The sequence below is a fragment of the Streptomyces sp. PA03-3a genome (genome assembly GCF_033792735.1).
Taxonomy (GTDB): Bacteria; Actinomycetota; Actinomycetes; order Streptomycetales; family Streptomycetaceae; genus Actinacidiphila.
The window spans coordinates 57,672-160,613 of sequence record NZ_JARAVM010000021.1 but is presented as its reverse complement, the minus strand read 5'-3'; the positions used below and the strand labels follow the sequence as shown (position 1 = coordinate 160,613).

Below are 102,942 nucleotides of genomic sequence, written 5' to 3'. Positions count from 1 at the left end.
CCCCCGGCTCCGGCACCCGCCCCGGCTCCGGCCGCCCCGGCGCCCGCCCCGGCCGCCACTCCGGCTCCGGCTCCGGCTCCGGCTCCGGTCACCCCTGCCCCGGCTGCCGCGGCCGCCCCCTCGGCGACGGCGCCCACCGACGAGGGCGCGTACGTGACCCCGCTGGTGCGCAAGCTCGCCGCCGAGAACGGCGTGGACCTGGCCTCGGTCAAGGGCACCGGTGTCGGTGGCCGCATCCGCAAGCAGGACGTCCTGGCCGCCGCCGAGGCCGCCAAGGCCGCCGCTGTCGCGCCGACCGCCCCGGCCCCGTCCGCGGGCGTCACGGTGCCGGCCGCCGCCGCCGCGCTGCGCGGTCAGACGGTCAAGATGACCCGCATCCGCAAGGTCATCGCCGAGAACATGATGAAGGCCCTGCACAGCCAGGCGCAGCTGTCGACCGTGGTCGAGGTGGACGTCACCAGGATCATGCGGCTGCGGGCCCGGGCCAAGGAGTCCTTCCTGGCCCGCGAGGGCGTCAAGCTCTCGCCGATGCCGTTCTTCGTGAAGGCCGCCGCCGAGGCGCTGAAGGCCCACCCGGTCATCAACGCCAAGATCAACGACGACGGCACCGTCACCTACCACGACGTCGAGAACGTCGGCATCGCGGTGGACTCGGAGCAGGGCCTGATGGTCCCGGTCATCAAGGGCGCCGGCGACCTGAGCCTGGCCGGCATCGCCAAGAAGACCGCCGAGCTGGCCGGCAAGGTCCGCAACAAGAAGATCAGCCCGGACGACCTGTCCGGCGGCACGTTCACGATCAGCAACACCGGTTCGCGCGGTGCGCTGTTCGACACCATCATCGTGAACTACCCGCAGGTCGCCGAGCTCGGCATCGGCGCCACCGTGCGCCGCCCGATGGTCGTCAACCACCCGGACCTGGGTGAGACCATCGCGATCCGCGACGTGGCGTACCTGACCCTGTCGTACGACCACCAGCTGGTCGACGGCGCGGACGCCGCCCGCTACCTGAACGACGTCAAGGCCCGTCTCGAGGCCGGCGAGTTCGAGGGCGACCTCGGTCTGTAACCGACCGGAGTCCCCGCGGGACCGTACGACGGCCGAGGCCCCAGCCCCTTCCCGGGCTGGGGCCTCGGCCGTTGTGCCCTCGACGGGGGATCACCGCCGGATTGAACGGCCCCGGCCCGGCGGACGTACTGGAGGGGGCAGGGCCGGGGAGCCGGACGCCGGTGAACCCGCCCCGCGGTGACGGCCCATCGCCGTCACCGGCTCCCGCCGGGGCGCCACCGTCCCCACCGGCCCGGCCGCCCTGGCGGGTTGCGCGCTGCGGAGTCCTTCCCCCCGCGCTGACGCGCACGCAGCGGGCTCCGGCGGGGCCGGTCCGGACCTCCCGGACCGGCCCCGTCCCGTCGCCCGGGGCGACCGCATAGCCTCGGGGCATGCGTGCGGCACGACTGATCCACCTCGTCCTCCTGCTCCAGTCCCGCGAGTCGATGACGGCGACCGAACTCGCCACCGCCCTGGAGGTGTCCGAACGCACCGTCGGCCGGGACGTCCTGGCCCTGTCCGAGGCGGGGGTGCCGGTCTACGCCGAGCGGGGGCGCGCCGGCGGGTACCGCCTGGTCGACGGCTACCGCACCCGGCTGACCGGGCTGGCCCGCGCGGAGGCGGAGGCGCTCTTCCTGTCCGGGGTGCCCGCCGCGCTGCGGGCCATGGGCCTGCACGACGCGGGTTCCTCGGCCCGTCTGAAGGTCTCCGCCGCCCTGCTGCCCGAACTGCGGGACGCACCGCGCTCGGCGGCGCAGCGCTTCCACCTGGACGCGCCCGGCTGGTGGCAGGAACCGCAGACGCCGCGGCTGCTGCCGTCGCTCGCCGCGGCCGTCTGGGGGGACCGGCGGCTGCGGGCCCGGTACCGGCGGGGCGAGGCGGAGGTGGAGCGCGAACTGGACCCGTACGGCCTCGTGCTCAAGGGGGGTGTCTGGTACGCGGTGGCGCGCTGCGGCGCGGACGTCCGGGTCTACCGGGTGGACCGGTTCACCGCGGCGGAGCCCACGGAGGATCGTTTCGGCAGAGACCCGGACTTCGATCTGCCCGCGTTCTGGGAGGCCCGCGCCGCCGAGTTCGCCCGCTCGATGCTCCGGGACGAGGTCGTCCTCCGGCTCACGCCCGACGGCGCCCGCCGCCTGCCGTACGTCACCGACCGCACCGCCGCCCGTGAGGCCCTCGCGGCCGCCGCACCCCCGGACGCGCGGGGGCGGGTGACCGTCACCCTCCCCGTCGAGGGCCAGGACGTCGCCTACGAACAGCTCCTGTCCCTCGGCCCCGACGCCGAGGTGCTCGGCCCGGACGCCCTGCGCGAGCGGCTGGCCGGCGCGGTCCGCGCCATGGCCGCCCTCTACTCCTGAGGGGCGCGTCTGCCGTGTTCCGCGTGCGTCGGAGGGCCGCAGCCAGGATGCTGGAGCGGTGATGGACGAGACGGAGTTCTGGGAGATCGTCGACAGCACGCGTGAGGCAGCGGGGGGCGACCCGGAGGAGCACGCCGACCTCCTGGTGGAACGACTCACCCAGCTCGACCCGGAGTCCGTCGTCGACTTCGCCCGGCACTTCGAGAGCCGTTTCAACCGGGCCTACCGCTGGGACGTGTGGGGCGCCGCCGACCTGATGCTGGGGGGCGCCGGTGACGACGCGTTCGACTTCTTCCGCTGCTGGCTCATCGGCCAGGGCCGGCACGTCTTCGAGGGGGCCGTCCACGACCCCGACAGCCTCGCGCAGCTGACCGGCGCCTTCGACCCGGAGGTCGACGGCGACGCCGAGGACCTCGGTTACGCGGCGGACGAGGCGTACGAGCAGCTCACCGGGGTCCGGCTGCCGGACCTGGACCTGCCGGCGCAGCCCGCCGAGCCGGAGGGCGTCTACATCGACTTCGAGAACGCGGCCGCGGTGGCGGAGCGGTTCCCCCGGCTCTGGGAGCGCTTCGGCTGAGCCGTACCGCCGGGCCCCGCCGCGCGCACCGGGTGACCCGTCAGACCCGGCGCCCCATGCACACGTCGTCGACGTAGACACCGTCCAGCAGGAACTCCCCGGGCAGCACGCCCTCCACGGTGAAGCCGGCCGCCTCGTACAGCCGCCGGGCCGGGGTGTTGTGGCCCAGCACCCGCAGCGTGACGCGCACCGCGCCCTGCCTGCGGGCCTCCACCACGGCCGCCAGGACGAGTTCCAGCCCCACCCCGCGGCCCCGCGCCCAGGTGTCGACCGCCAGGCCCTGGATCTGGCGCACATGGGCGTTGGAGGCCAGCGGCGTCGGCGGCACCAGCCCGACGAAACCGGCGAGCCGCCCGTCGGTCTCCGCCACCAGGAAGGCGTCCGGGCCGAAGCGCTCGCCGAAGAAGTCCTCGTTCTCCTCCCGCGGTGGCCGCACCGCGTGCAGGGTCGACCACGTCGCCCGCTCCAGCCGCACGAGTGCGGGGTCGTCGGAGAGCAGGGCCGGTCGCACACGGATGTCGGACATGCGTGTCACCTTCCCACACCAGGAGGGCCGTTCCGCGCGACGATGTCCCCATGCGCATCGCCATCACCGGCTCGTCCGGCCTCATCGGCTCCGCCCTGGTCCGCTCCCTGCGCTCCGACCGGCACGATGTCGTACGCCTCGTCAGGCGCGAGCCCTCCGGGCCGGACGAGGCACGCTGGGACCCGCGGGGAGGCACCGTCGACACCGCGCGGCTCGCGGGCGTGGAGGCCGTCGTCCACCTCGCCGGCGCCGGGGTCGGCGACCACCGCTGGACGGACGACTACAAGCGGACCATCCGCGACAGCCGTGTGCGGGGCACGGCGACCCTTGCGCGGGCCCTCGCCTTCCTGGACACCCCGCCGCGGGTGCTCGTCAGCGGTTCCGGCATCACGGCGTACGGCGACACGGGCGACCGCAGGGTCGACGAGAGCGCACCGCTGGGCACCGGCTTCCTGCCCTCCGTCTGCCGCGACTGGGAGGCCGCCGCCGACCCGGCCCGCGAGGCGGGCGTCCGCACCGCGTTCGCCCGCACCGGACTGGTCGTCTCCGGCAGCGGCGGGGCATGGGGCCGGCTCTTCCCGCTCTTCAAGGCGGGCTTGGGGGGGCGGCTCGGCGACGGACGCCAGTACTGGAGCTTCATCTCCCTGCACGACCACATCGCGGCACTGCGCCACATCATCGCCACCGAGTCCGTCTCCGGGCCGGTCAACCTGTGCGCGCCCGAGGCGCTGACCAACGCCGAGGTGACCCGGGCGATGGGACGGGTGCTGCGCCGGCCCACGGTGTTCGCCGTCCCCGGGCCCGTACTGCGCTCCGTCGTCGGTGAGTTCGCCACCGAGATCCTCGGCAGTACCCGCGCGGTGCCGCGGGTGCTGCTGGACTCCGGATTCACCTACGCCCACCCCGGGATCGAGGAGGCGATCCGCGCCGCACTGGCCGAAGAAAGGCACTGAATGCCACCCACAGCCGTTTTCCGGCATCAGTTGGCGCGTGAGTGGGCATGACGGTTCCAGCACCAGCTGACGCGAGCGGGGAAACGTGCCGACCTCGGGGAGGGGCATCGTGCTCTCTACAGCACGCTCTACGGGTTCACATACGGACGTGTGCGTGATCGGGGCCGGCCTCGCCGGTCTCTCCGCGGCGCGTCACCTCACCAGTGCGGGGCTCACCGTCACCGTGCTGGAGGCCGAGGACCGGGTCGGTGGCCGCATGGCCACCGAGAAGGTCGACGGCTTTCTTCTCGACCGGGGGCCACAACTGCTCAACACCTCCTATCCGGAGCTGCGCCGCACCCCGGAACTGGAGGGGCTGCAGCTGCGGCCGCTCTCGCCCGGCGTCCTGGTGCGCTCCGCGGGCCGCGGCTACCGCGTCGGCGACCCGCGCGCCGCGCTCGCCGCGGCCCGCGCGCCCATCGGCTCGCCCCTGGACAAGGCCCGGCTGCGGACAGCGCTCAACCGCCTCGCCGACGCGCCCGCCGAACGCCTTCTGGAGCGCCCCGAGACCACGGCCGCGGCCGCCCTCGCCTCGCGCGGCTTCGCGCCGCGCACGGTCGACGGGTACCTGCGGCCGCTGCTGTCCGCGCTGCTCTGCGACCCGGACCTCACGACCTCCAGCCGGGTCGCCGACCTGGTCCTGCGCGGCTTCGCCCTCGGCCGTACGTGCCTGCCGGCGGGCGGCGCGGCCACGGTGCCGCAGGCGCTGGCCGCCGCGCTGCCGCCCGGCACGGTCCGCACCGGGGTGCGGGCGGTCGCCGCGGCCACGAACGGCGTCCGCACCGCGGGCGGGGACGAGATCCCCTGCCGGGCCGTGGTCGTCGCCACCGGGGCCCGCGCGGCGGCCGGTCTGCTGCCCGGGCTGCGGGTCCCCGCCTTCCACGGCGTCACCGTCCTGCACCACGCCTCGTCGGCCGCCCCGCTGAAGCAGCCCGCGCTCGTGCTCGACGCGGACCGGCGCGGACCCGTCTCCCACACGTTTCCGGCCAGCCTCGTCGACCCCTCCCGCGCCCCCGTGGGCCGCGCCCTCGTCACCTCCGTCCTGCTGGGCCCCGCGGCCGCCCCCGCGCCGGACGACATCGCCGTCCGGGCCCACCTCGCGGAGCTCTACGGCACGTCCACCGCCGGATGGGAACTGCTCGCCGTCCACCACGACGCCGAGGCGCTCCCGGCGATGACGGCCCCGCACGACCTGCGCCGCCCGGTGCGGATACTGCAGGGCCTCTACGTCTGCGGCGACCACCGCGACACCAGCACGGTCCAGGGCGCGCTCCTCTCCGGGCGCCGGGCCGCCCAGCACCTCCTGCGCGACGTCGGCCTCCGCCAGGGCCCCGACACGCAGCCGCTCGCGGCGTAGGGAGCACCGTTTCGGTGCGTTCCGGGGCCTTCTCGGGTCTTTCGGCTCTTCCCTGCGCCTGCGCCTCGCGCCTTCGGCGTGGGGCGGCGGGCGGCCCTGTTGGGCGGGTGTGCGGGTCGGTTGGTGGCGGGCGCCGGAGCGGGGGCGGTGTTCGCGGGGTGCGGTCTCGTCGCCGGCCGCGGGTGCAGACGGCCGGTGACCACGCCCACCGTTCCTGCGTGGCGCGCCCGCCGTGACCGGCGTCTGCGGGCGGGTGCTTCCCCCGACGACGGGCCCGCTTTCGACGTCCACACCGCTGAAAGCGAGGCCGATCTCCCGCCGACCGCTCGACAGCACCCCGAAGCACTCGCAGACGCGGGTCACGGCGGGCGCGCCCACCACCGGCAGCAGGCGTGGAAGCGGCCATCTGCACCCGCGGACGGCAACGAGACCCGCGGTACCGGAAAGGCACCCCGCTCCGGCGCATGCACCCTCGCCGGCCACCGGCCCGCACAGCGACGACCGCCCCGAACGCCCCGCCCTCCCCTCCGCAGCCCGCCGCTGTGCGCCGCGGGGCGCGAGACGAACCCGCACGCACCCACCAGCACGGGCACCCCATAGGCGCCCCCGCACCCCCGTCCCGGCACCCGGAGGAGGCCTACCTCACCCCACGGGGACCCCCAGGGCCGTCGCGCGGTCGTGGAAGGCGCGGACGGGGGCGGCGTCGCGGTGGGTGTCGAGGCGGCGGCTGAAGTCGCGGACGTACTCGACGGCGCGCAGCGACCGCATCTCGACGGCGGCCTGCATGGCCTCCGCGCCGAGGGCGCAGGCGGCGTCGACCTCGCCGAGGCCGAGCCGCGCGGTGGCCAGCACCGTGCGGCAGAAGACGCGGCTGCGGGCGTACGCGTGGCCGCGCAGTTGCAGCGAGCGCTCCGCGTGCTGCGAGGCCGCGCGGTACTGGCCGAGGTCGCGGTGGCAGTGGCCGAACTCGTCCGCGAGCTGGGCCTCGTCGAAGAAGCGCGCCCAGGACGGGACGTCGTCGCCGTTCCTGACCGCCTCCAGGGCGCGTTCGGCCCGCACCAGTGCCGCTGTGCAGGCGCGGACCTCGCCGAGCAGCCCGTGGCCGCGTGCCTCGGCCGCGTGGAAGAGCGCCTGCACGACCGGCGGGGCTCCGCTGCCGACCCCCTGCTGGGCGACCCGCGCCAGCTGGACGGCCTCGCGGCCGTGCCCGAGGTAGACCGCCTGGCGGCTCATCGTGACGAGGACGTACCCCCCGTAGACGCGGTCCCCGGCGGCCTGCGCGAGCCGCAGGGCCTGCACGAAGTACCGCTGGGCGAGCCCGTGGGCGCCGATGTCGTAGGAGGTCCACCCCGCGAGCCGGGTGAGGTCGGCGACGGCGGCGAAGAGACGGCGGCCCATCGTCTCGCCGTAGCTGCCGCGCAGCATGGGTTCGGCCTCGTGCTCGAGGTAGCGGACGAGGGCCTGCCGCGCGTGGCCGCCGCCGTAGGCGTTGTCGAGGGTGCGGAAGAGCTCGCCGACGGAGCGCAGGGCGGCGATGTCACCCATGCCGACCCGCTGGCCGGTGCCGCCGAAGACCGCGGGCGCGGCCACCGCGACCGGTGCGTGCGCGCCGCGTAAGCCGCCGCCGGCCCGTTGCGCCGGCAGCCGCGCCGCCCCGGGTCCGGCGCCGTGCCCCGGACCGCCCGCGCCCGCCGGGGCGGCGCCCGGCTCGGGGCCGCGCCCCACCCGGTCGTCGGCGCGGCCGATCAGCCAGTCGCGGCTGGGGACCACGAGCCCGGCGGGGGTGAACGCGATCTTGCGGAGGTCGGCCTGGTTGCCGGTGTCCTTCCGCCACAGCCCGGAGACGATCTCGACGGCCTCCTCCGGGGAGGAGGCGTACTCCAGCCCCGCGTAGACGGGTGCGACGGCGTCGAGGCCGAGGTCGTGGGCGGACAGCCGGCGCCCGAGCCGCCGGGTGAAGACCTCGGCGATGAGCGCGGGCGTCGTGCCCCGGGGCTGCTGGCCGCGCAGCCACCGGGTGACGGAGGTCTTGTCGTACCGCAGGTCCAGACCGTGCTCGATGCCGAGCTGGTCCACCCGGCGGGCGAGCCCGGCGTTGGAGAACCCGGCCTCGGCGATCAGGGCGGCCAGTTGACGGTTCGGGGGGCGCTGCGAGGAACGGTCGGACATCTGTGGTGCGGTCCCCTGCCTTCCGGGCGTGCGGGCGTGCGAGGTTGCGGGTGTTCGGGCGTGCGAGGTTGCGGGCGTCCGGGGCGGTGTCCACCGTCCGCGGCCCGCCGGGTCATCCGCAGAACGGCGCGAATGTAACGTTCTGTATCGACTCACTCACGACCCGAGCGCCTCCCATTCGCCGTATCGGGTGAATCTGCACCCACATATCGGCAGAACGCTTGCTTTGCCCTCCCCCGGGTGCTAAGCCCTCGACCCCGTGCAGGACACCACCCCACCGGACGTACAGTTGCTGAGGCGCTCTTGACGCGTGGAGGGGCGCCGCAAAGGACCACAAAGGGAGCGGCCGTGAGTGACCTGCGCTTCGTCCATCTGGGCTTCGGCGAGGACGCGGTGGAGTACCGGGAGGCGTGGGAGGAGCAGCGCCGGGTGCACGCGGCGCGCTTCGCCGACGAGATCCCCGACACGTGCCTGCTGCTGGAGCACCCGCCCGTCTACACCGCGGGCCGCCGCACCGAGGACAGCGAGCGCCCACTGGACGGCACCCCCGTGGTGGACGTCGACCGCGGCGGCAAGATCACCTGGCACGGGCCTGGCCAGCTGGTCGGCTACCCGATCCTGAAGCTGCCGCGCCCGGTGGACGTCGTCGCGCACGTGCGCCGGCTGGAGGAGGCGCTGATCGACGCGTGCGCCGAGTTCGGCCTGGAGACCACCCGGGTGGAGGGCCGCAGCGGCGTGTGGGTACTGGGCGACCCCGTCGAGGACCGTCCGCCGGTCATCCCGGGGCTGACCCTGGACTTCGATCCGCGGCTGCAGGACGAGGAGTTCGACCCCCGCCTGTCGGGCCCGGAGTACGCCCCCTCCAACGCCGGCCAGCGCCGCGAGGACCGCAAGCTCGCCGCGATCGGCATCCGCGTCGCGAAGGGCGTGACGATGCACGGCTTCGCGCTGAACTGCAACCCCGACAACACCTGGTTCGACCGGATCGTGCCCTGCGGCATCCGGGACGCCGGCGTGGCCTCGCTCAGCAACGAACTCGGCCGCGAGGTCACCGTCTCCGAGGTCCTCCCGGTGGTGGAGAAGCACCTGCGGCGGGTCCTGGAGTCGGCGGAGCCGCTCCCCCGGGTCGTCCCGGAATCCACAGGCGTACGCTGATGTTCACCAAGGAAACGAAGCCTCGAGAGGGAGTCGGACGTGTCCGCTGTAGCGCCTGAAGGCCGCAAGATGCTGCGTCTGGAGGTCCGCAACAGCCAGACCCCCATCGAGCGCAAGCCCGAGTGGATCAAGACCCGGGCCAAGATGGGTCCCGAGTACACCGAGCTGCACAGCCTGGTGAAGCGCGAGGGTCTGCACACGGTGTGCCAGGAGGCGGGCTGCCCCAACATCTTCGAGTGCTGGGAGGACCGCGAGGCCACCTTCCTCATCGGCGGCGACCAGTGCACCCGGCGCTGCGACTTCTGCCAGATCGACACCGGAAAGCCGCAGGCCCTCGACCGTGACGAGCCGCGCCGTGTCGGCGAGTCCGTCGTCACCATGGACCTGAACTACGCCACCATCACCGGCGTCGCCCGCGACGACCTGGAGGACGGCGGCGCCTGGCTGTACGCCGAGACCGTGCGCCAGATCCACGCCATGACCGCCGACCGCGCCGCCGGCCGCACCAAGGTCGAGTTGCTGATCCCGGACTTCAACGCGGTCCCCGAGCAGCTCGCCGAGGTCTTCGGCGCCCGTCCCGAGGTGCTCGCCCACAACGTGGAGACGGTGCCGCGGATCTTCAAGCGTATCCGTCCCGGCTTCCGCTACGAGCGCTCGCTGGAGGTCATCACCAAGGCGCGCGAGGCGGGGCTGGTGACCAAGTCCAACCTCATCCTCGGCATGGGCGAGGAGCGCGAGGAGGTCAGCCAGGCGCTGCAGGACCTGCACGACGCCGGCTGCGAGCTGATCACCATCACCCAGTACCTGCGCCCGAGCCTGCGGCACCACCCGGTGGAGCGCTGGGTGAAGCCCCACGAGTTCGTGGAGCTGAAGGAGGAGGCCGAGGAGATCGGCTTCGCCGGTGTCATGTCGGGCCCGCTCGTGCGGTCCTCGTACCGGGCCGGCCGGCTCTTCCAGCAGGCCGTCGAGCGCCGCGGCGAGCGCGGCGAGGTCGTCGCCGTACAGGCCGTCTGATCACACTGCGGTGACCTGCGCGTCACCGCCGGAACGTGCGGTTCGTCACGTCAGGGGTCCCCGCGGGGACCCCTGACGCGTCCCTGACGTGCGGCACCTCCGCGCGGAACGGCGCGAAGGCACCGCCAGGGCTTCACGACGGTTTGACCGACCGGTCACGGACTGGTAACACAATGTGGTGACTCTGGATAAGCGGACCATCCCACCGCGTCTGAGCCGTCCTGAGGGGGACACCACCATGCAGGCCGCACACCTCCACCGCCAGAGCACCATCCCCGGCGCCGCCGCCGGCGCGCTGCGCGCCGTGGAGCACCTCCTGTTCCGCGGCGCCGAGGAGACGGCGCGCCGCAACGCCTGGTCCGCCGTCCTGGAGGACCGCAAGCGCGCCAAGGACCGCCGCGACGCCCAGCACGTGATGGACGCCCTGGTCTCCTCGCGGGCCGCGCACGGCGACGTCCTCTAGAGCCCCGGCGGGGCCGCCGGAAAAGGCGGACCCCCCCTCCGGTGGGGCCGGGGCCGCGCGGCCACGTATCCTGTGCGGCATGGCGAGGGATACATCCGAGAGCAACCCTGGGCGCCTCAAGCAGATCGCCCAGACCTACAAGATGACCAGGCGGGTCGACTCCAAGGTCGGTCTCGTCCTTGCGGCTGTGGGAATCGTCACCTTCGGTGTCATCCTCGCCATCGGCTTCTTGATCGGTCACCCCATCTACGCGGGCATCCTGGGCTTCCTTCTGGCCCTGCTGGCGATGGCGATCATCTTCGGACGGCGCGCCGAGAAGGCCGCGTTCGGCCAGCTGGACGGGCAGCCCGGCGCCGCGGCCGCGGTGCTGGACAACGTCGGCCGCGGCTGGTCGGTGACGCCCGCGGTGGCGATGACCCGCAGCCAGGACGTCGTGCACCGCGCGGTCGGCAAGGCCGGCATCGTCCTGGTCGGCGAGGGCAACCCGAACCGGCTGAAGGGCCTGCTGGCCTCCGAGAAGAAGAAGATGGCGCGCATCGTCGTGGACGTCCCGGTCACCGACCTCATCGTGGGCAACGGCGAGGGGCAGGTGCCGCTGAAGAAGATCCGCACTACCCTACTGAAGCTGCCGCGCGTGCTGCCCGGCCCCAAGGTCACCGAGGTCAACGACCGGCTCCGGGCGCTCGGCGACCTGATGAGCAACATGCCGGTGCCGAAGGGGCCGCTCCCCAAGGGCATGCGGATGCCGAAGGGCCGCTGATCGCATACGAAACGGAACGCGAAGTGCCCCGGACGAATCGACTCGTCCGGGGCACTTCGCGTCGTGCGCTCCACGGTCACATCCGGATCTGGACCGCCTTCACGGCCCGGTCGTGCATGCCGCGGGTGTCGCGGTCCCAGACCACCGCCGGGACGACCAGCAGGAGCAGCAGCGTCCGCAGCACCGCCGCGCCGAGCCCGAGCGGCCCACCGTCCTCCTTCACCACGCGCAACCGCAGCAGGCGCTTGCCCGGGGTGGTGCCGACGGTGCCCAGCAGCAGCACGCTCATGAGGCCGAAGACCACCGTGGTCCACGGATTGGCCGCGGCCGCGTCACGGTGCGCGATCAGCCCGTACGCGATCAGCGCGCACAGGCCCCAGTCGATGAAGAGGGCCGCGATGCGCCGCCCGACCGGGGCGATCGAGCCGGGGCCGTCCTCAGGCAGCCCGAGGCGCTGCCCGCGGTAGCCGAAGTCGACACCCATCCGCTCCGCGGCGGCCTTCGGGCCCTCGATCCACGATCCGATGACATCCCTGTTGTCCACGGCTCCACGGTAACCCCCCGCCCCGGGGCGCCCGCGTCCGACCCGGCACCCGTGCGGCGGCTCGGTTAACCTGCAAGAAACAAATGGGTCACGAGAGGGAAATGCCCGATCTCTATGGTCGGCATCAACGTGCGCCACCGCACTGGTCGCACCCATGAGCTGCAATCCGGCCTCCCGGGCCGGGCCAAGGAGGAGTTGGATGTCGTTCCAAAACGCCGACGAGGTGAAGAAGTTCATCTCGGACAACGACGTCAAGTTTGTGGACGTCCGGTTCTGCGACCTGCCCGGTGTGATGCAGCACTTCACGGTCCCGGTCGAGTCCTTCGACCCCGACGAGCAGCTGATGTTCGACGGGTCCTCGATCCGCGGCTTCCAGGCCATCCACGAGTCCGACATGGCTCTGGTGCCGGACCTCTCCACGGCCAAGCTGGACCCGTTCCGCCGGGACTCCACGCTCAACGTCAACTTCTTCATCCACGACCCGATCACCGGCGAGCAGTACAGCCGTGACCCGCGGAACGTGGCGAAGAAGGCCGAGGCCTACCTCGCCTCCTCCGGCATCGCCGACACCGCGTACTTCGGCCCCGAGGCCGAGTTCTACGTCTTCGACAGCGCCCGCTTCGAGACCGGCGCGAACCAGTCCTTCTACCACATCGACTCCGAGGCCGGCGCCTGGAACAGCGGTGCGGAGCAGGACAACCGCGGTTACAAGGTCAAGTACAAGGGCGGCTACTTCCCGGTCCCGCCGGTCGACCACTTCGCCGACCTGCGCGCCGAGATCACCCTCGAGCTGATGAAGTCCGGCCTCCAGGTCGAGCGCCAGCACCACGAGGTGGGCACCGCCGGCCAGGCCGAGATCAACTACAAGTTCAACACGCTGCTCGCCGCGGCCGACGACCTGATGCTCTTCAAGTACATCGTGAAGAACGTCGCCTGGCGTGCCGGCAAGACCGCGACCTTCATGCCCAAGCCGATCTTCGGTGACAACGGCTCCGGCATGCACGTCCACCAGTCGCTGTGGACCAACGGCGCCCCGCTGTTCTACGACGAGCAGGGCTACGCGGGCCTGTCGGACACCGCCCGCTACTACATCGGCGGCATCCTCAAGCACGCCCCGGCGCTGCTGGCCTTCACCAACCCCACGGTGAACTCGTACCACCGCCTGGTCCCCGGCTTCGAGGCCCCGGTCAACCTGGTCTACTCGCAGCGCAACCGCTCCGCGGCCATCCGCATCCCGATCACGGGTGCGAACCCCAAGGCCAAGCGCATCGAGTTCCGCGCCCCGGACTCCTCCGGCAACCCGTACCTGGCCTTCTCGGCGCTGCTGCTCGCGGGCCTCGACGGCATCAAGAACAAGATCGAGCCGGCCGAGCCCGTCGACAAGGACCTCTACGAGCTCGCCCCCGAGGAGCACGCGGGCGTCCCGCAGGTCCCGACCTCGCTGTCGGCGGTCCTGGAGTCGCTCGAGGACGACCACGAGTTCCTCCTCCAGGGCGGGGTCTTCACCTCCGACCTGATCGAGACCTGGATCGACTACAAGCGGGTCAACGAGATCGCCCCGATCGCGCTGCGGCCGCACCCGCACGAGTTCGAGCTCTACTTCGACATCTAGGAAGTCCGCAGGTCAGGGCCATGAGTCCCTGACCTGGGCCGTCCATGGGCCGTGGGCCGTGTTTCCCAAATCGGGAGGCACGGCCCACGGCTTGTCCGTGTGGGTTTCTCCACTACGTCCCAGGCCGGGAATCTGCAGGCCACACCGCGGACCGCCCCAGCCAATGCCTCAGGGCCTGGTGCGCCGGCTCTCGACGGCGCTATCGTCCCTGCCATCGCGGGGGTGGGGTTATGGGGCGGAGGGTCAAGACGCCAGGCATCATGCCCTGGTGGCTGTGGCTGATCTTTTGGGCGCAACTGGCTTTTGTGGCCTGGAACATGATCCGGCCGACGGTTCACGTCACCCTGGCCCTGCTGGGACCGATGTTCTTCACGGCCGCCCTCAAGTGGCACCAGAGCCGCAGAATTGGCAGATGACGAGGCCGGTCGACCGTCGCGCCCACAGTTCGCATCGAGGCGCGGCACCAGACCGCACGGGACGTCGCGATCAGGCGAACGGCGACAGACCCTTGCTCTCCAGGTGAGCGAGCACCGCGTCAAGGCACGCCTCTGCCGTGTCCATGTCCGCGCGGAAGAACGAGTCCTCGCCGAGCGGCCCGCCACTGATGACGACCATCCATGCCTTCTTGCGCTCAACCATGCGGTCGCCGTCGACCTTGAACACCGTGGTGACTCCGTGCCCGGCCAGCCACTCCAACAGTTCACACATGTCCACGCGCTTTCCTCCGGGAAGATCCTCCCATTCCCGGAGCGCGCGCTCGGGCCGACGCGGGGAACCGCCCGTCCGGGCCGCGCACCGGCCGACGGCTTTCCCGTCGCGGAAGCCGTGTGGGGCGCGGCCCCAGGTGGGAGGATCGCCGTGCCGGGTGCCGTGCCGAGGAGGGGTCCGCTATGCCGTCCACCGAACTGGAGCACACCTTCCGGGTCGCCGCGCCCCCGGATGAGGTCTTCGCGCACCTGGCCGAACCGACGCACTACATCGGCCTGTCGCCGCTCCTCGTCGACGTCCGCGATGTGCACCGCAGTGGCGGGAGCGTGCGCTACACGGCCGTGGAGCGGTTCCGGTTCCTGGGTCTGCTGCGGCACGACAACGTCATCGACGTGACGCTCGTCGCCGTCCCGGACCGGCTGCCGCACTCCGCCGAGATCTCCGGCGAGGTCCGCAGCCCGGCCCGGGTCCGCATGGGCTACCGCTTCGCCATAGAGCGCGACGGCGCCGGCAGCCTGGTCACCGACACCCTGCGCCTGCGCACGCCGCCCGGCCTGCTGCGCTTCGCCGCCTCCCAGGCGGGGGCGGTCCAGCGGGCCAGGGCCCGGGTCCTCAGGGACCGGCTGGAGCGGCCCGTCTGAAGACGGGAGGGTCCTGTCAGGCGCGGCGGCCGACGCCGCCGTAGAAGCCGATCTCGCCGGAGCGCGGCGGGACGGGGGTGTCGGGGCGCCAGAAGGGGACCTGGACGAGGCCCGGCTCCTCCAACTCGAAGCCGTCCAAGAGCCGCTCGACCTCGGACCGGGAGCGCAGGTTGAGGCTCGCGGTGGCGTTGTTGTAGACGGCCTGGGCGTCGCTGCGGTCGGCGAAGTCGCCGGTGGCGTGCGAGAGCACCACGTAGCTGCCAGCCGGGAGTGCGTCGCGCAGGGTGGCGACGACCTCCGCGGGCTTGTCCCCGTCGGTGAGGAAGTGGAGGACGGCGACGAGGAGCAGGGCGACCGGTTCGTCGAAGTCGATGACCCGCCGGACGTCGGGGTGGTCCAGGACGGCCCGGGGGTCGCGCAGGTCGGCGAGTACGACGCTGGTGGCGGCCGAGCGGCTGAGCAGGGCGTTGGCGTGGGTGTTCACGATCGGGTCGTTGTCGACGTACGCGATGCGGACGTCGGCCGACACCTCTTGGGCGATCTCGTGCACGTTCGGGGAGGTGGGCAGTCCGGTGCCGATGTCGAGGACCTGGCGGACGCCGCTGCCGACCACGTGCCGGACGGCGCGGCGCATGAAGGCCCGGTTGGCGCGGACGCCGATCCTCACCTCGGGCGCCGCGACGGCGAGTGCGTCGGCGGCCTTGCGGTCGACCTCGTAGTTGTCCTTGCCGCCCAGCAGGTAGTCGTAGATCCGCGCGGGGTGCGGCCTGCCGGTGTCGATCTCCTCGGCGCGGAAGCCGTTCTCCATCACGCTGCGCTCCTCTCGGCGGCCGGCCGGGCCCTGACCCGGCACCGCTGACGACAGCTTTCCACATCATCAACTTCTATGCCGACATAGATAGTTCCTGGTCACCGGGAGTTCGACGCGGCGTCCACCGGCGGCCGGCCCGCCCTCAGCGCAGCGCGCAGTCCCCGCACAGTCCGCCGCCGGGCACGCGGTAGTACAGGCAGCAACTGCGGCGGACGTAGGCGGGCGCGCCCGGCCCGGTGAGGCGCAGGCCGCCGGCGTCGCGCAGCAGGGGGTCCGCCATCAGCTCCTCCGCCAGCGCGACGGCACGGGCGGCGGCGCCGGGCCGGGCGCCCTCCCCCAGGCACCAGGAGTGCAGCACCCGCAGGGTCCCGGCCAGGGCCGAGGCGGCGTTGCCCCACAGCAGCCCCGGCGCGACGCCCGACACCGCGTGCACGGACTCGCAGAGGGGCACGAGGTGGCCCAGGAGCACGTCCTCGCGCAGCCGGCCCGCGGGCACCCGCGGGGCGTCGTCCGGCAGCCACAGCTCGTCCGGGGCGGACCGGCCGGGGTGCCACCACAGGCGTCCGCCGGACAGGTCGGGCATGCGGTCGGTCAGCGCCGCCGGGCCGAGCGCGACGGACCACAGCCGCGCGGCCAGCCCCTGCTGGGCCAGCGAGGCGGCGACGCGCCGCTCCGGCGTGCCGAGCCGTCGCCCCACCTCCGCCACCCGTGCGGTCAGCGCGGGCGACGGCCGCCCGGCGTACACCTCCGCCAGTGGCACGAATCCCTCCGCCCGGGGCTCCCCCGGCCCGGTGCGTACGGCGAAGAACGGCCCCGGGCCGCCTCCGCCGGTCAGCGCGCCCACAGGCCCCTGACGTGTCCGAGATGACGGGTCATGACGGCCTGCACGGCCGCGCCGTCGCGGGCCAGGAGGACGTCCAGCAGTTCCAGGTGCTCCTCCGCCGAGGCCCGGAGCAGGCCGCGCTCGGCGAGGGCCGTGAGGCCGTACAGCCGGGAGCGCTTGCGCAGGTCGCCGACGACCTCGACCAGGTGCTCGTTGCCGGCGAGGGCGAGCAGCCCGAGGTGGAAGCGGCGGTCGGCCTCCACGTAGGCGATGAGGTCCCCGGCCGCGGCGGCGGTGACGATCTCCTCGGCGGCCGGGCGCAGCGCCTCCAGCGCCGTGGCGTCGGCGGTGGAGGCGAGGCCGGTGACGGTCGGGATCTCGATGAGGGAGCGGATGTGGGTGTACTCGTCGAGCTGCCGGTCGGAGACCGCGGTGACCCGGAAGCCCTTGTTGGGCACCGGGTCGAGCAGCCCCTCCTTGGCCAGGTCCAGCAGCGCCTCGCGGACGGGCGTGGCGGAGATGCCGAAGCGGCCCGCCAGCGCGGGCACGGAGTGCACCTCGCCGGGGCGCAGCTCCCCCGCGACCAGCGCCGCGCGCAGGGCGTCCGCGACGCGCTCGCGGTAACTGCCGGAGCGCTGCCCGCCGAGGGCGGGCAGGGCGGGCCCGTCGTGCGCTGCCATGCGGTGGCTCCTCCTCGGCGACGTGGCATGTATGCGACCAGTATCGGTGTCCGGGTCGCTAGAGGACGAATCCGGCGGGGAACGGGTCCGACGGGTCCAGCAGGTACTGGGCCGTGCCGGTGATCCACGCGCGGCCGGTGACGGACGGCAGCACGCCGGGCAGGCCGGCCACTTCGGTGGTGCCGGTGAGCCGCCCCGTGAAGTGCGTGCCGATGAAGGACTCGTTCACGAAGTCCTGGTGCAGGGGCAGTTCGCCGCGGGCGTGCAGCTGCGCCATCCGCGCGCTCGTGCCGGTGCCGCAGGGCGAGCGGTCGAACCAGCCGGGGTGGATGGCCATGGCGTGCCGCGAACGGACCGCCGTGGAGCCGGGCGCCAGCAACTGGACGTGCTTGCACCCGCGGATGGTGGGGTCCTCCGGGTGGACGGGCGGCTCCTGGGCGTTGATCGCGTCCATCAGCGCGAGACCGGCGGCGAGGATGTCGTCCTTGCGGGACCGGTCGAAGGGCAGGCCGAAGGAGTCCAGGGGCAGGATCGCGTAGAAGTTGCCGCCGTAGGCGAGGTCGTAGGTGACGGTGCGGCCGTCGGCGAGGACGGCCTTGCGGTCCAGGGCGACGCTGAACGAGGGGACGTTGCGCAGGGTCACGGCGGTCGCCGCGCCGTCGGTGACGGCGACCTCCGCGACGACCAGGCCGGCCGGGGTGTCGAGGCGGACCGTGGTGACGGGCTCGGTCACCGGCACCATGCCGGTCTCGACGAGGACGGTCGCCACGCCGATCGTGCCGTGCCCGCACATCGGCAGGTAGCCGGAGACCTCGATGTAGATCACGCCGTAGTCGGCGTCCGGGCGGGTGGGCGGCTGCAGGATCGCCCCGCTCATCGCGGCGTGGCCGCGGGGCTCGTCCATCAGCAGGTGCCGGATGTGGTCGAGGTGGTCGCGGAAGTGGAGGCGGCGTTCGTTCATGGTGGCGCCGGGGACGGTGCCGATGCCGCCGGTGACGACGCGGGTGGGCATGCCCTCGGTGTGGGAGTCCACCGCGTGCAGGACGAGTTTGCTGCGCATGGGGGTGTGTCCTCCTCGTGGGTCGGGTGCCGGGGCCGCAGGTGGGGCCGCGGGCCGGGGGGCTACGCCAGGCCGGCGGCGATCGCGGCCTCGGTGGCGGCCCGGACCTCCTTCTCCTGCTCCGGCAGCAGCGGCACACGCGGCGGGCGGCAGGGGCCCCCGTACCGTCCGGCGAGGTCCATCGACACCTTGATGGCCTGGACGAACTCCGTCCGGGAGTCCCAGCGCAGCAGCGGGTGCAGCGACCGGTAGAGCGGCAGCGCGGTCCCGGTGTCCCCGGCGACCGCGGCGCGGAAGAGCTCGCCGCACGTCCGGGGCAGGGCGTTGGGGTAGCCCGCGACCCAGCCCTTGGCGCCCGCGGCGGCCAGTTCGAGCAGCACGTCGTCCGCGCCGATCACCAGGTCGAGTCCCGGGGCGAGTTCGGCCAGCTCCCAGGCGCGGCGCACGTCGCCGCTGAACTCCTTCACGGCCTTGATGTGACCCGCCTCGTGCAGTTCCGCGAGCAGGCGCGGGGTCAGGTCGACCTTGGTGTCGTAGGGGTTGTTGTACGCGACGACCGGCAGCCCGGCCCGCGCGACCTCGGCGTAGTGGGCGTGCACGGAACGCTCGTCCGCGCGGTAGGCGTTGGGCGGCAGCAGCATCACGGCCGAGCATCCGGCGTCGGCGGCGTGCTCGGCCCAGCGGCGCGCCTCGCCGGAGCCGTACGCGGCGACGCCCGGTACGACGCGCTCGCCGCCGACCGCGGCGACGGCCGTCTCCACGACCCTGGCGCGCTCCGCGGGGGTCAGGACCTGGTACTCGCCGAGCGAGCCGTTGGGCACGACGCCGTCGCAGCCGTTCGCCACCAGCCATCCGCAGTGGGCGGCGTAGGCCTCGTAGTCGACGGACAGGTCCTCGGCGCGCAGCGGCAGGGCGGTGGCGACGAGCACGCCGCGCCACGGGCGGTCGGGGGTGCTGTTCATGGCTGTTCCCTCTCTTCCTCTTCGGCTGCCTCGGCGGCCAGCAGGCCGAGCGGCACGGGCCGGGCGAGGGGGCGCCCGGGGTCGGTGAAGGGGCATCCGGCGACGGCGGCGACACCGGGGCCGCAGACACGGCCCTGGCACCAGCCCATCCCGGCGCGGGTGAGCAGCTTGACGGTGCGCAGGTCGCCGGCGCCGAGGTCGCGGACGGCCTCGCGGACGGCGGCGGCGGGCACCTCCTCGCAGCGGCACAGCACGGTGTCGTCGGTGACGGTGGACTGCGCCCAGCCGCCGGGGAGGCGGTAGACGGCGTCGAGCACGCCGGCGAACCTCCGCAGCCGCTCGCGGCGGCGGGCGGCGGTCGCCCACCCCGCGCGATCGGGCTCCGTACCGCGCAGCCGGGCGGCGGCGGAACGTCCGGCGATCTCCCCCTCCGCGAGGGCGAGTTCGGCGCCGCCGACGCCGGTGACCTCGCCGGCGGCCCAGACACCGGGGGTGGGGGTGCGCTGTTCCGCGTCCACCTCGAAGGAGCCGGCGAGGTCGGTGTGCGGCAGCAGCCCGTGGCCGACGGCGAGGGCGTCGCAGGCGACACGGCGCCGTGCGCCGCCGGGCCCGGCCAGGGTGACCGCCTCGACGCGGTCCACGCCGTGGGCGGCGACGACCGTGTGCCGCCAGCGCACGCGGATACCGTGCCGGGCCAGCCGGGCGGCGTACACGGCGCCCTCCACAGCCTTGCCGAGGGGTACGGCGGTGGCGTGCCGCAGCAGGTCGCGCGGGTCGGCGGCCTCGGCGAGCGCCGCGACGCGCGCCCCGGCCGCCGCGAGGCCCGCCGCGACCGGCAGCAGCAGCGGCCCCGTCCCGGCGACGACGACGGTACGGCCGGGCAGCACCAGACCGCCCTTGAGCATCGCCTGCGCGCCGCCCGCCGTGACGACCCCGGGCAGCGTCCAGCCGGGGAACGGCAGCACCTTCTCGTATCCCCCGGTCGCCAGGACCACCCCGTCCGCGCCGATCGCGCCCGCCTCCAGCGTGTGCAGGGTGAACCCCGGCTCCAGGCACCAGACCTGGCATTCCGGGAGGTGGGTGACGCCGCCCGCCTCGATGTGGGCGTCGAGGCGCCCGCGCAGCCTTCGCCAGGTACCCCACGCGTGGTGCAGGGCCCCGGCCCTGCGGGCCCGGAGGCCCGGTGCGGGCTGCCGGTAGAACTGCCCGCCCGCCTGGGGCGCGGCGTCCACCAGCGCGACGCGCACGCCGGCGTCCGCGGCCTCCAGCGCGGCCGCGAGCCCCGCCGGGCCGGCACCCACGACGGCCAGCTCGTACCTCTCCCCGGTCACGGCAGCTCTCCCGTGCCGGCCTGCGGGGTGACGACGTCGCCGGGGTGGGCGACGGTGACGCAGGCGCGCCGGCCCGGGCTGCCGTTGACCGTGACGAGGCAGTCGAAGCAGACGCCGATGCCGCAGAAGACCCCCCGGGGGGCGCCGTCGACGCGGGTGGTGCGCCAGGACAGGACACCGGCCGACCAGAGGGCGGCGGCGACGGACTGACCGGGGTGGGCGGGGATGTCGCGCCCGTCGAAGGTGAAGGTGAAGCCCGGGCCCGGTGCGGCGCGGGCCAGGCGCAGGGGGCTGCGGCGGCTCACGGGGTGGCCTCCTCGGCGGGGAAGCGGTCGGGGCGGAAGGGGGCGAGGTCGAGGTCGGGGCGGACCCCGGTGAGGCACTGGGCGATCAGGTGGCCGGTCGCCGGGGCGAGTCCGATGCCGGCGCCCTCGTGCCCGCAGGCATGGTGGAGCCCGGGGGCGCGGGGGTCCGGGCCGATCGCGGGAAGGTGGTCCGGCAGGTAGGGCCGGAAGCCGGTGTACGCGCGCAGCGTCGCGACGTCCCGGAGCACCGGGAAGAGGGCGAGGGCCTGGGCGGCGAGACGGCGAACGACGGGAAGGGAGAAGGTGCGGTCGAAGCCGACGCGTTCACGGCTGGCGCCGATGAGGACCGGGCCCGCCGCGGTGGCCTCGACGACTGCGGATGTCTGCAGGTCGGCGGAGTCGCTGGCGACGTCGGCGACGTAGTCCGCCGCGTACACCTTGTGCCGGACGGTGCGCGCCGGGAGGGGCTCGGTGACCAGGACGAAGCCGCGCCTCGGCAGTACGGGCAGCCGTACCCCGGCGAGTGCGGCCACCTCGCCGCCCCGGGTGCCCGCGGCGTTGACGACGGCCCGGGCGTGGATGTCGCCGCGGTCGGTGCGGACCCCGCGCACGGCGCCGTCCGGCGTGCGCAGGACCGCCGTCACCGTGGTGCCGAGCCGGGCCTCGGCGCCCAGGTCGCGGGCGGCGCGTACGAGGCGGGCGGCGGCGAGCGCGGGCTGCACCTGGGCGTCCTGGGGGTAGTGGACGCCTCCGGCGAGGCCGTCCGCCAGATGGGGTTCGAGGTCGCGCAGCCCGTCAGCCGGTACGGGCACCGCCTCGACGCCGCCGCGCCGCTGGGCGGCGGCGAAGTCCAGCAGCGCGTGGAGGCCTTCCTCGCCGGCGGCCACGACGAGCCCACCCTTGGCCTCGTACTCGGCGGTCGGGCCCAGGCTGTGACGCTCGGTCAGCTCGTGCCACAACCGGGCGGAGAGCAGGGCGAGTCCGAGCTCCGGACCCGGTTCCTTGTCGGACACCAGCAGATTGCCCTCGCCGGCCCCGGTGGTGCCGCCGGCCACCGGTCCGCGGTCCACCAGGACGGTGCGCAGCCCGGCCGCCACGGCGTGGAGGGCGCAGGCCGCGCCCACCATCCCGGCGCCGACGACCACGACATCGCAGCTCGTCGGCTTGCTCACGCCGGTAATATGTCACACAGCACTGCTCACAACCAGCCGTTGCGCCGGAATCCGCGGTGGATGACGAAGCAGATGACGACCATGACGCCCACGGCGAGCGGATAGCCGTAGGTCCAGCGGAGCCCCGGCATGTGCTCGAAGTTCATCCCGTACAGGCCGCAGATCATGGTGGGGACGGCGAGGATGGCGACCCAGGCACTGATCTTGCGCATGTCCTCGTTCTGGGCCATGGTCACCTGCGCGATGTTGGCCTGGAGTATCGAGTTGAGCAGTTCGTCGAAGGAGTTGACCTGCTCGGTGGCGCGGGCGAGGTGGTCGGCGGCGTCGCGGAAGTAGGTCCGCAGGTCGGCCTCGATGCCGGGCAGCGGGACCTCGGCGAGCCGCTCCAGGGGGCGGCCGAGCGGGGCCACCGCCCGCTTGAGCTCCAGCAGTTCCCGCTTGAGCTGGTAGATCCGGCCGGCGTCGGTGCCGCGGCCGCGGTGGTCGGAGAAGACGTCCGTCTCGACCTGCTCGATGTCCTCGTGGACCGCGGAGGTGACGGCGAGGTACTGGTCGACGACATGGTCGGTGATCGCGTGCAGGACGGCGGCCGGCCCCTTGGAGAGCTGGTCGGGGACGGTCTCCAGGCCCTCCCGGAGCGGGCCGAGGGAGCCGTGGCCGCCGTGGCGCACCGTGATGACGAAGTCGGCGCCGGTGAAGACCATGATGTCGCCGGTCTCCACCACCTCGCTGGTGGCGGTGAGCCTGTCGTGCTCGACGTAGCGGGCGGTCTTGAGGACGGTGAACAGGGTGTCGCCGTACTGCTCCAGCTTGGGCCGCTGCTGCGCGTGGACGGCGTCCTCGACGGCGAGCGGGTGGAGTCCGAACAGCTCGGCGACACCGGCGAACTCCGCCTCCGTGGGCTCGTGGAGGCCGATCCACACGAAGCCGCGGCCGGACTTGCGGACCCGGGCGATCGCCTCGTACGCGGCGCAGTCGTCCTGCCGCAGCCCGTCCATGTAGACCACGCAGTTCACCACCGAGCTGCCCAACGGGGAACGCGCCGGGTGACTGAGGTCCACACGCCGTTGGCGTATGTGGCTGAGGCGGACGGCTTTGCGGAGATTGCTGATCATCGACATGAAAGGCTCCTACGCAGGCATGCGGCGGCCAGTATTGCCCACACCCGGGCCTGTTCGAGCCCTGCGTCACACCGTCCCCGCGCCGCGGGGGACTTGGGGGCGTCCCCGGCCCATCCGCGTACGCGGGGGCCGGGGGGTGGAGAGGCGGGCGGTACGACCGGCCTCCTGCGCGCCGCCCGTCGCAAACACCGCGCGGCCGCATCTCGACGGCATCACCGATGTGGCTTTCTGTGCCTTTTCTGCGGCATGCACACCTTTCTTCGTGATTTCACATGGGATGCCGGTGATGTGACATACGCGACATGCCGGCGGACCGCGCTCGGGCACGTCCTGCCTGTTCGCGAGGTCGCCGCCCGCCGCAAAGGCCTTCGGGGCGTGCGATCGGGGCGGACCTGGTTCGCGGGGGGCGCGGGACTTCTCTTACACTCCGTAGGGCTCCGGCCGGTGCAGGCCCGGGCACGCCACGTACTCCGCAGAGATGGGTCCCATGAGCGCCATCAGTATCGGTCAGGCAGCTGTGCTCGGCGTCGTGGAGGGGGTCACCGAGTTCCTCCCGATCTCGTCCACCGGCCACCTGAAGATCACCGAAGGCCTGATGGGCATCCCGGTGGACGACAAGGCCGTCGTCGCCTTCTCCGCGGTCATCCAGTCCGGCGCGATCGCGGCCGTGCTGGTCTACTTCTTCAAGGACATCGTCCGGATCTGCAAGGCGTGGTTCACCGGCATCGCCAACCGCGAGGAGCGGTACCACCACGACTACAAGTTCGGCTGGTGGGTGATCTTCGCGACGATCCCGATCGTCGTCGTCGGCCTGGCGGCCAAGCCGCTCATCGAGGGGCCGCTCGCCTCACTGTGGGTGGTCGCGGGCTCGCTGATCGTCGGCAGCGGCGTGATGTGGGCGGCCGACCAGATGGGCCGCCACAAGCGCGGCGAGGACGACACCACGTTCAAGGACGCGATGCTCGTCGGCTCCTCGCAGATCCTCGCCCTGCTCTTCCCCGGCTTCTCACGCTCCGGCGCGACGATGTCCACCGCGCTCATCCTCGACCTGGACCGGGTCGCCGCGACGCGCCTGTCCTTCTTCCTGGGCATCCCCGCGCTGACCGGTGCCGGCCTGTACGAGTTGAAGGACGCGCTCGGCGCCGGGGTCGACACCGCGCCGCTGATCGTCGGGACGGTCGTGTCCTTCGTCGTCGCGTACGGGTCGATCGCCTGGCTGCTGAAGTTCGTGGCCAAGCACTCGTTCAACGCGTTCATCGTGTACCGCCTCGTGATCGGCACCCTGCTCTTCGGCCTCTTGGGCACGGGCGTCATCGGCGCGTAGGCCGCCGCCGGCGCGCGGGCCGCCGTCAGCGCGCGGGAGTGCGGCCGGACAGGGCCAGGGCCCGCTCGAAGGCCGTGGCCGCGGCGGGGTCCGGGAGCGTGACCGGCTCGGCGAAGCCCTCGTAGCGGCGGTAGACCTCGGCGTACCGGTCGACGACCTCCAGTACGAACGCGCCGAGCCCCGCGCCGCAGCGGTACTCCTGGCCGGTGGCGCGGGCCACGTCCCAGCCGTGGACGGCGAGCTCCTTGACGATCATCGAGGCGACCTCGGCGGCCGGCATCTTCTCGTACCCCAGGTCGAGCTCGCCCTCCCACACCTCCGGCGCCGCCCACGCCGCGACGGCGCGGTCCAGTTGCTCCGCGTACGCACCGGCCCAGTCCGGGGCGGCGGTGAAGTCGCGGGCGGTCAGCTCCTCGGGCAGCGGCCTGCGCAGCGCCCGGTGCTCCAGGCCGTGCGAGGTGTAGAGGATCCAGTGGTTGAGCAGCGTGCGGGTGTCCCACTCCCCGCACGGGGTGGGCGCGGAGAGACGGGCCGGGTCGGCACCCACACCGCGGGCGACCCGGGCGGCTTCGGCGGCGGCTTCGATCATGAATGCGTGCGGTTCGGTCATGCGCCCATCCTGCGGAGGCGGGCGGCGGCCGGTCTTGAACAAACGCGACAGCCGCACCGCCCGCCCCGCGCGGCTACGGGCCGGTCCGGACGTCGACGAGGACCTTGCCCACCGCACCCTGCTCCACGGCCGCGTGGGCGTCGCCGGTCCGCTCCAGCGGGAAGCGGTGCAGCGGCAGCCCCGCGTCCTCGCCGACCCGCAGGGCCCCGTCGGCCAGGGCGGCCGTCAGGGCCGCGACGGCCTCCGCCTTGGCCGCGTCCGGCATGGTGTAGACGAGCACGCCCTGCCAGCGCAGGTTGCGCGCGAAGCTCTCCCGTACGGGCAGGGTGAACTCGGCGCCGCCGTTGTCGGCGTAGTAGGCGACCACGCCGCCGGGCGCCAGCACCGCAAGGTCGAGCGCGGTGTTCTGCGCGACGGACACCTCCACCACGATGTCGACGCCCCCGGGCGCGACCTCGCGGATCTCCTCGGCGGCGTCGCTCCCGCGGTAGTCGACGACGTGGTGCGCGCCGGCGGCCCGGGCGAGGTGCGCCTTGTAGGGTCCGCTGACCGTGGTCACCACCGAGGCCCCGGCCCAGCGGGCGAGCTGGATCGCCGCGTGGCCGACCGCGCCCGCACCGCCCGCGACCAGGACGGTCCGGCCGTCGAGGGCGCCCGGCGCGAGCCGCGCCGGGCCGTGCTCCGCAACGGTCAGCGCGCGGTGCGCGGTCATCGCGGGGATGCCCAGGGCGGCGCCGAGGTCGAAGGACGCGGAATCGGGCAGCGGCACGGCGTGCGCCCCGGGGAGCGTCACGTACTCCTGGGCGGTGCCGTCCGCCCGCTGCCAGGCCGCCTCCCACAGCCACACCCGCTCACCCGTCCGGCCGGGGTCGACGCCCTCGCCGACCGCGTCCACCACCCCGGCGCCGTCCTGGTCCGGCACCTGCTCCGCGACCGTGGCGGGCGGGCCGGCGCGCCGCGACTTCCAGTCCGTCGGGTTGACCCCCGACACCTCGACCCGTACCCGCACCTCGCCCGGACCCGGTCGCGGCACCGGCCGCTCGGTCGGGCGCAGCACCTCGGGGCCGCCGCCTTCCGTGTACACGATGGCCTTCATGATCCGTACAAGGCCGCACCGGAGCGCATTCTTCCCGCCGCACGGATGTCCTGGTCCGGGTAGGCTCGGCGCGTGTCCGCCGCGCATGCCGATCCGCCGTCCATGACGGCGGCGTTCCCCGCGGTGCTCGGCCCGGACGTGCGCGCCGTCACCGCCCTGCTCCCGCCCCCGTCCCACGGCCCCCATTGGGAGGCCCACGGCAGCGTGCTGCTCCCGGTGCGCCTGTACCACCCCGAGCCGGCCGCCGACGTGCCGGCCGCCCTCACCCCCCGGCAGCGCCTCGTCCTGCACTGCCTGTTCGCCGCGCACCATGACGGGTACGTGCGGCAGCGGCACGCGGCGCACGTCGCCGGGGCGGACGAGTCCTGGGCGGTGCCGTTCGTGGTGCGGCTCACCGGCGAGTACGTGCTGGAGATCGTCGCCGACATCCGCGCACGGCTCACCGAGGCCCTCGTCCCGGGGAGCGAGGCGCGCCGCGTGTACGGGCGCTTCGCCGGGGAGCAGCCGGAGTTCCTCTCCGTCACCGAACGCCGCGCGGTGAGCTACTGGAACGAGTACCAGCGGTGGCGCTTCCCCGAGTTCGCCGCCCATCCCGCAGCGGCCGTACTGGAGTTGCTGCGCGCCGCGGCCGTGGAGGCGACGGGCCGGGCGTGGCCGCGGCAGACGCGCGTACCGCGCGGCGCGCGCTGAGGGCGTCAGACGGGGGTCGCCCGTTCGCACAGGAGGTCGGCGCCGGAGGGTTCCGGCGGGGGCTCGGGGAGGCCCACCGCGGCCGCGCCCGGCGAACGGTGCGGGGCGCGGGGGACGAACGCTCCGCTGGTGCCGCCGCGACCGCGGTGGACCAGGACGCCGGAGACCGGATCGGGGACGGCGTCGAGCGCCGCGCGAGTGCCGGGCAGGGAGCGCCAACCGAGCCAGTGCTCCTCTTCGCGGAAGCACAACTCGAAGACGACACCCCACCCGTACGTGTGCCATTCCCACGCCAGTGCACGGTTGGTGACCGCCGACTCGACGAGCGTCGGCGCGTACGCGTCACGCCATGCCGCGGCGGGTGTGCTGGCGTTGAGGACTTCGATGGACCACCAGTCCGCTGCCATACCCAAAACGATAGGCACTTCGCAAGTCGCCCGCCAGGGTCCCGCCCCTGACGGCGCGTCACACAGGGTCGGCCGAGGCCAGCAACTCCGTCACGCGCGCCGCGAAACGGGCGTCGCAGGGGTGGGGGACGCCGGTGCCCACGGCCGTGAGCAGGGCGTCGATGGCGTTGCCGAAGGCGGGCACCGGCCCGTCGGCGCGCTCGGGGAGCGAGGCGACGCCGGTGGTGCCGCGCAGCTCGACGGTCATGCCGGCGGCCGCCGGAGGGGCGGTGAGGCTCAGCGCCGCCGTGCTGGAGGCGCCTCCGTCGTGCCGCAGCACCAGGTGGACGGTGTCGCCGGGGCCCTGGACGGCAGTGAGCGCGGTGACGTCCCCGAGGACGGGCAGGAGCACGGACAGCGCGTGCGGTCCGACGTCCCACAGCGCGCCCTTCTCACGCCGCCACGGGGAGTCGGCGAAGGGGCTGTCGCCGGAGGTGAACACCGAGCCGAGCCACTGCGCGCGGGCGGTGAACCAGCCGTCGCGGGCTGCCTGCTCGTCGATCCAGGCGGAACTGGTGGCGTCGAAGCGGAGGGTGAAGAAGACCACCGACGCGACGCCGGCGGCCTCGGCGGCGTCGGCGACGAGGCGGGCGTCGGTCACCGTCGTCGCGACCGGCTTGTCGAGCAGCAGGTGCCGGCCGGCCTCGGCGGCACGCACGGCCAGCGGGGCCTGCACGTCCGGGGGCAGGGCGATCGCCACGGCGTCCACGTCGCCGATGAGATCGTCCACGTCGGCGTAGGCGCGGGTGCCGAGGGTCGCGGCGAGGGCGGCCGCCGCCTCGGGGCGGCGGCCCCAGATGCCGGTGAACTCGACGTCGGGGTGGGCGGCGAGGGCGGGGCCGTGGGCGATCTCCGCCCAGGGGCCGGTGCCGAGCAGTCCGATGCGCATGGTCACCGCTCCCCCGCCGGCTCGGTGTGGCTGCGGTACCAGGTGCGGTCGAGGTCGACGATGTCGACGGCGGTCTGCACGCTCAGCCCCGGGGTCGGCGCGAGGTGCTGCTTCAGCAGTTCCAGGACGGCCTCGCTCAGCCGCGTCTTGGCCTCGGGCGTGCGCCCGGACAGGACGGCGGCGCGGACGAGGACGAGCGCGTGCTCGGGCCCGCCGTCGGCGAGGACGTACTCGTCGGACCGGAGGAAGCGGGTCTTGCACGCCTCCACACTGGTGTCGATGGTCTTCGCGACCAGCGGGTGCAACGCGGTCGCGAAGCCGCGCCGGTCGAAGGCGTCCGCGAGGTTGCCTGTGTAGTCCACGGTGATGTGAGGCATGGCACACACCCTACGTCCCTGGTCACGGCGGTCCGCGGGGCCCCGGCTCCGGGGCGGCGGAGGGCGGCTCCGGCCCTGTGGCCGCCGGGCACACGGGGGTGTTCCGGCGGCCGTGGCGGGGCCCGGCGCCCGTCGGACCGGGGTGTCCGGCAGGGGGGACGGCAGCGCGTTCACATCGGGTTAACACACGGGCAATGGATGCGAAATCACAGATTGTGACGCTGCATCGGCAACACCACCCGCCCCGCAAGGCACACGCCACCAAGGATGACGCCCGTGAGCTACAAGGCCGAGTACATCTGGATCGACGGTACCGAGCCGACCGCCAAGCTGCGCTCGAAGACCAAGATCCTCGCCGACGGGGCGGAGCCCGGTGTGTGGGGCTTCGACGGCTCCAGCACCAACCAGGCCGAGGGCCACAGCTCGGACCGCGTGCTCAAGCCGGTCGCCACCTACCCGGACCCGATCCGCGGCGGCGCGAACCTGCTGGTGCTGTGCGAGGTCTTCAACATCGACGACACGCCGCACTCCTCCAACACCCGTGCCCTGCTGCGCCCGGTCGCCGAGCAGTTCGCGGGCCAGGAGTCGCTGTTCGGCATCGAGCAGGAGTACACCTTCTTCCAGGGCTCGCGCCCGCTGGGCTTCCCCGAGGCCGGCTACCCGGCCCCGCAGGGCGGCTACTACTGCGGCGTCGGCGCCGACGAGATCTTCGGCCGCGAGATCGTCGAGAAGCACCTCGACAACTGCCTCGCCGCCGGTCTGGGCATCTCCGGCATCAACGCCGAGGTCATGCCCGGCCAGTGGGAGTTCCAGGTCGGCCCGCTCAGCCCGCTGGAGGTCGCCGACCAGCTGTGGGTCGCGCGCTGGCTGCTCTACCGCACCGCCGAGGAGTTCGGCGTCTCCGCCACCCTCGACCCCAAGCCCGCCAAGGGCGACTGGAACGGCGCGGGCGCGCACACCAACTTCTCCACTAAGGCCATGCGCGAGGGCTACGACGCGATCATCGAGGCCTGCGAGGCCCTCGGCCGCGACGGCAAGCCGATGGAGCACATCAAGCAGTACGGCTCCGGCGTCGAGGCCCGCCTGACCGGCGCCCACGAGACCGCCCCCTGGAGCGAGTACAGCTACGGCGTCTCCGACCGCGGCGCCTCGGTCCGCATCCCGTGGCAGGTCGAGGTCGAAAAGAAGGGCTACATCGAGGACCGCCGGCCCAACGCCAACGTCGACCCCTACGTCGTCACCCGCCTCATCGTCGGCACCTGCTGCTCGGCGCTGGAGAAGGCCGCGCTCGTCTGACGCTCCGCACCGTCCCCGAGGGCGCCCGGCCACCCGCCGGGCGCCCTCGGCGCGTTCACGTGGTGCGGACGGCCTCGAAGAGGAAGCAGCCGTACTCCACGGCCCGTACGTGCACCACGGCCACCCGCGGGTCGGCGAACCGGGCCGCGAGGACGGCGTCGGCGGCGCCCGCGCCCGCCTCGTCCGCGGTCAGTTGCACCAGGCGGCCGCCGAGGATGCGGCCCCGGGCGTCGTAGCAGCGGAAGACCCGCCGGTCGCCGTGGAGGGCGGCGGGGTAGCCGCGGACGTCCGGCGGGCCGGGGCAGTCCCCGGCGGCGGCGTGCACGAAGACGGGACCGGTCTCGGCGTACGGCCCGGGGTCGGCCCCGGTCGCCGCGGCCCAACGCCGCAGCGGCGCGTAGCCGACGAGGGCGATCCGCTCCCCCGGCGCGCTGCGCCGCAGGCAGCAGCGGAGCGGGGCGCCGCCCTCCGGGTCGGGCTCGGGGCGGGGGACGAGACCGGCGTCGTCGAGACGCCGCAGCTCTTGCGCCACGGCCGGGTCGAGGGCCCGGACCTCGTACACGGTGCGATGGGTGTCCATGGCCCCAGCCTCGCCGGATCGGGTCAGGAGGTCCGGCGGGATTCGGACGTCGCGCTCAGGGCCCGCCATGCGGAGCGGTCGTCGGGCAGCCCGAGCGGGGCGAAGAGGGCGCCCCGGTTGCCGCCGCGGGGGTCCCACAAGGTGTCGTGCGCGGCCAGGGCGGCGGCGTAGGCGCGCTGCGGCGGGGTGGCGGCATGGGCGGCGGGCCAGCCGTCGGGGAAGAGCAGCGGCAGGTAGGGGCCGAGATCCGGGTTCGGGTACCGCCACTGGAGCAGCGGCAGGACGGCGAGGGCCGCGGGCAGCAGCCGCTCGGGGTCGGTGACGCGCCGGCACACCGCGGCGGAGACGGTGAAGCGGGGGCGGCCGGCGAAGGTGGCCGGCGTCCGCCCGAACGCCGCGTCGAGCGCCACGGGGTCGCGCAGGGCCTCCAGCAGCACCGCGTCCGCGTCCTCGTCGCCCTCGAGGGCGGGGGCGAGCGCGGCGCAGACACGCACGGCTGGTTCGGGGTCGGCGAGCAGGGACCGCGGCGCCTCGCCCAGCTCCCCCAGGTGGACGGCGAGGGCGGCACGCTCGTCCGTCCCGGCGGTGCGCGAGGCCGTGGTGAGCACCCGGACCACCTCCTGCCTCCGGCCGGCGAGTGCCGGGTGGGCGGCCGTGATCGCCACGCAGGCGGCCGCGGCGGCCCGCACCCGCGCGTCGGGGTCGGTCAGATGGACGGCGGCGGCCGCGTGGACGGCGGGCAGGGCGTCGAACACCCCGACGGCCGCGCGGAGGACCGCCAGGTCGGCCATCTCCCCGTCCCAGAGGGCCTCCTGCTCCTCCTCGTCCGCGTTCGCCCAGGCCTCCTCCCAGGCGTCGATCGCCGCTCCGTGAGCCGGGAACGCCCGCGCCCGGCACTCCTCGGCCTCCGCCGGGCCGGGCGCCGCCTCCGCCGCGTATCGCAGGAAGCCCAGCAGCGCGGAGCGCGCTCCGGCCGGGTGCTCCCCGGCGAGCAGCTCCGCGACCCGCCGGACGGCCGGCGGTGTGGCGGGCCAGGGCGTGCCCTGGTGCACGATCGCCCCGTTGAGGTGCGCCAGGGCGGCCGCCACCTCCGACTCCCGGCCGGCGCGCAGGGCGGCCAGATGCCGCGGGGTGTCCGTCGCGGCCCCGTAGGCGTGGAACAGCCGGGCCCAGTCCGTCTCGTGCATGCCGCCATCATGGCGGTGGGCACCGACAACGCCCGCCCGGAGAGCGCGTGGCGGCTCCCGCACCGGGGGCGGCGCGCGGGCGGCGGAGTGACCATCCCAGGATTCACTCGTTCAACGGAACGTGAACGCCCAGCACGCGACCGCCACCCGTCCCCGGCACGGCGCACCCGTCATCGTGGACGTCGAGGAGGCGGAGGCCGCACTCGTCGAGAACTACCCGCACCTGGTCCGGCTGGCCTATCTGACGCTGCCGCCGTCGCTCGGCCGGCACCGGAGGGTACTGACCGCCCACACCCTGACGCAGGGCGCGCTGCCGCGCTCGCCGTGCGAACCGGACCCCGCCGTGGCCGACGTGGCCGGCCCGCGGGGCACCGTGGACCCGGCCTACGCCCTGGTGCGGCAGGAAGTACTGGACACGGCGCTGGCGTTCGGGCGCGAGCGGGGCTGGCGGGGCCGGCTGCGCAGGACCCTGGTGGGCGGTCCGGCGCCGTACGTCCTCGGCCTGCGGCTGCACACCAAGGCGACCGGGACGGACGAGGCGGAGCTTGACCGGGCGCTGTCCGGGCTCAACGCGGCCGGGCGGGCGGCGTACGCGCTGCTGGAGCTGGAGCGACCCCGGCACGCGGACGGCCGCGAGGTGCGCAGGCTGCTCGTGGCCGCCGGGGTGGCCGACCCGCGGGGCGCGCTGAAGGCCGCCAAGGCGGTTCCGGAGGGACTGCTGCTGGGCGGCAGCGGGTTCGACCCGTGCACGGTGCACGCCCGGCCGACGGATCTGCTGCGCAGGCGCCAGCACGTGCGGGTGGGCCTCATCGCGGCGGGCGCGATCGCCGTCACCGCGACCCTGGTCGCGGTGCTGACCGGCGGGCAGGACCCGTACGCGGCGGGCGGGTCACCGGGCGCCTACGGCACCGCGGTGCTGCTGGACCCGGCGAAGCTCGTGCGGGTGAAGGACACCGCGTGGACCCGCGCCTCCCGGGTGGACTTCACCGCCTGGCCGACCCGTGGCGGACGCGTCGGCGACCGGGCGCTGCTGGGCCGGGCGATGGCCGTGTGGGCGCGGCCCTCCGCCCGGGTCTCGGTGTCGGCGACCAAGGGCACCGCAGAGGGACTTCCCGTGCAGCAGCCGCAGTTGCTGTACGCGGGGGACGTGGACGGCGCCACGGTGGTGCTGATGTACGACGGCCTGCGGCTGGTGCGGTACGCCGAGCCGCGGGACGGCGGGGGCACGGCGGCCCTGGACTTCGCCCGGGTCGACGGCGCGGGCGTGACCACGGCGGCCGTGGTGCTCGGCCGGACGGACGGCAACACCCGGTTCCTGACCGCGCCCTGGGTCACCGAGGCGGCATCACGCGACCTGCGGGACCCGGGGCGCGCCCCCGCGAAGCTGGACCGCACGACGGACGGGGTGACCGAGCCGGTGCGCATGCCGGGCGCGGACAGCCGCCCCGGGGTGTGCGGGGACACCTGGCCCGCGCTGCAGTTCCGCGCCGCCGGCGGACTCGGCGCGGACCGGCCGTTCCTCCTCACCGACCTCGGCGACCTCGTGCCGGCGCACCTGACGTACCAGCCGCCGGCGGCGGGTGCGCCGCTGGAGGCGACCGGCCCCACGGCCCTGGCGAACGTGGCCCGGACGGCCTGCAACCTGTCCTCCATGAGCGGCCTGGGCACCCGGTCGGTCAACGTCTGGCGGTACGCCACGCAGCGGCTGCCGGAGGACAACGGCCATGCCTCGTGGGTCTGCGCCCGCGCCGACACCTGGCGCGGCACCGACGGCCGGGCGCTGGCGCTGTTCCTGCCCCCGGTGTCCGAGCCGGGCACCCCGGGCGCGCCGGTGGGCCAGAGCGGCCGGGACGGCGGGGCGTGCGGCCGGGGGATGCCGCGGGTGCTGGCCGGGGCGCTGTGGAAGTCCACCGCCGGCCACTGGTACCTGCTGGCCGCGGGCAGCCGTGACGTGACGCGGATCAAGGCCGCGGGCGGCGTGACCGGCACCTCGAAGGGCCCGACGATGGCGGTACGGGCCGAACAGGGCGCCCGGGCCGAGTTGTCGGCGGTGCTCGACTCGGGCGCCGCGCTCACGACGTTGCGCTGAGTCCGCCCCGTCCGCCCCGCCTCACCTCCGGGGCGCTTGAGGCGACGCGCTCCCCCCGCCCCGGTGGCCGGAGAGCGTCCCGGCACGGCGGTGCGGCCGAGGGCCTCCTCACGGCGAAGTACGCCCAGGACGGCCGGCCCGGACCTCGCGGACAGGCCGGACGACGGCCCGTGGGCGGTCACCGGACAATGGAGGCATGAAGGATCTCTCCTTTCGCCTCGCGCTGCCCGGCGACGCCGCCCTCCTCGTCCGCCTCCGGGACGACGCCGCCCGCTGGATGCAGGAGCACGGCATCGACCAGTGGAAGCCCGGCGAGATGGGCGAGGGCCACTTCCGCGCCCGCATGGCGGCGGGCGAGGTCTGGCTCACCGAGCACGAGGGCCGGGTGGTCGGCGGCTGGGAGCTGTGGTGGACCGACGAGCACGCCTGGGGGGTGCGCCCCCCGGACGCGGGCTACGTCCACCGCCTCATGGTGGACCGGACGGCCGCCCCGCGCGGCCTCGGCCGGGCCATGCTCGACCGGGCGGAGCGCCGCATCGCCGAGGAGGGCCGCCCGTACGCGCGGCTGGACTGCGTGGCGGACAACCCGCGGCTGCGGGGGTACTACGAGGGCGCGGGCTACACCGTCGTCGGTGAGCAGCCCCACAAGCAGGGCGGCAAGGGCAGCCCGTACGCGGTGACGCTGCTGGAGAAGGCCCTGTGACGATCGCCGCCGACGTGCGGAGCGGCCCGCCCCGGATCCCGGGGCGGGCCGCTCCGCGTCGGCGGGCCGCAAGGGGCCCGCATCAGTTCCGCCGGCGCCGGGCCCGTTCATAGCTGTCATGGGCCGCCCGCCGGATCTCCTCCCGGTCGCGCAGGACCGCCTCCATCTCCTCGTCGGCCCCGGGGCCCGCGGCGGGCCCGGGGTGCGTGAGCCGGTCGTAGAGGTAGCGGCAGGCCGCGTCCTCGGTGTCGAAACGCCGGTGCGGGTCGTGCACCCCGCGTTCGACGTTGCCCACCACCCACACCTTGCCTTCTTGCCGGAGGTACCTGAAGTCCGGCGGCCTCAGGTCGAACTCGTGGAAGCCCGGGACCTCGTACAGCCCGCCGGGCACCCCCGCGGAGGCGAGGGCGTCGCACAGCTCACGCCGGTCCATCGCCGCACCCGTCAGTTCAGCCGGATGAGGTCGCCGTTGGTGACGTGGTTGGCCACGCTGTCGCCGATCGGCAGCACGTACTGGAGGCCGTTGCCGGGCTGCCCGTAGAAGGGCGCCACGGGCCCCGCGGAGACCGCGAACGGCCTGACGACCTTGTACAGGTGGTAGTTGAAGGGGTAGCCCGGGTCGAAGGTGTTGAGGTTCGACGGCGCGATGGAGCGCTGGGCGTACGGCGAGCCCGCCGGTGCGAGGAACCGTCCGCCCTCGCCGCCGAAGCGGTCGATCCGCTGCCCCACGGCGAGGTTGATCACCGCGACGGGACCGCCGGGGAGGAAGCCGTCGTTGGGCGGGAACTTGTAGCTGTTCGCCGCGAAGTCGAACCAGGTGCGCAGGAAGCCGTTGGCGTTCTGCCCGTCGAGCCGCCGGTAGTCGGTCAGCATCGCGCCGAGCAGCCCCTTGGCGGGCAGCTGCCGCGGGCCGAGCCGGGGGTCGCCGCAGAAGAACTTCGGGTCGGTGAAGGTGGCACCGATGCAGATGCGCGGGTTCTCCGGACCGCCGGGAAGGCGCCCGGGGGCACCCGTTCCCGGGCCCGGTCCGTGGCCTGCGGCGGGGCGGCCGTGGGGAGCCGCGAGCTGCGCGCCCGGCCCCCAGTCCTCGGCGTGGGCCGAGGTGACCGTGCCCAGCAGGGTGCCGACGAGCAGGACGAACAGGGCGGGAAGAGTGGAGAGCGATATTCGCTGGCGCCGCTTCAAGGGTCCTCCAGGGGACGACGGGAACGAGGCCACCCGGGGACGGCCATCACCGTGCGTCACCGGAGCCGCGCGGATCCGTACCCCTGCCGGATCGCCCACCGGAGCCGACCCGCCGCCGATTCATCCGGATGGACACGCACTTCGCCCGTACGCAGCACCGCCCGGCCGGGCCCGCGGGGGCGGGGCGCCGGCCGGGCGGTGACGGAACGTGGCGCTACGTGCGGACGAACACCGCCACGGTGCGGCCCGGCACGGTGAAGGTGCCGGAGGCGGTGTCGTAGGAGGACCGCTTCACCACGGCGTCGGAGCCGGTGGCCTGCACCGGGTGGAGGGCGTAGCCCTTCCCGGCGAGGGCGCCGACCCGCTGGTCCTGGGCCTTCGGGCTCGCGTTGAAGACCACGACCAGCCGCCCGGCGCGCAGGGTGATCACGCCCGGGGTCTCGTCCTCGCCCGAGAGCGGGAAGGACACCTGCTCCTGGACCTGGGCCGCCGTGGTCAGCCCGAAGGCCGGCTCGGTGGAGCGGATCCGCAGCAGGTCCCGGTAGGCGGCCGAGGCCGCGGTGATCTCGGCGCAGCCGACCCGAAGCGTGTCCGCCGTCAGCAGCGGCCTGGCGAAGGACCACTTGGACTCGTTGTCCGCCTTCGGCGGCAGGCCGCGGCCGAAGCCGTTGCCCGCGCCGCAGTCCCAGTGGACGGCGTTGAACCAGTCGCCGGAGTCGTAGGAGTTGCGGTCCAGGGACTTGGAGCGCAGCAGGTCCGAGCCCGCCTGGTAGAGCGCCGGGCCCTGGGAGAGGGCGGGGACGGCCTCGGCGAGGACCTGCATGCGCGCCCGGTCGGCGGGCGAGGTGCCCTTCGGCAGCTTGAAGGCGAGCGCGTCGAACAAGGACTCGTTGTCGTGTGCGTCGGCGTAGGCGAGGGCGTCGCCGGGGGCGTCCGCGTATCCGGCGGGCGAGCCGTTGTAGTCGACCTCGGCGCCGGTGATCTCCTTGCCGGCGCTGTCGGTGAAGGAGAAGGACTTCAGGTTGCCGGTGAGGCCGACCTTGATGAGGTCCTGGTAGTGCAGCAGGCGGGCCCGCTGCTCGGCCCCGCTGCCGTTGGCGGCGGAGCCGTTGGGCTCGTTGAACAGGCCGGAGGCGAAACCCTGGACACCGGGGTCGGAGTCGAAGGGGCCGCCGCCGCGGACCGCGTCGCGGGCCCGGTCGGAGAAGGTGGCGACGCCGGTGCCGGCCATGTTCTTCTGGGTGGCCTGCTCAAAGCGGGCGTCGTCGGCGACCTCGCCGAAGTTCCATCCCTCGCCGTAGAGGATGATCCTCTTTCCGTCGACACCGTCCTTCGCGGGGGTGAGCGCGTCCAGCGCCTTGCGGACGGCGAGGATGTTCGCCTTCGGGTGGTGGCCCATCAGGTCGAAGCGGAAGCCGTCGACCTTGTACTCCTTCGCCCAGGTGACGATCGAGTCGACGACCAGCTTGCCCATCATCGCGTTCTCGGTCGCGGTGTTGGAGCAGCAGGTGGAGTCGGCGACGGTTCCGTCGTCCAGCAGGCGCTGGTAGTAGCCGGGCACGATCCGGTCGAGGACCGACTTGTCGTCCTGGCCGCTCGCCGCGGTGTGGTTGTAGACCACGTCCATGACGACCCGCAGGCCCGCCTGGTTGAGGCCCTGCACCATCCTCCGGAACTCGACGGTGCGCTTGGTGCCGTCCGGGTCGGTGGCGTAGGAGCCCTCGGGGACGGTGTAGTGGAAGGGGTCGTAGCCCCAGTTGTAGGCGTCCTTGGCGGCGACCGCGGCCACGCACTCCTGCTGCCTGTCGGAGTCGGCCGGGTAGGCGCCCAGGTCGCAGTCGACGGTGGCCTGGTCGGTGCTCTTCTCGGCGACGGTGGCGAAGTCGAAGGCCGGCAGCAGGTGGACGTAGGAGACTCCGGCCTTCGCCAGTGCCCTCAGGTGCGTCATGCCCGCGGAGCCGGTGTCGGTGAAGGCGGTGTACCTGCCCTTGTCCCCGGCGGGGACGGTGGAGTCCGCGACGGAGAAGTCCCGGATGTGGAGCTCCTGGATCTGGGCGTTGTTCAGGCCCACGGCCTTGGGCTTGGCCAGGTGCGACCAGCCGCCCGGTGCGAGCCTCGCGTCGTCGAGGTCGACCACCAGGCTCTGCTTCGAGTCCGCGGTCAGGGCGACCGAGTAGGGGTCGGTGACCTTGTTGGTGACGACCTTCTGCACGCTGGGCGCCCAGACCTTGACGACGTACCGGTATGGCTTGCCCGTCCAGCTCCGCTCGCCGGACACGCTCCACACACCGGTGGCGGCGTCGCGCCGCATCGGGACGGTGCGTCCGTCCAGTTCCAGGGAGACGGACTGGGCGGTGGGGGCCCACACGGACAGCGTGGGCCTGCCGTGGCTGAAGACCGGCCCGAGGACGGCCCTGGTGGCCCTGGCCGCGTACAGGTCGTCGAGGACACCCTGGATCTGGACGCTGGTGGCGGACAGCAGCGCCCCTGTGGCCAGCCGCTGCGTGGCGACGACCTGCCCGGTGAGGGCGGTGCGGACGCGGTCGCGGTCGCGGGGGTCGATCGTGAAGGCCGCGTAGTCCCTCAGGTGCGGGAAGCGGGCCTTCTGGGCGTCGGTCAGACCGCCCGCGACGCGCTGCAGGCGCAGCCAGTGGCCCTCGCCGGACAGCGCGCCGTCCTTGATCGTCAGGCCGCCGTCCGGGGCGTAGACCAGCTGGTGGCTCGCGGCGGTGTCACCGGTCTTCCAGGCGACGGTGTCCGCGTCGATCCACTGGGCCTTGGCCGAGGACAGGTCGAGGTCGGCGGAGGAGCCGGAAGTCGAGGGCAGCAGGTACTTCTCGGTGCCGTTCAGCAGCCACACCTCGTGCCCGTAGGTGGCGAGGTCGAGCGACTGGTCGGCGGGCAGGTCCTTGGTGTCGCCCTTGTGGACGATGTAGCTGAGGGACGTGGCGCCCGCGGCCAGCGGCGCCTCGAAGACGGCGCCGTACGCGTCGGTGCGCACCGGCTGCAGCGGGGCGGTCCAGTCGGTGGGGTTCGCGGCGCCGGTCCAGGTGTGCAGGCCCCAGCCGCTGTAATCCCCATCGGCGCGGTGGTAGTGCAGGACGGCCTTCGACCTGTCTTGTCCCGGCTCGGTGCCGGGCGGGGCCTCGGTGAGGACGGCCTCCTTGCCCTGCTCGACCCAGATCTCGCCCGTCCTGGTGACGTCCATGAAGCGGTCGGCGGCGACGTCCTTGGTGCCGTCCTTGTCGATGACGAGGTAGCCGACACTGGAGGCGCCCGGCTTGAGCTTCACATAGGCGAAGGCGCCGTAGGCGTCGCGGCCGATGAAGTCGTGGCCCGCGGGCCAGGTCGTGCCCTCGCCGTCGGCGATGTCGCCCCAGGCGTACAGGCGCCAGTCGGCGTAGTTCCCGTCGGCCCGCTTGTAGTGGACGACGGCGTAGTCGCGGCTGCTCGCCACCGGGGTCTCCGGCGGGGCCGGGGAGCCGCTGGTGGTCCGGGCGGTGGCGGCGGCGGTCCGGCCGGCGGAATCGATCACGACGGCCTTGTACCGCAGCGCGGTGCCGGGCGTCACGTCGTCGCCGACCGTCTGGGTGACCCGGTACGGCGCGTGGTCCGCGGAGCCGAGCACCTTCCACGGGCCGTTGCCGGTCTGCGCGGCGAAGACCACGCGGTTGAGCTGCCCGCCGTCGACGTCGGCGGAGAGCTCGACGGTGCCGGTGGCACCCGCGGCGGGGGCCTTCAGCGTCAGGGACGGCCGGGTGGCGGGGGCGCCGAGCGGTCTGCCCGCCTTGTAGACCACGGTGGACAGCGCCGGGACGGTGACACCGATCTTCCGGTCGGCGCCGCTGGTCACGGAACCCTCGGTGCCGTAGAGGGCGGTGAAGGCGGTGTTCGCGGAGCCGGTGGGGACGTCGGCGGTCCGCGCCTCGGTGGCGTTGTTGACGGCGACGACGTACTCGGTGCGGGTCTTCGGGTCGGTGCGCGAGAAGGCGTAGATCCCGGCGCCGTCGGTGACGTGGCGCTCGGTCTGGACGCCGTCGGCGAGCGCCGGATGGGCCTTGCGGAGCGCGGCCAGCTTCGCGATCGCCCGGTAGAGGGGGGCGCCGGTGTCGTAGGCGTCGCTCGCGTGGGTGCGGTCGGTGCCCAGCTGGTCGTCGTCGAGGTAGTCGGCGACCTTGGAGGCGAACAGCGTCTGGCGGGCGTCCTTGTCGCCGCCGGCGCCGGTGAAGCCCTGCTCGTCGCCGTAGTAGACCACCGGGTTGCCGCGGGAGAGGAACATCAGCTCGTTGGCGAGCCGGTCCCGGCGCACGAGTTCGGCGTCGTCGGCCTTCGGGTTGTCCTGCTTCAGGAAGGTCCCGATGCGGCCCATGTCGTGGTTGCCGAGGAAGGTGACCTGCTCGTACGCGTTGGCCTTGTCGGTCGTGTACTTGTAGTCGTCGCCGAAGACCGAGGCGAGCCTGCCTGCGGAGCCGCCCTGGGATGCGTACTGGCGGGCCGCGTCCTGGAAGGGGAAGTCGAGCGTCGCGTCGAGCCGGCCCTGGGTGACGTAGGGCGAGGTGATGGAGGTGTCGGCGGAGTAGACCTCGCCGAACATGAAGAAGTCGTCGCGTCCGTGCCTGGCGGCGTAGGAGTCGAGGGCCGTGGCCCACTGGGTCCAGAACGGCAGGTCGACGTGCTTGACGGTGTCGATGCGGAAGCCGTCGACGGCGAAGTCGCGGACCCACTTTTGGTAGATCTCCTCCATGCCCTTCACGACCTCGGGACGCTCGGTCCACAGGTCGTCCAGGCCGGAGAAGTCGCCCTGTTCGGAGCTCTCGCCGGCGAAGGTGGAGTCACCCCGGTTGTGGTACATCGTCGGGTCGTTGAGCCAGGCCGGGACCTTGTCCTCCGCGGTGACGACGGGGGTGCGGGGGAAGGAGTCGCGGTCGACGGCGGGGAAGCCCTTTGCGCCCTTCGCGTAGTCGGTGTCGTCGAAGGGCACGCCGTCCTTCGTCAGATAGGGGAAGGCGCCCTTGGAGAGGTACCCGTAGGACTTCTCGTCGTAGTCGACGACGTCGGCGGTGTGGTTGGTGATGACGTCGAAGAAGACCTTCAGGCCCTTGGCGTGGGCCTTGGATATCAGGGCCTTGAGGTCGGCGTTGGTGCCGAAGTGCGGGTCGACCTGGGTGAAGTCGGTGATCCAGTAGCCGTGGTAGCCGGCCGAGGCTCCCCCAGAGGCTTCGCCCTGGGAGGTACCCCCATCACCCGTCCCCTGTACGGGCCGGTTCTTGAAGATCGGCGCCATCCAGATCGCGGTGGTGCCGAGGCCCTTGATGTAGTCGAGCCGGTCGGTGAGTCCCTTGAGGTCGCCGCCCTGGTAGAAGCCCTTGTCGGCGGGGTCGTAGCCGGTGCTGAGCCGGGTGCCGGTCAGACCGCCCCTGTCGTTGGACCGGTCGCCGTTGGCGAAACGATCCGGCAGTACGAAGTAGAACTGCTCCCGCGTGAGGTCGTGACGCGCCGCCCGGGCGGCGAGCGCCCCGTCGGAGGGCGGCGGGGGCGGGGCGGCCGCCTGCGCGGCGGGCGCCGAGGCGGGGACGGCGAAGGCGGCGGCGAGGGCCGCCACCGCGACGGCTGCGGCTCCGCGTCTGCGCGCGCGTGGGCGCGTGGACGCGGGCAGCCCGGTGTGCTGGGCCACGGGGTGTTCTCCTTGCGGAATCCGTGTGCGGACGGTTGTACCTCTGGGAGCCCACGCGCCATGAGCCGTGGTCCGGCAGCGGTGCCGGACCAGTGACCGGGACCGTACTCCTTGCGAAGGGCTTACAGCAAGATGTCGCAAGGATTTCCAACAGCCCCGCCGGGGCGGCGGTGCGTCGCGTGTGACACACCGTCAGCATCCCTCCCCCGGCGGTGGATCACCGAACACTATGAACGCAATGGCCACGGCTCTGGACCCCCGCCACCGCGTCCCGAAACATCGGGGCCCCCGCGCGACGACGCGCCGGGTGACCACGGGAGGACGAGACCATGCTCACCGGGCATTCCCCACGACGCACCGGTTCCGGAGCCGCACGACGCCGTATCGCCCTGGCGGCCGGGGGCATCGCCGCCCTCCTCGCCACCGGGCTCGCCGGACCCCCACCCGCGGCGGCCGCCGGGACGGCGCCCGCCCCCGCCGACTGTCCGGCCGAGCTGACGGCGCAGGCCACCTGCTACCGCGGCCAGGACGCCAACGGCGCCCACTACGCGATGGCGGTCCCGCACGACTGGAACGGCTCCCTGGTCGTCCACGCCCACGGCGGCCCCGACCTCGGCGACACCTCCGACCCGGAGCGCAGCGTCGGGGACCTCACGCGCTGGTCGGTCATGGTGAAGGAGGGCTACGCCTGGGCGGGTTCGTCCTACCGCCGCGGCGGCTACGGCACGCGGATGGCGGCCGAGGACACCGAGAACGTGCGGCGGCTGTTCGTGCAGCGCTTCGGCACGCCGCGCCGGACCTTCGTCCACGGCCAGTCCTGGGGCGGGAACGTGGCGGCCAAGGTCGCCGAGATCTACGCGGTCGGTCACCGGTCGCCGTACGACGGCGCCCTGCTGACCAGCGGCGTCCTGGGCGGGGGCTCGCGCGGCTACGACTACCGGGTGGACCTGCGCGTGGTCTACCAGTACTACTGCCGCAACCACCCCAGGCCCACCGAGCCCCAGTACCCGCTGTGGATGGGGCTGCGCGCCGACTCCACGATGACGGCCACCGGACTGCGCGCCCGCCTGCAGGAGTGCACCGGCTATTCCTCGGCCCCGCAGGAGCGCACCGCCCTGCAGCAGCGCAACCTCGACGACATCCTGGCCGTGACGAGGCTTCCCGAGCGGACGCTGGAGTCGCACCTTCGGTTCGCGACCTTCACCTTCCGCGACATCGTGCACAACCGGCTGGGCGGCCGTAACCCGTTCGGCAACGACACCGTCCGCTACTCCGGTTCGCACGACGACGCGGCCCTCAACGCCGGCGTGGAGCGCTTCGCCGCCGACCCGGCGGCCCGGCGGGACCTGTCCTTCGACAGCGACGTCACCGGCGCCGTGTCGATCCCCGTGCTCACCGTCCACGCCATCGACGACCCGACCGCCTTCGTCGAGCACGAGGCGGCCTACCGGGCCTCCCTGGAAGGGGCCCACCGCGGAGGGCTGCTGGTGCAGAACTTCACGCGGGAGAGCGAGCACAGCGAGCTGAGCTCCTCGGAGTACGCCGCCGCGATGCGGTCGCTGGCGACCTGGGTGCGGACGGGCCACCGGCCCACGGCCCGCTCGGTGGCGGCCTCCTGCCCGGCGTTCGACGCCGCCTACGGCACCGGGTGCTTCTTCGAGCCGGGATACGTCCCGCGCTCCTACGCCTCCCGCGTGTACCCGCGGCCGGGGGCGCTGCGCTGGCCGGCGCTGTCCGCCGCCCAGGAGCGCGCATGGAGCCGCCTGGACGGTGTGGGCATCGCGCCCTGAGCGGCCTCCGGCCGAGGGCCATGTGGCCTCTCACCTGCGATCATGCCCCTGCGCAACGCCCCTGCAGAATCTTGCAGAAAGTTTCTGCAGGGGCCTTCCGTCCCGGCCGGAACGGCTGTTACGTTCCTCTTCGGCCCGGTTCGGCCGGCCGGGGGTCCGCCCCTGACGGCGGGTCCCACGCGCCCGGCCGGCCGGACCGCGCCCCCGGTACGGGGACGGGCCCAGGACCGGAGAAGCCACCCCGCTGCGCCCCGCCCGGGGCAGGTCCAGGGCCCGCCTCGGCATCCGCACGCGGGACGCGTGATGCCCGGCGGGCCCCGCCGTCGGGAAGGCCCTCAGGAACGCCGGCCGGCGCCGGGCGCCTGACCCGTGGAACCGCGGACGACCAGTTCCGTCTGGAAGACGAACTCCGAGCGCTGCACCGGGTTGCCGCCGATCTCCTCCAGCAGGGCGTTCACCGCGGCCGCGCCCATCGCCTCGACCGGCTGACGGACCGTGGTCAGCGGCGGGTCGGTGAAGGCGATCAGCGGCGAGTCGTCGTAGCCGACGACCGAGACGTCCCCGGGGACGGTCAGCCCGCGCTCCCGCACGGCGCGCACCGCGCCCAGCGCCATCAGGTCGCTGCCGCAGACGATGCCCGTGCAGCCCTTGTCCAGCAGCGCCCCGGCGGCGGCGTGGCCGCCCTCCACGGAGAAGAGGGTGTGCCGGACGTACTCCCCGGCCTGCTCCTCGCCGAGCCCGAGCAGGCCGCCCAGCGCCTCGACGAAGCCCTCGACCTTGCGGTGCACGGGCACGAAGCGGTTGGGGCCGACGGCCAGGCCGATGCGCTGGTGGCCGAGTTCCACCAGGTGCTGGACGGCGATGCGCGCCGAGGCGCGCTCGTCCGGCGAGATGTACGGTCCGGCGATCGCCGGGTTGAAGCCGTTGACCAGCACATAGGGCACGCCCTGGCCGAGCAGCCGGGCGTAGCGCTCGGGGTCGGCGGTGACGTCGGCGTGCAGCCCGGACAGGAAGACGATGCCGCGCACCCCGCGCTCCACGAGCGCCTCCACCAGTTCGTCCTCGGTGGAGCCGCCGGGGTGCTGGGTGCACAGCACGGCGGTGTAGCCGTAGCCGGTCAGGTTCTGCTCGATGACCTGGGCGAAGGCGGGGAAGATCGGGTTGTTGAGCTCGGGGGTGATCAGCCCGATCTGGCCGGCGCTGCGCTGGCGCAGCCGCACCGGACGCTCGTAGCCGAGCACGTCCAGGGCGGCCAGCACCTTCTGCCGGGTGGCGGGGGCGACCCCCGCCTTCCCGTTCAGCACGCGGCTGGCGGTGGCCTCGCTGACCCCTGCCTGCGCCGCGATGTCGGCGAGTCGGGCTGTGGTGTTCACACCTGCAGACCCTATGCGACCGCGGCGCACGTCAAACGGCCCACCAGACGGTCGTGTCGGCCGGGACGACTACCCCGTCCGCCGTGACCTCCACGGGAGAACTGGCCAGCAGCAGCGCGCCCGGCACGGGCAGTGTCACCGGCGCGGCCGTGGTGTTGACGGTGCACGCGAAGCCGGGCCGGCGGAAGGAGAGCACGCCCTGCGGGGCGTCCTGCCACCGGACCGACTCGCCCGCGCCGAGGCCGTCCCGCTCACGGCGCAGCCGCAGGGCGGAGCGGTACAGCTCCAGGGTGGAGCCCGGGTCGCCGGTCTGCGCGGCCACGCTCAGCCGCGCCCACCCCTCGGGCTGCGGCAGCCAGCTGCCCCCGCTGCCGAAGCCGAGGCTCGTGCCCTCGGCGGTCCACGGGATGGGGACGCGGCAGCCGTCGCGGAAGCCGTCCTGGCCCGCGGCGCGGAAGAACGCCGGGTCCTGACGGGCCTCGTCGGGCAGGTCGGTGACCTCGGGCAGGCCCAGCTCCTCGCCCTGGTAGACGTAGGCGGAGCCGGGCAGCGCCAGCATCAGCAGCGAGGCGGCGCGGGCGCGGCGCAGGTCGTGGCTCTTCCCGTCGGAGGACAGCCGGGTGGCGTGGCGGACCACGTCGTGGTTGGACAGCACCCAGGTGGTGGGCGCGGCGACCGGGCGCATGGCGTCGAGCGAGCGGTCGATGACCTCGCGCAGCTCGGCGGCGTCCCACTTGGTGCCGAGGTACTGGAAGTTGAAGGCCTGGTGCAGTTCGTCGGGGCGGACGTAGTTGGCGGTGCGCTCGACGGTGGGGGTCCAGGCCTCGGCGACGGCGATGCGCGGGCGTGGGGGCACCCCCGGCCGAAGGCTGGGGGAGTACTCGTCGAGGATGCGCCGCCACGAGCGGTAGATCTCGTGGACGCCGTCCTGGTCGAAGAAGGGCAGGACATCGTTGCCAAGGAGCTTGAGCTGCTCGTGGGCGCCGATGTCGGGCAGGCCGTCGGCCTTGACCAGGCCGTGCGCGACGTCGATGCGGAAGCCGTCGACGCCCATGTCCAGCCAGAAGCGCAGGATCGAGCGGAACTCGTCCTGGACGGCCGGGTGCTCCCAGTTGAAGTCCGGCTGCTCCGGGGCGAACAGGTGCAGGAACCACTCACCGTCGGCAGCGCGCGTCCAGGCCGGTCCGCCGAAGACGGACTCCCAGTCGTTGGGGGGCAGTTCGCCGTCCTCGCCCTTGCCAGGACGGAAGTGGTAGCGCGCCCGCAGCGGCGAGCCGGGGCCCTCGCGCAGCGCCTGCTTGAACCACTCGTGCTGGTCGGAGGAGTGGTTGGGGACCAGGTCGACGATGATCCGCAGACCCAGCCGGTGGGCGTCGCGGATCAGGCCGTCGGCGTCGTGGAGGGTGCCGAACATCGGGTCGATGGCCCGGTAGTCGGCGACGTCGTAGCCGGCGTCGGCCTGCGGGGAGGCGTAGAAGGGGCTCAGCCAGACGGCGTCGACGCCGAGGTCGCGCAGGTACGGCAGGCGCTCGCGGATGCCGGGGATGTCGCCCATGCCGTCGCCGTTCCCGTCGGCGAAGCTGCGGGGGTACACCTGGTAGATGACCGCGTCTCTCCACCAGTCCGTGGTGGCCACGGGCCGGTCGGAGGTGTGGGGATGACGGGTGGAGTCCGCCAGGTACTGGGTCATGGTGATCCCTTGGAGGATGGAAGGCTCGGTGCGGCGATGGGGCGGGGGCGGGGCACCCGGCCGGTCGGGCCGGGCGCCCCGGGGGATGCGGGTGGTACGGGTCAGGACTTGGCCGCGCCGGCGGTGAGGCCGGTGACCAGGTGCTTCTGCACGAGGTAGAAGACGACGCTGACGGGGATGGCGATCAGGACCGCGGTGGCGGCCATCAGGTTCCACTGCGCGTCGTGCTCGCTGACGAAGCTGCTCAGGCCGACGGCGAGGGTGTACTTGCCGTCGTCGAGCATGAAGGTGGTCGCGAAGGCGACCTCGCCCCAGGCGGTGAGGCAGGTGTAGAAGGCGGCGACCGCGAGTCCCGGCCGCGCCAGCGGCAGCACGAGCCGCCAGAAGGTGCCGAAGGGGCTGAGTCCGTCGACCCGGCCCGCCTCGTCGATCTCGAACGGGATGGTGTCGAAGTAGCCCTTGAGCATCCAGGCGCAGTAGGGCACGGCCGTGCTGCAGTAGACGAGGATCAGGCCGCCGTAGGTGTCGATCAGGCCCAGGTCCGACAGGATCACGTACATCGGGACCATGAGCACGGCGACCGGGAACATCTGGGTGACCAGCAGCGCCCACATGAACTTCTTGTAGCCCGGGAAGCGCATCCGGGAGACCGCGTAGCCGGTGGTGGCGGCGATCATCACACCGATGACGCAGGTGGCGCCCGCGATGATGGCCGTGTTGCCCATCCAGGTGAAGAAGCTGGTGTGCTCCAGCACGAAGGAGTAATTGGCGAAGCCGGCCTTGTCCAGGATCCGGCCCGGGTGCAGGTAGTCGTCCTTGTCCGGGCCGAGGGAGAGGAAGACCAGCCAGGCGATGGGGAACAGCGCGATGACGCTGGCGGTGATCAGCACGCCGTGCGACAGCACCGAGGCGGTGCGGCTGCGCTGACCGCGGCCGCGGATCCGCTTCGGGCGCGGGCGCGCCGGGGGGGCGAGCGGGTCGCCGCCGAGGCCGGGGCCCGGGACCGTCGTCTTGGTGGTGGTACTCATGCTGCGATCCCCTCAGCCGGCGAGCTGCTCGTTGCGAGCGAGCCAGCGGCGGTAGAAGGCGGTGAAGACGACCAGGATGGACAGCAGCAGGACGCCGTAGGCGGCGGACTGCGCGTAGTCGCGCGGCTGCTGGCCGAAGCCGAGGTAGTACGCCCAGGTCACGAGGATCTGCGCGTCGGGGGCCCCGCTGCCGAACAGCAGGTAGATGATGGCGAACTGGTTGAACGTCCAGATGATGCCGAGCAGGACGACGGTGCTGCTGACCGAGCGCAGGCCGGGCAGGGTGACGTTGCGGAAGCGCTGCCAGGCATTGGCGCCGTCCATCTCCGCTGCCTCGTACAGCTCCGAGGGGATCGACTGCAGGCCGCCGAGCAGGGAGACCATCATGAAGGGGACGCCGACCCAGGTGTTGACGCCGATCGCGGCGATCTGCTGGAAGGTGCTGTCCTCCAGCCACTGGGGCTGCGGCAGATGGAGCGCGCCGAGGAAGGAGTTCACCACTCCGGAGTCGCTGAGCATGATCCGCCAGGAGAAGACGGTGACGAAGGTCGGCACCGCCCAGGGCAGGATCAGCATCATGCGGTAGAAGGTGCGGCCGCGCAGCTTCTGATTGAGCAGCAGCGCCAGGCCCATGCCCACGCCGTAGTGGAGGGTCACGCAGACCGCGGTCCAGATCACCGTCCAGATGAAGTGGGCCCAGAAGCGGTCGTACGCCGTCGGGCCCCACAGGATGTCGGCGTAGTTGTGGAGTCCGATGAACTCGTAGGTGGCGTCGATGTGGTTGACGCCGATGGTGCGGGCCGAGTTCAGGCTGTTGGCGTCGGTGAGCGTGAGGTAGAAGCCCTGGGCCAGCGGGTAGCCCACCAGCACGCCGAGCACGACGACCACCGGGGCGATCATCGCGTACGCGTACCAGTACTTCTGGTAGGAGCGCTTGAGGCGCTTGATCGGACCGGGGCGCGGTTCGCGGGAACCGCGGGTCTTGGCGGCCGTGCCCTGGGCGGCGACTGTCATCGTTGGCCCTCTTCTACGGGGTTTCTTACCGGGTGGAACAGCCGGTGGCCGCCGCCCCCGCCCGGAAGCGGGCGGGACCGGCGGCCGCGGGGATCACTTGCTGTAGTCGGGCAGCAGCTTGGCCATCGCGGTGGCCGCGTTGTCCAGGCCCTTGTCCAGCGGCTCCTTGCCGCCGGCGACCTTGGTCAGCTCCTCGCCGAACGGGCCCCACAGGGAGCCGTACTCCGGCAGCTCCGGCCGCGGCTGGGCGACGGACAGGACCGACTGGAAGCCCTTGACGCCCGGGTCGGCGGTGACCTCGGCGGTGTAGGCGTCCGAGCGCGTCGGCAGGGTGGAGTTCTTCAGGGCGATCTGCGTCTGGCTCTTGGCCGAGGTCATGAACTTCACGAACTGGATGGCGGCTTCCTGGTGCGCCTTGTCCGAGCCCGCGTAGACCGAGAGGTTGTGGCCACCGGTGGGGGCGCCGGCCGAGCCGGAGGAGCCGGCCGGGACGGGCGCGATGCCGAGGTTGTTCTTGTCGGCGAACGCGGAGCCCTTGTAGAAGTTGGTGATCTCCCAGGGGCCCTGGATGATCGCGGCGACCTTGCCGTTGACGAAGGCGTCCTGGATGTGCGCGTAGGAGTCGGCGGTGGTGTCCGCCTTGTGCAGGCCGGCGCCGGAGAACATCCCCTGCCAGGTCTTCAGGCCCTTGGCGGCGGCCTCGCCGTTGACGGTGATCTTCTTGGCGGCGGTGTCCACCATGTCGGTGCCCTCGCCGTACAGGAACGGCTGGGCGTAGTACGAGGCGGTGTTCAGCCAGAAGCCGTCGACGCCGGCCTTCTTCTTGATCGTCCCCGCGGCGGTCTTCAGCTCGTCCCAGGTCTTGGGGGCCTCGGCGATGCCGGCCTCCTGGAACAGCTTCTTGTTGTAGACAAGGGCCAGGGTGTCCGTGGTGAACGGGACACCGTAGGTCTTGCCCTCGTACTGGGCCTGCTTCAGCAGGGAGGCCTGGAACTTGTCCTGGTCGGCGAGGGCGTCGGTGCCGTCCAGCGCGACGAAGTAGCTCTTCTTGGCGAAGGCGGGCGTCCAGCCGACCTCGGAGCGGAGCACGTCCGGAGCGCCCTTGCTGCCCGCGGCGGTGTCGAACTTGTTCTGCGCCGCGTCGAAGGGGACGTTGACGTACTTGACCTTGATCTTCGGGTTCGCCTTCTCGAACTCCGCCACCAGGGCCTTGTAGGTCGGCGCCTCGTTCGTCGCGTTCGAGGTGTCCCACCAGGTGATGGTGACGGGACCGCCGGCCTTGTCACTGCCGCTGTCGCCGCCGCAAGCCGTCGCCGCGAGCCCGAGCGCCGCAACCAGCGCGGTGGCCGCTATGCCACGCCGCATGTGATCTCCTCCAGGATGAAAGCCCGTGATGGTGCGGGGCGCGTCGCCGCGTCCCCCCTGCCGACTGCGCCTTTGCCGCGGCCGGGCTGTCGAGGAACGTAACAGGGAAGAAAGCCCGACGAAAGACCTTGCTGCAAAGACTTGCAAGATCTTCCGATCGTTACATCTGCGTGTCCTCACAGTTGCAGACAGGAGACGCGCCATGGGACGCTCACCGTTCTGGAAGCCGTTACGCGATCTTCCGCAAATTCATGAAAGGCATTGCCGATCACGCGGCGGATTCGGAACCATCGGCAGGGACCGGCGCCGACTCACGAGGGACCGACATGACCCAAGAGCTCGCCCCCGTCATCCACGACGCGACCGACGAGACCCCGGCCGCCCCCGGGGGGCGCGCTCCCGGCTGGTGGCGCAGCGCCGTCATCTACCAGGTGTACGTGCGCTCCTTCGCCGACGGCGACGGTGACGGCGTGGGCGACCTGCCCGGCATCCGGGCCCGGCTGCCCTACCTGGCGGAACTGGGCGCCGACGCCGTGTGGCTGACCCCCTTCTACGCCTCCCCCCAGGCGGACGGCGGCTACGACGTGGCCGACTACCGCAGCGTCGACCCCCTCTTCGGCTCCCTCGCGGACGCCGACGCGCTCCTCCGCACCGCCCACGAGCTGGGCCTGCGGGTGATCGTCGACATCGTCCCGAACCACACCTCCGACCGGCACGCGTGGTTCCGGGCGGCGCTCACGGACCGGCGCGGGGGGCCGGCCCGTGAGCGCTACCACTTCCGCCCCGGCAGGGGCGAGCAGGGCGAACTGCCGCCCAACGACTGGGAGTCGGTCTTCGGCGGCCCCGCCTGGACCCGGGTCGCGGACGGCGACTGGTACCTCCACCTCTTCGCGCCCGAGCAGCCCGACCTCAACTGGGAGCACCCGGAGGTCCGCGAGGAGTTCGACGCCGTCCTCCGCTTCTGGCTGGACCTGGGCGTCGACGGCTTCCGCATCGACGTCGCCCACGGCATGGTCAAGGCCGCCGGCCTGCCCGACATCGGCCGCAAGGAGCAGGTCAAGATGATCGGCTCTCAGACGCTCCCCTTCTTCGACCAGGACGGGGTCCACGAGATCCACCGCGCCTGGCGCCGGCTGCTCGACTCCTACTCCCGCTGCCCCCGGCCGGAGGCGCTGCCGGCCGAGCGCATCGGCGTCGCCGAGGCCTGGGCCCCCAACGCCGGGCGCATGGCGCTGTACGTCCGCCCCGACGAGATGCACCAGGCCTTCAACTTCCACTTCCTCCAGTGCCCGTGGGAGGCCGGGGCGATGCGCACGGTGATCGAGGAGTCCCTCGCCGCCACCGTCTCCGTCGGCGCCCCCACCACCTGGGTGCTCTCCAACCACGACGTGGTCCGGCACGTCACCCGCTACGGCGGCGGCGCGGCCGGGCTGCGCCGGGCCCGCGCCGCGGCGCTGCTGATGCTCGCGCTGCCCGGTTCGGTCTACGTGTACCAGGGCGAGGAACTGGGCCTGCCCGAGGTCACCGACCTGCCCGACGAGGTCCGCCAGGACCCCTCCTTCTTCCGGGACAACGGCCAGGACGGGCTGCGCGACGGCTGCCGGGTGCCCATCCCATGGACCACCGACGGCCCCAGCCACGGCTTCGGCCCGGCCGCCGGATGGCTGCCGCAGCCCGCGGGCTGGGGCGGGCTCAGCGTCCAGGCGCAGACCGGCGACCCCGACTCCACGCTGGAGCTGTACCGGTCGGCGCTGCGGCTGCGCCGTGAGCTGCCCGGCCTCGGCGACGGGCCGATGCGCTGGCTGGACGCCCCGGAGGGAGTGCTCGTCTTCTCCCGGCCCGGCCTGGTGTGCACCGTCAACACCCAGTCGGCGCCGGTCCAACTGCCCGTTCCCGGGCGGCCGGTGCTCTCCTCCGAGCCCGTCGCGCCCACCGGCGGATCCGTCCGTCTTCCGGCTGATTCGTGCATCTGGTGGGCGATCTGAGATGCGACCGGTACAGTCCAATCCTGTGACCGCAAGGCTTGCCGACATCGCAGCCCAGGCGGGGGTGAGCGAAGCGACCGTCAGCCGTGTCCTCAACGGCAAGCCAGGTGTCTCCGCCGCCACCCGCCAGTCCGTGCTGGCCGCCCTCGACCTGCTGGGGTACGAACGGCCCGTGCGGCTGCGGCAGCGCAGCGCGGGCCTGGTCGGGCTCATCACGCCCGAGCTGGAGAACCCGATCTTCCCCGCGTTCGCCCAGGTCATCGGGCAGGCCCTGACGCGGCAGGGATACACCCCGGTGCTGGCCACCCAGACGCCGGGCGGCTCGACCGAGGACGAGCTCGTCGAGATGCTCGTCGAGCGCGGCGTCGCCGGGATCATCTTCGTCTCCGGGCTGCACGCCGACTCCACCGCCGACACGGCGCGCTACGACCGGCTCCACGGCCAGAGCGTGCCGTTCGTCCTGATCAACGGCTTCTCCGCCAGGATCAAGGCACCGTTCGTCTCGCCCGACGACCGCGGTGCCATGCGTCTGGCCGTCACCCATCTGGCGGCCCTCGGCCACGAGCGGATCGGCCTCGCGGTCGGTCCCAAGCGGTTCGTCCCCGTGCAGCGCAAGATCGAGGGCTTCCTGCGCAGCATGGATGAGGTGCTCGGGATGGCCGCCGAGGAGGCGGCCGACCGTATCCAGCACTCGCTGTTCACCCTCGAGGGTGGTCAGGCGGCCGCCTCCGGTCTGCTCGACGCCGGCTGCACGGCCGTGGTGTGCGCCTCGGACATGATGGCGCTGGGCGCCGTCCGCGCGGCCCGGCAGCTGGGGCTGTCCGTCCCCGGGGACGTCTCCGTCGTCGGCTTCGACGACTCCCCGCTGATCGCCTTCACCGATCCGCCGCTCACCACCATCCGGCAGCCGGTCACCGCCATGGGCCAGGCCGCCGTGCGCGCGCTGCTGGAGGAGATCGGCGGTACCCCGGCCCCGCACAGCGAGTTCGTCTTCCTGCCCGAACTGGTCGTCCGCGGTTCGACGGCATCAGGTCCCCAGGCGGGGGCAGCCGTACCCGTACAGCAGTCGGCCGGAAGGCGTATACGGGATGCACGGAATCCCACCGGGGGTTGATCGGACGGCACCGGACCGCATGGCAGACTATCGCCCCATGGGGGAATCGACCGCGAAGATCATGGCCCGCCGCAGTGGCGGCGTACCGCCGCGCTCCATCGATTCCCGTGACGCCGATGGAGCGACGACGGGCAACGGGCTGCTGGCACCACGCCGTCCCAGGCTGTGGTTCGAGATCCTGCTGATCGCCGTCAGCTACTGGATCTACTCACTGGTGCGCAACGCCGTACCGGAGCAGCAGGACGACGCCATGCGGAACGCGAGCCACGTCTGGGGCTTCGAGCAGTCCCTCGGGCTGGCCTTCGAGCACGCGGTCAACCATGCCGTGAACTCGGTGACGTGGCTCATCGTCGGGATGAACTATTACTACGCGACGCTCCACTTCATCGTCACCCTCGCGGTGCTCGTGTGGCTCTTCCGCAGGCACCCCGGGCGTTACGCGCCCACCCGGCTGGTCCTGTTCGTGACGACCGGCATCGCGCTGCTGGGCTACTACTTCTTCCCCCTGGCGCCGCCCCGGCTGATGGAGGGCGGCGGGTTCATCGACACCGTGAAGATCCACCACACCTGGGGGTCGATGGCATCGGGCGACCTGGCGCACGTCTCCAACCAGTACGCGGCCATGCCCTCGATGCACATCGGCTGGTCGCTGTGGTGCGGCATCACCGTCGCCATGCTCGCGCGGCGGGCCTGGGTGCGGGTGCTGGGTGTCCTCTACCCGGTCGTCACCCTGCTCGTCATCGTCTCCACCGCCAACCACTTCTGGCTGGACGCCGCCGGCGGCACCCTCTGCCTCGGCGTCGGCTTCGCCGCCTCCTGGGCCGTCTACGGTGGCCTCGCCTACCGGTTGCCCCGCCAGGTCCGCGTCGCCACGGCCTGACCGGGCGGCGGCCGGGTGAGGGCCTAGTCCGTGCCGTAGAAGAGGCGCTCCACCACCGCGCGGGCACGGCGCGTGGTCCGGCGGTACTCCTCGACCATGTCTCCCACGTGGCCGGGCTCGTAGCCGAGGTACCGCCCCACCGCGGCGAGTTCCTTGCCGTCGCCGGGGAAGGTGTCGCCGGCGCGGGCCCGGACGAGCATGACGGCGTTGCGCATCCGGCTCGCCAGGATCCAGGCGGCGTCCAGCACCTCGGCGTCCTCTGCGGCCACGAGTCCGGCCGCCTCGGCCGCCGCCAGCGCCGGCCGGGTGCGGGTGGTCCGCAGTCCGGGGAACTGCGCGCCGTGCCGCAGCTGCAGCAGCTGCACCGTCCACTCGACGTCGCTGAGTCCGCCCCGGCCCAGCTTGGCGTGGGTCGTTGGGTCCGCGCCGCGCGGCAGCCGCTCGGACTCCATACGCGCCTTGAGCCGGCGGATCTCGCGGACCGCCTCCTCCGGCAGCCCGTCCGCCGGGTAGCGCAGCGGGTCGACGAGGCCGATGAAGCGGGCGCCCAGGTCCTCGTCACCCGCGACCGGTTCGGCACGGAGCAGGGCGTGGCTCTCCCAGACCAGCGACCAACGCCGGTAGTAGGCGGCGTACGAGCCCAGCGTGCGCACCAGCGGTCCGCTCTTGCCCTCGGGGCGCAGGTCGGCGTCGATCAGCAGCGGCGGGTCGGTGGTGGGGATCTGCAGCAGCCGGCGCAGCTCGTTGGCGACCTTGAGCGCGACGCGGGCGGCCAGGTGCTCGTCGACGCCCTCGTGGGGCTCGTGGACGAACAGGACGTCCGCGTCGGAGCCGTAGCCGAGTTCGCGCCCGCCGAAGCGGCCCATGCCGATGACGGAGAACCGGGTCGGCAGGGGCTCGCGCTCGGCCGTCTCGACGGCGTTGACCGCGGCCTGCAGGGCCCCGGTGACGGCGGCGGCGTTGAGGTCGGTGAGGGCGGCGCCGATCGCGTCGGGGTCGTCGCGGTGGACCCCGACCAGGTCCGCGGCCGCGGTGCGGAACAGCTCGCGGCGGCGCACTCCGCGTACCGCGGCGACGGCCTGCTCGGCGGAGTCCGCGCGGTGGACCGCGGCCAGGACCTCCTGGTCCAGGGCAGCACGCGTCCGCGGCTGGAGCCCCTCGTCGTCGGCGAGCAGGGCGACCGCCTCGGGGGCCCGCATCAGCAGATCGGGGGCGAGCCGCCCGGAGGAGAGCACCCGCGCGAGGTTGACGGCGGCGGCGCCCTCGTCCCTCAGCAGCCGCAGGTACCAGGGAGTACGGCCCAGGGCGTCGCTGACCTTGCGGAAGTTCAGCAGGCCCGCGTCCGGGTCCGCGGAGTCGGCGAACCAGCCGAGCAGCACCGGAAGCAGGGTCCGCTGGATGGCGGCCTTGCGGCTGACCCCCGAGGCCAGCGCCTCCAGGTGGCGCAGGGCGGCGGCCGGGTCGACGTATCCGAGCGCCTCCAGGCGCTGCTTGGCCGCGTCCGTGGACAGTCCCACCTCGCCGGGGGCGAGCTGGGCGACCGCGTCGAGCAGCGGCCGGTAGAAGAGCTTCTCGTGGAGGCGGCGCACCTCCCGGGCGTGCCGCCGCCACTCCCGCTGCAGCTCCGTCACCGGGTCCGCGCGGAAGCCCAGGGAACGGCCGAGCCGCCGCAGGTCGGCCACGTCCTCCGGCACCAGGTGGGTGCGGCGCAGCTTGTGGAGCTGGATGCGGTGCTCCATCGTCCGCAGGAAGCGGTACGAGGTGTCGAGGGCCGCCGCGTCCGCGCGCCCGACGTAACCGCCGGCGGCGAGCTGGGACAGCGCGGTCAGGGTGGTGCCGCTGCGCAGCGACGGGTCGGTGCGGCCGTGCACCAGCTGGAGCAACTGCACCGCGAACTCCACGTCTCGCAGGCCGCCGGGGCCCAGCTTCAACTCGCGGTCGAGGTGCGCCACGGGGATGTTCTCCACGACCCGGCGCCGCATCTCCTGCACGTCCTGGACGAAGTGGTCGCGCTCGGCGGCCTGCCACACCATGGGCGCCAGCGCCTCGACGTACTCCTGGCCCAGCGCCGGGTCGCCGGCGACCGGGCGGGCCTTGAGCAGCGCCTGGAACTCCCAGGTCTTGGCCCAGCGCTTGTAGTAGGCCAGATGGCTGGAAAGGGTGCGCACCAGGGGGCCGCGCCGGCCCTCGGGACGCAGGTTGGCGTCGACCTGCCAGATGCTGCCCTCGACGGTGGTGTCGGAGCAGATCCGCATCATGCGCGAGGCCAACCGGGTGGCCGCCTGCAGTGCCTTCGCCTCGTCGGCTTCGGGGCGGGCCTCGGCCACGAAGATGACGTCGACGTCGGAGATGTAGTTGAGCTCGTGGCCTCCGCACTTGCCCATGCCGATCACCGCCAGCCGGCACAGCGCGGCGTCGGCCGGCGCCTCCGCCTCGGCCATGGCCAGGGCGGCGCGCAGCGTCGCGGTGGCGAGGTCGGCGAGCTCCGCGGCGGTCTGCACCAGGTCGCTGGTGCCGCACACGTCCCGGGCGGCGATGCCCAGCATGCAGCGCCGGTAGGCCACGCGCAGCGACTCGGGGCCGTCGGCCCCGGCCAGCCCGCGCTCGAACTCCGTGGTCCCCGGGTGCAGGTCGGCGTGCTCGTAGGTGACCAGGGCGTGCCAGTCGCGCGGATGCCGGGTCAGGTGGTCGGCGAGCGCGGCGGAGGCTCCCAGCACCCCGAGCAGCCGGTCGCGCAGCGGCTTGGCCGTGGTGAGCGTGTCGAGGAGGGTGCGCCGCTCCCCGTCGTCGAGGGCCTCCAGGAGCCGTACGAGGGAGGCGAGTGCCTGGTCGGGGTCGGCGGTGGCGCCCAGCGCGTCGAGCAGGACCGGATCGCTGCGCACCGGGGCGAGCTGCTCGCCGCCCAGCAGCGCCTCGGCGGCCACGGCGTCGCTGAAGCCGTGCCGCAGCAGCCGCCCGAACCTGGTGTCCCGTCGCCCTTCCAGCACGCCGCCTGCCTTTCCCGGTGCTCCCGGCCGGCCCGATCCGCCCTAGAGAGAGTATCCGCCAGGCCCCGGCTCCGTTACCTGGCGTTATGGCCGCTTTGACGTGATCGTCCGGCGGTGTGAGGGCCGTCCGGCCCTTCTGGTATAAAGCGCTTGCTGTTTCTGAGGTTTAAAAAATCAACCAACGGTACCCACGGCTACCCAGGGGTGGGACGGGGCGGGGAAGAGAACATGCGGCGAATACGTCTGCGCGGGCGTGCCTGGCTCGCGATCGGGGCGGTCGTGCTCGGAGGGGCCGGTGTCGTCACCGCCGCGTCCGTGGCCAGCGGCCCGGAGGGGACCGCCTCGTCGGCGGCCTCGAAGGGGCCGGTGCCCAGTGCGGTCCAGTCACTCGCCCTCAAGGGCGAGGGCGGGGAGCGCGGCGTGGCGCAGCGCGACACGAAGACCTTCGGCCTGCTCGGTGTGACGTGGGACGACCCGCGCACCGCGCTGGACGGTACGGTTCAGGTGCGCACCCGTTCGGTGAAGACCGGCGGGTGGTCCGACTGGCACGCGGTCGACCCGCACTACGACGACGCTCCGGACCCGAAGACCGAGGGCGCCACCCGGGGCGGATCGGCACCGTTGTACGTGGGTCTCTCCAACGGTGTCGAGCTCAAGGTCGTGTCGGCGAAGGGCGCGTCGGGCACCCTCCCGAAGGGTCTCCAGCTCGAGCTGGTGGGCGACGCCGAGAAGAGCGGCAACGATGTCGCCATGGCGCCCGCCGCCTTCGCGGCGGACGCCGAGGAGACCACGCCTCCGCCTGCCGACCCCTCGGCGACCGACACCCCGCCCGACTCGGCCACGCCGGATCCGGAGGTCTCCTCTCCGAGCGAGACGGCGACCCCGTCGACCTCGGCCCCGGCACCGGACTCCTCGGCGTCCACGAGTGCCTCCCCGAGCGCGTCCGCGAGCACGTCCGCCTCCCCCTCCACCTCGCCGTCGCCGAGCTCGACCCGGCCGACCGCCCCCGCGTCCACCGTGGCCAAGCCGGCCATCGTGAGCCGCGCCGGCTGGGGTGCGGACGAGAGCAAGCGGGAGGCCGGGGACCCGCCCTACGCGGACAAGGTGAACGTGGTCTTCGTCCACCACACGGACACCGCCGCCGACTACGACTGCAGCCAATCGGCCCAGATCGTGCGGTGGATCTACGCGTACCACCTCTCGCAGGACTGGCGCGACATCGGCTACAACGCCCTTGTCGACAAGTGCGGCACCATCTTCGAGGGCCGCTACGGCGGCCTGGACCTGCCGGTCATCGGCGCGCAGACCTACGGCTTCAACACGCGCAGCTGGGGTATCGCCGCGATCGGCACCTTCCAGGTCATCAACCGCGTCCCGGCCACGCCGATCTCCTCCAAGATGCTCGGCTCGATCGCGGCGCTGTCCGCGTGGAAGCTCGGCCAGTACGGGATCAACCCCAATCCCGGCAGCAAGACGCAGACCCTGGTCGAAGGCGCGGAGAACAGCCCCCCGTGGGTCTACAACAAGTCGTACGCGTTCAACCCGATCTCCGGGCACCGTGACGGCTTCGCCACCGCGTGCCCCGGTCAGAACCTGTACGACAAGCTGGCCACGATCCGCTCGTACGCGGCCGGGGTCGCCGCTCCGACGCTGAACGGCGTCAGCGGCGCCACGCTCTCCGGGACCTCGTACTACACCAAGGGCACGGCCACGGTCTCGTGGAAGGAATCCACCCCGTACGCCGTGGTGAAGCGCTTCGAGGTCCTGGTCGACGGCGCCGTCGCGGCCACCGCGAGCCGTACCGCCACCTCCGCGGCGATCACGGTTCCGGCGGGCAAGCACACGGTGACCGTGCGGGCGGTGCACAACAACAACAAGACCGCGACGTCGGCGAGTTCGTACAGCGTGGTCGGTGACACGACCAGGCCGACGTTCACCACCGCCCCGTCCGTGAAGATCCGCAACGCCACGGTGTCCAGCACCTCCGTGCCGGTCTCCGTGACCTGGAAGGCCACCGACAACGGCGCCCTCAAGAGCGTCGCGGCGACCGCCCCCAGCACCGCCACCTTCGGCCCGACCACCACGTCGTGGAGCACCACGGGCAAGGTGAACACCGCGGTCACGTACGGCCTGAAGGCCACCGACGCGGCCGGGAACTACGCCACCGCCTCGGTGAGCCGCACGGCGGCGATCCTGCAGGAGACCTCGGCGACGAAGTCCGGTACCTGGTCGACGAAGAGCTCCACCAGCTACCTCGGCGGGAAGTCCTACACCTCGTCCTCCAAGAACGCCAGCCTGACCTGGACGTTCACCGGCCGCTCGGTCGGCTGGGTGGTCTCGCGGGCCTCGACCTCCGGCCAGGCGTACGTCTACGTCGACGGGGTCAAGACGGCCACGGTGGACCTCAAGTCCTCCACCACCGCCTACCGGCAGACGATCTGGTCCAAGACCTGGAGCACCAGCGCCAAGCACACGCTGAAGATCGTCGTCGTCGGCACCTCCGGCCGCCCGGCGATCACCACGGACGGCATCACGTACGTCAAGTGACGCACTGACGCAGCAACAACAAGGTCCGGGGGACGCAATACGCGTTCCCCGGACCTTTTGTCGGTCAGGCACTCGCTCGGGCTGGCCGCCACCCTCGTCCAGCCTTTGGCAGCTATGGGCTGTCCCGTAATTGATCAGGCTCGTCTGCGGGTGTGCCGATCCGGTCCCGTCGGTTGGTTAGGCAGCCTGCAGGAGGTTGTGCAGGCGGGCGATGCCGAGCATGGCGTGGTGGAAGCCGTCGCCCCTGAGCCGGCAGTCGCGCAGGATCTTCCAGGTCTTCATGCGAGCGAAGACGTGCTCGACGCGCGCGGACCTGTTCGTGGGAGCGATTGTGTTCCTGCTTCCACTGCGGGGAGTTCCCGCCGGGTGGGCGGCGGTGCGGGATGACCAGGCCGGTGCCCAGATAGCCGCCGTCAGGCGATGGTCGTGGTCCTGCCGGCGGCGGCCTTCGCCCCCCGATTCCTCCCATGCCTTGCTGTCGTGCCGGTGGCCGGGCACCGGGCGTCCGATCGCCACGACCAGCCGGAAAGGCGTTGGATGTAGCATCGCGCGTCTCTGGGCGGCTCGGCCGTTGCCCGACTATTCCTGGCGCACACCAGCATGGCGAAAGGCTGATCCGTGGGTACTGAGAAAGTACGGCTTTTCCCCACAGCCGACAGCCCGCAGTACAGCGCTGGCTCCTGGTTGATCGGCTGGGTGGTCTTTCTGGGATCGGGGTCTGCGGCCGCGGTGCTGCTGCTCAACTCCTGGGCGAGCTGCCACCTCGGTCGCCATGCCCAGCCGTTCGTCTGGTTGGTGGTGGCGGTGATCGGTACGGCGACGGCCTCGACCGTGCTGTGGGCTGTGATGCGCAAATTGACTGGCCGCCAGGGCCTGTTGAGACCCCTGGCATTGACGGTTTTTGCCACAGTGGTACTGCTCGGACTCATGCTGGCGACTTGGTATCAGTCGCCGGGCCACCCTGACAGCCTGTGCGAATCGGGCATTCTGTAGGCGTGGTGGCCGAGATAGCTGCCCCGGTGAGGTGGGCCCGGGCCATCGGGGGAACGCCGCGAGTCGGTGAACAAAACCATCCGGATCGCCTGCGCCGTCGTCAAAGCCCGGCAAGCAGGACTGGATCGCCTCACCCAGCCAGCGGTTCCGGGACAGCCCTTGGTGGTCGGACGTCCTGTCCGCGGCTATGGCCGGGTACGGGGCGACCAACCCTTCCGCATGAGTTGACCCGCTCGACCGGGGGCGGCGGTCGGCCGCCAGATCAACCCTGCAGCCCCAACCCACACACATCAGCAGTTGTCACAACGGCAACCACTGGGGCCACCAGGGCGGAATGTTGTCCGGAGCGCAGGCGCTCACGCTGACGGGATAGCCGTCCGGGGCACGCCAGCCCGCCATGAGAATCCAGTACATGCAGAGTGTACCGAGGATCCCCATTGCCGTGGCAAGAAGCAGACTTTTCCCGCCGAACGCCCCGAACGATATTGCCCAAATGAGCGCGGCGGCACCCCAGGCGGCAAAGAAAACGGGAATCAAGGACCAGAAGTTCGCCGATGCGTTGATTCCTATTTCGCATTCGTTCCAGGCCCTGGCCAGCATCGCCATGCCGCCATACCCGGCCACCACTCCGACGATCGGACCCACGAGGCAACCGACAAGACGACGAGCCGCTTGCAGGTCTCCGGACAATGTCAAACCTCCGCGGCGGGGCAGGGCGAGCGCCCCGCGGAGCGGGACACTCGCCACACATCCTGGTAGTAGGAACTGTGCGACCACTTGCCAAGCTGTTGATTTGTGCGACGATACTGCACGTCAGGGTACTCACTGAGCTGACCGATGACGTCTTGGACGCTCCTTCGGAATTCACCGAACGTCACATCTGACCCGCATGTGCCGTACATGTCGATTCCAGCTTGCACGGTCAGGGCGCCACCCGGGTCCGCCTTGCCGATAGCGCCACTGCAGTGGGCCGCCGCACCGGCATGGAGCGCCTCTCCCGTAACTCCGGCAGCGCGCCCGAGGTACCCATGGTGGAAGTTAGGACCAGACGTATAGAAGACCTCCGCCTTCTCACCCGCAATCTCGAAGTACCAAGTCGTCGGCGTTTTCGGCCGAGAGGCCAAGCCTTCGTTCCGCCTTCGCAGGTGCACATAACCGAAGCACACTCGACGAGCTGGTGCCCGTCCAGTTCGAGGCGGCTGATGGGAGTGCCTCCGCCGAAGGCGTCATATCGGCTAGGGCCCCATTGAACATATTCCGCCTGGGTCGCGCCGTCCTCCGTCGTCCCGGTGTGGTCCAGCGGGTCGAGAACGTGTCTCTGGGACTCGACAACGTGGTCGAAGCCGTCGTAGACGCTCCGCTCGATGACCTTCCCGTCGGCGGTGACGGTCTCCTGGGGCCAAAAGCATCGTAGGCGCAGTTCCCCGTCGAACTGCCGGTGGTCGCGGTCAACGGTCGGTGGCGGAGGGCGCCTTCGGCCGGGCCACCTGCGGCGCGGCGGCTCCGACGACAGCTTCTCCCGCTTCCCCCGCAACCTCCTGCGCGGTGACCGAAGGCACCCCGCGCTCGAGGCCACGAGCGCACGCTCCGGCAATCCTCTTGCATGCCGACAAACCCCCTTTTGCGAAAGGTAGTTGACAGCGCGTCACACACACGCCGACCCGAACCCACCGCGCTTCGGGGCCCTTTTACCTGCCCTTGACCTCAAGATCCAGAACGTACGCACCGTTCCCCTGACCTTCATTTCCGCGGCGCTTCGGACGTCCACGGCCCCCTCCTAACCTGGCGCGGCACCACTCCCCCGTCCCCCGCTTTCCGGAGGTCCGCCGTGTCCGGCTGGTCCCTGCCCCGCCCCCGCCGCTCCGTCACCGCCCTCGCTTCCGCCCTCGGCGTCGCCGCCGCCTCCCTCGGCCTGTGGGCCGGGCTCGGCGGCTCCGAGACCGCCCACGCGGCCGGCAGCGTGCCGAACCCCGACCACGTGGTCGTGGTGATGTTCGAGAACCACGCCTACAACCAGGTCATCGGCAGCTCCAGCGCCCCTTACATCAACAACACGCTGAAGGCCGGCGGCGCCAGCCTGACGCAGTCGTACGGTCTCACCCACCCGAGCCAGCCCAACTACATGCAGATCTTCTCGGGCGGCAACCAGGGCGTCACCGACGACGGCTGCTACACCCCCGGCTTCAGCTCCAAGCCCAACCTCGCCTCCGAGCTGATCGCCGCGGGCAAGAGCTGGGCCAGCTACAACGAGACGCTGCCCAGCCAGGGTTCGACCACCTGCAGCAGCGGCACGTACGCCCGAAAGCACAACCCGTGGTTCGCGTTCAGCAACGTCCCGACGTCGACGGCGAAGACCTTCGCGCAGTTCCCGACGGACTTCACCACCCTGCCGAAGGTCTCCTTCGTGGTGCCGAACCTGTGCAGCGACATGCACGACTGCTCGGTCTCCACCGGTGACACCTGGCTGAAGAACAAGCTGGGCGCGTACGCGACCTGGGCGAAGACCCACAACAGCCTGCTCGTCGTCACCTTCGACGAGGACAACCGGCTGAGCGGCAACCGCATCGCGACCGTGCTGTACGGCCAGCCGGTCAAGGCTGGTTCGTCGTCCGCGACGACCTACAACCACTACAACATGCTCCGTACGCTGGAGGACCTGGCGGGTCTCGGCACGCACGCCGGCAACGCCGCCTCCGCCTCGGACATCACCGGTATCTGGGCGAGCTGAGGCCGGTGTACGTCGCGGACAGCCGCGGCGGAGCCGGCACCGAGGTCCGGGACGCGTCGCGTCCCGGACCCCGGGCCACCGCCGTCGCCCCCACCGTCCTCGTCCTGGGCACCGTCAGCCTGATCACCGACGTCTCGTCGGAGATGGTCACCGCGGTGCTCCCCCTCTACCTGGTCGCCGGGCTCGGGCTCTCCCCGCTCGGCTTCGGCCTGCTCGACGGCGTCTACAACGGCTTCAGCGCGCTGGTGCGGCTGGTCGGCGGCCACCTCGCCGACCGGGGCGGCGGCCGGCACAAGGCCGTGGCCGCCGTCGGGTACGGACTGTCGGCGGTGTGCAAGCCCGCGCTGCTCCTGGTCCACAGCCTGCCCCTGATCGGTGCCGTCCTCGCGGTCGACCGGACCGGCAAGGGGCTGCGCACCGCACCACGAGACGCGCTGATCTCGCTGTCCTCGGCGCCGGAGACGCGCGGACGGGCCTTCGGCGTGCACCGCGCCATGGACACCGCCGGGGCGCTGCTGGGACCGCTGGTCGCGTTCCTCATCCTGCGGCAGGCCGCCGAGGGGTACGACGCCGTCTTCACGGTGAGCTCCTGCGTGGCCGCCCTGGGCGTGCTGGTGCTGCTGCTCTTCGTACCGGGCGGCCGCGGCGGGGCTCCCGCCACCGCCCCCGCCCCCGCGTCCGCGGACTCGCCCGCCGCGCCCTCGCTGCGGGCGTCCCTGGCGCTGCTGCGCCGCCGGGACGTGCGGCGGCTCACGGTCTGCGCGACGCTGCTGGGCCTGTCGACGGTCAGCGACTCCTTCGTCTACCTGCTGCTCCAGCACCGCCTCGGCGTCCCCGACCGCTGGTTCGCGCTGCTCCCCCTGGGCACCGCGGCGGCCTTCCTGCTGCTCGCGCTGCCGCTGGGACGGCTGGCCGACCGCGTGGGCCGCTGGCGGATGTTCCTGGCGGGGCACGTCGCCCTGCTCGCCGCGTACGGGCTGCTGCTCGCGCACGGCCCGGCGTACGCCGTCCTGCTGCTGCACGGCGCCTTCTACGCCGCCACGGACGGGGTGCTGATGGCCGCCGCGTCCACCGCCGTACCCGACGAGCTGCGCGGCGCCGGGCTCGCCCTCGTCCAGACCGGGCAGGCCACGGCCCGCTTCGCCGCCTCCCTGGCCTTCGGCGCGGCCTGGACCGCCTGGGGCGACCGCACGGCCCTCACCACCGCCGCGCTGGCGCTGACGGTGTGCGCGGTCTGCGCCGTGTACCTGCGTCCCGCGCAGAGCAAGTGACCCCCCGAGGAAAGGCCCCCCATGAACACCCGCAGCCGTCTGTTCGTGCTGCTCGCCGCCGTGGCGGCGCTGGCCGCGGTCGCCGCCGTGTCCGTGCTGCGCGCCGCCGACCGCGCGGCGGAGAAGGACCGCCCGCAGGCGGGCGGCCCCGCGGTCACGGCGGGGTCGGTGACGCTGGCTCCGGACACACCCCGCATGGTGTTCCGCAACATGGCGTGGGGCCCGCACCGGGACGAGCTCGCCACCGTCCCGGCCGGCAGCCCCACGGCGGCGCGCACCGCCTCCGACGTCAAGTGCCTGCGCTTCTACGCGGCCGCGGGCACCGGCATCTGCCTGCAGTCGGTCAAGGGCGCCGTCCAGGACACCTACCGCGCCGTCGTGCTCGACGCCCGGCTGCACGAGCTGCGCCACTTCCCCCTCGCGGGCATCCCGACCCGGGCCCGGGTGTCGCCCAGCGGGCGCATGGCCGCCTGGACGGTGTTCGTCGGGGGCGACTCCTACGCGGGCACGAACTTCTCCACCCGTACCTCCGTCCTCGACACCCGTACCTGGGCCCTCGTCGCGAACCTCGAGGACTTCCGGATCATCCGGGACGGCCGGCCCTACCACGCCGCCGACGTCAACTTCTGGGGCGTGACCTTCTCCGACGACACCCACTTCTACGCCACCCTGGGCACCGGCGGCCGCACCTACCTCGTCCGCGGCGACGTCGCGGCCCGCTCCGTCCGGACGCTGCGCGGCAACGTCGAGTGCCCCTCGCTCTCACCCGACGGCACCCGGCTGGTCTTCAAGAAGCGCGTCGCGGGCCTGTCCCCCGACGCGCCCTGGCGGCTGTACGTCCTGGACCTGGCCACCATGCGCGAGACCCCGCTCGCCGAGCGGCGCAGCGTCGACGACCAGGTCGTCTGGCGCGACGACCACACGGTCGTCTACGCCCTCGCCGGGGACTTCGGCGCGGACCTGTGGACGGTGCCCGCCGACGGCACCGGCACGGCCCGCCGCATGATGACGGCGGCGCTCGCTCCCGCCTACCTCGGACAGGCCCTGCCCGGCCCCGGCCGGGGCCCCGCCCTCAGGTCGCCAGCGACACGTCGGTCGCCTTGACCAGCGCGACGACCTGGGCGCCCTCGGCGACGCCCAGCTCGTCGAGGGCCTCACGGGTGATCACGGCCGTCAGCTCACGGCCGCCCCCGAACGCGACCCGCACGCTCGCCATGGCCTCCCCCGACGCCACTCCGGCGACGGTCCCGGGGATGCGGTTGCGGATGCTGATGCCCTGCACCGGGGCCGTCGCCAGGGACACCTCCGTCGCCTTGATCAGCACCGTCACCCCGCCGCCGGGGATGATGCCGAGCTCCCGCACGGCCTCGGCCGTCACGGCCGCAGTGAAGTCCGGTCCCCCGCCGTCGAGTCGGACCGTGACCACGGCCATCACCTCGCCCGGGACCACCGAGGCGACCTTGCCGTCGATCTGGTTGCGAATGCTCAGTGCCATGAGCGGCACCGTAAGCCCGTCTGCGGCGTGCCGCGCGGAACGACCCGCCGCCCGCCCCGGGCCCGGGCGGCGGTCTGCCCCGCCTGCTGCGGCTCAGGCGGTGACCAGGTCCGCCCAGCGGGTGAACCCGGCGCGGTCGGCACGGATGCCGTGCCGGGTCGAGAGGGCGCCCACGATGCCGAGACCCCGGCCGTGCTCGTCGGGGTCGGTGGATCCCCCCGGCATGCATGGCCGGGCCGACGGGCCCGAGTCGGTCACCTCGATGTGCAGGGCGCTGCGCCCGTCGACGTCCGTCCAGCAGATGCGCAGGGAGGCGGGGCCGTCGGCGTGCACGATGGCGTTGGTGGTCAGCTCGGAGATCACCAGCAGCGCGTCCTCGGCGACCTCCGGGCACAGCTCCCACTCCGCCAGCACGCCCCGCACCCGCCGGCGCACCACGGACAGGGCGCCTGGGATGTGCGACAGCGCGCAGACGTGCACATCCTCGCGCTGCGGCATCGTCTCGGGCTCTGCCGCCATGGTGTCCTCCTCCCAGGGAAATCCCGCCGGGTGGACTCCCGGACCTGCACGAAAGCTTCCGAGACGGGACATCGCGGGTCAATGAATCGGGGTCGCCATTGTCGAACGCCGCCCTCATAGGCCGAACGACCTGCGGAAACGCGCTGATGCCCATCGAGGTTGCCGGGGATAGCATCGACGTATGGCCGGCCCGCTGCAGTCCATCGAACGGGCGGCGGCGATCCTCAGGCTCCTGGCCGGCGGTCCCCGCCGGCTCGGGCTGGGCGAAGTGGCCGCCTCCCTCGGACTCGCGAAGGGCACCGCGCACGGGATCCTGCGCACCCTCCAGCACGTGGACTTCGTCGAGCAGGACCCGGCGACCGGGAAGTACCAGCTCGGGGCGGCCCTGCTGCACCTGGGCACCAGCTACCTCGACGTCAACGAGCTGCGGTCCCGTTCGATCAACTGGGCCGACGCGCTGGCCGCCCGCAGCGGCGAGGCGGTACGCCTCGGCACCCCGCTGGAGGGCCAGGTCCTCGTCGTCCACCACGTCTTCCGGCCCGACGACAGCCTCCAGACGCTCGACGTCGGCGCCCTGCTGCCGCTGCACGCCTCCTCGCTCGGCAAGATCCTGCTGGCGTACGGGGCGGCGCCGCTGGAGCCGCTGCTGAAGGAGGAACTGGAGGCGTACACGCGGCACACCCTGGTGGTCCCGGATGACCTGAGCCGCGCGCTCGCCGAGATCCGCGAGCAGGGCTGGGCGGCGGAGGTCCAGGAGATGTCGATGGGCGAGGCCGGGGTCGCGGCGCCGATCCGCAGCTCGGGCGGCCTCGTCGTGGGCGCGATCGGCCTGTCGGGCCCGGTCGAGCGGATCTGCGACACCAGGAGCCGCCCTCAGGCGTCCCTGGTCACGCTGCTCCGGGAGGCCGCCCGGGCGATCTCCAGGGACCTCGGCGCCGCCCGATGGTGAGGCCCGCCCGCGCTCCGGACACGGTGGGCACGAGGAGCACAAGAAGCACGAGGAGCACAGAAAACACGAGGAACACGAGGAACACGAGGGCACCGCGAACGCGAGGAAAACAGCGGAAGACATAGGAAAGCATGGGAAAGCATCGGAAAGCAGGCCCCGATCATGGTTGAACGGTATGTGATGTCCATCGACCAGGGCACCACCTCCACCCGATGCATCCTCTTCGACCACCGGGGCCGCCTGGTGTCGGTCGCCCAGCGCGAGCACCAGCAGCACTTCCCCCGGCCCGGCTGGGTCGAGCACGACGCCCTGGAGATCTGGCGGAACCTGGAGCGCATCGTGCCGCAGGCGCTGTCCTCCGCCGAGATCGCGGCGGACGAGGTCGCCGCGATCGGGATCGCCAACCAACGCGAGACGACGGTGCTGTGGGACCCGAGCACGGGCGTACCGCTGGGCCGGGCCATCGTCTGGCAGGACACCCGTACCGCGCCGCTCGTCGAGCGGCTGCGCAAGGACCCCGGCGACGACTTCTTCCTGGACCGCTGCTGCCTGCCGCCCTCCACCTACTTCTCCGCGCCGCGGATCCGCTGGCTCTTCGACGAGGTGCCAGGGCTGGAGCAGCGCGCCCGCGACGGGGAACTGCTCTTCGGGACGATGGAGACCTGGCTGATCTGGAATCTCACGGGCGGGGTCGACGGCGGCCTGCACATCACCGACGCCACCAACGCCAGCCGCACCATGCTGATGAACATCCGCTCGCTGACCTGGGACCAGGACCTGCTGGACTTCTTCGGCGTCCCCCGCGTGATGCTCCCCGAGATCCACGCCTCCGCCGAGAACTACGGCGCGGCCCGGACCATTCTGCCCGGGGTCCGCATCACCGCCGCCCTCGGGGACCAGCAGGCGGCTCTCTTCGGCCAGACCTGCTTCTCCCCCGGCGACGCGAAGTGCACCTACGGGACCGGCAGCTTCCTGCTGCTCAACACCGGTTCCACGATGATCAGGTCACGGCACGGGCTGCTCTCCACGGTCGCGTACAAGATCGACGACCAGCCGGCGGTCTACGCCCTGGAGGGCTCGATCGCCGTCACCGGCTCGCTGGTGCAGTGGTTCCGCGACCGCCTCGGCCTGATCAGCAGCGCCCCGGAGATCGAGACCCTCGCCCTGACCGTCGAGGACAACGGCGGCTGCTACATCGTGCCCGCCTTCTCCGGGCTCTTCGCCCCGCACTGGCGCAGCGACGCCCGCGGCGTGATCGTCGGCCTCACCTCGTACATCACCAAGGGGCACCTGGCCCGGGCCGTCCTGGAGGCCACCGGCTGGCAGACCCGCGAGGTCGTCGACGCCATGAACGCCGACTCCTCGATCGGCCTGAAGGAGCTCAAGGTCGACGGCGGTATGACCGCCGACAACCTGCTGATGCAGTTCATCGCCGACGTCCTCGACGTCCCCGTGGTCCGCCCGATGGTCGCCGAGACGGTGTCCCTGGGCGCCGCCTACGCCGCCGGCCTGGCCTCCGGCTACTGGCCGGACCTGAGGGTGCTGCGGAACAACTGGCACCGCGCCGGGCAGTGGCTGCCCGACATGGACCCCGGGCGGCGCGAGGCCGAGTACGAGAACTGGCAGCGCGCCGTCGAGCGCTCCATCGGCTGGATCAGGCAGCCCGGGGCCCCGTGACCGGGGGCGTGACCAGGGCCACCGCCCGGCCGGTCACCCGCACCCGCGGGTCCCCCGGGTCGACGCCCACCAGCAGCTCGCTCGGGCGGCCCATGTCCTCGCCCTGCCGCACCGCCACCCGGCCCGGTTCCGTCACCAGGCCCAGCTCCCGCAGGTAGCCGCCGAACGCCGCCGCGGCCGCGCCGGTCGCCGGATCCTCGACGACCCCGCCCACCGGGAAGGGGTCGCGGGCGTGGAAGCGGTCCGGGGCCTCCCGCCAGACCAGGTGCACCGTGGTCCACCCGTGGCGGCGCATGACGTCGGCGAGGGCCTCGAAGTCGTACGCGAGGTCCGCCAGCCGGGCCCGGGCGGCGGCGGCGAGCACCAGGTGGTGGACCCCTCCGAACGCCACGTGCGGCGGCAGCGCGGGGTCCAGCTCGCCGCGCTCCCAACCCAGCGCGGCGAGCGCCGCGTCCAGCTCGGCGTCCTCAGCGGGGCGGGACCGGGTCGGCACGCTGGTGAGCGTGGCGTGCAGCGCCCCCTCGCCGTCGGCCGCGGTCAGCACGGGGATCTCCCCCGCCGGGGTGTCGAAGACCAGCTCACCGGGCCCGATGCGCTCCGCCAGCGCGACGGCGGTCGCGACGGTCGCGTGACCGCAGAAGTCGACCTCGGCGAGCGGACTGAAGTAGCGCAGGGCGAACCGTCGGCGGTCGGGGTCCGCTTCCGTGACGAACGCCGTCTCGGAGTAGCCGACTTCGGCGGCGAGGGCGAGCATGCGCGGCTCGTCGAGGCCCGAGGCGTCGAGGACGACGCCCGCCGGATTGCCCCCGGCGGGCTCGGAGCTGAAGGCGGTGTAGCGCAGGACGTCGGTACCGGTTCCGGATGTCATGCCGTCCACGCTGCCACAACAGGGGCCGTCGACCGGCTCGATCCCAGGCACCAATGTGACGCCCCGGCGACCTGGACGAGGCCCGCCACGTGGCGAGCCTCCTTCATGCCGATCTGGGTACCGAGCTCGAGCGCTACGCCGAAGCGCTCGAAGCCCACGGGATCTCCCGACCCTTCCGATCCGTAGCCAGAGCCGGATCGACGCACGACGTTCGGTTGGGTCACTTCACAGACCGTCGGGGTCGCCACCAGCCGCGTCGGTTGCTGCACTTCCCTGCCGCTTTGCGCGCGTCGCTGCCGTGTTCCGGGCATGAGCCTCGCGCCGCAGCCGTCGCTCATAATCAGCGATCTGCTGAGACATGGGTATGCCGGTCCCCTTCTGAACGAACCGCTCGTTCTCCCGATCCACCAAGAAGGGAGCGTTCCCGCCAAGGCTCGGCCGCGTGCCGGCGGGGCGTCCGATGTCCCGTCGCGCGCACCAGTAGAACACCCAGCCGAACGAGACGGATTCAACCCTGGAGATCGCAAGGTCCATGCCGATCGCTTCTGCGTGCCGTGCGAGCTCGGCCAAAACGACTTCTCTGGCTTCGTCTTCAGTCAGCATCTGCCCAGCGTCCCAGAACGCGGGTGCGGGTATGTCTCTTCGTCCCGAAGCAATGCGAGCGACCGTGCGACCTGCGGCCGAACCGCCCGCGACCTGCGCGGACCATCCGCGAGCGTCCGTGGTTGTGCGCCCCGGTCCGGGGGCCGTTGCAACGCAGTCAGACACCCAGTGGGACGACTTGGGATTCCTGCTCCTCCACTGTCGGCGCTTCGCCCTGGACAGCTCAAGCCCTGAGCCTGGGAATCACCGCGCCTTGGGCTTGGGTTCGCCCCAGCAGCGGTCGTTGACCGTGGTTTGCCGCCCTCTCGGGCACAGAACGGGCACGGCGACCTTCTGATTCAAAACTCTACCGAGAGTCGCTGCTTCGCTGCTGTACCGCGCGGTGGGCCTCGGAAGGATGATCGTTCAGTCTGATCTGATCTTGTGTACCGTCCACGTTCCCGATACGACCGCACGGAGGGGGCGATTTACGATGCTCGGCTTGCTGGGGGATTTGTTGGGCGGATGGCTGGGAGGGCTGGCCGGGGATCGCATCCTCAAGAAGCGGGGCGAGCGGCTGGCCAAGGACGGGAAGGTCGAGTGCGGCCTCCGCGTCTTGTCAGGGAGTCATCCCCGGGTGCCAGCCGGAATGTGGATGCACAGTACCGCTCAGCTGTCACCGGCGCTTATCCGTATGGGTGGAATCGTCGTCCGGATCACGGAGCTCGATGCAACGGACCCGAGGCGACCCAAGGGCAGGGAAGTCTGGTCGGTGAGTCCTCATACAGCCATCGTGCGCGTAGTCGCTTCGACGGGGGCAGTTCTTGAATGGGCGGTGCCGGCCGCACGGTTGGCGTGGGCCTTGGAGCGGGTGCGCGTGGCGACCTGAGAGCCTACGCGGGTTCACACTTCGCGTGCGTCTACACGCATCTCATGCCGAGCAGCGAGGGACGGACACGCCGGGCCGTCGACAGGCTCTATGAGGCCTCGGACATCGCACCCGACGGCCCAGAGCCGGCCCGGCGACGGTGCTCAACTACAGTCCGACACCCGCTTTAGAGTTCGTTCTCGACTACTTGTGTGTTGCCGCGTCCCCACTCCAAGGGGCTCAAGGCAGTCCACCTGTTACCGCTACGGTCCCCATGCGTACGGCTCTGTCGCCGTCATCTTCTGCCGTCAGGATCCGAGGGTGCTGGGTCACGGACGGGGGGCAGTAGGGCGGAGTTGACAGTTTCTTGTACGGCTCGCTTCCGGGAACCGAAGTACCTCTTCGGCTGGCGACTCAGCTTGGCGACCGCCATCGCGACCCACTCGGGATCGCCCATGCGTGCGGTCTTGCGGGATTCGGCGATGTGGCTCAGGAAGTCCCATAGCACCGCTATGTCATGTCGGCGGTACTTGCGGGTGTGGTGAGTGAACTCAGCGCTCCAGGATTCGTACGGGTGGCGCAGGGTGCCACCAACACTCGCGGGCTGCCCCAGTCCGGGGGAAAATGATGCCCTAGCAGGCTCAGAACTGCTGCAGTCCGCCGCAATCTCTTGGAATGCGAGGACCGCGGGGGTTCGACTGACAGGTTCCATTCCAGGATCCGGCCCCACGGGATGACACGCTGCTCAGCCCCGTTGACCCAATGAACCAGCCCCTCAGGGCTGAACCGCAGGTGATCACGAGCTGGATCGCCGATGATCCATCCACCGTTGAAGAACTCAAGCGGCCCCAGCTGATCAGCCACCGTGTGCGTATCCTCCCGATCGTGGGGCCGGAGCAGCACCTTCACCTGGGAGCATACGGCGATCTCGACAGGGAGCGGGTGGCGGGCCCTGGGCGAGAGTCGAGCCTGATTCAGACGGTCCGGTCCCGGATGCGCCGAGACCTGAGGGTTCCTTGGGCCGGCCAGGGGCGTCAGTCCGTTATCGCGGGATCATCGTCACGACTCCGGCGAGCAGGAACAGCGCCCGTACTGGGCACTGCGCCCCGTGCTCGTGCTCACCTACTCCCTGCGGGCGGATCTCGGCGAGAACCCGGCGAAACATGGTCGGGGGGCCTGCAGTGGCGCTCTGGAACTGCACGAGACCATCGATGACACGCTGACCATCCGGAGCCGACCGGGACACGGATCATCGACCCCAGGGACATGCCCCTACCAGGGCCATGGGAGAACAGGGAGATCACGGCCGAACGCGCCACACTCGCGGTGCTACGCGCCTCAACGACCAGGGAAGCCGCTGTGGCAGAAGTCCGCTCCTTGTCCACCGATCACGCGCACGCTCTGAGGGCGGTCATCCCGGACTTCCTCCGGGCAGGTGCCTGGACCGGCTGAGGCACCTTCCACAGCTCTTGACAATTACTCCTGCTGAGACCGTTCCTCATGCAGCACAACCGCGGCCTGGAGATCGTTGGTCACCATCACCTGAGCCAGCTTGGCCGCGATCGTGATCACCGGAGCCCAGTCCGGACTATCCAGATATTCCTGGTCCGGTGCCATGTGGCCGACTTGGTCCTGCACGAGGGAGTAAGCCTCGCCCAGTTCCCTCATGAGCGTGACTTCCTCCTCCGTGCGCAGGCTCCTGCCCAGCCATGGGGCGGGGTCGTCCGCGTCGCAGAAGTCGTCGAAGAGCACGTGGATCACGTAGTCCAGATCTTCGAGCTCCTCCGGCCGCAGCCACACATCGCGCTGCCACGACGGGCTCGCGAGCGCCAGAACCGCCGGCACAACGTGGAGTCGGGAGACTGGGAACTCAATGCCGTGGTCAGTCACGTCGCGAGCGTAGTGACGTGCTGTACGCCGGGCCGTCGTCACATCTATGAGGCCGCAGGCGCCGCGCCGGACGGCCCAGGGCGAATGAGACGACGCCGGGCCGACAGCATCGCGCTGCCGGCCCGGATCGCGTCGTACCGGGAAGACCCCGCCGGCCCGCGACTACAGGTTCGGGAGGTTCTTGCGGAGCTCGAACGCCGTGACCTCGGAGCGGTACTCCTCCCACTCCTGCTTCTTGTTGCGCAGGAAGAAGTCGAAGACATGCTCCCCGAGCGTCTCGGCGACCAGCTCGCTGCGCTCCATGAGGGAGATGGCCTCGCCCAGGTTCTGCGGAAGCGGCTGGATGCCGAGCGCGCGGCGCTCGCCGTCGGAGAGGGCCCAGACGTCGTCGTCGGCGCCGGGCGGGAGCTCGTAGCCCTCCTCGATGCCCTTCAGGCCCGCCGCCAGGAGGACGGCGTAGGCGAGGTAGGGGTTGGCGCCCGAGTCGAGGGAGCGGACCTCGACGCGGGTGGAGCCGGTCTTGCCGGGCTTGTACATCGGGACGCGGATGAGCGCGGACCGGTTGTTGTGGCCCCAGCAGATGTACGAGGGCGCTTCGCCGCCGGCGCCCGCGGTGCGGTTGGCGCCGCCCCAGATGCGCTTGTACGAGTTGACCCACTGGTTGGTGACCGCGGAGATCTCGTCCGCGTGCCGGAGCAGGCCCGCGATGAAGGAGCGGCCGACCTTCGACAGCCGGTACTCGGCGCCCGACTCGTGGAAGGCGTTGCGGTCGCCCTCGAAGAGGGAGAGGTGGGTGTGCATGCCGGAGCCGGGATACTGGCTGAAGGGCTTGGGCATGAACGTGGCGTTCACGCCCTGCTCCAGCGCCACCTGCTTCATGACCAGCCGGAAGGTCATGATGTTGTCGGCGGTGGACAGCGCGTCCGCGTACCGCAGGTCGATCTCCTGCTGGCCGGGGGCGCCCTCGTGGTGGGAGAACTCCACCGAGATGCCCATCGACTCCAGCATCGTGATGGCCTGGCGGCGGAAGTCCTGGCCGACGTTCTGCGGGGTGTGGTCGAAGTAGCCGGAGTTGTCGGCGGGCACCGGCACGGTGCCGTCCAGCGGCAGGTTCTTGAGCAGGAAGAACTCGATCTCGGGGTGCGTGTAGAAGGTGAACCCGAGGTCGGAGGCCTTGGCCAGGGACCGCTTGAGGACGAAGCGGGGGTCGGCGTACGACGGGGAGCCGTCCGGCATGAGGATGTCGCAGAACATCCGGGCCGTGCCGGGGGCCTCCGCGCGCCACGGCAGGATCTGGAAGGTCCCGGGGTCCGGCTTGGCGATCATGTCCGACTCGTACACCCGGGCGAAGCCCTCGATCGCGGACCCGTCGAAGCCGATGCCCTCGTCGAAGGCCTGCTCCAGTTCGGCCGGCGCCACGGCGACCGACTTGAGGTAACCCAGCACGTCGGTGAACCACAGCCGCACAAATCGGATGTCGCGCTCCTCGAGGGTGCGGAGCACGAACTCCTGCTGCTTATCCATAGCTATCCAACCTCACAGGTCATGGGGCCTGTTGTCCGTGCCGGCTCGAGCGAGGGCCAGACCAGTATCGCGCCGCGGGATTACCGGACTGTTTCGGCGGCGGCCGGTACCGCCGGACACCCCTCGCCACCATTGTGATGCACCCTTGCGATCTTGACACAGGGGGACGACCCCGGAAAGGCCCGTCCGCCACGGCCAGGGGGCCGAGTGCGCGACCCCACAGGCGCCGCCCACGACATCGCGTCGATTTGACGATTACACTGGGCGGCGTGCCTCAACTTCGCCTCGCCCTGAATCAGATCGACTCCACCGTCGGCGACCTCGCCGGGAACGCGGAGTCGGTAGTGCGCTGGACCCGGCACGCGGCCGAACAGGGAGCCCACCTCGTGGCCTTCCCGGAGATGGCGCTGACCGGGTACCCCGTGGAGGACCTCGCGCTGCGCTCCTCCTTCGTCGAAGCCAGCCGTGCCGCCCTGGAGGCGCTCGCCGAGCGCCTGGCGGCCGAGGGCTTCGGGGAGCTGCCCGTGGTCGTCGGCTACCTCGACCGCAGTGAGAAGGCCCAGCCCCGCTACGGCCAGCCCGCCGGCTCGCCGCGCAACGCGGCGGCCGTGCTGCACGGCGGGAGGGTCGTACTCAAGTTCGCCAAGCACCACCTGCCGAACTACGGCGTCTTCGACGAGTTCCGCTACTTCGTGCCCGGCGACACCCTCCCGGTGATCCGGGTGCACGGGGTCGACGTCGCTCTCGCCATCTGCGAGGACCTGTGGCAGGACGGCGGCCGCGTGCCCGCCGCCCGCACCGCCGGCGCCGGGCTGCTGCTCTCCGTCAACGCCTCCCCGTACGAGGTCGCCAAGGACGACACCCGCCTCGACCTGGTGCGCAAGCGCGCCCAGGAGGCCGGCTGCACCCTCGCCTACCTCGCCATGATCGGCGGACAGGACGAGCTCGTCTTCGACGGCGACTCGATCGTCGTCTCCGAGGACGGCGAGGTGATCGCCCGGGCCCCGCAGTTCGAGGAGGGCTGCGTGCTGGTCGACCTCGACCTGCCCGCCGCGGACACCACCAAGGTGCCGGGCGGCATCGCCGACGACGGCCTGGAGATCGAGCACGTCACCCTCTCCGCCGAGCCGCTCCCCGCGTACGAGCCCGAGGTGCACGGCGGCGAGGCCCCGCGGCTGGGCGACGACGAGGAGGTCTACACCGCGCTGGTCGTCGGCCTGCGGGCCTACGTCGCCAAGAACGGCTTCCGCTCCGTGCTGATCGGCCTCTCCGGCGGCATCGACTCCGCCCTCGTCGCGGCCATCGCCTGCGACGCCGTCGGGGCGGCCAACGTGTACGGCGTCTCCATGCCCTCGCGGTACTCCTCCGACCACTCCAAGGACGACGCCGCCGAGCTGGCCCGGCGCACCGGCCTGAACTTCCGCACCGTGCCGATCGGCCCGATGTTCGACGCCTACATGGGCTCCCTGGGGCTGACCGGGCTGGCTGAGGAGAACCTCCAGTCCCGGCTGCGCGGCACGACGCTGATGGCCATCTCCAACCAGGAGGGGCACATCGTCCTCGCCCCGGGCAACAAGAGCGAGCTGGCGGTCGGCTACTCCACGCTGTACGGCGACTCGGTCGGCGCGTACGGGCCCATCAAGGACGTCTACAAGACGACCGTCTTCCGCCTCGCGCAGTGGCGCAACCAGGCCGCGGCGGAGCGGGGCCAGACCCCGCCGATCCCGGAGAACTCCATCTCCAAACCCCCGAGCGCGGAGCTGCGTCCCGGCCAGGTCGACACGGACTCCCTGCCGGACTACGACGTCCTGGACCGGGTGCTGGCGATGTACGTCGACCAGGACAAGGGGCGCGAGGCGATCGTCGCCGCCGGGTTCGACGGGGAGCTGGTGGCGAAGGTGCTGCGGATGGTGGACACGGCGGAGTACAAGCGGAGGCAGTACCCGCCGGGGACGAAGATCTCGGCCAAGGGGTTCGGGAAGGACCGCAGGCTCCCCATCACGAACCGCTGGCGCGAGCACGCGTGACGCCGCGCTGGCGGTCCGGGTGGCGTCCGGGCGCTTCGCGGTCTGGGGCGCCCGCCGCTCGGGCCGGGTTCGCCCCGGCGCCGGGGCGGCGCGGGGGCGATGATGCCCGATGTCCTGCTCTCCCGCCGTCTCGCGCCCTTCGGGCACACAGATGCCGGCTGCGGATGGGAGGGTGGGGCCCGGCCTCCGTCGGCTGCGGTGGCGGGTGGCTTGGGGTCAGGGGCCGGAGCGGGGCCGGTTGTTCGTAGGGTCGGGGTCTCGTCGCCGTCCGCGGGTGCAGCCGGCCGGTGACCACGCCCACCTTCGTGGGTGGCGAGCCCGCCGTGACCGGCGTCCGCGGGGTGAGTCCCCCGACATCGGGCCCGCTTCCGACGTCCATACCGTCGAAAACGAGCACGATCGCCCTCCCGCCCCCGGCAGCACCCCGAAGCACCCGCAGTCGCGGGCTACGGCGGGCGCGCCCACCACCCTCGGATGGCGTGGAAGCGGCCGTCTGTACCCGCGGACGGCAACGAGACCCACGCCACCGGAAAGGCACCCCGCTCCGGCGCCTGAACCCCGGCCACCCACCCAACCGCACACGCCGACGGAGGCCGGGCCCCACCCTCCCGTCCGCAGCCGGCCGGTTTGCGCCCGAAGGGCGCGGGACGGCGGGACAGCCGGCGACGGCGGACGCTCCCCGCCGTCAGCCCACCCGCTCCGCGGGCCGCACCACGGCGTCGGAAGCGACGACGACCCGGGACGAGGACGACGCCGCCCCGGAACCCTTCGCCGCGCGCCGTTCCCACAGCCCGCCGGCCGTGGCGATCCCCACCCCGACGACCGCCAGCCCCGCGCCCGCCACCGCCGGGGCGGTGTAGCCGAGGCCCTGCGCGAGCACGACTCCACCGAGCCAGGCACCGCCCGCGTTGGCCAGGTTGAAGGCGGCCTGGTTCGCGGCGGAGGCCAGCGCCGGGGCGTGCCGGGCCTTCTCCATGACGAGCATCATCATGGGCGACCCCGCGGCGAACGCCGCGATCCCGAGCAGGACGACCGTGAGCGCCGCGCTCCAGCGGGCGTGCAGGGTGACCGTGAACAGCAGCAGGACGACCGCGAGCGCGCCGAGCCCGCCGAGGAGGGCGGGCCGCAGGGCGCGGTCGGCGAGGCGGCCGCCGAGCAGGTTGCCGATCGTCGCGCCGACGCCGAAGAGGGCGAGGACCAGGGTGACGCTGCCGTCCCCGAAGCCGGCGACCTCCGTGAGCATGGGCGTGACGTAGCTGTAGACCGCGAAGACCGCGGCGAAGCCGAAGATCGTGGTGGCCAGCGTCAGCCAGACCTGCCCGCTGCGGAAGGCCGACAGCTCCCGGCGCAGTCCGCCGCCCGGGGCGAGTGGGATGCGGGGGACGAGCAGGGCGATGCCGGCGATGGCGACGAGGCCGATGACGCCGACGGTGAGGAAGGTGGCGCGCCACCCGAGGTGCTGGCCGAGGAGGGTGGCGGCGGGGACGCCCACGATGTTCGCGATGGTGAGGCCGGCGATCATCAGGGAGACCGCACGGGCCTTGCGCGCGGGGTCGACCATGCTCGCGGCGACGACGGCGCCGACGCCGAAGAAGGCGCCGTGCGGGAGTCCGGACAGCACGCGGCCGGCGAGCAGCCAGCCGAAGCCGGGGGCGAGTGCGGAGAGGGTGTTGCCGACGGTGAACAGGGCCATGAGGGAGAGCAGCAGGGCCTTGCGCGGCATCCGCGTGGTGATCGCGGCGAGGAGGGGGGCGCCTATGACGACGCCGAGGGCGTAGCCGGAGACGAGGTAACCGGCGGTCGGAATGGAGGTGTGCAGGTCGTCCGCGACGTCGGGCAGCAGGCCCATCATCACGAACTCCGTCGTACCGATGCCGAATGCGCTGATCGCCAGTGCGAGCAGGGCGAGAGGCATGACAGGCCTTTCCGGGGCAGGGTTGCGAGCAACTATAAGTTTAACTGCGGAACAAAGTCTGCCCGGCCCGTTCTTCCCGTGGGCGAAGAACTCGTTACGGGAGTGCTACCTTCGCGGCCACCGGCCGGTGGTCGCTGCCCGTCGCGGGCAGGACCCACGAGTCGGTCGGCTCCGCGCCCCTGACGAGGATCTGGTCGATGCGGGCGGTCGGGAAGCCGGCCGGCCAGCTGAAACCGAAGCCGTCGCCCGCGGCGCCCTGCGTGGAGCGCATCTGGGAGGTGATGTTGGCGAGCGCGCGGTCGTTCATCGTGCCGTTGAGGTCGCCCATGAGGATCACGTCGGGCACCTTCTCGTCCGCCACGGCCTCGCCGAGCGCGTCGGCGCTGCGGTCGCGCTCGCCGGCGGTGAAGCCCGCGTTGAACTTGACCCGCACCGAGGGCAGATGGGCCACGTACACCGCGACCTTCCCGTGCGGGGTGGTGGCGGTGGCGCGCAGGGCGCGGACCCAGCCGAGCCGGATGTCCACCGGCCGCACCTGGCTGAGCGGGTACCGGCTCCACAGGCCGACGGTGCCCAGCCTGGCGTGGTACGGGTAGCGGGCCTTCAGGCCCGACTCGTAGACGGCGGCCTTCCCGGCGGGGATCTCCTCCAGCGCGACGAGGTCGGCCCCGGAGCCGACGAGGGCCTGGGCGGTGCGGGCGGGGTCGGGGTTGTCGGCGTTGACGTTGTGCGTCACCACGGTGAGGTCGCCGCCGTCGCTGTGCTTGTCCGTGAGGAGCCCGCCGAAGAAGTGCAGCCACACCACGGCCGGCAGCAGGACGGCGATCAGCGCGGTGGCCGAGCGCCGCAGCAGGCCGACCGCCAGCAGCACCGGGAGCACGAGCCCGAGCCACGGCAGGAAGGTCTCCAGCAGGCTGCCCAGGTTGCCAACCCGGTTGGGCACCGCTCCGTGAAAGGCCATCACCACGGTGATGGCGACGGCCAGTACGGCCGTGACGATCCCCCGCCGCCACATGCCGTCGCCGAACGCCCAGTACCGCCGGAAGCGCCCGAAACGTCCGTTCGCACCCGAACCCTGCGGCTTGTCACCGCTGTCGGTGGTCACGTCCGCGTCGTACGCCTGAGCCATGGGGAGAGTCCTCACTGTCTTGCCAGGTGCTCAGTCGACCATAGGGGATCGACGCCCGGAGGACGGGACTCGCCGGGCGACGGGTTCCCCACCGGGCCGCGTACGGGGCGCCCTGTGACAGAACCAGGACATTCCCCCCTGTTCCCTGACGCGTTCAGTTCCCGGCGCGGACACCCTGCAGCACCGCGTCGACGATCAGCTCGGACAGCCCCTCCGGCAGCGCCGCGTCGGGGCGCAGCATCGAGCGGGACAGCATGGGGCCGAGGAAGAGGTCGCCGAGGAGTTCCGGGTCGATGTCCGCGCGGAGTTCGCCGCTGCGGACGCCGCGCCGCAGGACCTCGCCGACCTGCGCGCGCCGGGCCGCGATGACGGTGTCGTGGTAGGCGGCCCACAGTTCCGGCTCGTTCTGGGCCTGGGCGATGACGTTGCGCAGCAGGGCGGAGGAACGCTTGACCAGGGCTCTGCGCCGTATGAACTCGACGCAGGTGACCAGGTCGTCACGGACCGAGCGGCCGGCGAGCCGCGGCGTCTGCTCGTCGACGGACTTCATGACGTCCAGCATCAGCGCGTTCTTGCCCGCCCAGCGCCGGTAGACGGTGGCCTTGCCGACCCCGGCGGCGCGGGCGATGCGCTCCATCGACAGTTCCGCCATCGTCGCGCCCTCCTCCAGCAGGCTGAGGACGGCCTCGATGATCGCGGTGTCGGCGGCGGCGCTGCGCGGGCGGCCGCGTGCGACGCGCGGGGAGGGGCCGGGCGGCGTCCCGTCGCACGGTTCCGTCTCCGCACGGGTGTCGGTCACCGCTCCGCCCCCACCGGGCTGGCCTCGCGTTCCTCCCCGCCCGCGGGGCGCGCCCCGGAGGTCCTGCCGGGCAGGAAGAACAGGACGACGAGCATGCCGAGCAGCGCGACACCGCTCGCGACGTAGGCGGTGACGTGCATGGCGTCGAGGAAGGCGTCCGTGGCCGGGGCGATCAGCGCCTTGCCCGCGGGGCCCATGCCCTCGGCCACGGCGCGCGTGGCCTCGATGGACTCGCCGGCCTGGTGCTGCACCCCGGCGGGGAGGCCCGTCAGATGGTCCGCGATGCCGTCACGGTAGACCGTCGACATCAGCGAGCCGAGGACCGCAACGCCGAGTGCGCCGCCGACCTGCCGGAAGGTGTTGTTGACGGCGGAGCCGGAGCCGGCCTTCTCGCGCGGCAGGGAGGACATGATGGCGACGGTCGCGGGCGGCATCACGTGGGCCATGGCGGTGCCCATCAGGAAGAACAGCACCTCCAGCAGCCAGATCGGGCTGTCGGCGTCGAGGAGACGGAAGCCGAGGAAGCTGAGCGCTATGAGCGCGAGCCCCGTGGCGCACGTGGCGCGGGCGCCGACGCGGTCGACGACCAGCCGGGCGCGGGGGGCGAAGACGAGCTGGGCGAGGGCGAGCGGGAGCAGCAGGAGACCGGACTCCAGGGCGGTGTAGCCGCGCACGCTCTGGGTGTAGAAGACCATGAAGAAGGTCACGCCCATGAGCGCGAAGAAGACCAGGCCGATCGCGGAGACCGAGGCGGAGAAGGTCGGGTTGCGGAAGTAGGAGACGTCGAACGCGGGGTGGCTGCTGCGGGCCTCGTGCCAGACGAAGGCGCCGAGCACCGCGAGGCCGCCGACGACGGGCGCCAGGGCCGTGGGGGCGGTGAAGTCCGCGAGCTGGCCGCCCTTGATGATTCCGTACACCAGCAGCACCAGGCCGACGATGGAGAGCATCACACCGATGGGGTCGAGCCGTCCCGGCCGCGGGTCGCGCGAGTCGGGGACGAGGAGCACCATCGCGACGAGGGCGACGGCGATGATCGGCACGTTCACCAGGAAGACCGAGCCCCACCAGAAGTGCTCGAGGAGCAGGCCGCCGGTGACCGGGCCGATGGCTATCGCGAGGCCCACGGCACCGGTCCATATGCCGATCGCCTTGGGCTGCTCCTCCCGCTCGAAGACGTTGATGATGATGGCGAGCGTGGCGGGCATCACGAAGGCGCCGCCGAAGCCCATGACCGCGCGGAAGGCGATCAGCTCGCCGGAGGAGCCGGCGAAGGCCGACAGCACCGAGCCGACGCCGAAGACGGCCATGCCGAAGAGCAGCACCTTCTTGCGGCCGAGGCGGTCGCCGAGCAGGCCCGCGGTGAACAGCAGGCCGGCGAAGACCAGCGTGTAGGAGTTGATCGCCCACTCCAGCTGGCTCTGGGTGGCGCCCAGGCCTGTCGGGGCGGGCTCGGCGATCGTCTTCATCGCGACGTTGAGGATCGAGTTGTCCAGGACCACCACGAGGAGGCTGAACAGCAGGACGGTCAGGATCCCCCAGCGGCGGCGGTGGACCGCCTCCGGGACTCCGGGGCTCGGCGGCTGCGCTGTGTCGACGGGCATGCGGCCAAGGTAGACCCGATTTCCGATACGGGACCGTTTCGTATTGTAAAACCTCGGCAAAAGGGGGAGCGGCGGCCGCCCCCTTTGCGCGAACGGCGGCGCGTGTCAGCATGGAAGCGGTCCGGGGACGCCGTGAGGGCGCCTCGAGATGACACAAGGAGCCGTTGCAATGACGCATGCCGTTCCGGCTGCCCAGACGCCCGCCCAGCCCGCTCCCGACAGCAGCAAGGCGCTGTACGGCGGCAAGGGGACACGGCGGATCACCGTCCGGGACATCGCCGCCGCCAAGGAGCGCGGCGAGAAGTGGCCCATGCTCACCGCCTACGACGCCATGACCGCCTCCGTCTTCGACGAGGCCGGCATCCCCGTGCTGCTGGTCGGCGACTCGATGGGCAACTGTCACCTCGGCTACGAGAGCACCGTCCCGGTCACGCTGGACGAGATGACGATGCTGTCCGCCGCCGTCGTGCGCGGCACCAAGCGCGCGATGGTCATCGGCGACCTGCCGTTCGGCTCGTACCAGGAGGGTCCGACGCAGGCGCTGCGCAGCGCGACCCGGCTGGTCAAGGAGGCCGGGGTCGGCGCCGTGAAGCTGGAGGGCGGCGAGCGCTCCGCCCAGCAGATCGAGCTGCTGGTCCAGGCCGGCATCCCCGTGATGGCCCACATCGGCCTCACCCCGCAGTCGGTCAACGCCTTCGGCGGCTACCCGGTCCAGGGCCGCGGCGAGGAGGCCGCCCAGCAGCTGCTGCGCGACGCGAAGGCCGTGCAGAACGCGGGCGCCTTCGCCGTCGTGCTGGAGCTGGTCCCCGCCGAGCTGGCCGCGGAGGTCACCCGCATCCTGCACATCCCGACGGTCGGCATCGGAGCGGGCGTGGAGTGCGACGCCCAGGTGCTGGTCTGGACGGACTTCGCGGGAATGACCGGCGGCCGGGTGCCGCGCTTCGTCAAGCAGTACGCGGCGCTGCGCGAGACCCTCGGCGGTGCCGCGAAGGCCTTCGCCGAGGACGTCGTGGGCGGCGCCTACCCGGCCCCGGAGCACAGCTTCCACTGATCTCCCGACGACCTGTCGCGGCGCCACGCGCGACTTCCCCCTGAGGCGGTGCGACCCACCGCCGGCTTCCGCCCCGGGCACCCCCTCCCCGGGGCGGAAGTTTTTTCTGAGGACGTTGAGTACACCGCCCCTCGCCTCCGTATGAGTTGGCAACCGCCCACCAGGGGCGGAGCACCGACGAGACACTGCCGGGGGCCTTGGCATGAACGTTCCGAAGTTGCGCCGGTCAGTGGGGGCGGGGGCATTCGCCTCCGCCGCGCTGATCGTCGCCACCGCCTGCAACGCGGGCGTCGACCATGCCAGTCCCCCGGTGGGCGCGATCCAGGCGTCGCAGCCCGCACCCGCACCCGGCCTCCGGACCGTCGACAACGCCCAGCTCGGCAAGCTGGTCACCGACGAGAAGGGCTGGGTGCTGTACCGCTTCGAGCAGGACAAGCCCAACCCGCCGACCTCGACCTGCACCGGCGAGTGCGCGACCCAGTGGCAGCCGGCCGCCGCGGTCTCGGACACCCAGGTGCAGGGCGTGGACCAGAACCTGGTGGGCAGCGTGAAGCGCCCCGACGGCACGATGCAGCTCACGCTCAACGGAATGCCGCTCTACCACTTCGCGGGCGACAAGAACCCGGGCGACACCAAGGGCCAGGGCGCGAACCGCACCTGGTACGCGGCCACCCCGGACGGCGAGAAGGCCGGGGCGCCCGCGCAGCCGAAGAGCGCCTCCACCGAGAACGGGTCAGACGGGTACTGATGGGACAGCAGGCATTGAGAGGACTCGACCCCCAGCGATCAGTAGGGCAGGATGCGCTCGTGGCCGACCATCGCTCAGGTGGGGTCCCCGAAGAGGACCTCATGCGGGCGCTCTACCGCGAACACGCGGGTGCGCTCTTCGCCTACGTTCTTCGGCTGGTCGGCGGTGACCGCTACCTGGCCGAGGACGTCGTGCAGGAGACCCTGCTGCGCGCGTGGAAGAGCGCGTCCCGGCTCGACCCGGGCGCCCGTTCCCTGCGGCCCTGGTTGGTGACGGTCGCCCGGCGGATCGTGATCGACGGCCACCGCAGCCGTCAGGCACGGCCCCCGGAGGCCTCGCCGGCCGCCCTCGACCAGCTCCCGGCCGAGGACGAACTCGAACGCTCCCTGAGGCTGATGACGATCTCCGACGCACTGGATGATCTCACCGAGGCCCACCGCCAGGTGCTGATCGAAACGTACTTCAAGGGCCGGACGGTCAACGAGGCCGCGGCGGCGCTGGGGGTACCGCCCGGCACCGTGCGCTCCCGCGTCTTCTACGCCCTCCGCTCCCTGAAAATCGCTCTTGAGGAAAGGGGTGTGACCACCTCGTGACGGTCTACGGTTACGGCTCCGGGGCAGGTACCCCCCACGACCCGCATGTCGACGTCGGGGCCTACGTCCTCGGCGTGCTCGACGACGCCGACATGGCGCGCTTCGAGCAGCACCTCGCCATCTGCCACCAGTGCGGGCAGCAGCTCGACGAGTTGAGCGGCCTCGTGCCGGTGCTCGCCGAACTCGCCCCCGCCGGCGCCGGCGCACCCGTCCCGCCCAGCGGCGACAAGGTGCTCGGGCGTCTGCTCGGCAAGGTCTCCGACGAGCGCAAGACCCGCGCCCGGCGCAGGATGTTCGCACTCGCCGCCTCCGTGGCGCTGATCGTGGCGGCCCCCACCGTCGCGGTGCTGGCCTCCGGCGGCTCGGACGACGTGCAGGCCAGGGTGTACGCGGAGCAGTTCAAGGGCACCGACAACTCCACGGGCGTCAAGGCGACGGTCGGTATCAACGAGAAGAAGTGGGGCAGCGAGGTCGGCCTCACCCTCGCCGGGGTCCAGGGCCCGCTGACCTGCCGCCTGGTCGTCGTCGGAAAGGACGGCTCCCAGCAGACGGTCGGCACCTGGAGTGTCCCGACGGCCGGCTACGGCACCTCCGACCAGCCCAACCCGCTCACGCTGGACGGGTCGGCGGGGATGCAGCCGGACGACATCTCCCGCTTCGACGTCGTCACGTCCCAGGGGCAGCGGCTGGTGTCGGTCACCACCTGAGCCCTGCGGGACCGGTGCCGGGAGGGGGGACGCGGTTCGCGTCCCCCCTCCGGCGTTCGCCGAGGTGTCGGCACCATGTCGGTGGGGCTGTCAGCGATATGTCGGCGCCGTGTCGGCGACACACGCGACCGTGGCGTCATGACACAACGAGATGCCAAGAGCGCGGACACCGCCGTCAGGGTGCGGGGGCTCGTGAAGCGCTACGGGGAGACGAAGGCCCTCGACGGGGTGGACCTGGACGTGCGGCAGGGGACCGTGCTCGGCGTACTGGGGCCGAACGGCGCCGGGAAGACGACGCTGGTGCGGATCCTGTCCACGCTGATCCGGCCGGACGCCGGCACGGCGACGGTGGCCGGGTACGACGTGGTGGCGCAGCCCCGGCAACTGCGCCGGGTGATCGGGCTGACCGGGCAGTACGCCTCGGTCGACGAGTCGCTGTCGGGCCGCGAGAACCTCTACATGATCGGCCGGCTGCTGGACCTGTCCCGGCGGGACGCCCGCGGAAGGGCGGACGAGTTGCTGGAGCGGTTCTCGCTGACGGACGCCGCCCGCAAGCCGGCCAAGGAGTACTCGGGAGGCATGCGCCGGCGCCTGGACCTGGCGGCGTCGATGATCGGGCGCCCGGCGGTGCTGTACCTGGACGAGCCCACCACCGGTCTGGACCCCCGCACCCGCAACGAGGTGTGGGACGAGGTGCAGAACATGGTCGCGGACGGCACGACCGTGCTGCTGACCACGCAGTACATGGAGGAGGCCGAGAAGCTCGCGCACGAGCTGACGGTCATCGACCGCGGCCGGGTGATCGCCGGGGGCCGGGTCGAGGAGCTGAAGGCGAAGGTCGGCGGCCGGACGCTGCAGGTGCGGCCGGTGGACCCCGGGGTGCTCGACGCGATGGCGGCGGCGCTCGGCAAGGGCGCGCAGGCCGTCGCGGACCACGCGGGCGGCGTGCTCAACGTGCCGATCCTCAGCGACGAGCAGCTGACGGAGACCGTGGCCGCGCTCGGCGCACAGGGCTTCGCCATCGCCGGTATCGACACCCATCTGCCCAGCCTGGACGAGGTGTTCCTGGCCGTCACGCGCGGCAGCGGCACCCAGGAGCGAGAGGAGCTCGCGGCATGACCGCCGTCACCGTCCCCGTGGGGGACACCAGGGCCGCGACCGCCGATCCGCGGATCGGGCTGCGCGCCAACCTCCGGCACATCGGCGCCCTCGTGCGGCGCAACGTCCTGCAGATCCGGCAGGACCCGGAGTCGATGTTCGACGCGCTGCTGATGCCGATCGTGTTCACGCTGCTGTTCGTGTACGTCTTCGGCGGCGCGCTCGAGGGCAGCCAGGAGAAGTACGTCAACTACATGGTGCCCGGCCTGATGGCCATGATGGGCATGAACATCGCCATGGCGGTCGGCACGGGCGTCAACTCGGACTTCAAGACCGGGGTGATGGACCGGTTCAGGACGATGCCGATCGCCCGTTCCTCCGTGCTGATCGCGAAGATCGTGGTGGAGATCGGCCGGGCGCTGGTCGCCACGGTGATCCTCCTCCTGATGGGCTTCATCCTCGGACTGCACGTGGACAACGGGGTGTTCGGGCTGCTGGGCGCGGTGGTGCTGTCGCTCGCCTTCGGGGCCTCGCTGATGTGGGTCTTCATCCTCCTGGGTCTGGTCGCCCGGACCCCCCAGTCCGTCCAGGGACTCGCCATGATCGTCGTCCTGCCGCTGCAGTTCGGGAGCTCGATCTTCGCCAAGCCCACGACCATGCCGGGCTGGCTGGAGGCCTTCACCCGCTACAACCCGCTGTCCAACCTCGCGGACGCCTCCCGCAACCTGATCAACGGCGGCGCCGTCGCGCACTCGGCGATGATGACGGTGATGTGGGCCGTGGGCATCACGGTGATCAGCGCGCCGCTGGCGGTGGCGAGGTTCCGCAACAAGACCTGATCCTGGAGGCATGGACCCCGTAGCGGCGCTGGACCGGATCGCCTTCCTCCTGGAGCGGGACGGTGCGCCGACCTACCGGGTCCGTGCCTTCCGCGGTGCGTCCGCCGCGGTCGCCGCGATGCCGCCGGAGGAACTCCGGCGGCGCGCGGAACGGGCGGGCGGCCTGGAGGAGGTCAAGGGGCTCGGCCCGAAGACCGCCGCCGTCGTCCGGGAGGCGCTGGCGGGCGAGCGGCCCGCCTACCTCACCCGGCTGGCGGAGGGTGCCGCGGACGCGGTCCCCCGGCCGGAGGGCGGCGCGGGGCTGCGGATGCGGGCCGCGCTGCGCGGCGACTGCCATCTGCACTCCGACTGGTCCGACGGCGGCAGCCCGATCGAGACGATGGCCCGCACCGCGATGGAGCTGGGCCACGAGTGGGCGGCGCTCACCGACCACTCCCCCCGCCTGACCGTCGCCCGGGGGCTGACCGCCGAGCGGCTGCGCGCCCAGCTGGAGGTGGTGGCCGAGGTGGGCGAACGCCTGCCGCCGTCCTTCCGGCTGCTCACCGGCATCGAGTGCGACATCCTCGCCGACGGCGCCCTCGACCAGAACGCGGAGCTGCTGGACCGGCTGGACGTCGTCGTCGCCTCCGTCCACTCCAAACTGCGGATGGACCGGGACGAGATGACCCGGCGGATGATCTCCGCGATCAGCAACCCCCTGGTGGACGTGCTCGGCCACTGCACGGGCCGGCTGGTGTCGGGCAAGCTCCGCCCGGAGTCGGAGTTCGACGCGGACCTGGTCTTCGCCGCCTGCGAGCGCTTCGGGGTGGCCGTGGAGATCAACAGCCGCCCCGACCGCCTCGACCCGCCGCGCCGGCTGCTGCGCAGGGCCGTGGAGGCCGGGGTGCTCTTCAGCATCGACAGCGACGCCCACGCCCCCGGCCAGCTGGACTGGCAGATCCACGGCTGCGCGCGCGCCGAGGAGTGCGGAGTCCCCCCTGAGCGGGTCGTCAACACCTGGGACGTGGAGACCCTGCTGCGCTGGACCCGCACCCGCCGGGTGCCCGCGGCGGCCGCTCAGAGCTGAGCCGGTGCCCGGTCCGCGGGCAGCCCGAGGAGGTCGCGCAGGCCCGAGGTGTCGGGTTCGGCTCCCTCCCCGGGGGACACGGCGGCGTCCATGGCCCGGTCCAGGGCGGCGTGCACTCCCTCGTCGAACTCCAGGTGCCTGCCGCGTTCCCAGTCCAGCTCCCAGCGGGCCCGGCCGTCCTCGACCAGGGCCGCCAGCGCCAGGGAGTACAGCGCGTCCGCGGCGTCGGCGCGGGCGCGGACCCGCAGGGAGTCGTCGAGGAGCATGTGTCCGCCGTGGCCGGGGCGCGGCATGCAGTCGACCACCTCCGCCCACCGCCCGGCGTCGACGGCGTCCAGCAGCATCGCGAGGTCCGCGGGCCCGCGCAGGACCGCGCGGCCGGCCCTGAGCACCGGTGTCGCCTCGGTGCCGAGCTCCGCCGTCCCCACCTCGGCGGCCAGGTCCCGCCACGGCAGCTGCCGCAGCTCCGCGGCCCCGGGGAGCGCCAGTACGGTGCCGGCGCCTGTTCCCGCGAGGTCCCTGACGAGTCCGGTTCCGGCCGGCGACGGATCGCCGGGGAACGTCCCGGGATCGTCGGCGGGCAACGCCTCGATCGCCGCGACGCGCTCGCGCATCGGGGGGTGGGAGTCGTAGGGCGAGGTCCTCTCCCGGGGCGGGTCGGCGATCAGCCGCCGCTCCTCCTCCTGCCAGGTGCCGCTGTCCAGGAAGGCGCGGAAGCCGGAGTGGACCTCCCGGGCCGGGGGCAGCAGGCCGAGCGCGGTGCCGATGCCGGCGTACTCCCGCATGTAGCGGGTGTGCGCGGCGTCGAGCAGGGGGATACGGCGCAGGGCGGCGGCGGTGGTGTCCCGTCCGGCGATCCCCGCGGCGGCGCGGTCCGCGGCGAGTTCCCCGAGACGGGCCTGGGCCTGCGTCGTCCGCAGGCAGAAGCGGGCGTAGCCGGCGAACATCGAGCCCATCGCGTGGCCGATGCCGTTGCCGTCCTCGGCGTACCGCTCCAGGACCCGCATCAGTCCGGCGCGGTTGCGGGCCGCCAGTCCGGACAGCAGGGTGTCGCGCCGGGCGAAGTGGCCGAGTTCATGGGCGATGACCGCATCGATCTGACGCTCGGTCAGTCCGGTGAGGTACGGGATGCCCAGCATCATCCGCCGGGGCCCGGGGATCAGCCCGAGCACCCAGGAACTCTGCCAGACCGCGGCCACGGGCTCCGCCACGAGCCAGAGCTCGGCGGGGGCCGGGGTCTGCATGGCCTCGGCCACCCGGCGCACGCGCGCCCACAGCTCCGGCTGCTCCTGCGCGCTCACCCGTATCCCGTCCGGCCGCCGGCGGTTGAAGCCGCGGACGGAGGCGAACAGGCCCGACACCAGCGGTGAGGCGAAGGCGACGCTGATGCCCAGGAACAGGAAGGTCACATAGCCCTGCCGCAGTGCGACGCCGGTGAGGACGACGTCGAGGGCCACGATCGCGGCGAGCAGGCCGACGGCCATGACATAGAAGCCGATCAGGAGTACGAGCAGCCGGACGGCCTGGAGGTACGCGCGCATGGCGGAAGGGGTCTCCTCGGAACCTGGGAGTCGCGCGCGACGGGCCGGGCGGCGACGCGTCATGCTATTGCGGCGCCGACCCGCTGCTCAACGGCCTTTCCGGGGCGGGGTGGTGAACTCCTCCCCCCGGTCACACCTCGGGCCGCAGGCGGAGCACCGTCGTGAGGGCGTGGCGCCCCTCGCCCTGGAGGACCTCGACGGGGAGGGGGGCGGGCAGTGGACGGTAGGGGGTGCCGTCGTCGAGGGCCGCGGCGGCCGGGGCCTGCGGAGGGGCGAGGAGCGCGGCGAGCTGGGTGCGGAGGGGGGCGTCCAGGGGCGCGGAGGCGAAGGGGCCGTCGCCTAGGTCGAGGACGAGGGCGCGGGGGGCGCGGGGGGTGCCGGTGAAGCCGATGGCCTCGGCGTCCTGCGGGACGGCGTGGCGGAGTTTGAGCCAGTCGCGGCGGTCGGGGCGGTAGCGCTGGCCGCGACCCTTGACGACGAGGCCCTCGATGCCAGCCGGGGCGAGCGAGGTGTACCACCCGACGGCCTCGTCGCGGTCGGTCGTCATGGGTACGGCCTGCAGCGGCGGCCCGAGCGGCGCCAGCAGGGCGACGAGGGCGGCCCGGCGTTCGTCGTACGGGCGGCCGCGCAGGTCGGTACCGGCCGCCGCGAGCAGGTCGAATGCCGCGTAGTTGGCGGGGAGGACGGGGCCGCGGCGGGAGCCGCGCAGCGCGCGGCGCTGGAGGGCCCCGAAGTCGATGCGGCCGTCCCGCCAGATGACGACCTCGCCGTCGAGGACGACCCCCGGCGGCAGCGCCCCGGCGGCCTCGGCGATCTCAGGGAAGGTCGCGGTCACGAGCCGGCCGGAGCGGGTCTGCAGACGCACGGGGCCGGTGAGCACGACCATGCGGTGGCCGTCGAACTTGGGCTCGTAGGCGCACCCGCCGGGAAGGGCGTCGGCCGCGGGGACGGTGTCCACGCGGCGGGCCAGGGCGACACGGACGGGGAGCGGGAGGGGATCGGTCACCGGGGGGCGCCCGTCACGGCAGGGTGCCGCGTCCGGCGGGGTCGTCGAGGGCGGCCAGCAGGTCGCCGTGGTCGGCGGCGCGCCGCAGGACCTCCTCGGGGGTGAAGACGAGGTCCTCCGCCGCCCGGCAGGAGGCGACCTCGTCCCAGGTGACGGGGGTCGCGACGCCGGGGCGGTCGCGCAGCCGCAGGGTGTAGGGGCAGGCGGTGGTCTTCGCGGAGGCGTTCTGGGACCAGTCGATGAAGATCTTCCCGGCGCGCAGGCTGCGGGTCATGGAGAACACGACGAGGCCGGGGTGCTCGTCGCGCATACGGGCGGCGAGGGCCTTGGCGTAGCCGGTGGCGGCGGCCTCGGTTGCGGGCCGCAGCGGCGCGTACAGGTGGAGCCCCTTGCTGCCGGAGGTGACGGGAAAGGCGGTGAGCCCGTCGTCCTCCATCATCTGCCGCAGGCGTTCGGCGACCCGGCAGCACAGGACGAGGCCGGCGCCCTCGCCGGGGTCGAGGTCGAGGACGAGCCGGTCGTGGGCGTCACGGCCGCCGGCCACGGTCCACTGCGGGACGTGGACCTCCCAGGCGCCGAGGTTGGCCATGCTGACCAGGGCGGGGGTGGAGTCGACGACGATGTGCGGCTCGTCGGCCTCCCCGGCGGTGGTCACCCATTCGGGCGTGCCGGCGGGCGGGCGTTTGGCGAACCACCGCTGGGCGTGCGGGCCCTCGGGGGCGCGGACGAAGGAGGCGAGACGCCCGGCGGCGTGCGGCACCAGCACCGGGGCGATGCTCGCGTAGTACTGCAGCAGCTGTGCCTTGGTGTGGCCGGTGACCGGGAAGACGACCTTGTCCAGGTGGGTGAGGACCACTCGGCGGCCGTCCACCTCGACCGTCTGCCGGTCGGGCGAGGCTGACGGGGCGGGCATAGTCTGGAAAGTCCCCGGAAAGGGACGAAAGTATGCGATCCATGTGGAAAGGTGCGATCGGCTTCGGGCTGGTCTCCATTCCCGTCAAGCTCTACGCGGCCACCGAGGAGCACGGCGTCTCCCTGCACCAGGTGCACGCCGAGGACGGCGGCCGCATCCGCATGAAGCGGTTCTGCGAGAAGGAGGGCAAGGAGGTCCCCTACGCGGAGATCGCCAAGGGGTACGAGGACGAGTCCGGCCGCACGGTGGTGCTCACCGACGAGGACCTGGCCGACCTCCCCCTGCCCAGCAAGAAGCTGATCGACGTGCTCGCCTTCGTCGACGCCGGCGACATCGACCCGCTGTCGCTGTCCCGTGCCTACTACGTCGGCGCCGAGACCGCCGCGGCCAAACCGTACGTCCTGCTCCGCGAGGCCCTGAGCAGCAGCGGCAAGGCCGCCGTCACCAAGATCGCGCTGCGCACCCGCGAGTCGCTGGCGCTGCTGCGCGTCCACGAGGACGTACTGGTCCTGCACACCATGTACTGGCCCGACGAGGTCCGTGCCGCGGAGGGGCTGGCGCCGCCGGAGAAGGTCACCGTGCGGCCGCAGGAGCTGAAGATGGCGCGGAGCCTGATGGACACCCTTTCCGAGGACTTCGATCTGGAGTCGATGCACGACGAGTACCAGCACGCGATGGACGAGCTGGTCGCCGCCCGGCTGGAGGGCGAACCCGTCCCCGAGATGGCCGAGGTCACCGCCGCCCCCGACAACGTGGTGGACCTGATGGCCGCGCTCCAGGCCAGCATCGACGCCCGCGGCGGGGAGAAGGCCGGCGCGAAGAAGACCGCCTCCGGCAAGGCCCCGGCGAAGAAGACGGCCGCGAAGAAGGCGCCGGCGAAGAAGACGGCCGCCAAGAAGACCGCGGCGAAGAAGGCGGCGCCCCGCAAGAAGGCCGGCTGAGGGAAGCCTCAGACGGGCCGGCGCAGCAGCTCGACCGCCTCGGCGAAGACGAGCCCCTCGCCCTCGCGGTAGGCGTGCGCGAAGTCCTCCTCGCCCAGGTACCCGCGCAGCCGCACAGCGTCCTCGTCCAGGCTCGTCCGCTCCCACGGGGTGCAGGCGGTCTGCCGCAGCGCGTCGTGGGCACCCAGCACCAGCGCGGCGCGGCGGGCGGGGCCGCGGACGTCCTCGCCCTCCCGCAGGCCCGCGATCCCGGTGAAGAGCGCGACACCCGGCGGGAAGAGGAGCACCCCCAGGCGCGGCCCGATGATCGGGCTGAGCGGGTGCCCCTCCATGTAGGCGACGGACTCGGCCAGATGGGGCAGGCCGCCGTACGGGTCGCCGGCCATGCCGGTGAGCCAGCCGCGGATGGCGGCGAGGAGTCCGACGATGAACGAGGGCATCCCGCGCGGCGGGGCGGCCTGCAGGGCGTCGAGCAGCGCGAAGGCCTCGTCCAGTTCTCCGCGCCGGGAGAGCAGGGCGATGAGGAGCACCTTGCCGTAGTAGCCCGCGTCGTCGCCCACCGGACGGAAGGTATCGGCCTCCGCCACCCCCTCGCGGATCAGCCGCTCCCCCTCCACGAGGTGGCCGGCGTTGGCGAGGGCGTCGCCGAGGCGGACCGTCATGATCGGCACGTGCTGGTACGCGCCGAGCTTGCGGGCGAGCGCGATGGCCTCGCGGCAGCTCTCCGCGGCGCGGACCCAGTCCCCGGCGTTGGCGGTCGCCTCGGCCTCCGCCGCCAGCACCTCGGCCATGCCCCAGTCGTCGCCGACCCTGCCGAAGAGCTCCCGGGCCTCGCGGATGTCGTCCATGGAGGCCTCGAGCCGGTCCTCCACGTCGTTCATCACCTTGGCACGGAGCTGCAGCGCGAACGCCAGCTCCCAGACCCGGCCGTGCAGGCGGCAGCTGCGCACCGTCTCATCCATGAGCTCGGACATGCGGTCGAAGCGCCCGGTCAGCATCGCGCCGAGCATGCGGAAGAGCCCCGGCCGCAGGCTGGACTGCGGCAGCTCCGGCGGGTAGGCCTCGATGATCGCCTCGCCGAGCCCGACCAGCCCCGGGTCGTTCCACACGTCGCGCTCGCCCATGTACGCGAACACCTCGGAGGTGCGCACCCAGCGCCGCGCCTCGGTGAGCTGCTGCGGCGTCATGGGCGGCGGGTCCTCGAGCGGCCCGCGGTCCAGCGGCGGGAGCCGCAGCGGCTCGGCGAAGGCGTCCACCGGGCTCATCGCGGCCACCACGGCGGGCCAGTGGCCGATCTCGCTGCGGTAGTTGCGCATCTCCCAGAACCAGCTGCAGGCCAGCACCAGGCAGAGCGCCTCCTGCTCGTCACCGGTGTCCACCGCCCGGCGGATCGCGGCCCGCAGGTTCTCGTGCTCGCGCTCCAGCCGGTCCAGGCACCGCAGTTGGCCCGGTCCGCGCAGCTCGGGGTCGGCGGTGCGGACGTACTCGCGGAAGTACGCGGTGTGGCGACGGCCGACGGTGTCGCGCTCGCCGGCCTCGACGAGGCGCTCGGCCGCGTACTCGCCGATGGTCTCCAGCATGCGGTAGCGGGCGCCGTCCTCGGCGAGGTCGGCGACGACCAGCGACTTGTCGACGAGCGAGGCAAGGACGGAGGCGACGTCGCGGGCGTCCACGGCGCCGCCGTCCGCTCCGCACACCGCCTCGGCGGCGGCCAGGTCCCAGCCGCCGGCGAACACGGCGAAGCGGCGCAGCACGATCCGCTCGGCCTCGCTGAGCAGTCCCCAGCTCCAGTCGACCACCGCGCGCAGCGTCTGCTGGCGGGGCAGCACGGTGCGGCTGCCCGCGGTGAGGATGCGGAAGCGGTCGTCGAGCCGGTCGGCCAGCTGACGGGGCGTCATCATCCGGAGCCGGGCCGCGGCCAGCTCGATGGCGAGCGGCAGTCCGTCGAGCCTGCGGCACAGCTCGGCGCAGGCCTCAGGGTCCTCGTCCGGTGTGAAACCGGGGCGGGCCGCCGCCCCGCGGTCGGCGAGCAGCCGCAGGGCCGGCGTCTGCGGCAGCGGGTCCAGCGGCCGGATCAGCTCGCCCGGGACACCCAGCGGCTCACGGCTCGTGGCCAGCACCGCCACGCCAGGGCAGTGCGCGAGCAGCCGCTCCGCGAGCTCGGCGGCGGCGCCGATCACATGCTCGCAGTTGTCGAGGACCAGCAGCATGCGGCGTTCCGCGCAGTACTCGGTGAGCTGCAGCAGCGGGTCCTTGGCCGCGGCCCCCTTCGCCTCGGCGGCCAGCGCCGCCTCGGTCGCCGAGGCCGCGTGCAGCAGCGTCTCGCGCAGGCCGAGCGCGTTCACCACGGCGACGGCCACGGTGCGCGGGTCCTCCACGGGCGCCAGCTCCGCGAACCAGACACCGTCCGGCCAGTGCTCCGCGACCAGGTCCCCGGCCTCCTGCGACAGGCGCGTCTTGCCGGTGCCGCCCGGGCCGGTGACGGTGACCAGCCTCGCGGCCGCGAGGTCGGCGGCGATCGCGGAGAGGTCCGACTCGCGGCCGACGAAACTGGTCAGCCGGGCACGCGCGTTGCCGCGTCGCGCCGGGCTCCCGGACGGTGGCGCCGCGGGGGCGGGGGCGGGGGCGGAAGGATTCAGCAGCTCCGTGTGGAGGGCGCGCAGTTCGGGGCCCGGATCGGTGCCCAGCGTCTCGGCGAGCTCGCGCCGCACCTCCTCGTACGCCGCCAGCGCGTCGGCGCCCCGGCCCGCCTGGCGCAGCGCACGCAGTCGCAGCACCTGGACCGCCTCGTTCAGGGGGTGCGCCGCGGCCAGTTCCACGGCCTCGGGCAGCACCTGCTCGGCCCGGCCGAGCGCCACCTCGGCGGAGATCCGCAGACGCCGGGCGTCCAGCCGCAGCGCGTCGTAGCGGGGCGCGACGGACACGCGGTCCGGGAGATCGGCCAGCACCGGGCCGCGCCACAGCGCGAGCGCGGAGTCCAGAGCCTCCGCGGCCTTGGCCGCGTCCCCGTCGGTGAGCGCCCGGCCGCCGTCCTCGACGAGCCGCTCGAAGCGGTGGAGGTCCACGGCGTCCGGCTCGGCCACGAGGCGGTAGCCGCCGTCCACCGAGCCGACGGCCTCATGCCCGATCGCCCGCCGCAACCGCGCGACCAGCGCCTGCAGGGCGCCGGTGGCGTCGGCGGGGGGCTCGCCCTCCCACACCTCGTCGATCAGCGCCTCGGTGGTACGCACCCGCCCGGCACGCAGCGCCAGCGCGGCGAGCAGCGACCTCAGCCGCGTACCGGCCAGGGGGACGGCTGTGCCGTCGTCGCGGTGAACCTGCGTCGTCCCGAGAATGCCGTAGCGCACGCCCCCATTCTGTCCGAGGCGCCGGTGCGGTTGCCTCCGGGTTGCGTTCTGTGGGGGCCGGTTGTCGTGTGCGGGTTGTTTGCGCCTGCGGCGGGCTGTCCCCCGCAGGCGCAACCAACCCGCACACGACAACAGGCCGCAAGGGGCACCCCGGCCGCACCCTCGACCCACCCGTCACAAATCGGCGCACCCCTCGGAACGGAACTCCTCGACCGACCCGGTCGCGAACCCCTCCCGATCCGCGCCCGGCATCTCCTCGCCCTTGAACCATCGGACCTGCCCGGGCCGCAGGCCCGCCAGTTGCCCGGCCGTGAAGTCCACACCGCTGGTGGTCGAGGCGGGGTCATCCGTCCACCCGTACAGGGTGTAGGTCCGTCCCGGCTCCAGCGGCGGCATCGGCTTGTCGACGCTCCAGCCCCTGCCGCCGCCCTCCAGCGACCAGACGGAGAATCCCGTGGCCGGCCTCCCGCGGTTCCAGGCCGCCAGGCGGCTCTTCCTGCTCGGCCCCCGGTCGGCGTCGTGGAGCGTGACGCTCTCGATCCGGCCTTCGCAGACGAGCATCACCGCGAGCGGCTTCCCGTCCTCGGCCACGGTGATCCCCATGACTCCCGTGATCGCCGCCCCGCATCCGGACAGCAGGCCCAGCCCTGCGGCGCCGAGCACCGCCAGGACGACGCGCCGATTCCGCCCCATCGTTCCCCCCTCACCCCGGTACGACTCAGCATGCGCCCGCGCTCCCCGGGTCGTGACGGGGCCTGCGGGGATCGATGACGGATCGCAACGCGGTCGCTCCCCGGACGGACACCCGCGGCCGGGGCCGCAGGAACGTCCGGCGTCGGCAGAGCGTTATCCCGCCGTGGCTGTGCCCGGCGGTGGCCGGATGGCATGATCGGGCGGCCAGCACCACGACCGATGACGCACCGCCTCCGCAGGAGCCCGCACGATGACGACCGCAGCAACCCGCAGTGAGCGGCAGATCAGCCCGATCTTCCTGGGCCTGGTCGCGATCATGGCCGTCTCGGGCTGGGCGGTGTGGACGGACTTCTCGACCAGCACCGGCTTCGCCGTGTTCCTGTTCGTCGTGTCCGGCTGGGTCGTCTCCCTGTGCCTGCACGAGTACGCGCACGCCCGCACCGCGCTGCACGGCGGCGACATCTCGATCGGCGCCAAGGGCTATCTGACCCTGAACCCGCTGAAGTACACGCACGCGCTGCTGAGCGTCGTGCTGCCGGTGATCTTCGTGATCCTGGGCGGCATCGGCCTGCCCGGCGGCGCCGTCTTCATCGAGCGGGGCAGGATCCGCGGCCGCTGGAAGCACAGCCTCATCTCGGCCGCGGGCCCGCTCACCAACGTGCTGTTCGCGATCGCCCTGATGCTGCCGTTCACCCTCGGTGTCATCACGCTGGACCGCACCAACGCACCCTTCGCGTCCGCGCTGGCGTTCCTGGCGATGCTGCAGGTCACGGCGGCGATCCTGAACCTGCTGCCGGTGCCGGGCCTCGACGGCTACGGCGTGATCGAGCCCTGGCTGTCGTACCGGACGCGGCGCCAGCTGGAGCCGTTCGGGCAGTTCGGGCTGCTGGCCGTCTTCGGTGTGCTGTGGATCCCCGAGGTCAACGCCGCGTTCTTCGGCTTCATCGACTCCGTGACGGCGGCCTTCGGGATCCCGGACGGGCTGTCGGGCCTGGGCTACGCCTTCTTCCAGTTCTGGAAGGGCGACCCGCTCAGCTAGCGGTCCGCTGCTCGCCGGACTCCTTCCCCGCCTTCGCCTTGCGCAGGTAGTACCAGCACATGTTGCTGGTCAGGCCCGCGATCAGGATCCAGAGGACGCCCAGCCAGCTGCCCTCCACGAAGGAGACGACGGCGGCGGCCACGGCGAGCGCGCACAGGACGAGCGCGTAGAGGGCGAGGCGGGGCATGGGGGGCGGCTCCTGTCGGGTCGGTCACGAACCCGCCCATTGTCCCCCATGCCCCCGAGGCCCTACACGTCGGTCAGGCGCAGGCCGGCGTGGGCCTTGTAGCGGCGGTTGACCGAGATGAGGTTGGCGACCAGCGCCTCCACCTGGTGGGCGCCCCGCAGCCGGCCGGCGAAGACACCGCGGATGCCCGGGATGCGCGCTGCCAGGGCCTGGACCAGGTCGGTGTCGGCGCGGCTGTCTCCGAGGACGAGGACGTCGGTGTCGATCGTCTCGACCTCCGGGTCCTCGAGCGTCACCGCGGACAGGTGGTGGAAGGCGGCGGTGACGCGGGACTCCGGCAGCAGCGCGGCGGCCTGCTGGGCGGCGCTGCCCTCCTCCGGCTTCAGCGCGTAGGCGCCCTGCTTGTCGAAGCCCAGCGGGTTGACGCAGTCGACGACGAGCTTGCCGGCGAGTTCCTCGCGCAGGGATCGCAGGGTCTCGCCGTGGCCCTCCCACGGGACGGCGACGATGACGACGTCGCTGCGGCGGGCGGTCTCCGTGTTGTCGGCGCCCTGCACCCCGAGGCCGAGCCGGTCGGCGGTGGCCCGGGCGCGGTCCGCGGCACGCGAGCCGATGATCACCTGCTGGCCGGCCTTGGCGAGCCGGTACGCCAGGCCACGGCCCTGCGGGCCGGTGCCGCCGAGGACGCCGACGACGAGGCCCGACACGTCGGGCAGCTCCCACGGGTCCTTCGCCGGGACCTTGGGGGCGGGGGTCTCATTGCCACTGTCAACAGTCATACCGCGATCCTGCCAGGTGGGGGCCGTGCGTGGCCGCGCGGACGCTGTGACGCGGCCCTCCCGGCCCTGCCCGTACGCGGCCGTGCGCGGCCCCCGCACGGTGCGGGAAAGCCCCCGGACGCACTGGTATCGGCTCGGGGGACGACGGATGTGAGGTATGACATCGGTGTTGCCTCCCGATGCGCGGCCGCCGGGCGGACGCAGGACGTCCCTCGTCCGGTGCGGGCCGCACGGGACAGCTGACGGAACGTCAAAAGTGCACGACAGCACAGGGAAAGGCGGAACCCCGTGACCCGAACCGCCGGCAGCGGCCGCGGCCCGACGCTCCAGGACCGCATCATCGAGCTGATCCACGAGCAGCGGCTCGCCCCGGGCGCGGCCCTGCCGACCGAGCCGCAGCTGATGGACCTGCTCGGCGCCGGCCGCAACAGCGTGCGCGAGGCGGTGCGGGCGCTGCAGGCGCTCGGCATCGTCGAGATCCGGCACGGCACGGGCACGTTCGTCGGACAGGCGCCGCTGCGGATGCTGATGCCCTCGCTCACCTTCCATCTGCGGTCCCGGGTGCGGGCCCTCGCCGACCTCGTCGCGGTGCGCGAACTGCTCGAGGTCGGCCTGATAGGCGAGGTGGCCGGGACGCTGCCGCCGCAGCGGCTGGACGAACTCGACGAGCTCGCGGCGCGGATGGTCGACGACCCGGACGCGGACCGGGTCTTCCACTCGGAGCTCTACTCCTCCTGCGGCAACGAGCTCGTGCTGCAGCTCGTCGATCTGTTCTGGGCCGCCTACCACGAGGTCGGCACCGCCCTGGCGCCCGCCGAAGGCCCGGTCGAGCGGGCCGTCGCCAACCACCGTGCCGTCGTCGGCGCGCTGCGCACCGGGGACGCGGGCGCGGCCAGGGCCGCCATGCGGCGGCACTTCGCGGACGTACGGGAGCGGGTGTCCCGGGCCCTGCCCGCGGACGGCGCGGACTGACCCCGTTCGGGTGAGCGGGGCGCGAAGCGGGGCCGGGCGGGGGCGCGGTCCGCGAGGATGCGGGGCATGGATGCCGTACGGGTCGAGGTCGTCCGTGAACTGCTCGCCGGGAGCGAGTGGCCGGAGCTGACCCGGTCCTTCGCGGGCTCGCTGCGCGGGGCCGTGCGCCGGGGGCCCGCGGGCGGGCTGCTGCTCGTCGGCAGCGGCGGTTACGAGCCCTGGCACATGGCGGCCCACCTGGATGACGAGGCCGCCTGGAGCGGGCTCCCGGAGCTGTCGCCGACGCTGGTGCGGCACCGCGTGCCGCAGGGCGCGCCCCCGCACCTGGCGGTCGGGACGGCCCGTCTGGAGGCCGCGCGCAGGGGCGAGACGGTACTGGTGGTCACCCCCGAGCGGGCCGAGGCCGGGCTGCTGGAGCGGGTGGACGACGCGCGGCGCTCCGGCGCGACGGTGCTGGCGATGGACGCCGGCGATCCCGAGCTGCGCGGGCTGGCGCACGACGCGCTCACCGTGCCGCCGGAGCCCTCCGAGGTCGGTATGGACGTGCTGCAGCACCTGGTCAGCGCGGCGGCCGGACGCCGGGTGCGGCTGCGGGACCGGCTGCCCCGGCTCACCCGGCTCGCCGAGCACTTGGTGTCGCCGCCGCCGGCGAGCTGGTAGGAAGCGGTTCATGACCGCAACCGGGACCGATCCGCTCCGCCCGCTGCGCGGGGTCGTACCACCTCTGTGCACCCCGCTCACGGAGAAGGGGGACGTCGACACCGAGGGCCTGCGCGCCCTGGTCGGGCATGTCCTGTCGGCCGGGGTCCACGGGGTCTTCGCCCTGGGGTCCAGCGGCGAGACGGCCTTCCTCACCGACGCGCAGCGGCGCACCGCGCTCACGACGGTCGTGGAGGCCGTCGGGGGCCGGGTGCCCGTGCTGGCCGGTGTCGTCGACATGACCACCCCGCGCGTGCTGGAGCACGCGCGGGCCGCCGTCGCGGCGGGGGCGGACGCCCTGGTGGCGACCGCGCCCTTCTACGCGGCGACGCATCCGGTGGAGATCGCCGACCACTTCCGCCGGGTCCGGGACGGGGCGGGCGGGGTGCCGCTGTTCGCCTACGACATCCCCTCCGCGGTGCACACCAAGCTGCCCGCGGCGACCGTGTCGGCCCTCGCGGAGGAGGGCACCCTGGCCGGCCTGAAGGACAGCAGCGGCGCCGACGGCCCCATGCGCCGGCTGCTGACCGGGCTGCGCCGCCGCGGCCTGGACTCCTCCTTCGCGGTGCTGACCGGGTCCGAACTCGCCGTGGACGGTGCCCTCCTGGCGGGCGCGCACGGTGTCGTCCCCGGTCTCGGCAACGTGGACCCGCACGGCTACGTACGGCTGCACGCGCACGCCGTCGCGGGTCGCTGGCGGGAGGCCGCGGCGGAGCAGGACCGGCTCGCGCAGCTCTTCGCCATCGTCGACGCGGGCGCGGACTCCGCCGCGATGGGCGCGAGTTCCTCCGCGCTGGGCGCCTTCAAGGCGGCGCTGCGGCTGCGCGGCGTCATCGGCTGCGCGGCCACGGCGCCCCCGCAGGTCCCGCTGGACGACACCGCCGTCGCGGTGATCCGGCAGCGGCTGGCGGCCGCGGGGCTGATGCGCTGAGGGCGTCACCCGCCACCGGTTCCCCGCGCCCGGTGGCGGCAGGCGGGCCGCCTCGGTGCCTCGCGGCCACCGTCCGGCCGTCCGGCCGCCCGGTCACGGCACACGGACCGTGAAAACCCGGTTGCGCCGGGCGGCCCGCGCACGGACCATGCGACTTCGTGTCCAAACTCCTTCCCGACCTCGCACCGTGGCGGACCTCGCGCGACTTCCGCCTGATGTGGTGCGCGGGCCTGATCACGACCTTCGGCAGCTTTTTGACCTTCGTGGCCGTCCCGGTCCAGGTCAAGGAGCTGACCGGCTCCACCCTCGCGGTCGGCGCCCTCGGCGCCGTCGAACTGGTGCCGCTGATCGTCTGCGGCCTCTACGGCGGGGCGCTCGCGGACGCCCTGGACCGCCGCAAGCTCATCCTGTGGACGGAGGCGGCCCTCGGGGTGCTGTCGGCCGTGCTGCTGCTCAACGCCCTGCTGCCGCGGCCGGTGCTCTGGCCGTTGTACGTCGTCGCCGCGCTGACCAGCGCGCTGGGCGGGCTGCAGCGGCCGGCGCTGGACGCGATCGTGCAGCGCATCGTCCCGCACGGGCAACTGACCGCCGCCGCCTCGCTGAACGCGCTGCGCTGGCAGATCGGCGCGATCGCGGCGCCCTCCCTCGCGGGTGTGCTGATCGCCTACGCGGGCCTGCGGTGGGCGTACGCCGTCGACGCCCTCACCTTCGCCCTCTCGGTCGTCCTCGGCCTCGGGCTGCGGCCCTCACCTCCTGCGCACGACGCGAAGCGCCCGTCGCTGCGTTCGATCGCGGAGGGGGCGCGCTACGCCTGGAGCCGCAAGGAACTGCTGGGCACCTACGTGGTGGACATCGCCGCCACCGGACTGGCCTTCCCCATCGCGGTGTTCCCCTTCATCGCGGACGACCTGGGCGCGCCCTGGTCGCTGGGCCTGATGTACGCGGCCCTGCCGGCCGGTGCGCTGCTGATGAGCCTCACCGGCGGCTGGTCGTCGCGGGTGCACCGGCACGGTCGGGCGGTCGTGCTGGCCGCGGTGGGCTTCGGGTTGTGCATGGCGGCGGCCGGCTGGTCCCGCAACGTGTGGGTGGTGCTGGCCTTCCTGGCGCTCGCGGGCGCTTTCGACATGGTCAGCGGGGTGTTCCGGGCCACGATCTGGAACCAGACCATCCCCGACGCGCTGCGCGGCCGGCTGGCCGGCATCGAACTGCTCTCCTTCACCATCGGCCCGCAGTTCGGCCAGGTGCGGGCCGGCGGCTCGGCGGCGCTGCTGGGCCTGCGCACCTCGGTGTGGTCCGGCGGGCTGGCGTGCGTGGCGGCGGTCGGGGTCCTGGCCGCCTGCCTGCCGACGCTGATGGCGTACGACGCCCGGACCAACGAGCACGCGGTGGGCATGCGCAAGGCGGCGGAGGACGCGGTGTCCTCCGCCGCCTGACCCGTGGGGGGGGGCGGGGGTCCGATCAGCCGGTGAAGCCGGCGGTGATCGAGGTGAACTGCCAGGTGCTCTGGTTGATGCCGGAGCAGTTGCTGGTCACACCGCCGCCGGGGCACGGGCGGTCCCGGTTGACGGCCCAGTAGGCGAGCCGGGCGATGTGGTGGGAGTTGGCCCAGTCGCGGATCTGGGTCCAGATGGCCGGGGTGGTGGTCTCCTGCTGGTCGCTCAGCCCGTTCATGCCGGAGATGCCGAGGTGGGCGTATGCGGTGGCGTCGTCCCAGCCGAAGGTGGACTTCAGCTTGGTCTTCAGGCCCTCGGCGGCGTTCACGGTGTTGCCGTACATGTCGGCGCCGCCGCCGAAGTCGAACGGCATGATGGTGAAGACGTCGATGCCGGCGCCGAGCGCGTTGGCCCGCTCGA

The 102,942-nt window shown here is 72.7% G+C and carries 90 protein-coding genes and 1 pseudogene (1 of these 91 cut by a window edge); 42 read left to right on the top strand and 49 right to left on the bottom strand.

What is annotated here, in order from left to right:
* From sucB to PV342_RS24970, 3 genes are all read left to right on the top strand, one after another.
* The coding region (gene sucB / locus PV342_RS24980; RefSeq protein ID WP_500318715.1) for a 2-oxoglutarate dehydrogenase, E2 component, dihydrolipoamide succinyltransferase at positions 1-1,065 on the top strand (1,065 nt) is incomplete at its 5' end.
* 371 nt (positions 1,066-1,436) lie between these two features.
* Entirely contained in the window at positions 1,437-2,402 is a 966-nt protein-coding gene (locus PV342_RS24975) for a helix-turn-helix transcriptional regulator (protein WP_400801908.1), read from the top strand.
* A 61-nt stretch (positions 2,403-2,463) separates the two neighbouring features.
* Complete coding sequence (locus PV342_RS24970; RefSeq protein WP_018557005.1) at positions 2,464-2,979, top strand: DUF4240 domain-containing protein; 516 nt, start codon at positions 2,464-2,466, stop codon at positions 2,977-2,979.
* Positions 2,980-3,019: 40 nt separating this feature from the next.
* Here PV342_RS24970 and PV342_RS24965 read toward each other — a convergent pair whose 3' ends face one another.
* Positions 3,020-3,505, bottom strand: a complete 486-nt coding sequence (locus PV342_RS24965; RefSeq protein ID WP_386989079.1) for a GNAT family N-acetyltransferase — start codon at positions 3,503-3,505, stop codon at positions 3,020-3,022.
* Positions 3,506-3,555: 50 nt separating this feature from the next.
* On the opposite strand from PV342_RS24965, the gene PV342_RS24960 reads away from it, so the two are divergent.
* Both PV342_RS24960 and PV342_RS24955 read left to right on the top strand, forming a co-directional pair.
* A complete protein-coding gene (locus PV342_RS24960) occupies positions 3,556-4,458 on the top strand; it encodes a TIGR01777 family oxidoreductase (protein ID WP_500318714.1) in 903 nt (300 codons plus the stop codon).
* Between the two features lie 154 nt (positions 4,459-4,612).
* Positions 4,613-5,854, top strand: a complete 1,242-nt coding sequence (locus tag PV342_RS24955; RefSeq protein WP_360998789.1) for an NAD(P)/FAD-dependent oxidoreductase — start codon at positions 4,613-4,615, stop codon at positions 5,852-5,854.
* A gap of 642 nt (positions 5,855-6,496) precedes the next feature.
* Here PV342_RS24955 and PV342_RS24950 read toward each other — a convergent pair.
* On the bottom strand, positions 6,497-8,023 hold the full coding sequence (locus PV342_RS24950; protein ID WP_500318713.1) for an NsdA family TPR-like regulatory protein: 1,527 nt from the start codon (positions 8,021-8,023) through the stop codon (positions 6,497-6,499).
* 348 nt (positions 8,024-8,371) lie between these two features.
* On the opposite strand from PV342_RS24950, the gene lipB reads away from it, so the two are divergent.
* The 4 genes from lipB to PV342_RS24930 all read left to right on the top strand — a co-directional run bounded on the left by lipB (position 8,372) and on the right by PV342_RS24930 (position 11,415).
* Complete coding sequence (lipB, locus tag PV342_RS24945) at positions 8,372-9,178, top strand: lipoyl(octanoyl) transferase LipB (RefSeq protein ID WP_018557000.1); 807 nt, start codon at positions 8,372-8,374, stop codon at positions 9,176-9,178.
* 39 nt (positions 9,179-9,217) lie between these two features.
* Positions 9,218-10,192 (top strand): lipoyl synthase, encoded by a 975-nt coding sequence (gene lipA, locus PV342_RS24940; protein WP_089221818.1) that lies wholly within the window; start codon positions 9,218-9,220, stop codon positions 10,190-10,192.
* A gap of 238 nt (positions 10,193-10,430) precedes the next feature.
* The gene (locus PV342_RS24935) at positions 10,431-10,655 is read left to right on the top strand and encodes an SCO2195 family GlnR-regulated protein (protein WP_400801915.1); all 225 of its coding nucleotides are present in this window, start codon (positions 10,431-10,433) and stop codon (positions 10,653-10,655) included.
* 79 nt (positions 10,656-10,734) lie between these two features.
* A complete protein-coding gene (locus PV342_RS24930; protein ID WP_386989063.1) occupies positions 10,735-11,415 on the top strand; it encodes a DUF4191 domain-containing protein in 681 nt (226 codons plus the stop codon).
* A gap of 76 nt (positions 11,416-11,491) precedes the next feature.
* Here the strand turns inward: PV342_RS24930 and PV342_RS24925 are convergent, their stop codons facing one another.
* Positions 11,492-11,959 carry an RDD family protein gene (locus tag PV342_RS24925; protein WP_018556996.1) on the bottom strand — a complete coding sequence of 156 codons (468 nt, stop codon included), beginning with the start codon at positions 11,957-11,959 and terminating at the stop codon, positions 11,492-11,494.
* Between the two features lie 199 nt (positions 11,960-12,158).
* Here PV342_RS24925 and glnA point away from each other — a divergent pair, with 199 nt between their 5' ends.
* Together glnA and PV342_RS24915 are read left to right on the top strand one after the other, a co-directional pair.
* Positions 12,159-13,571 carry a type I glutamate--ammonia ligase gene (gene glnA, locus PV342_RS24920; RefSeq protein ID WP_400801917.1) on the top strand — a complete coding sequence of 471 codons (1,413 nt, stop codon included), beginning with the start codon at positions 12,159-12,161 and terminating at the stop codon, positions 13,569-13,571.
* Positions 13,572-13,831: 260 nt separating this feature from the next.
* The gene (locus PV342_RS24915; protein ID WP_400801919.1) at positions 13,832-13,987 is read left to right on the top strand and encodes a hypothetical protein; all 156 of its coding nucleotides are present in this window, start codon (positions 13,832-13,834) and stop codon (positions 13,985-13,987) included.
* Positions 13,988-14,057: 70 nt separating this feature from the next.
* On the opposite strand, the gene PV342_RS24910 is transcribed toward PV342_RS24915, so the two are convergent.
* Positions 14,058-14,279 carry a hypothetical protein gene (locus PV342_RS24910; protein ID WP_500318712.1) on the bottom strand — a complete coding sequence of 74 codons (222 nt, stop codon included), beginning with the start codon at positions 14,277-14,279 and terminating at the stop codon, positions 14,058-14,060.
* A gap of 182 nt (positions 14,280-14,461) precedes the next feature.
* Between PV342_RS24910 and PV342_RS24905 the strand changes: the two genes are divergently transcribed.
* A complete protein-coding gene (locus PV342_RS24905) occupies positions 14,462-14,920 on the top strand; it encodes an SRPBCC family protein (RefSeq protein WP_329188308.1) in 459 nt (152 codons plus the stop codon).
* Positions 14,921-14,936: 16 nt separating this feature from the next.
* Here the strand turns inward: PV342_RS24905 and PV342_RS24900 are convergent, their stop codons facing one another.
* The 9 genes from PV342_RS24900 to PV342_RS24860 form a co-directional block, all read right to left on the bottom strand.
* Positions 14,937-15,731, bottom strand: a complete 795-nt coding sequence (locus tag PV342_RS24900) for an SAM-dependent methyltransferase (protein WP_400801923.1) — start codon at positions 15,729-15,731, stop codon at positions 14,937-14,939.
* Positions 15,732-15,873: 142 nt separating this feature from the next.
* Positions 15,874-16,575: a (2Fe-2S)-binding protein gene (locus PV342_RS24895; protein ID WP_018556990.1), complete on the bottom strand. Its 702-nt coding sequence runs from the start codon at positions 16,573-16,575 to the stop codon at positions 15,874-15,876.
* Positions 16,563-17,234 carry a GntR family transcriptional regulator gene (locus PV342_RS24890; RefSeq protein WP_329188305.1) on the bottom strand — a complete coding sequence of 224 codons (672 nt, stop codon included), beginning with the start codon at positions 17,232-17,234 and terminating at the stop codon, positions 16,563-16,565. Before PV342_RS24890 ends, PV342_RS24895 begins: the two co-directional genes overlap by 13 nt.
* Positions 17,235-17,292: 58 nt before the next feature.
* Entirely contained in the window at positions 17,293-18,294 is a 1,002-nt protein-coding gene (locus PV342_RS24885) for a proline racemase family protein (protein ID WP_400801928.1), read from the bottom strand.
* A gap of 62 nt (positions 18,295-18,356) precedes the next feature.
* Complete coding sequence (locus tag PV342_RS24880) at positions 18,357-19,256, bottom strand: dihydrodipicolinate synthase family protein (protein ID WP_500318711.1); 900 nt, start codon at positions 19,254-19,256, stop codon at positions 18,357-18,359.
* The gene (locus PV342_RS24875) at positions 19,253-20,587 is read right to left on the bottom strand and encodes an FAD-dependent oxidoreductase (protein ID WP_386989043.1); all 1,335 of its coding nucleotides are present in this window, start codon (positions 20,585-20,587) and stop codon (positions 19,253-19,255) included. The genes PV342_RS24880 and PV342_RS24875 overlap by 4 nt, the downstream gene beginning before the upstream one ends.
* The gene (locus PV342_RS24870; RefSeq protein ID WP_329188297.1) at positions 20,584-20,892 is read right to left on the bottom strand and encodes a (2Fe-2S)-binding protein; all 309 of its coding nucleotides are present in this window, start codon (positions 20,890-20,892) and stop codon (positions 20,584-20,586) included. The genes PV342_RS24875 and PV342_RS24870 overlap by 4 nt, the downstream gene beginning before the upstream one ends.
* The gene (locus tag PV342_RS24865) at positions 20,889-22,064 is read right to left on the bottom strand and encodes an NAD(P)/FAD-dependent oxidoreductase (RefSeq protein WP_500318710.1); all 1,176 of its coding nucleotides are present in this window, start codon (positions 22,062-22,064) and stop codon (positions 20,889-20,891) included. Before PV342_RS24865 ends, PV342_RS24870 begins: the two co-directional genes overlap by 4 nt.
* Before the next feature lie 26 nt (positions 22,065-22,090).
* Positions 22,091-23,185 carry a magnesium and cobalt transport protein CorA gene (locus PV342_RS24860; protein ID WP_400801938.1) on the bottom strand — a complete coding sequence of 365 codons (1,095 nt, stop codon included), beginning with the start codon at positions 23,183-23,185 and terminating at the stop codon, positions 22,091-22,093.
* Positions 23,186-23,672: 487 nt separating this feature from the next.
* On the opposite strand from PV342_RS24860, the gene PV342_RS24855 reads away from it, so the two are divergent.
* Positions 23,673-24,509, top strand: coding sequence for an undecaprenyl-diphosphate phosphatase (locus PV342_RS24855; protein WP_326576718.1), 837 nt, complete (start codon positions 23,673-23,675; stop codon positions 24,507-24,509).
* Between the two features lie 25 nt (positions 24,510-24,534).
* Here PV342_RS24855 and PV342_RS24850 read toward each other — a convergent pair whose 3' ends face one another.
* Entirely contained in the window at positions 24,535-25,119 is a 585-nt protein-coding gene (locus tag PV342_RS24850) for a TIGR03086 family metal-binding protein (RefSeq protein ID WP_386989034.1), read from the bottom strand.
* A gap of 73 nt (positions 25,120-25,192) precedes the next feature.
* Positions 25,193-26,215 carry an NADPH:quinone reductase gene (locus PV342_RS24845; RefSeq protein WP_400801940.1) on the bottom strand — a complete coding sequence of 341 codons (1,023 nt, stop codon included), beginning with the start codon at positions 26,213-26,215 and terminating at the stop codon, positions 25,193-25,195.
* Positions 26,216-26,287: 72 nt separating this feature from the next.
* Between PV342_RS24845 and PV342_RS24840 the strand changes: the two genes are divergently transcribed.
* On the top strand, positions 26,288-26,905 hold the full coding sequence (locus PV342_RS24840) for a hypothetical protein (protein ID WP_500318709.1): 618 nt from the start codon (positions 26,288-26,290) through the stop codon (positions 26,903-26,905).
* Between the two features lie 5 nt (positions 26,906-26,910).
* Here PV342_RS24840 and PV342_RS24835 read toward each other — a convergent pair whose 3' ends face one another.
* The 3 genes from PV342_RS24835 to PV342_RS24825 are packed head-to-tail and all read right to left on the bottom strand — an operon-like array spanning position 26,911 to position 28,617.
* On the bottom strand, positions 26,911-27,312 hold the full coding sequence (locus PV342_RS24835; RefSeq protein ID WP_400801944.1) for a hypothetical protein: 402 nt from the start codon (positions 27,310-27,312) through the stop codon (positions 26,911-26,913).
* 58 nt (positions 27,313-27,370) lie between these two features.
* Positions 27,371-28,240 carry a Gfo/Idh/MocA family protein gene (locus tag PV342_RS24830; protein WP_329188285.1) on the bottom strand — a complete coding sequence of 290 codons (870 nt, stop codon included), beginning with the start codon at positions 28,238-28,240 and terminating at the stop codon, positions 27,371-27,373.
* 2 nt (positions 28,241-28,242) lie between these two features.
* Complete coding sequence (locus PV342_RS24825; RefSeq protein WP_018556977.1) at positions 28,243-28,617, bottom strand: 5-carboxymethyl-2-hydroxymuconate Delta-isomerase; 375 nt, start codon at positions 28,615-28,617, stop codon at positions 28,243-28,245.
* Positions 28,618-28,893: 276 nt separating this feature from the next.
* Between PV342_RS24825 and glnII the strand changes: the two genes are divergently transcribed.
* Complete coding sequence (glnII, locus tag PV342_RS24820; RefSeq protein ID WP_500318708.1) at positions 28,894-29,913, top strand: glutamine synthetase; 1,020 nt, start codon at positions 28,894-28,896, stop codon at positions 29,911-29,913.
* Positions 29,914-29,968: 55 nt separating this feature from the next.
* On the opposite strand, the gene PV342_RS24815 is transcribed toward glnII, so the two are convergent.
* Positions 29,969-30,493: a DUF1203 domain-containing protein gene (locus PV342_RS24815; RefSeq protein ID WP_500318707.1), complete on the bottom strand. Its 525-nt coding sequence runs from the start codon at positions 30,491-30,493 to the stop codon at positions 29,969-29,971.
* A gap of 23 nt (positions 30,494-30,516) precedes the next feature.
* Entirely contained in the window at positions 30,517-31,680 is a 1,164-nt protein-coding gene (locus PV342_RS24810; protein WP_500318706.1) for a hypothetical protein, read from the bottom strand.
* 121 nt (positions 31,681-31,801) lie between these two features.
* On the opposite strand from PV342_RS24810, the gene PV342_RS24805 reads away from it, so the two are divergent.
* Positions 31,802-33,769: a hypothetical protein gene (locus PV342_RS24805; protein ID WP_386989017.1), complete on the top strand. Its 1,968-nt coding sequence runs from the start codon at positions 31,802-31,804 to the stop codon at positions 33,767-33,769.
* A gap of 196 nt (positions 33,770-33,965) precedes the next feature.
* The gene (locus PV342_RS24800; protein WP_400801956.1) at positions 33,966-34,472 is read left to right on the top strand and encodes a GNAT family N-acetyltransferase; all 507 of its coding nucleotides are present in this window, start codon (positions 33,966-33,968) and stop codon (positions 34,470-34,472) included.
* A gap of 82 nt (positions 34,473-34,554) precedes the next feature.
* On the opposite strand, the gene PV342_RS24795 is transcribed toward PV342_RS24800, so the two are convergent.
* From PV342_RS24795 to pulA, 3 genes are all read right to left on the bottom strand, one after another.
* Positions 34,555-34,905, bottom strand: a complete 351-nt coding sequence (locus tag PV342_RS24795; protein WP_500318705.1) for a hypothetical protein — start codon at positions 34,903-34,905, stop codon at positions 34,555-34,557.
* 11 nt (positions 34,906-34,916) lie between these two features.
* A complete protein-coding gene (locus tag PV342_RS24790) occupies positions 34,917-35,657 on the bottom strand; it encodes a TNT domain-containing protein (RefSeq protein WP_360998835.1) in 741 nt (246 codons plus the stop codon).
* A 214-nt stretch (positions 35,658-35,871) separates the two neighbouring features.
* The gene (gene pulA, locus PV342_RS24785) at positions 35,872-41,331 is read right to left on the bottom strand and encodes a pullulanase-type alpha-1,6-glucosidase (RefSeq protein WP_500318704.1); all 5,460 of its coding nucleotides are present in this window, start codon (positions 41,329-41,331) and stop codon (positions 35,872-35,874) included.
* A gap of 329 nt (positions 41,332-41,660) precedes the next feature.
* Here pulA and PV342_RS24780 point away from each other — a divergent pair, with 329 nt between their 5' ends.
* On the top strand, positions 41,661-43,121 hold the full coding sequence (locus PV342_RS24780) for a hypothetical protein (protein ID WP_400801960.1): 1,461 nt from the start codon (positions 41,661-41,663) through the stop codon (positions 43,119-43,121).
* 335 nt (positions 43,122-43,456) lie between these two features.
* Here the strand turns inward: PV342_RS24780 and PV342_RS24775 are convergent, their stop codons facing one another.
* From PV342_RS24775 to PV342_RS24755, 5 genes are all read right to left on the bottom strand, one after another.
* Complete coding sequence (locus tag PV342_RS24775; protein ID WP_360998839.1) at positions 43,457-44,494, bottom strand: LacI family DNA-binding transcriptional regulator; 1,038 nt, start codon at positions 44,492-44,494, stop codon at positions 43,457-43,459.
* Between the two features lie 31 nt (positions 44,495-44,525).
* Positions 44,526-46,184, bottom strand: coding sequence for a glycoside hydrolase family 13 protein (locus PV342_RS24770; RefSeq protein ID WP_500318703.1), 1,659 nt, complete (start codon positions 46,182-46,184; stop codon positions 44,526-44,528).
* 101 nt (positions 46,185-46,285) lie between these two features.
* Positions 46,286-47,212 (bottom strand): sugar ABC transporter permease, encoded by a 927-nt coding sequence (locus PV342_RS24765; RefSeq protein WP_400801966.1) that lies wholly within the window; start codon positions 47,210-47,212, stop codon positions 46,286-46,288.
* A 12-nt stretch (positions 47,213-47,224) separates the two neighbouring features.
* Complete coding sequence (locus PV342_RS24760) at positions 47,225-48,226, bottom strand: carbohydrate ABC transporter permease (RefSeq protein WP_386989000.1); 1,002 nt, start codon at positions 48,224-48,226, stop codon at positions 47,225-47,227.
* A 93-nt stretch (positions 48,227-48,319) separates the two neighbouring features.
* Positions 48,320-49,591 (bottom strand): extracellular solute-binding protein, encoded by a 1,272-nt coding sequence (locus tag PV342_RS24755; RefSeq protein WP_400801969.1) that lies wholly within the window; start codon positions 49,589-49,591, stop codon positions 48,320-48,322.
* A 326-nt stretch (positions 49,592-49,917) separates the two neighbouring features.
* Here PV342_RS24755 and PV342_RS24750 point away from each other — a divergent pair, with 326 nt between their 5' ends.
* From PV342_RS24750 to PV342_RS24740, 3 genes are read left to right on the top strand one after another with little or no spacing between them, the layout of a single operon-like run.
* Positions 49,918-51,576: a glycoside hydrolase family 13 protein gene (locus PV342_RS24750; protein WP_500318702.1), complete on the top strand. Its 1,659-nt coding sequence runs from the start codon at positions 49,918-49,920 to the stop codon at positions 51,574-51,576.
* A 25-nt stretch (positions 51,577-51,601) separates the two neighbouring features.
* Complete coding sequence (locus PV342_RS24745; protein ID WP_400801973.1) at positions 51,602-52,690, top strand: LacI family DNA-binding transcriptional regulator; 1,089 nt, start codon at positions 51,602-51,604, stop codon at positions 52,688-52,690.
* Between the two features lie 37 nt (positions 52,691-52,727).
* On the top strand, positions 52,728-53,570 hold the full coding sequence (locus PV342_RS24740; protein ID WP_386988989.1) for a phosphatase PAP2 family protein: 843 nt from the start codon (positions 52,728-52,730) through the stop codon (positions 53,568-53,570).
* Between the two features lie 23 nt (positions 53,571-53,593).
* Here PV342_RS24740 and PV342_RS24735 read toward each other — a convergent pair whose 3' ends face one another.
* A complete protein-coding gene (locus PV342_RS24735; protein ID WP_500318701.1) occupies positions 53,594-56,557 on the bottom strand; it encodes a bifunctional [glutamine synthetase] adenylyltransferase/[glutamine synthetase]-adenylyl-L-tyrosine phosphorylase in 2,964 nt (987 codons plus the stop codon).
* Between the two features lie 228 nt (positions 56,558-56,785).
* On the opposite strand from PV342_RS24735, the gene PV342_RS24730 reads away from it, so the two are divergent.
* Positions 56,786-59,104: an N-acetylmuramoyl-L-alanine amidase gene (locus PV342_RS24730; protein ID WP_400801978.1), complete on the top strand. Its 2,319-nt coding sequence runs from the start codon at positions 56,786-56,788 to the stop codon at positions 59,102-59,104.
* 177 nt (positions 59,105-59,281) lie between these two features.
* On the opposite strand, the pseudogene PV342_RS24725 reads toward PV342_RS24730, so the two are convergent.
* Positions 59,282-59,683, bottom strand: a pseudogene (locus PV342_RS24725) (transposase family protein); the annotation flags it as partial.
* A 39-nt stretch (positions 59,684-59,722) separates the two neighbouring features.
* Between PV342_RS24725 and PV342_RS24720 the strand changes: the two are divergent.
* Entirely contained in the window at positions 59,723-60,097 is a 375-nt protein-coding gene (locus PV342_RS24720) for a hypothetical protein (protein ID WP_500318700.1), read from the top strand.
* A 300-nt stretch (positions 60,098-60,397) separates the two neighbouring features.
* Here the strand turns inward: PV342_RS24720 and PV342_RS24715 are convergent, their stop codons facing one another.
* Positions 60,398-60,742: a hypothetical protein gene (locus tag PV342_RS24715; RefSeq protein ID WP_400801982.1), complete on the bottom strand. Its 345-nt coding sequence runs from the start codon at positions 60,740-60,742 to the stop codon at positions 60,398-60,400.
* A 1,183-nt stretch (positions 60,743-61,925) separates the two neighbouring features.
* On the opposite strand from PV342_RS24715, the gene PV342_RS24710 reads away from it, so the two are divergent.
* The 3 genes from PV342_RS24710 to PV342_RS24700 are packed head-to-tail and all read left to right on the top strand — an operon-like array spanning position 61,926 to position 65,200.
* Positions 61,926-62,825 (top strand): alkaline phosphatase family protein, encoded by a 900-nt coding sequence (locus PV342_RS24710; protein ID WP_500318699.1) that lies wholly within the window; start codon positions 61,926-61,928, stop codon positions 62,823-62,825.
* Positions 62,826-62,830: 5 nt separating this feature from the next.
* Positions 62,831-64,096: an MFS transporter gene (locus tag PV342_RS24705; RefSeq protein WP_500318698.1), complete on the top strand. Its 1,266-nt coding sequence runs from the start codon at positions 62,831-62,833 to the stop codon at positions 64,094-64,096.
* A gap of 21 nt (positions 64,097-64,117) precedes the next feature.
* Positions 64,118-65,200 carry a TolB family protein gene (locus PV342_RS24700; protein WP_400801986.1) on the top strand — a complete coding sequence of 361 codons (1,083 nt, stop codon included), beginning with the start codon at positions 64,118-64,120 and terminating at the stop codon, positions 65,198-65,200.
* Here the strand turns inward: PV342_RS24700 and PV342_RS24695 are convergent.
* Together PV342_RS24695 and PV342_RS24690 are read right to left on the bottom strand one after the other, a co-directional pair.
* Positions 65,169-65,591: a TOBE domain-containing protein gene (locus tag PV342_RS24695; RefSeq protein ID WP_386988968.1), complete on the bottom strand. Its 423-nt coding sequence runs from the start codon at positions 65,589-65,591 to the stop codon at positions 65,169-65,171. The genes PV342_RS24700 and PV342_RS24695 overlap by 32 nt on opposite strands.
* A gap of 93 nt (positions 65,592-65,684) precedes the next feature.
* Positions 65,685-66,110 carry an ATP-binding protein gene (locus tag PV342_RS24690; RefSeq protein WP_018556952.1) on the bottom strand — a complete coding sequence of 142 codons (426 nt, stop codon included), beginning with the start codon at positions 66,108-66,110 and terminating at the stop codon, positions 65,685-65,687.
* Between the two features lie 181 nt (positions 66,111-66,291).
* Here PV342_RS24690 and PV342_RS24685 point away from each other — a divergent pair, with 181 nt between their 5' ends.
* Positions 66,292-67,059: an IclR family transcriptional regulator gene (locus tag PV342_RS24685; protein WP_386988963.1), complete on the top strand. Its 768-nt coding sequence runs from the start codon at positions 66,292-66,294 to the stop codon at positions 67,057-67,059.
* Between the two features lie 162 nt (positions 67,060-67,221).
* Entirely contained in the window at positions 67,222-68,736 is a 1,515-nt protein-coding gene (glpK, locus tag PV342_RS24680; protein ID WP_400801989.1) for a glycerol kinase GlpK, read from the top strand.
* Here the strand turns inward: glpK and PV342_RS24675 are convergent.
* The 4 genes from PV342_RS24675 to glnA2 all read right to left on the bottom strand — a co-directional run bounded on the left by PV342_RS24675 (position 68,714) and on the right by glnA2 (position 74,468).
* Complete coding sequence (locus tag PV342_RS24675) at positions 68,714-69,604, bottom strand: PhzF family phenazine biosynthesis isomerase (RefSeq protein ID WP_400801991.1); 891 nt, start codon at positions 69,602-69,604, stop codon at positions 68,714-68,716. The two genes, glpK and PV342_RS24675, sit on opposite strands and share 23 nt — an antisense overlap.
* Positions 69,605-69,829: 225 nt before the next feature.
* Positions 69,830-70,207 carry a hypothetical protein gene (locus PV342_RS24670; RefSeq protein ID WP_400801993.1) on the bottom strand — a complete coding sequence of 126 codons (378 nt, stop codon included), beginning with the start codon at positions 70,205-70,207 and terminating at the stop codon, positions 69,830-69,832.
* A gap of 2,323 nt (positions 70,208-72,530) precedes the next feature.
* Positions 72,531-72,944, bottom strand: coding sequence for an SCO4402 family protein (locus tag PV342_RS24665; protein WP_400801995.1), 414 nt, complete (start codon positions 72,942-72,944; stop codon positions 72,531-72,533).
* A gap of 162 nt (positions 72,945-73,106) precedes the next feature.
* Positions 73,107-74,468, bottom strand: coding sequence for a gamma-glutamylpolyamine synthetase GlnA2 (gene glnA2, locus PV342_RS24660; RefSeq protein WP_018556946.1), 1,362 nt, complete (start codon positions 74,466-74,468; stop codon positions 73,107-73,109).
* 269 nt (positions 74,469-74,737) lie between these two features.
* Here glnA2 and PV342_RS24655 point away from each other — a divergent pair, with 269 nt between their 5' ends.
* Entirely contained in the window at positions 74,738-76,495 is a 1,758-nt protein-coding gene (locus PV342_RS24655) for an NAD+ synthase (RefSeq protein WP_386988955.1), read from the top strand.
* Positions 76,496-77,180: 685 nt separating this feature from the next.
* Here the strand turns inward: PV342_RS24655 and PV342_RS24650 are convergent.
* The 4 genes from PV342_RS24650 to PV342_RS24635 all read right to left on the bottom strand — a co-directional run bounded on the left by PV342_RS24650 (position 77,181) and on the right by PV342_RS24635 (position 81,939).
* On the bottom strand, positions 77,181-78,410 hold the full coding sequence (locus PV342_RS24650) for an MFS transporter (protein ID WP_400801998.1): 1,230 nt from the start codon (positions 78,408-78,410) through the stop codon (positions 77,181-77,183).
* 94 nt (positions 78,411-78,504) lie between these two features.
* Positions 78,505-79,425 carry an endonuclease/exonuclease/phosphatase family protein gene (locus tag PV342_RS24645; RefSeq protein WP_392604812.1) on the bottom strand — a complete coding sequence of 307 codons (921 nt, stop codon included), beginning with the start codon at positions 79,423-79,425 and terminating at the stop codon, positions 78,505-78,507.
* A gap of 268 nt (positions 79,426-79,693) precedes the next feature.
* Complete coding sequence (locus PV342_RS24640) at positions 79,694-80,338, bottom strand: TetR/AcrR family transcriptional regulator (protein WP_400802000.1); 645 nt, start codon at positions 80,336-80,338, stop codon at positions 79,694-79,696.
* Complete coding sequence (locus tag PV342_RS24635; protein WP_400802002.1) at positions 80,335-81,939, bottom strand: MFS transporter; 1,605 nt, start codon at positions 81,937-81,939, stop codon at positions 80,335-80,337. The genes PV342_RS24640 and PV342_RS24635 overlap by 4 nt, the downstream gene beginning before the upstream one ends.
* A gap of 169 nt (positions 81,940-82,108) precedes the next feature.
* Here PV342_RS24635 and panB point away from each other — a divergent pair, with 169 nt between their 5' ends.
* From panB to PV342_RS24600, 7 genes are all read left to right on the top strand, one after another.
* The gene (gene panB / locus PV342_RS24630) at positions 82,109-82,990 is read left to right on the top strand and encodes a 3-methyl-2-oxobutanoate hydroxymethyltransferase (protein WP_018556940.1); all 882 of its coding nucleotides are present in this window, start codon (positions 82,109-82,111) and stop codon (positions 82,988-82,990) included.
* A gap of 217 nt (positions 82,991-83,207) precedes the next feature.
* Positions 83,208-83,738: a hypothetical protein gene (locus PV342_RS24625; protein ID WP_391577293.1), complete on the top strand. Its 531-nt coding sequence runs from the start codon at positions 83,208-83,210 to the stop codon at positions 83,736-83,738.
* Positions 83,738-84,331, top strand: coding sequence for a sigma-70 family RNA polymerase sigma factor (locus PV342_RS24620; protein WP_089221762.1), 594 nt, complete (start codon positions 83,738-83,740; stop codon positions 84,329-84,331). The genes PV342_RS24625 and PV342_RS24620 overlap by 1 nt, the downstream gene beginning before the upstream one ends.
* Positions 84,328-85,038, top strand: a complete 711-nt coding sequence (locus PV342_RS24615) for an anti-sigma factor family protein (RefSeq protein WP_354795057.1) — start codon at positions 84,328-84,330, stop codon at positions 85,036-85,038. Before PV342_RS24620 ends, PV342_RS24615 begins: the two co-directional genes overlap by 4 nt.
* Before the next feature lie 138 nt (positions 85,039-85,176).
* Positions 85,177-86,157, top strand: coding sequence for an ATP-binding cassette domain-containing protein (locus PV342_RS24610; protein WP_329188249.1), 981 nt, complete (start codon positions 85,177-85,179; stop codon positions 86,155-86,157).
* Positions 86,154-86,975 (top strand): ABC transporter permease, encoded by an 822-nt coding sequence (locus PV342_RS24605; protein ID WP_500318697.1) that lies wholly within the window; start codon positions 86,154-86,156, stop codon positions 86,973-86,975. The genes PV342_RS24610 and PV342_RS24605 overlap by 4 nt, the downstream gene beginning before the upstream one ends.
* A gap of 10 nt (positions 86,976-86,985) precedes the next feature.
* Positions 86,986-88,041, top strand: a complete 1,056-nt coding sequence (locus PV342_RS24600) for a PHP domain-containing protein (RefSeq protein WP_360998888.1) — start codon at positions 86,986-86,988, stop codon at positions 88,039-88,041.
* Here PV342_RS24600 and PV342_RS24595 read toward each other — a convergent pair.
* From PV342_RS24595 to ligD, 3 genes are all read right to left on the bottom strand, one after another.
* On the bottom strand, positions 88,032-89,582 hold the full coding sequence (locus PV342_RS24595) for a M48 family metallopeptidase (protein ID WP_500318696.1): 1,551 nt from the start codon (positions 89,580-89,582) through the stop codon (positions 88,032-88,034). The two genes, PV342_RS24600 and PV342_RS24595, sit on opposite strands and share 10 nt — an antisense overlap.
* Positions 89,583-89,712: 130 nt before the next feature.
* A complete protein-coding gene (locus PV342_RS24590) occupies positions 89,713-90,588 on the bottom strand; it encodes an ATP-dependent DNA ligase (RefSeq protein ID WP_500318695.1) in 876 nt (291 codons plus the stop codon).
* A gap of 13 nt (positions 90,589-90,601) precedes the next feature.
* Positions 90,602-91,501, bottom strand: coding sequence for a non-homologous end-joining DNA ligase (gene ligD, locus PV342_RS24585; RefSeq protein ID WP_500318694.1), 900 nt, complete (start codon positions 91,499-91,501; stop codon positions 90,602-90,604).
* A gap of 41 nt (positions 91,502-91,542) precedes the next feature.
* Here ligD and ku point away from each other — a divergent pair, with 41 nt between their 5' ends.
* Positions 91,543-92,442 (top strand): non-homologous end joining protein Ku, encoded by a 900-nt coding sequence (gene ku / locus PV342_RS24580; protein WP_449707194.1) that lies wholly within the window; start codon positions 91,543-91,545, stop codon positions 92,440-92,442.
* Between the two features lie 8 nt (positions 92,443-92,450).
* Here ku and PV342_RS24575 read toward each other — a convergent pair whose 3' ends face one another.
* Both PV342_RS24575 and PV342_RS24570 read right to left on the bottom strand, forming a co-directional pair.
* Positions 92,451-95,789, bottom strand: coding sequence for an ATP-binding protein (locus PV342_RS24575; RefSeq protein ID WP_500318693.1), 3,339 nt, complete (start codon positions 95,787-95,789; stop codon positions 92,451-92,453).
* Between the two features lie 174 nt (positions 95,790-95,963).
* The gene (locus PV342_RS24570; protein WP_400802015.1) at positions 95,964-96,482 is read right to left on the bottom strand and encodes a hypothetical protein; all 519 of its coding nucleotides are present in this window, start codon (positions 96,480-96,482) and stop codon (positions 95,964-95,966) included.
* A 250-nt stretch (positions 96,483-96,732) separates the two neighbouring features.
* Here PV342_RS24570 and PV342_RS24565 point away from each other — a divergent pair, with 250 nt between their 5' ends.
* The gene (locus PV342_RS24565; RefSeq protein WP_018556927.1) at positions 96,733-97,521 is read left to right on the top strand and encodes a site-2 protease family protein; all 789 of its coding nucleotides are present in this window, start codon (positions 96,733-96,735) and stop codon (positions 97,519-97,521) included.
* On the opposite strand, the gene PV342_RS24560 is transcribed toward PV342_RS24565, so the two are convergent.
* The gene (locus PV342_RS24560) at positions 97,514-97,708 is read right to left on the bottom strand and encodes a hypothetical protein (protein WP_329188238.1); all 195 of its coding nucleotides are present in this window, start codon (positions 97,706-97,708) and stop codon (positions 97,514-97,516) included. The genes PV342_RS24565 and PV342_RS24560 overlap by 8 nt on opposite strands.
* Before the next feature lie 62 nt (positions 97,709-97,770).
* On the bottom strand, positions 97,771-98,487 hold the full coding sequence (npdG, locus tag PV342_RS24555; protein WP_386988918.1) for an NADPH-dependent F420 reductase: 717 nt from the start codon (positions 98,485-98,487) through the stop codon (positions 97,771-97,773).
* A gap of 288 nt (positions 98,488-98,775) precedes the next feature.
* On the opposite strand from npdG, the gene PV342_RS24550 reads away from it, so the two are divergent.
* The 4 genes from PV342_RS24550 to PV342_RS24535 all read left to right on the top strand — a co-directional run bounded on the left by PV342_RS24550 (position 98,776) and on the right by PV342_RS24535 (position 102,522).
* Positions 98,776-99,459 (top strand): FadR/GntR family transcriptional regulator, encoded by a 684-nt coding sequence (locus PV342_RS24550; protein ID WP_386988915.1) that lies wholly within the window; start codon positions 98,776-98,778, stop codon positions 99,457-99,459.
* A gap of 66 nt (positions 99,460-99,525) precedes the next feature.
* Positions 99,526-100,119, top strand: a complete 594-nt coding sequence (locus PV342_RS24545; RefSeq protein WP_360998907.1) for a hypothetical protein — start codon at positions 99,526-99,528, stop codon at positions 100,117-100,119.
* A 10-nt stretch (positions 100,120-100,129) separates the two neighbouring features.
* On the top strand, positions 100,130-101,089 hold the full coding sequence (locus PV342_RS24540; RefSeq protein WP_400802019.1) for a dihydrodipicolinate synthase family protein: 960 nt from the start codon (positions 100,130-100,132) through the stop codon (positions 101,087-101,089).
* A gap of 158 nt (positions 101,090-101,247) precedes the next feature.
* The gene (locus PV342_RS24535; protein WP_400802021.1) at positions 101,248-102,522 is read left to right on the top strand and encodes an MFS transporter; all 1,275 of its coding nucleotides are present in this window, start codon (positions 101,248-101,250) and stop codon (positions 102,520-102,522) included.
* Between the two features lie 25 nt (positions 102,523-102,547).
* On the opposite strand, the gene PV342_RS24530 is transcribed toward PV342_RS24535, so the two are convergent.
* Positions 102,548-102,942, bottom strand: partial view of a carbohydrate binding domain-containing protein gene (locus PV342_RS24530; RefSeq protein ID WP_400802023.1) — the 3' portion only. Its footprint extends 1,300 nt past the window's final position; 395 of the gene's 1,695 nt are visible here — the last part of the coding sequence; the start codon falls outside the window, past its right edge — the gene reads right to left on this strand; it ends in the stop codon at positions 102,548-102,550.

What these genes read in the sequence shown, in the direction of transcription:
- PV342_RS24975 (WP_400801908.1), top strand. Translation starts at nt 1,437, where the DNA reads ATGCGTGCGGCACGACTGATCCACCTCGTCCTCCTGCTCCAGTCCCGC.
- PV342_RS24970 (WP_018557005.1), top strand. Translation starts at nt 2,464, where the DNA reads ATGGACGAGACGGAGTTCTGGGAGATCGTCGACAGCACGCGTGAGGCA.
- PV342_RS24965 (WP_386989079.1), bottom strand. Translation starts at nt 3,505, where the DNA reads ATGTCCGACATCCGTGTGCGACCGGCCCTGCTCTCCGACGACCCCGCA.
- PV342_RS24960 (WP_500318714.1), top strand. Translation starts at nt 3,556, where the DNA reads ATGCGCATCGCCATCACCGGCTCGTCCGGCCTCATCGGCTCCGCCCTG.
- PV342_RS24950 (WP_500318713.1), bottom strand. Translation starts at nt 8,023, where the DNA reads ATGTCCGACCGTTCCTCGCAGCGCCCCCCGAACCGTCAACTGGCCGCC.
- PV342_RS24935 (WP_400801915.1), top strand. Translation starts at nt 10,431, where the DNA reads ATGCAGGCCGCACACCTCCACCGCCAGAGCACCATCCCCGGCGCCGCC.
- PV342_RS24930 (WP_386989063.1), top strand. Translation starts at nt 10,735, where the DNA reads ATGGCGAGGGATACATCCGAGAGCAACCCTGGGCGCCTCAAGCAGATC.
- glnA (WP_400801917.1), top strand. Translation starts at nt 12,159, where the DNA reads ATGTCGTTCCAAAACGCCGACGAGGTGAAGAAGTTCATCTCGGACAAC.
- PV342_RS24915 (WP_400801919.1), top strand. Translation starts at nt 13,832, where the DNA reads ATGCCCTGGTGGCTGTGGCTGATCTTTTGGGCGCAACTGGCTTTTGTG.
- PV342_RS24910 (WP_500318712.1), bottom strand. Translation starts at nt 14,279, where the DNA reads ATGTGTGAACTGTTGGAGTGGCTGGCCGGGCACGGAGTCACCACGGTG.
- PV342_RS24905 (WP_329188308.1), top strand. Translation starts at nt 14,462, where the DNA reads ATGCCGTCCACCGAACTGGAGCACACCTTCCGGGTCGCCGCGCCCCCG.
- PV342_RS24890 (WP_329188305.1), bottom strand. Translation starts at nt 17,234, where the DNA reads ATGGCAGCGCACGACGGGCCCGCCCTGCCCGCCCTCGGCGGGCAGCGC.
- PV342_RS24885 (WP_400801928.1), bottom strand. Translation starts at nt 18,294, where the DNA reads ATGCGCAGCAAACTCGTCCTGCACGCGGTGGACTCCCACACCGAGGGC.
- PV342_RS24880 (WP_500318711.1), bottom strand. Translation starts at nt 19,256, where the DNA reads ATGAACAGCACCCCCGACCGCCCGTGGCGCGGCGTGCTCGTCGCCACC.
- PV342_RS24860 (WP_400801938.1), bottom strand. Translation starts at nt 23,185, where the DNA reads ATGTCGATGATCAGCAATCTCCGCAAAGCCGTCCGCCTCAGCCACATA.
- PV342_RS24855 (WP_326576718.1), top strand. Translation starts at nt 23,673, where the DNA reads ATGAGCGCCATCAGTATCGGTCAGGCAGCTGTGCTCGGCGTCGTGGAG.
- PV342_RS24850 (WP_386989034.1), bottom strand. Translation starts at nt 25,119, where the DNA reads ATGACCGAACCGCACGCATTCATGATCGAAGCCGCCGCCGAAGCCGCC.
- PV342_RS24845 (WP_400801940.1), bottom strand. Translation starts at nt 26,215, where the DNA reads ATGAAGGCCATCGTGTACACGGAAGGCGGCGGCCCCGAGGTGCTGCGC.
- PV342_RS24835 (WP_400801944.1), bottom strand. Translation starts at nt 27,312, where the DNA reads ATGGCAGCGGACTGGTGGTCCATCGAAGTCCTCAACGCCAGCACACCC.
- PV342_RS24830 (WP_329188285.1), bottom strand. Translation starts at nt 28,240, where the DNA reads ATGCGCATCGGACTGCTCGGCACCGGCCCCTGGGCGGAGATCGCCCAC.
- PV342_RS24825 (WP_018556977.1), bottom strand. Translation starts at nt 28,617, where the DNA reads ATGCCTCACATCACCGTGGACTACACAGGCAACCTCGCGGACGCCTTC.
- PV342_RS24815 (WP_500318707.1), bottom strand. Translation starts at nt 30,493, where the DNA reads ATGGACACCCATCGCACCGTGTACGAGGTCCGGGCCCTCGACCCGGCC.
- PV342_RS24810 (WP_500318706.1), bottom strand. Translation starts at nt 31,680, where the DNA reads ATGCACGAGACGGACTGGGCCCGGCTGTTCCACGCCTACGGGGCCGCG.
- PV342_RS24800 (WP_400801956.1), top strand. Translation starts at nt 33,966, where the DNA reads ATGAAGGATCTCTCCTTTCGCCTCGCGCTGCCCGGCGACGCCGCCCTC.
- PV342_RS24795 (WP_500318705.1), bottom strand. Translation starts at nt 34,905, where the DNA reads ATGGACCGGCGTGAGCTGTGCGACGCCCTCGCCTCCGCGGGGGTGCCC.
- PV342_RS24780 (WP_400801960.1), top strand. Translation starts at nt 41,661, where the DNA reads ATGCTCACCGGGCATTCCCCACGACGCACCGGTTCCGGAGCCGCACGA.
- PV342_RS24770 (WP_500318703.1), bottom strand. Translation starts at nt 46,184, where the DNA reads ATGACCCAGTACCTGGCGGACTCCACCCGTCATCCCCACACCTCCGAC.
- PV342_RS24765 (WP_400801966.1), bottom strand. Translation starts at nt 47,212, where the DNA reads ATGAGTACCACCACCAAGACGACGGTCCCGGGCCCCGGCCTCGGCGGC.
- PV342_RS24760 (WP_386989000.1), bottom strand. Translation starts at nt 48,226, where the DNA reads ATGACAGTCGCCGCCCAGGGCACGGCCGCCAAGACCCGCGGTTCCCGC.
- PV342_RS24755 (WP_400801969.1), bottom strand. Translation starts at nt 49,591, where the DNA reads ATGCGGCGTGGCATAGCGGCCACCGCGCTGGTTGCGGCGCTCGGGCTC.
- PV342_RS24750 (WP_500318702.1), top strand. Translation starts at nt 49,918, where the DNA reads ATGACCCAAGAGCTCGCCCCCGTCATCCACGACGCGACCGACGAGACC.
- PV342_RS24740 (WP_386988989.1), top strand. Translation starts at nt 52,728, where the DNA reads ATGGGGGAATCGACCGCGAAGATCATGGCCCGCCGCAGTGGCGGCGTA.
- PV342_RS24730 (WP_400801978.1), top strand. Translation starts at nt 56,786, where the DNA reads ATGCGGCGAATACGTCTGCGCGGGCGTGCCTGGCTCGCGATCGGGGCG.
- PV342_RS24700 (WP_400801986.1), top strand. Translation starts at nt 64,118, where the DNA reads ATGAACACCCGCAGCCGTCTGTTCGTGCTGCTCGCCGCCGTGGCGGCG.
- PV342_RS24695 (WP_386988968.1), bottom strand. Translation starts at nt 65,591, where the DNA reads ATGGCACTGAGCATTCGCAACCAGATCGACGGCAAGGTCGCCTCGGTG.
- PV342_RS24690 (WP_018556952.1), bottom strand. Translation starts at nt 66,110, where the DNA reads ATGGCGGCAGAGCCCGAGACGATGCCGCAGCGCGAGGATGTGCACGTC.
- PV342_RS24685 (WP_386988963.1), top strand. Translation starts at nt 66,292, where the DNA reads ATGGCCGGCCCGCTGCAGTCCATCGAACGGGCGGCGGCGATCCTCAGG.
- glpK (WP_400801989.1), top strand. Translation starts at nt 67,222, where the DNA reads ATGGTTGAACGGTATGTGATGTCCATCGACCAGGGCACCACCTCCACC.
- PV342_RS24675 (WP_400801991.1), bottom strand. Translation starts at nt 69,604, where the DNA reads ATGACATCCGGAACCGGTACCGACGTCCTGCGCTACACCGCCTTCAGC.
- PV342_RS24670 (WP_400801993.1), bottom strand. Translation starts at nt 70,207, where the DNA reads ATGCTGACTGAAGACGAAGCCAGAGAAGTCGTTTTGGCCGAGCTCGCA.
- glnA2 (WP_018556946.1), bottom strand. Translation starts at nt 74,468, where the DNA reads ATGGATAAGCAGCAGGAGTTCGTGCTCCGCACCCTCGAGGAGCGCGAC.
- PV342_RS24650 (WP_400801998.1), bottom strand. Translation starts at nt 78,410, where the DNA reads ATGCCTCTCGCCCTGCTCGCACTGGCGATCAGCGCATTCGGCATCGGT.
- PV342_RS24645 (WP_392604812.1), bottom strand. Translation starts at nt 79,425, where the DNA reads ATGTGGCGGCGGGGGATCGTCACGGCCGTACTGGCCGTCGCCATCACC.
- PV342_RS24635 (WP_400802002.1), bottom strand. Translation starts at nt 81,939, where the DNA reads ATGCCCGTCGACACAGCGCAGCCGCCGAGCCCCGGAGTCCCGGAGGCG.
- panB (WP_018556940.1), top strand. Translation starts at nt 82,109, where the DNA reads ATGACGCATGCCGTTCCGGCTGCCCAGACGCCCGCCCAGCCCGCTCCC.
- PV342_RS24620 (WP_089221762.1), top strand. Translation starts at nt 83,738, where the DNA reads ATGGGACAGCAGGCATTGAGAGGACTCGACCCCCAGCGATCAGTAGGG.
- PV342_RS24610 (WP_329188249.1), top strand. Translation starts at nt 85,177, where the DNA reads ATGACACAACGAGATGCCAAGAGCGCGGACACCGCCGTCAGGGTGCGG.
- PV342_RS24605 (WP_500318697.1), top strand. Translation starts at nt 86,154, where the DNA reads ATGACCGCCGTCACCGTCCCCGTGGGGGACACCAGGGCCGCGACCGCC.
- PV342_RS24600 (WP_360998888.1), top strand. Translation starts at nt 86,986, where the DNA reads ATGGACCCCGTAGCGGCGCTGGACCGGATCGCCTTCCTCCTGGAGCGG.
- PV342_RS24595 (WP_500318696.1), bottom strand. Translation starts at nt 89,582, where the DNA reads ATGCGCGCGTACCTCCAGGCCGTCCGGCTGCTCGTACTCCTGATCGGC.
- ligD (WP_500318694.1), bottom strand. Translation starts at nt 91,501, where the DNA reads ATGCCCGCCCCGTCAGCCTCGCCCGACCGGCAGACGGTCGAGGTGGAC.
- ku (WP_449707194.1), top strand. Translation starts at nt 91,543, where the DNA reads ATGTGGAAAGGTGCGATCGGCTTCGGGCTGGTCTCCATTCCCGTCAAG.
- PV342_RS24570 (WP_400802015.1), bottom strand. Translation starts at nt 96,482, where the DNA reads ATGGGGCGGAATCGGCGCGTCGTCCTGGCGGTGCTCGGCGCCGCAGGG.
- PV342_RS24565 (WP_018556927.1), top strand. Translation starts at nt 96,733, where the DNA reads ATGACGACCGCAGCAACCCGCAGTGAGCGGCAGATCAGCCCGATCTTC.
- PV342_RS24560 (WP_329188238.1), bottom strand. Translation starts at nt 97,708, where the DNA reads ATGCCCCGCCTCGCCCTCTACGCGCTCGTCCTGTGCGCGCTCGCCGTG.
- npdG (WP_386988918.1), bottom strand. Translation starts at nt 98,487, where the DNA reads ATGACTGTTGACAGTGGCAATGAGACCCCCGCCCCCAAGGTCCCGGCG.
- PV342_RS24545 (WP_360998907.1), top strand. Translation starts at nt 99,526, where the DNA reads ATGGATGCCGTACGGGTCGAGGTCGTCCGTGAACTGCTCGCCGGGAGC.
- PV342_RS24540 (WP_400802019.1), top strand. Translation starts at nt 100,130, where the DNA reads ATGACCGCAACCGGGACCGATCCGCTCCGCCCGCTGCGCGGGGTCGTA.